The following is a 115,343-nucleotide window of genomic DNA, read 5'->3' as shown; positions in this document are numbered from 1 at the left end:
TCGCAGATCCTGATCTTATCATTGCTGATGAACCGACAACCGCACTAGATGTGACGATACAAGCCCAGATATTAGCTTTATTTAAAAAAATAAAAAATGAGCAGAAATCATCGATGATATTTATATCTCATGACTGGGGGGTCATTCGGAACATTTGTGACCGTGTACTTGTCATGTATGCTGGACATATTGTAGAAGAAGGTGCTGTATCGGAAATATTAAAAAATCCGAAACATCCTTATACAAAATCATTAATTCAATCCATACCAGATCATCGAAAACGTGGTATGGAGTTATTTACCATACCGGGAAAAGTTCCTTCTTTACAAGATAGAAAAATAGGTGTATGTCCTTTTGCTGATCGTTGCTCTCATTGCTTTGATGCATGTCATATAGAAATGCCAATGACAAAAGAAATAGAAGGAACACATACAGTAAAATGCCATCTCTATACAAAAGGAGCTGGGCTTACATCATGACTATACCAATCATTGAGGTAGAAAATGTATATAAATATTATAAACAAGCACGAAAAAGTTTCTCAGATAAAAATAAATATGTTAAAGCTGTTAACGGTGTAAGTTTTTCTTTATATGAAGGGGAATCATTTGGTCTGGTTGGCGAAAGTGGATCAGGTAAATCAACGCTTGGTCAGGTTATTCTTCAATTGATTAATCAAACTTCTGGAACCGTAAAATATAGGGGAAAGAATGTATCCACGTATACAAAAAAGGAATTAAAAGCATGGAGAAAACAAGTACAAATTGTTTTCCAAAATCCGTATGCATCGCTTAATCCCAAAAAGACAATTGGCTGGATAATGGAAGAGCCATTAAATATTCACAGAATTGGAAATAAGGCGTTTCGTAGACAAAGAGTAATGGAGGTTCTTGAAGAAGTAGGACTGGATCATACCTTTATGGATCGCTATCCTCATGAATTAAGTGGTGGGCAGAGACAACGCGTTGCTATCGCATCAGCCATTATTTTAGAACCGGAATTTATGGTAATAGATGAGGGTGTATCGGCACTGGATGTTTCCGTTCAAGCACAGATTTTAAATCTCCTAAAACGATTACAAAGAAAATATAGACTGACATATTTATTCATTTCTCATGATTTAAACGTTGTCCAATATTTTTGTGATAGAATTGCTGTTATGTATTTAGGAGAAATTGTAGAGATTGGAGAGACGGAAGAGTTAGGAAGAAGTCTAAAACATCCATACACTAAAGCATTGTTCTCCTCGATTTTATCACTAGATGAATCGGAAGAGTTAAAACTATTGGATGGAAATTTACCTAGTCTTTTAGAAATATAGAGGCTTATCTATTTCACAAAAGATTTATGTATGTAATGGCTCTTTGCAAAAACACTAAAGCAAAACGACAAAATTTTGATAATCATCATGAAGTTAGCTGTCACTAAAGTAAATAGAAAGCATTCTACCTGAATTAGTGCAAATAAGACACTGTCACGACATGCTAGTGGATGCTCGATTTCTAATTTCTTTATGAAAAAGACTCTATACTCTAATTTTGTTAGTGAATCATTCTTTACATGTCGAATAACCTGTTTTACTTATATTCGGTGGAACATTTCCCCGGAAATAAATCGGATTTTTACGCTTCTGTCGAATTATTTCAGGTTAATTAACTTTTGTGTCGACTTATAGCGTAATAAGAAGACAAGACATCTTTGATTTAACGACGTTCGGCAAGTATAATGAAATAGACTGTTAATCACATTTTATCCCACCTAAACGGGCAGTAAGACTCTCACCTCAAGCTTCTGGGGTAGCAAAGAAAGTGGTAGGAGGGAAATCAATTGCCCGTATAGGTCCGATTAGTACGACTAACCATCAGTGGGGATGAAAGAAAACCCCCATTGATGGAAGTCCTCTTAAAAAAACTTGCCATCTGCTTTAGGCTGGGCGGATGCCTAAGTTGTACTTTTGCAGTCCTATCTACTAAAAAGATAAGTAATCTATTAGTTTGAACGGAGGAATTAGACTTGAGTTGGGAAGCGAATTACGAGAAGTGGAAACATTTTTCTGGATTGGATCCGGAATTAAAACAACAATTAGAAAGTATTGCAAATGATCCAAAACAGTTGGAAGAACATTTTTATAAAACATTAGAATTTGGAACTGGTGGAATTCGGGGAGAGCTTGGCCCTGGAACGAACCGTATGAACATATATTCAATTAGAAAAGCGACAGAAGGGTTAGCCAAGTATATAGAAAGCCATGGCGAAGAAGCCAAAAAACGTGGAGTTGCCATCGCATACGACTGTCGTTTTAAATCACCTGAATTTGCAATGGAGGCCGCAAAAACATTAGGGAAACATGGAATACATACATATGTTTTTGAATCGTTAAGATCCACACCTGAATTATCTTTTGCTATAAGATATTTACATGCCTTTAGTGGGATAGTTATTACTGCAAGCCACAATCCTCCCGAATACAATGGATATAAAGTGTACGGGGAAGACGGTGCTCAAGTAATACCTGAAGTAGCGGAAGAAATTATTGCGAAAGTAAACGCTGTAGAAAATGAGTTGGCGGTTGAAGTAGGGGATGAGGAGCAACTTAAAGCAGCTGGTCTTATTAATATGATTGGTGAAATAGTTGATCGTGCCTATCTAGAACAGCTAAAAACTGTAAACCTTAACGCGGAAGTTATTCAACAAGTGGCAGATGATTTCAAAATTGTGTACACCCCGCTACATGGAACAGGAAACAAACCAGTACGTAAAGGATTAGAAGCAATCGGATTTAAATATGTTCAAGTGGTAGAAGAGCAGGAACTTCCGGATGCTAGTTTTTCAACTGTTAAATCTCCTAACCCTGAGGAGCACGCAGCGTTTGAATTAGCAATCCAATATGGCGAAAAGATTCATGCGGACATATTACTTGGGACAGATCCAGATACCGATCGTGTTGGTGTTGCAGTACGTAATGAAAAAGGGGAATATCAAGTACTAACTGGTAATCAAGTTGGAGCATTATTATTACACTATTTAATTACGGAACAGAAAAAACAAGGTACATTAGAATCTAATGCGACAGTTCTTAAAACCATCGTAACATCTGAAATTGGACGAGATATTGCAGCAGCACATGGACTAGATACAATTGATACATTAACTGGGTTTAAATTTATCGGTGAGAAAATTAGAGAATTTGAACAAACAGGAGAAAGAAGCTTTTTGTTTGGTTATGAAGAAAGCTATGGTTATCTTGTAAAACCTTTTGCACGTGATAAAGATGCGGTACAAGCTTGTATGCTTATTGCAGAAGTTGCTGCTTATTATAAGACAAAAGGCATGACGTTATACGAAGGTCTTTTAGAAGTATTCGAACAATATGGCTATTATTGTGAAGGGTTGGAGTCATTAACATTGAAAGGAAAAGATGGAGTAGAACAAATCAACTCTATTTTAACAGCTTTTCGCAGTGCCCCTCCAAAGGTAATGGCTGGTAAATCTGTAGTAGAAATTGAGGATTATCAATCTAGCAGGCGTCAATTAGTGAATGACGACAAAGAGGAAACGATACATCTTCCAAAATCGAATGTGCTAAAATATAAGCTAGAAGACGGATCATGGTTCTGCCTACGTCCATCAGGAACCGAACCGAAAATTAAATTCTACTTTGGGGTGAAGGATAACACATTAGAAGCTAGTGAAAATAAACTAGAAGAACTTCGAAATGCTGTGATGGCAAAAGTTGAAGAAATAAATAATTAAAATAAACGAATAAAGGTAGTGACTTTATTAATAAGAAGTCACTACCTTTATTCATGTGAATTCATTATTCATCAATATTAATGAATTTTCGTTTCGAGTTTTTCTTCGGAATGATCACTTTTAAAAGTCCATTTTTAAAAGATGCTTTCGTTTCCTTTTCAGGAATTTCAAAAGGAACTGCAATCACCCGCTCCTTATGTTGGAAGGATTCTTCGTGACGATAAGAAGAATTTTGTTCATCTTTTTCAGAAAAACTTCTTCTATCTTCCACTATAATTCTTAATTGGTTTCCGGTTATTTCCAATTTAACTTGATCACGGCTATATCCTGGTAATTCTGCATGCACAATGATTTCACTATTAGTTTCTTTTACATCAATGGGAAAAGAATTTAGATTAAAATTCTTTTGAAGATGTTTAAACGATTCATTAAACACAGAATCTAACCTTCGCACGAAATTACGAACCGGTGCCATATCCAGATCAAATCCATCAGGAAAATTCCCTTTTTTCACAGAAAACACTCCCTTCTTTTTTATCATAATTAATATAGAACTTTTATTATTACTGTATGTATGATCTCAACGGAAGGTTTGGGTGCTTATCCTTTTGTTAAGGTAAAAATAAAAAGGAATCGGAACGAAAATGCAGAAGGATAAAATTGATGAGTGCCCAAACAGGATTCAAACACAATCATAAACATACCTTCTTATGGTTTAAGGCAGGAAAATAAAAAAAGGTGTCGAATGGTTAGAGAATATATAGTTTTTTAAAATAGGGGGATTCGTGTGGAAACAGTAGTAGATATCCAGGATGTTTCATGGAAAAGACAAGGGAAATCAATCCTTTCTAATATAAATTGGAAAGTAGAAAGGCGAGAACATTGGGCGATATTAGGCCTTAATGGTTCTGGAAAAACAACATTACTTAATATGATTAATGGTTACATATGGCCAACGACGGGCAACATTTCTGTTTTAGGACAAACGTTTGGGCGGACAGATTTACGGGAGTTACGAAAATCAATCGGATGGGTTAGTTCATCTCTTGGGGAACGGATTAAAGGATCTTCGCTTGTAGAAGAAATTGTCTTAAGTGGTAAGTTTTCTTCCATTGGTTTATACGATTCCTATACTGAAATGGATAGAAATAGGGCTCTAGAAATTATGGAGAAGCTTGGTTGTAGTAAACTGGTCGGGAGAACCTACCAAACTTGTTCCCAAGGTGAGAAACAAAAAGTGTTGATTGCTAGAGGACTAATGGGATCACCTAAACTGCTTATATTAGATGAGCCAACAAATGGTCTAGATTTTCTTTCTAGAGAAGATTTACTTCTAACAGTGGATCAGTTAGCTCGACAAGAAAAAGCTCCTACGATTATATTCGTTACCCATCATGTGGAAGAAATTTTACCTGTTTTTTCTAAAACATTATTATTACGAGAAGGTTCGGTTTACGCTCAAGGCTGTACAGAAGAAATTTTCACAAAAGAAAACCTATCGCAGTTCTTCTCTACCTCTGTTGAAGTGGAATGGAAACGTAACCGAGCTTGGATGTCTTTGCGGTAGCTATAGATAATATGGTAATACTAAAGTCGTTGTTCCTTGTTTAAGGTGCAACGACTTTTTAATAGCTAGAGTAATTTATGAAGTAAGAGAATTTTTGTCGAATTACAATATAAGCCTAAGGAAGTGGAGAAAGATCAAGAGAAAGAAAGGGCTTTTTTGTTAATATGTTCGTTTCTCTTTTATTGGATGAGTAACTTGTTTGATAATGTATGAAAAAAGATTGTTATTTTGGCTAGACTAAGTACTAAAAAGGGGAATGTATATGGAACTTATCCAGAGATATGTTTCCAAGGAATTGACACATTTTGTTGGTCGACATAAACCGGAGCATGAGCGATTTGACTTGCTTATTGATATCATTCGGAGCGGTTGGCTTTTACATAAAGACATTGGTGGAAACATAAAAATTAACCCAAATGCTCATGGGTTGGAGAATATTGTCATACCAGGAATTACTTGTTTTGCAGATATTCCGATAAATGATTTATCTCTCCATATGGAAAAGTATAGTAATTTTGGTTTAGCTTTTAAAAAGGATTTTCTTGTGGAAAAAGGAGCCAATCCAGTTTATTATCTTGCTACAAATGGAATAATTGGAGATTCGAATAAATGTGCTAGGGAAGCATATTTTAAGGAAAATGTAAAAGGTTATTTTACATGGATGAATGAATTAAAGAAGATGTTTAAAGAACAAGGATTTTCACCGGAACATCTGGAAAACCTTGAACGACTAGATTCCTTTCTCATTAAACATATTTTCGCTTACTTCAAACCTTTTGATGCTTCTAAAACAGATGCAGATGAAGATAATTATTATTTAGAAAGAGAATGGCGGATTGTCGGCGATGTGAAGTTCCATATACATGACATTACAAGAATACTGATACCAGAGCGATATGGGAAAAAGTTAAGAGAAATGCTTCCCAATTATTACGGGCAAATATCCTTTACAGAATGAAAATCGGCATCCTATTAAATGAGGGTGCCGATTGCTCCAGCATATGAGCCTTTTTCTAGAAAAATTGGTTCATATTGCATCATACCTTGAAATCCACTTAAAACTTCTTTTAAAGGTTTATTTCCGTTTAACGTACTTCCTACAAATACTATCTTTTCAACCCCTGTAATTTTGGCTGCTTGACTAGCCAAAGAAATAACCGTTTCTCCGATTAGTCGAATAAGTGCTGCTACATGATCTTCCACCTTTGCTTGCATATTGAAGTGGGCTTTGCCAAAGTTAGCTGCGGTAAGTTCTCCCGGAATTGGTGGCTCATTTGGTGCATAAATATCCCGCACCAATAAATCACTTTTTTGACTAGAGCCTTTCTCAGCAAGATTTATAAGATGTTGATAATTTCCTCTTCCAGTAAGGAGCGAGCCGAGTCCCATCAATGTTCCACCACCAATCCCACTGCCTAGAAGCCGATAAGATTCTTCTTCTTTTACGTGAAAGATAGATGTTCCCGTCCCTAGGCTTACAAGAATAAAGTCATCTTGAAAGCTTGGATTTTCACGCTTTACAAGAAAACGTGCGCCTTTTGTTACTGCGTCAAATTCTTCTATGTACACACATTTTTGCATCACTTGTTCTTTAATGGAGGTGCTTTTTCCACCAGTTATGTAGAGTGTTGCGTCGGGGTTAAGCATTGTTAGCCACTGGATTAGATTCTTTGATTCATCATTTCCGTATGTTTTTACATGGAATTTCCCTTTTTCTTCATACGCTATTTTAAGTAATGAACCTCCGGCATCAATCCCAATTTTATTTGTCATCGGAATATTCCTTTCCATATTAAATTTAATTTTAGAAAGTATTAAGCTTTTTCTTGCATAGGTGCAATTAAGGTTTCCCCACAGCATAGTAGTGAATACCAAGTTTTCTAATACTCTACCATATGCGAATTATTTTGACAATTATCTGAACCCGTTCTCTAGTTTGGCTTGTTTGGACAAATTTATTAAAATGAAGATATATGAAACCTTTTGGGGTATGAATACGTATTAGAAGGGTAAATAAAAGATAATCAAGTTTGAAAATAGGAGATGAACCATTTGAGGACATTTGTTCTATTTATGATACAGTCGATTTCATCATTCACTATGATGATTGCGATATGGCTTCTAAGTTTTTTAGCTTTAGAGCAAACATTTCTTCTTTCCAGTGTATATGCTTTAATTAGTGGAGGGTTAACGTTTCTAACTGTAGGAGGAGTTTCTAATAGACGTTTTGTAAAGAAAAATGGACTAACACATAAGGAATATAAATACATTGAAAAAAACTTAAAAGAAGCGAAAGAAAAAATTTCACGCTTGCAACGCGCTTTAGTAAATGTTCGTAGTATTCAACATGCGAAACGAAACATTGAAATGATTCGTACCGTTCGAAAAATATATTCCAACACCAAAAAAGAGCCGAAGCGGTTTTATAAAGCAGAAGGATTCTTTTATGAACGTTTGGATTCATTAGTAGAGCTTGCAGAAAAATATTCCTTCCTCTCCTCACAACCAGCTAAATCGAAGGAAATGATAGTATCCTTACATGAGACAGACTCGACATTAAACAGTTTAAATGAATCCGTGAAGAAAGATTTATATATTATGCTAAATGACGATGTAGATACCTTACATTTTGAATTGGATGTAGCTAAGAATTCCATTAATCGCATGAAGAAAACGAACAGGGGGATTTATTAAATGAACGAATCAAAACGCTCGGATGAAATAGAGGATTTACTTGCCAATCCATTTGGAACTCAGGATGAATCACCAAAGGATATAACGGAGATAAAATCGAACGAAAATGTGCCGAAGAAGATGATTGACGGATTACAGGAATCGGACAAGCAAAAGGCTTATGAAATTGCGAAACAAATTGATCATAAATCGCCTGACTCTGTTATTACGTATGGAACGAATGCTCAAGCAAAACTACATGATTTTTCCCATTCGATGTTAGAACAGGTGGATAATAATGATGTACAGGAGATTGGTGGTATTTTAAATGATTTAATGAAGAAATTAGAATCCGTTAATCCAGATGAATTAAAGACAGAAAAAAGTGGTTTCTTATCAAGAATGTTTGGTAAAATCTCCAGTACGGTGAATGAAATCCTGTCAAAATACCAAAAAACAGGAGCACAAATTGATCGGATTAGTGTGAGACTAGATCGAAGTAAAAATGCGCTTATGAAGGATAATCAACTTTTACAACAATTGTTTGATAAAAATCGAGATTTCTATGATGCGCTTAATATTTATATAGCGGCTGGAGAAGTGAAAATCCAGGAACTTGAAATGACAGTAATACCAGAATTAAAACGAAAAGCAGAACGTAGTCAAAATCAAATGGATGTACAAGAAGTAAATGATACCATTCAATTTATGGACAGACTCGATAAACGTATTCATGATTTGAAATTAAGCAGACAAATTACAATGCAAAGCGCTCCACAAATTCGTCTCATTCAAAACACGAATCAGGCATTAGTAGAAAAAATTCAATCATCCGTTCTGACTGCTATTCCATTATGGAAAAATCAAATCGCAATTGCCCTAACATTATTACGACAACGTAATGCAGTGGAAGCACAGAAACAAGTGACGCAGACTACGAACGATCTACTCGCGAAAAATGCGGAAATGTTAAAAACAAACACGATTGAATCTGCAAGGGAAAATGAACGGGGATTGATTGATATTGAAACAATGAAGAAAACTCAAGAAGATCTTGTTTCAACGATAGAAGAAACCTTGCAAATTCAATCAGAAGGACGCCAAAAACGTAAACAAGCCGAAATAGAACTACAAAATATGGAGAATGAATTAAAACAAAAGTTATTGGAACTAAAATAGAAGGTAAAGAGGCACTGGGGCTGGAAATGCTTTAGTGCTTCTTTTTTAAATATAAATCAAAAACTCCTTCATCTAATTTATCGTAATTTGGGGATTTTGCAGTAGCCTTGGTGTTTATACTAGACAAAAAAATTAAAAATCCCTTATAATTTTACGTATACTGTAAACATTCTAACTGTATTTATCCCACCTTAACGGGCAGTAAGATTCCCACCTTAAGCTTCTGGGGAAACAAAAAAATAAGCGGGAGATCAACTGTTTGTAAAGGCACGATAAGTGCGACTAACCATCAGTGGGGGATGGAGGAAAATCCCTACTGATGGAATCCTTCTTTAAAGCTTTTTTCGGTAGATAAGAATGGATAAACATTGTAATCTAGTATAAGTGCAACTAAGGCATTGGCCATAAAGGGTGGCTATGCCTTAGTTTTATAATTTCATCATAAACAACCTAAAGAATAGTACGAAAAAGAAGGGAAATCCTAAATATTACGAAGAAACACCTAGGAGGAAAGAATTACATGTCGGATAAGAAGAATAGTGGAACACCATTGCTGTCAGAAAAGGAGAAAAAAAATAGAAGCCGTGCTTTGATTGGTGCTGCTTTTCTTATGGCAACTTCAGCTGTTGGACCTGGCTTTTTAACCCAAACAGCAGTTTTCACCGAAACACTTTTAGCTAGTTTTGGATTTGTTATCCTTGTATCCATTATTTTAGATATTGGAGCACAGTTGAATGTATGGAGAATTATTGCAGTATCTGGTAAAAGAGGCCAGGAGATTGCCAGTGCAGTGATTCCCGGATTAGGAATAGTTGTTGCCCTCTTTATTGTGATTGGTGGGCTTGCCTTTAATATTGGAAATATTGGTGGTACCGGACTTGGGCTTAATGCTTTACTCGGAATTAATCCGAAAGTTGGTGCAATCATTTCAGCCGCTATTTGTATTTTTATTTTCCTGTCTAAAGAGGCGGGAGCAGCAATGGATCGAATCGTGAATATTCTAGGTGCTGTACTTCTTGTTTTAATTGCTTATGTGATGTTTGTCAGTCAACCACCCGTTGGCGATGCGGTGTATCGAACGTTTGTTCCTTTGGAATTAGATTTTTATGCGATTATTACAATTGTAGGTGGAACGGTCGGTGGTTATATTACCTTTTCTGGCGGGCATCGCTTATTAGATGCAGGAATTAAAGGGAAAGAGAGTATACCAGAGGTTACAAAAACTTCTATAACGGGAATTATAGTTGCCTCCCTTGTTCGTATTTTATTATTTTTAGCAGTATTAGGTGTTGTTTATGCCGGTGTTCATCTGGATCCATCCAATCCAGCAGCAACTGTATTCCAATATGCAGCAGGCGACATTGGGTATCGAATATTTGGTCTAGTGTTATGGATTGCCGGAATTTCTTCCGTTATCGGTGCTGCGTATACTTCGGTATCTTTTTTACGAACGTTTCATCCGAAGATTGAACAGTATTATCAGTATTGGATTATTGGATTTATTTTGTTTTCTACCATTGTTTTTGTATTTATCGGCGAGGCGGCAACATTGCTCGTTTTAGCTGGAGCAGTAAATGGACTGATTTTACCTTTAACATTAGGACCAATGCTTTTTGCAGCACATAATAAGAAAATAGTTGGTGATTATAAACATCCTTTATGGTTAACGGTGTTTGGTGCGATTGTCGTTATATTAACGGCGTATTTAGGTGTGAGAACATTGATTCAAATGATACCGCAACTATTTTAATGGAAAGAAAAACTAGTAATGGTGGGGATAAGATGTTTCAAATTGAACCGTTAGGAGATTGTGGGATAAGAGTGCAATTAGGAAATTCTATCTCAAAAGAAACAAATGCTAAAATCCGCAGCCTTTCGTGGTTTATAGAAAGAGAAAAGATACGAGGCGTTATCGAATGGATTCCTACTTATACGGCGGTTTCCATATATTATGAGCCATATATAATTACATTTGAAGAAATAAAGCAACAAATAGAAGGCATGCGAGAAAAGTTAGAAAAAATAACATTGCCACCAGCAAATGTTATTAAATTACCTGTTTATTACGGTGGTGAGACAGGACCTGACTTAGAACGGGTTGCGAATCACAACCAATTAAGTATAGATGAGGTTATTCGCATTCATACAAGCTCGGATTATTTAATCTATATGATGGGTTTCACACCTGGTTTTCCTTATTTAGGTGGGATGTCTGAAAAAATTGCTACACCTAGACTGAAAGAACCACGATTAAAAATACCAGCAGGTTCCGTTGGAATTGCTGGTTCGCAAACAGGTGTGTATCCTATGGAAACCCCGGGTGGATGGCAAATCATTGGTAAAACACCAGTGAAACTATATGATCCCATGAGAAATAAACCTATTTTATTAAAAGCTGGGAACTATATTCGTTTCGTTCAGGTATCAGAATCCGAATATAAGGAGATAGAAAAACAAGTTGAAGAAAATAGCTATGAAGTAGAAATAGCATTTTATGAAGGGGAGTGAACGTTTTGGGGAATTACGTTGATTTAAATTGTGACTTAGGAGAAAGTTACGGTCCATTTAAAATTGGTCGTGATGATGAGGTCATGAAATACATTACGTCAGCAAATATTGCTTGTGGTTATCATGCAGGAGATCATAATGTGATTCAAAAGAGCCTACAAAAAGCAGTCGAAAATGACGTTGGAGTGGGAGCACATCCAGGCTTTATGGATTTGCATGGATTTGGTAGAAGAGAAATAAAGCTAGATGCGGACGAGCTTTATAATTTAATCGTTTATCAAATTGGAGCGGTTCAAGCTTTTGCAAGAATAAACAACTCAAAGCTAAATCATGTAAAACCTCATGGGGCATTATATAATATGGCAAGTAGAGATCAGGAGATGGCAGAAACGATAGCTCAAGCTGTTCATGATGTAGATCCAGAACTCATTTTATATGGGTTAGCAGGTAGTGAATTAATACATATGGGGAAGAAAGTTGGCTTGCAAGTAGCGGAAGAAGTTTTTGCTGATCGTACATACCAACCAGATGGAAGCTTGACATCTAGGAGTCATGCAAATGCCATGGTAACTGACCCAGATGAAGCTGTCGGACGGGTTATACGTATGGTTAAAGAAGGAAGAGTAGAAGCGGTCGACGGTTCAGATATACGGATTCAAGCAGATACCATTTGTATACACGGGGATAGTGAAAAATCATTAGAATTTGTGAAGAAATTAAATACAGAATTAACGAACAATGGAATTATTTTAAAAAGAGTAGGGATGTAACTTGGAAAATGCAGTTATAAAGGTAGAAAAATCTGGACTAACTACGTCAGTTCAGGACCTTGGAAGAACAGGATATCAACAATATGGAATGGTAGTATCTGGTGCAATGGATCCTTATGCCCTCCAAGTAGGGAATTTACTTGTTGGGAATGAACGAAACGCTGCTGGAATCGAGGCGGTAATCATGGGACCTAAATTACAATTTTTGAAAGATACTGTCATCGCTATTTGTGGTGCCGATTTATCTCCTCAACTGGATGGGAAAGATATCCCAATGTGGACTTCCATTTTCGTTCATAAAGGACAATCGCTTTCGTTTGGTCAGCCCAAGAAGGGTGTCTATACATACATTGCTGTTGCAGGTGGGATAGACGTACCGGTTGTCATGGGAAGTCGCTCTACCTATGTAAAAGCTGGGATCGGAGGAATCGAGGGTAGATTTTTACAAAAAGATGATTTGTTACCTTCTGGAAAAGTAACAGGGAAGAACAGAGTGAGAAGATTGCCCGATAATCTAATTCCTAATTATCAATCGGATCAAAAAATAAGAGTAATATTAGGACCTGATCGGGATGCCTTTTTACAAGAAAGTATCGAAACACTTTTGACTGGGACATATGAAATTACAAAACAGACGGATAGAATGGGTATGCGTTTAAATGGTCCAAAACTTCAACATGTAACAGGAGCGGATATTATCTCAGACAGTATTTTTCCCGGTACGGTACAAGTTCCAGCAAATGGTCAACCCATTATACTTTTGGCAGACCGTCAAACAACAGGTGGTTATACAAGGATTGCCACTGTCATTTCAGTTGATATTGCAAGGGTTGCTCAGAATTTACCAGGTAGAAAATTGCAATTTGAGGCAATAAGTGTACATGAAGCACAAACTTTACGTATTAAACAGGAAAAAATATTACATCAATTGGCAGTTGGAGCAGGGGTTTTTTAATAATGAATTTGATGAAATTAAAGGAGGTTATGCATCGTGAGTAAAACTACAGAAGAGATACGTCAACAAATCAGAACTGGGGAATGGCAAAAGCCGACAACTGGGTTAGCACCAGGGTATACACAAGTAAACCTAGTGATTTTGCCAAAGAAATATGCGTATGATTTTTTATTGTTTAGTATGCGTAATCCTAAATCATGTCCATTAATCGAAGTAACAGATGTCGGTTCCCCTGTACCGAAAAAGACGGCACCAACTGGTGATTTGCGGACAGATATATCAAAGTATCGTATTTATAAACATGGGGAATTGGTCGAAGAAGTTACAGACATCACCCCTTATTGGCAAGATGATTTTGTTTCCTTCTTAATCGGTTGTAGTTTCACATTTGAAAAGCCTTTAATAGATAATGGAATTCCAATTCGATACATTGAGGAAGGTAAAAATGTATCGATGTATAAGACAAATATTCTTTGTGAACCTGCCGGAGTTTTCCAAGGGCCAATGGTAGTAAGTATGCGTCCAATGAAACCTAATGATGCAATTCGTGCTACGAAAATTACGTCTAGATTTCCATCTGTTCATGGGGCCCCGATTCATATTGGCGATCCTTCCATGATTGGAATTGAAGATATTAATGATCCTGATTTTGGTGATCCCGTAACCATACATGAAGGAGAAATTCCAGTATTCTGGGGGTGTGGCGTTACCCCTCAAGCAGTAGTCATGGCAAGTAGACCAGAATTAGTGATCACCCATGCTCCGGGGTATATGTTTATTACGGACATGAAAGAGGAAGAGCATGCGGTGATTTAAGTTCCTGAAGTCGAAGCAAGAATGGAATACTTTTTTAATTGATACCTTCCAAAAAGGCATTCACCTATTCTGTGGTGAATGCTTTTTTTCTTTGCTAAAGTTCGACAATAATCCAACAGCTGCTGTGCTATAGTAATGAAAAGGGATATAAGAGTACATAGCTGTTGGGAGACGTAAACATGCAGTTATTTTTTAGCTTAGGAATAAGAATTACTATTGTGTTGTTTACCATTTTACGAGCTTGGCAGAACGCCCCTTATTTTAATGAGGGGATGAATGCCAAGTCTTTTATTTTTGAATAACTTTAATATCTAAGGCCTTTTAGGTTGATGATAGAACATATGTTTGGTAAAATATCCCCATATGGGAGGTGAAAAAATGGCTACGAAAACTATATTAGTTAAACTCAAAAAGCCAACAAAGAAAAAGCATAAACAATTCATTTATGAGCAAAAGGAGTTTTCTAATTGCGTAAATGATTGTGTGGAACGCATTCAAAATGGAGAAAAAATTTCTTCAAAAGACGTACCATTCAACCTCAAATCCTCTATAAAAAACGAGGCTATTCGTCGCGCAAAAAAGGCTGTTTCTGATTATAGGAAAGGGCGAGCAACAACGATTCCTATTTTCAAAAAGTCACTTGGTGTGAAAATAAATAATCAAAACTGGAATTCCATAGAGAAAAATGGAAGATGGTACATTGCATTTACCTCTAATATGGGGAAAAAGGCACTACCGGTAGTAGAAACAAAAGATGTACAAACGTTTTTTCCATTTCTGACGCAAAAGAAGAAAGGGTTTCGTGGAACCATGGAATTGTTGCGTAAAGGAAAACATTGGTATGTGGCAATTCCAATACAAATAAGTTCAGAACTAGACTTTGAAAAGAAACATAAACGCATCTTTGAAAACATGAAACGACAAAAGTCTACATCTATTGGTGTGGATCTAGGGTTGGGACATATTGCGGTCGTTTCTGAACCCTTTAGTGGTAAAAGACAATTTTTTTCTGGTAAGGAAGTCGGTTATATGCGACGTCATTTTTGTTCCCTACGACGTTCGTTAGGTAAAGCAAAGGCGCTGCGCGTCATCAAACGTATAGGTAAAAAAGAAAGAGAATGGATGAAAGATTATAACCGAAAATTAGCTAAAGATATAGTAGATTTCGCTCTACAATTTGATAATCCAATCATAAAAATGGAAGCATTAGACGACATTCGAAAAACATGTCGTAGCATGAAGAGAGCAGATAAAACCATTCACTCGTGGTCTTTCTATCAATTAAAACAGTTCATCAAAGAAAAAGCTGCGAAACACAATATTCCAGTTGTAGATATTAACCCTTATCAAACAAGCCAATTTTGCGGATGTTGCGGTCATGCAGAAAAGAATAACCGCTACGGAGATAAATTCCGTTGCGTAAAATGTGGCTATACTTGTCATGCTGATTTGAATGCTTCAAATAATATTGCACGTAGCACAAGCTTGGCGGGGTAGTACGGAACAGTCGTGAGATAGGTTCGTATTATAGTTCAAGTGCCTAGGTGGTACAATCCAACCTAGGAGCCCCAAGTGGCATGGGGTATGGCAGTCATGTTAGAAGGTGGGCCAGAAATGGAACAACAATGGATTGTCGGGAGACAAGCTCCCATCCTAGTGAACTGCTTCCGCCTCTTTTAAGAGGTTTCCACTTTGGAAGCTCGGTATTTTAATGCCGAGAGGGTGTCACCATATGCGAAAGAATTGGTCGTATTAGCTATCACATCTGGGAGTACTATTTCGATATTATTGTCCCCGTTAATTATGCCGGTTATTGTATTGAGTAGTGAGAACGGGTTAAGTTCGTTGAAAAATGGAATTCGTTTTAATTGGAAATATGCGGTTGTGATTTATGTGTTGGTGCAAGCATATGTACAGACAAAAGTTAGGATAAATAAATATGTAGATGATAAATAACTGTCGATATGAAGAGAGGGGTTTACAATTTTTAAATTTTACTATAATATTATAAATATTAGGAACATACTATACGGTAGGTATGTGAAATTATAGAGTTAGGGGAGATAAAATGGATTTTTCATATTCTGAGAAGGTTTTAGATTTAAAGAAAAAGGTTAATACGTTTATGGAAGAGCATGTTTATCCAAATGAGAAGGTTTATCAAGACCAATTAAATCAACAAAAAACTAGATGGTCTGATATACCTCCAATTATGGAGGAATTAAAGAAAAAGGCAAAAAAAGCGGGGTTATGGAACTTATTTTTACCTGAAAGCGAATATGGGGCGGGGTTAACAAATCTAGAATATGCTCCCGTATGTGAAATAATGGGAAGATCGGTGATTGGCCCTGAAGCTTTTAACTGTAGTGCGCCAGACACAGGAAATATGGAAGTCTTAGCGCGCTATGGTTCAGAAAAGCAAAAGAAGGAATGGCTTGAGCCCTTGTTAGCGGGTGAAATAAGATCATGTTTCTCTATGACGGAGCCGGATGTAGCGTCGAGTGATGCAACGAATATTTCTACAAGCATTGTAAGAGATGGTGATGAATATGTTATAAATGGGACAAAATGGTGGTCCTCTGGTGCAGGAGATCCAAGATGTAAGATTGCTATCGTAATGGGAAAAACAGATACATCAGCCCCAAGGCATGAACAACAGTCTATGATTCTTGTTCCATTAGACACCCCTGGAGTAAAAGTAAAACGAATGCTACCAGTATTCGGTTATGATGATGCGCCGCATGGTCATGCTGAAATAGAATATGATAATGTTAGAGTACCTGCAGAAAATATGCTGTGGGATGAAGGAAAAGGATTTGCTATTGCACAGGGAAGGTTGGGACCTGGGAGAATTCATCATTGCATGCGTTTAATAGGACTTGCGGAGAGAGCTCTTGAAGATATTTGTAAGCGTATACAGATTCGGGAGGCTTTTGGTAAAAAATTGTCTGAACATGAAGTCATCCAGGAGTGGATTGCAGATTCTCGTATTGAAATAGAACAAGCACGTTTATTGACACTTAAAGCGGCATATATGATGGATACCGTTGGGAATAAAGTGGCGAAAAAAGAAATTGCCATGACTAAGGTAGTTGCCCCAAATATGGCATTAAAGGTTCTTGATCGTGCTATCCAAGTATTTGGTGCTGCAGGCGTGAGTGACGACTTTACATTAGCGTATCATTGGGCTAATGCAAGAACACTTCGGATTGCGGATGGACCGGATGAGGTTCACCGTCGCCAAATTGCGAGATTAGAAATGAAAAACTACCAGTAATGATAGTGGGAGGGAATAAAATGGGTGTTATGGATTTATTTAATTTAAAAGGAAAAACTGCGATTATTACAGGAGGGGGACGTGGACTAGGGGCTCAAATTGCTGAAGCCTATGCGGATGCGGGAGCAAACCTTGTTTTATGTTCTAGAAAAGTAGATGCTTGCAAAGAAAAAGCTGAAGAACTAAAAAGAAAATTTGGAACGGAGGCATTAGCCTACAGTTGCGATGTTTCCAAACTGGAGGATGTAAAAAAAGTAGTTCACGAGACAGTGAAATATTTCGGAACAGTAGATATTTTAGTGAATAATAGTGGGGCAACCTGGGGTGCACCAATAACCGAAATGCCTTTTGAAGCTTGGGAAAAAGTGATCAATGTTAATATAACTGGAACGTATTTAATGAGTTTAGAAGTCGGGAAAGTTATGATGAAAAAAGGGAAAGGAAAAATCATTAATATTGCTTCGGTTGCGGGGTTTGGCGGGACTGATCCAAACGTGATGGATACCATTGGATATAATACTAGTAAAGGTGCTGTAATGACTTTTACAAAGGATTTAGCCGTTAAATGGGGACCTCACAACATTAATGTAAATGCTATTGCTCCAGGTTTCTTTCCTACGAAAATGTCAAAGGGTTTATTAGAAAAGGGTGGAGATAAAATTCTAGCTGGAACACCATTAAATAGATTCGGTAGTGATGAAGATATGAAAGGTGCAGCCCTTTTTCTGGCATCAACAGCATCAGATTTTGTAACAGGGGATATTCTAAGAGTTGACGGTGGTTCTAGCGCCTATGCTTAGTGAACTTCTATAGACGTTGTGGTACATTATAATAAGAAAAGCGCAAGCGCCCATTTAGCGAAGTACGAAGGTGAAGGAAGTCTCACTAGTCGCTGGGCGCTGTCGCTAGACATTAATGTACAAAAATCTTATGCAGTGAGGAACGATTGTGATGAAGGGGAAAATTACAGAAGTAAGTATCAAACTATTTGAAAAGAAAGGTTTTAGTGCAACGTCTATTCAAGATATTGTAGATGCAATCGGTGTTACAAAAGGGACTTTCTACTACTATTATTCAAGTAAAGAACAATTGTTAATGGATATTCACTATGATTATATTACAAATCTTTTGGAAAGACAGAAACAAATCGTTGATAACTCTCATTTATCCCAAAGAGAAAAAATTACAGAAATTATTACTTTATTAATCATGGATGTGACAGAAAAAGGACCAAGTGCTAGGGTTTTCTTTAGAGAGTTGAGGCATTTAAGTGAAGGGAATATAGAGAAAATAAAGGAAATTAGAAAACAGTTTTATTTAAACGTAGAAGCGGTAATTAAAGCTGGAATAGAACAAGGTGAATTCAGAAAAGCTGATCGTCCAGACATGATAGCGTATGGGGTATTAGGTATTGTGAACTGGAGTTATAACTGGTATAACCCAGAGGGAGATGTGTCACCTAGTGAATTAGCAAAAATTTATGCAAATGTTATTTTAAAGGGCATAGAAAACTAGATTATTATCTATATATAGATAATAATCCGGAATATTTTTTGAATAGTCATAATATACTGGTCGGATAGTATCTAAGTGTTTGCCACGGGAGGGAAATGGTATGAAGTCTTCTTATAATGACACAATCAATGTAAGACAAGGTGAAGAGTTAAATGAAGCAATTGTATCTAAATTTATTAAAGAGAATCTCCCTAACATTCCAAGTGGTAATCTGGAAATTGAGCAATTTGGAGCAGGACATTCTAATTTAACCTATTTATTAAAGATAGGGACATGGGAGGCGGTATTACGCCGCCCTCCCCATGGGCCTGTTGCTCCAAAGGCTCATGATATGAAAAGGGAGTATCAAATTTTAAGTAACCTTCACCCATTATATTCTACTGCACCAAAACCGTATATTTATTCGGATGATAAGTCAATTATTGGTAGTAGTCTTTTTGTTATGGAACGAAGAAAAGGAATAGTAATAGATACAGAGTTTCCTGAATCTATCTCTTACACTCCTGAAATAGGTCGTAAGCTATCACAAATCATGGTTGATAAACTCGTTGAACTACATCAAGTTGATTATACGAAAACAGACCTTTTGAACATATCTAAGCCAGAGGGATTTATGGAACGACAAGTAGCAGGATGGATAAAGCGTTATGATCTTTCAAAGACAGATGACATCTCAGGGGTTGAGAAGTTAACAAAATGGCTAGAAAAAAATGTTTCAACTCGAGAGGACTCAGCCATCATTCATTACGATTATAAGTTAAATAATGCCATGTTTTCTGAAGACTGTAGTGAAATGGTTGGCCTTTTTGATTGGGAGATGACAACGGTAGGGGACCCACTTGCTGATTTAGGAGCAGCTTTAGGCTACTGGATAGAGGCTGGTGATCCAGAAGAATTAAAAAGTGGATTCAATAAAGAGCCAGTTACGACTAGAAATGGATTTTATACTAGAGAGGAATTTATGCAAGAATATGCGAAGAAAAGTGGTAGGGATTTATCCAATATCCATTTCTATCTAACTTTTGCATATTTTAAGCTTGCGGTAATTGGTCAACAAATCTATTACCGGTTTAAGAAAGGCCAAACTCAGGATCAGCGATTTGCTAACTTGAATCGGTTAGTTGAAAGTTTAATTCATTATGCATTGAACTATAGTAGAGGTATATAAGTGCGTGTTCAAAAAGAAGGATCACCGGACTTTTTGAACAACCTCTATAAGAGGATGAAGACTAAATAAGTTTATCCAAAGTACCTAACTAAAGAAATGAAACATGAGCAAGTGGAGGAGAGAATAAGATATGAAAGTGGTCCAATTTAAGGAATACGGTGGTCCTGAAGTCTTGAAATTAATTGAATTAGATTTGCCCAATATCGGAGAAACAGAGGTGCTAATAAAAATAAAGGCAATTGGAGTAAATTATGCTGATACAGCTAGACGTGAAGGTGCATATGTAGTACCAACACCATTGCCGTTTATTCCAGGTTTGGAGATTGCTGGTGAAATTGTTGGCATGGGAGAAAAGGTAAAAGGGGTAAAAAAAGGTGACAGGGTGATGGCATTAATCGAATCTGGTGGCTATGCAGATTATGCGATAGTGAAGGCGAATCAGCTTATCCCTATTCCAGATGGAGTAGCCTTTGAACATGCTGTAGCTATACCGGTACAAGGTTTAAGCGCTTACCATATATTGAAGACAATGGGAAGGCTTAAAGAGGGGGAGACCGTCCTTATTCATGCAGCAGCAGGTGGTGTCGGAGTGTTAGCGGTTCAACTTGCAAAAATCTTCGGTGCAGGAAGAATCATTGCTACAGCTAGTACGCCTGAGAAATTGGAATTAGCGAAGGAAATGGGAGCGGATGATTTAGTTAACTACATGGAAGAGGGTTGGGAGAATAAGGTAAGAGAAATTACTGGGGGCAAAGGTGTCGATGTTGCACTAGAAATGGTTGGTGGAGATGTCTTTCATAAGACGGTAAATTGTCTAGCACCTTTTGGAAGACTTGTTATTTATGGAGTCGCGAGTGGAAATATGCCTAAATTTTACCCATCTAAACTAATGAAAAGAAATCAATCCATTATTGGTTTTTTTCTTTCACAGATTATGAAAGAGCCAGATCTATACCTTTTTAGTTTGAAGGAATTAATTAGTTTCGTAGAGCAAGGGAAAATAAAAACAACGATTGGTGGCACTTATCCATTAGAAGAAGTAGCACATGTTCATCAAATTCTACAATCTAGGAAAACAAAAGGAAAGATTATATTAATACCATAGATTTCTGAGCTCAAGAAGGAGGATAAAAAAGTAAGATGATGAGAAATACCAATCATTATAAACATTGGCCATTGAGGTTACCTAAGAACTTAACTGTTCCCCAAACAACGCTATATGAAAATCTTGAAATGTCTACTAGAAAGTATCCGGATAAAGTAGCCTTTCACTATTATGGAGCCTCTTATTCCTACAAGGAGCTTTTTAAAGAAGTGGAAAGTCTAGCGGGATATATGGAAAAAGAATGGGGGATTAAAGAAAAAGATAATATTCTACTGTTCATGCAGAACTCCCCTCAATTTATTATTAGTTTCTTTGCTATTTTACGGTTACGAGCGGTTGTCGTTCCTATTAATCCAATGAGTTTGACAAAGGACCTAGAATTCTATGTGAAGGACTGTGGGATTAATCATGCAATTGTGGGTCAAGAACTATATGAAAAAGCTCTTCCTTTAAAGAAAGAGAATTTATTAAGAAATATAATAGTGGCTACTTATTCCGATTACAGTAAAGAAGATGACGCATTCATTCAAAGGGTTGCTAAGTCAGCCGATGGTGAAATAGAAGCTATCCCTTGGAGGGAAGCATTAAATAAAGAACTTCAGGCTTCTACATATAAAGGAGAGAGTGGAGATATTGCCATAATTCCTTATACTTCAGGAACAACTGGACTACCGAAAGGGTGTGTTCATACAAATAGCACGGTTCAGGCAAATACGGTAGGGGCCTATCATTGGATGAACTTAACGGCGGATACGATTACATTAACAACCTTACCACTTTTCCACGTAACGGGATTAATACACAGCACACTGTCCCCAATTTATGCAGGAAGTACACTTGTGATTATGACGAGATGGGATCGTGAGTACGCTGCAAAAACAATAGAGAAATTTAAATGTACCCATTGGATCAATATTAGTACGATGTTAATCGACTTTTTATCTAACCAAAATTTAAAAAACTACAACATATCATCATTAGAAGTAATTGGAGGAGGTGGAGCACCTCTCCCAGAGGCGGTAGGAGAGGATTTATATGAAAGAACAGGACTCCGATTTATCGAAGGGTATGGTTTAACAGAGACGATATCTCATACCCATTTTAATCCACCTGATCGACCGAAATTGCAGTGTCTAGGAATACCTTCATTCGATGTAGATGCAAGAATTATAGATACTACTACTGGTAAAGAACTTGGGGTTAATCAAGAAGGAGAACTAATTGTAAATGGTCCTCAAGTTTTTATAGGATACTATCAACGTGATGAAGAGAATGAAAAAGCACATATAGAAATCGATGGCAAACGATTCTTCAGAACAGGTGACATTGTTCGTATGGATGAAGAAGGATATTTCTTTATTGTTGATCGTCTAAAGCGAATGATTAATGCCTCAGGTTTTAAAGTGTGGCCTACAGAAGTTGAGTCTATTTTATACAAACATCCAGCAGTACAACAGGCGTGTGTAGTACGTGCACCAGATAAAAAACGTGGGGAAACCGTTAAGGCATTTATCATTTTAAATGATCATTATAAAGGTAAAGTCAAGGAACAGGACATTATGGAATGGTCAAAAGGCCAAATGGCTGCTTATAAGTATCCAAGAATAATAGAGTTCAGAGATAGTTTCCCAACAACTAGTAGTGGAAAAATCTTATGGAGGGTACTCCAAGAGAGTGAATAAGAGGTAGAAGAAGCGTGGTGTTACGATGTCTCAAACTAAATCTTGAGGGGGATTCGTAATGAAAAGATGGTTAGAACATTATCCAGAACATATCTCTAAGGAAATAACAATTCCTGATATGTCCTTATCTGATATGTTAAAGCAATCTGTTTCCAAATTCCAAAACAACACAGCAATCCACTTTTATGGGAAGGAGACGACTTATAAGGAACTTAATAATCTTGTAGATGCATTTACTGCAGCTTTACAAGATAAAGGTATCAAAAAAGGTGATAGAGCAGCTATTATGCTACCGAACTGTCCACAGTATGTAATTAGTTATTACGGTATTTTACAAGCTGGTGGTATTGTAACACAGTTAAACCCAATGCTTGTTGGTAAAGAATTAGAATATATATTAAATGATTCGGGAGCAGAAACCATAGTCATCTATGAACCGTTACTACCGGTGCTAAATCAAGTTATGGATAATACTTTTGTTAAACACGTTATTAAAGTGAACATCGAAGGCCGGGATGCAACAGATGATATGGCCACAGGATTTCAGTCTTTCTTAAAGAGTGCAAATAAGCGGCCCGTAGAAGTGGATATTAATCCTCGAGAAGATGTAGCAGTATTGCAATACACTGGTGGTACAACAGGGCGGTCAAAAGGAGTCATGTTGACGCACCGAAATCTTCTAGCAAATATTATGCAATCCTATGAGTTTTTTAAGGATACTATCAATATAGGGAAGGAACGATATTTAAGCGTTATTCCATTATTCCATGTATATGGGATGACCTCATGTATGAACTTAACGATATATATAGGGGCCATAAACATTCTATTACCTAGATTCGATTTGGAAGAAGTACTTGAGACGATTAAAAATATTCAGCCTACATCATTTCCAGGTGTTCCTACTATGTACATTGCTCTGATTAATCATCCTAAGGTAAATGAATATGGTTTAAATAGTATGGAAATTTGTAATAGCGGTAGTGCTCCTATGCCAGTTGAGATTTTACGATCTTTTGAAGAAAGAACAGGGGCAAAAATAGTGGAAGGGTATGGTCTTTCAGAGGCATCCCCAACAACACACTGTAATCCGTTATTTGCTACTAGGAAACCAGGTAGTGTCGGAATTGGTGTTCCAAGTACAGATTATAAAATTGTAGATTTAGCGACTGGGAATAAGGAACTTCCTGCTGGTGAAGTGGGAGAGATTATTATTAAAGGTCCCCAAGTGATGAAAGGATACTGGAATATGCCTGATGAAACAGACCTAACATTACGAGATGGTTGGCTTTATACGGGAGACATAGCTTATATGGATGAAGATGGCTATCTTTATATCGTCGATCGCAAAAAAGATTTAATTATAGCTAGTGGATATAATGTTTATCCACGCGATGTGGAGGAAGTATTATATGAACATCAATCTATTCAAGAAGCAGTTGTTGTAGGTGTTCCGGATCCATATCGTGGGGAAACCGTGAAAGCAGTTATTGTTTTAAAAGATGGCAGTAATTGTACGAAGGAGGAATTGATCTCCTATTGTCGGGCTAATCTTTCTGCATACAAAGTACCTCGCATTATTGAATTTAGAAAAGAACTTCCAAAAACAGGTGTTGGAAAAATTCTAAGAAGAAAATTAAAAGAAGAATCGTCACAATAATTAACAATCTAGAAGGAGGAAATGATAGTGAATCAAGTTCAAAAGGTAGCTGTATTAGGAGCTGGATCCATGGGGCATCAAATTTCCATGCTTTGTGCCCTTGGGGGTTATGAGACTTATTTACAAGATATTAACGAAAAGGCATTGGATAAGGCAAGATTAACATTGGAGAAGCGGATGAACGATTGGGTTAAGAAAGGAAAATTAACCGAGAACGAAAAAAATGAAGCTTTCTCAAATCTTCAATTAACAACGGATTTGGAAACAGCGGTTGCTGAAGCCGATCTTGTAATAGAGGCAGTAGTTGAAAAGTTAGATGTAAAAAGGGAGGTGTTTTCCAAGTTAGATAAACTAGTACCTAAGCACACAGTATTAGCAACGAATAGCTCCACGATTGTTAATTCGAAAATTGCTGATGTGACAAGTAGGCCTGACAAAGTAATTAATATGCATTTCTTCTTTCCTCCATTAGTGATGGATTGCGTTGAAGTAGTTAAAAGCGATCAAACATCCAATGAAACGGCACAGTTAGCAATGGATTTTTGTGAGAGCATTGGCAAAACGGGGGTATTACTAGAAAAGGAGATTTATGGATTTATAGCGAATCGTTTGTTATTTGCTCTTTCAAAAGAAGCTATGTACTTATATGAAAATGGCTATGCCGACTTTAAGGATATTGATTTGATAGCTAAAAAGGCTTTGAGTCACCCTCTTGGACCGTTTGAACTAGCGGATCTTTCTGGAATAGATGTAGGCTATTATGCAAATTTACAGCTCTATGAGGAAACAAGGGATCCGAGAGATAAACCAGCAAAGTCGATTGAAGAAAAAGTAAAACAAGGACACCTTGGCAGAAAAACAGGTAAAGGATGGTACGACTACTCGGAGGAATCAGTAGTAAAATAAGTAATTTAGTATCTTAGAAAGAATGGTGGAATTGCTGTTATAACAATCGACAATCCTGATTATAAATTCCATAAGTGTTGTCGGTGGGAGTAGTAATGTTTATAAGTAATATTCTTAATTGTTTGAGGAAGGAGATCAAGAAATGAGTTGGCAACCAGAAATTGATGAATTAAGAAAAAGGGAAGAACTAGCCAAGGAAATGGGGGGGAAGGAGAACGTAGAGAAACATAGATCTAGAGGGAAATTAACCGTACGAGAAAGAATCCATCATCTACTGGATAAAAACACCTTCCATGAAAAAGGGGCAATTGCTGGAAAAGCAATATATGAGGGAAATGGGAAATGAATTAAAAGAGTTTACACCTGCAAACTTCTTAATTGGAACAGGGAGGATTGGCGGAAGAAAAGTTGTTGTTGGTGCGGATGATTTTACGGTCCGGGGCGGTGCCGCTGATGGTGCAATTATGGAAAAACAGATTTATTCTGAACAAATGGCGCACGATTTACAATTGCCAATGGTAAGGCTGGTAGATGGAACTGGTGGCGGAGGTAGTGTGACCTTTCTAGAAACAGAGGGGCATACCTATGTACCGGTTAACCCCGCTTGGGATTACGTAGTGAAAAATATGGGGAGGGTTCCCGTAGTTGCAGCGTGCTTAGGTTCTGTTGCCGGATTAGGGGCTGCACGAGTTACCGCATCGCATTTCTCAGTAATGGTAGAAGAAATATCCCAATTGTTTGTTGCTGGGCCACAAATAGTTAATTATGGCGTTGGACAAAAATTGACTAAGGAAGAACTTGGTGGTTCACAGGTTCACCGCTCAAGTGGAGCAATAGATAACATAGTTAAAACGGAAAAGGAAGCTTTTGAACATATTAGAAAGTTTTTATCCTAGTTTGGAATATGGAAGGTCGGAGCCGTATTTTGTCCAATCAATTTTAATTATAAAGGCAGATTATTAACCCACCAATTAAATGATACGCAGCCAAGTATTCTCATAACAGAAAGACAGATGATTTCGTTATTAAATGAGGTACAATCCGAGTTGAACCCTATCCCTGTTGTTCTCTATGAGCCAAAGAAAGCAAGTCACGACTATCTTCTAGGATTAAAAGATATCCAAATACATGATAAGTTTCCGACTACTACTTTTGATGAAATGATTTCCGGAGATATAAACAATCCAAATATTGAGATTAAATATTATGATAGCGCAAACATAATTTATACTTCCGGGACAACGGGGAAGGCAAAGGGTGTCGTACAATCTTTTCGTTGGATACACGGGTACACGTATATGTTTCGTGTACTTAATAAGCAAGAGGATATAATTTATAATGATTTACCAATGTATCACGTTGGCGGGGCATTTGCCTTGGTTGCTAGAGGTGCTTTTATCGGGTGCACCGTTGCACTTTGGGATAAATTTAGCCCAAATGATTTCTGGAAAAGGATAAAGGTAAGCAAGGCATCCAACGCTATCTTATTAGATGTCATGATTCCTTGGCTTATGAATAAGGAGCCTAGTGAAAACGATCATATCAACACATTAACACGTGTCCATATGCAACCACTTCCCAAGTATCATCATCAAGTAGCCGAAAGATTTGGCATTCATTTTGTTTCAGCTGGCTATGGACAAACGGAAGCGGGGGTAGGATTTGTCGGAATCATAGACGAATTAGAAGAAGGTCAGGGGACGCCAACCAACTTGTACAAAGGTTACACGAAGGAAGAAACAAAAAGGATTGCGAATGAATTAGGAATTCCTTTGCGAAAGGGTAATCAAGATTTACCGAAAGGATATATGGGAAAAGTCACTCCGTTTTATGAGGCTACAATAGTTAATGAATATGATGAAGAATGTGGTCCTAATGAAACAGGTCAACTCGTTCTAAGGCCATGTTATCCTTTTCTCCAATTCAATGAATATTTTAACATTCCTAATGCCACGGTCGAAGTATTTAAGAATTTGTGGTTCCATACGGGAGATGCAGGCTATAAAGATGAACAGGAAAATTATTATTTCGTGGACCGAATGAAGGATGTAATTAGACATAAAGGCGAGAACATATCTTCCTATCAGGTTGAGGATATGATAAATCAGCATAAAGAAGTAAATGTTTGTGCAGCCTTTCCAGTACCGGCAACTCAAGGCAATGAAGATGATATTGTTATTTATGTAGTTCCTAATTCTGAAAAATTACACAAAGACGAATTGAGAAAATGGATACAGAAAACCATGCCGAAATTTATGTGGCCTAAATATATTTATATGATTTCCGAATTACCCAGAACACCGACTAATAAAGTTGAAAAATATAAATTAAAAGAATTATTTCAAAACCAAATCAATTCAAAAATTATAGGATGGTGAAATTAATGGAAATTAAAGCGAATTTGGCAGGAGTTGTTTGGCAAGTGTTGGTAAGTCACGGGGAAGAAATAATAGAAAATCAGGATGTCGTCATTTTAGAGTCTATGAAAATGGAAATACCAATTGAATCAGAAAAAAGCGGGAAAGTAAAAGAGGTTAAAGTAAAAGAAGGTGATTTTGTTAACGAAGGGGATGTCTTAATGGTAGTTGTTTAAGCTGTTGAGATTAAATAGGAAACTTTGAATATTAGAAATAAAAAGGAGGAGGAAAAGTGAAGGACGTATTAATAAAAAGTTGGCCAAAAGAACTTCCAAAAACATTAAATTATCGTTTAGGTGAAAAACCCCTCCATGAATATTTAATGCAAAACGCGGTAGATTTTCCAAATCAACCCGGATATTTGTATTATGGAAATACAATCACTTGGAAGCAGTTAAGTGATTATACTCAAAAATTTGCAAGCTTTTTACAGAGTAAAGGTATCGGCAAAGGGGATCGGATTGCGCTTTATATGCAAAACTGTCCACAATATTTAATTGGACACTATGCTATTCAAATGCTAGGTGCTATTGTTGTTCCGCTGAACCCAATGTATAAGCCGTCTGAATTAATTTATTTTATATCTGAAGCTGAAATTAAAGCAATTATCTCTTCCCAAGAACTTTATCAACATATCGAATCCATAAAAAGTGAAACTCTATCCCTTGAATTTATAGTAACTACTAATTATATAGATTTACTTCCAGAGCAATTAACACTTCCGCTACCTGAAGAATTAACAATCGAAAAAAGGATTATAAATAATACCTATGACATGAAAAACATAATTCAATCCACCGATCCATTATCGAAGACCGAGGAAATTGACATATGGAATGATGTTGGGTTATTGGTATTTACCTCAGGAACGACAGGTCGTCCAAAAGCTGCCATGTTAACCTATGGAAATGCTTTATTTAAAACTGCAGCTACTGTTCATAGCTATAGATTGGGGGAAGGGGATAGAACCCTAGCCAATGCTCCGCTATGCCATATTGCGGGTATGGTAATGGGTGTTAATATTCCTGTATACCAAGCCTTATTCTGTGTCCTCTTTACTCGTTTTGATACGGAAGCTACTATTCAAGCAATAGAGAAATACAAGATTAATAAATTTTATTCGGTTGCTACAATGAATGCTGCTATTTTAAATCACCCGGGTATCGAAAACAGAGATCTTTCGTCCTTAGAATTAAATTTTGCAACTAGTTTTGGTATGAAGGTAGACGAAAAATTAGCAAACGCCTGGAAGAAGTTAACAAAAGGTTGTGTTTTACTTGAAGCATCGTATGGATTAAGTGAAACGCATACATGCGATACCTTTATGCCTATCGAAAAGATCAAATTTGGATCATGTGGAATCGCTACATACGAAACAGAATTTCGAATTATTGATTTTGCAACAGGAGAAGATCTTCCACCAGGGAAACAAGGAGAAATTGCGGTAAAAAATCCAGGTGTATTTAAAGGATATTTAAATAGGCCTGAAGAAACAGCAGAAACATTACGTGATGGCTGGGTATACACTGGTGACATTGGATGTATTGATGAAGATGGTTATTTATATTTTCTAGGTCGTGTAAAAGAAATGATTAAATCCTCTGGTTTCAGTGTATTTCCAGAAGATGTTGAAGCTTTAATGAGTGATCATGAAGCTATTTCTCAGGTGGCTTGTATTGGTGTTCCCGATCCAAAACGTGGCGAAAGCGTTAAAGCATTTATCGTGCTAAAACCATCTTATAAAGGAAAAATAAGCGAGAATGAAATGATAGAATGGGCGAAAGAAAAAATGGCTGCTTACAAGTATCCAAGAGCTATAGAATTTATTGATAGTTTACCTGCCACAAGCTCAGGTAAAGTATTAAGGAGACTTTTGAAAAAGGAAGGGTAAACCTATGTAATTAAATTGGGAGGATAATTATGGAAATTGCTAGTGTTGTAGGGACGATTGTTGCATTATCACTACTAATATTTCTTGCATTAAAAGGATTTAATTTATTGATTATATCGCTAGCCGTATCAGCACTGGTCGCAATAACGAGTGGGATTACGATTGATGCGGCTTTGACAAACCATTATATAGAAGGGTTTATTGGTTTTGTAGGTAATTACTTTTTAATATTCTTATTTGGTGCCCTTTTTGGTAAGGTGATGGAAGATAGTGGAGCTGCAACTAGTATAGCTAGAGGAATCCTAAAAGTTACAGGTAAGAAAAGTAGATTATCTGTTATCATAGCAATTATGACTATCACCGGAGCATTAACCTATGGTGGGGTTAGTTTATTCGTTGTTATATTTGCAGTCATGCCAATTGCAAGACCCATTTTTAAAGAGCTAAATATTCCGTGGCCAATATTTATTGGTTCGGCATTCTTAGGTTCTGGTACGTTCACGATGACGATGCTTCCCGGAACACCGCAAATTCAAAATTTAATTCCTATTAATTATTTAGGTACTACTGCAACTGCAGCACCAATTGTCGGAATAGTAGCAACATTGACTATTATACCATTTGGCCTTTGGTGGTTAAGCCGAGAAGATAAGAGGTATCAGATGAAGAACTTGGGTTATGAAGATACAAAAGGGGATGACACTTTTAAATTTGACAACAAGCAAAAATATCCATCTTTTATTTTAAGTATTATTCCATCGGTTATCTTATTACTCTTTCTAAATATCATTAAATTAAGTATAGAAATATCATTGGCTATCGCAGTGATTGCTGCTGGAATTCTACTCTATAAATATATTGATCGGCCAATGAAAACATTTAATACTGGTGCTATGAATGTTGCTTCACCAATTTTAAATACTAGTGCGGTAGTGGGTTTTGGAAGTGTTGTTTCAGCTACAGTAGGTTTCCAAATGTTACAAGATGCTATTTTTAATATTCCTGGTCACCCACTAATCTCATTTGCAATTGCAATAAATATCATTGTTGGTATTACAGGATCAGCTTCAGGTGGACTAGGAATAGCCATGGATACGCTAGGTGGACACTATGCAACTCTTGTTGATCCAGAAGCCTTGCACAGAATTGCTACCATTAGTTCAGGAGGCTTAGATTCCCTACCTCATAATGGTGCAGTTGTTACTGGATTAACAGTCGCTGGATTGACACACAAGGAAGGTTACAAACCTGTATTCTGGATATGTTGTATTGCACCATTAATTGCCTTAATATTTGCAATAATAACGGCATTCATCATCTATGGGTAATTTATTCCGAAAATTAATAACTTTTTAAAGGGGAGAAGGCAATATGACTGTTAAAGAAGGAGAATTACTCTGGAGTCCTAGTAATAAGGAAATAGAAGGGGCAGCTATTACGGATTATAAGAAATGGTTGAGGATGAATAAAAATATTACTCTGAAAACATATGAAGATTTATGGAAATGGTCTGTTGATAATATGGAGGAGTTCTGGGAGACAATTTGGGATTACTATCAAGTGAAATCATATACTCCTTATGAATCCGTTTTAAAGAAAGAGATAATGCCAGGGGCCGATTGGTTTTCTGGATCAACTCTTAACTATGCAGAGCATATATTACGAAATGTCAAAAAGGATAAAACAGCCATTTTCTACACATCTGAGAATCAACCTTTATCAGAATTAAGTTGGACTGAATTATTGGATAAGACTGCTTCGATTGCAGCTTATTTAAAATCCATTGGTGTTAAAAAAGGTGACCGTGTTGTTGCATATATGCCGAATATACCTGAAACCATTATAGCGTTCCTTGCTACTGTAAGCATTGGAGCCATTTGGTCCAGCTGTGCTCCGGAATTTGGTGTTGGAAGTACTCTTGGTCGTTTCAAACAAATTGAACCAAAAGTATTATTTACTGTTGATGGATACAGGTATAATGGAAAACCTTTTAACAGAATTGAAACTGTTTCAAAATTAGTTGAAAATTTGCCTAGTGTTGAAAAAGTAGTCGTAGTACCATACTTAAATCAAGATCCTGATATGAGTGGTATAGAACAAAGAACTTTTTGGAAGGAAATAATCGGACTTCCCGCCAAGCTAACGTTTGAGAGAGTACCCTTTGATCACCCACTATGGATTTTATACTCGTCCGGTACAACTGGTTTACCAAAGCCAATTGTTCAAGGGCATGGGGGAATATTACTTTCTCTTTTATCCGTAAATCTGCAATCAAACATAACTTCGAATGATCGATTCTTTTGGTATACAACTACCGGCTGGGTGATGTGGAATAGTGTGGTAGGAGCTATGGTTACAGGCGCATCGGTTGTTTTATATGATGGAAGTCCTTCGTATCCAGATCACGGCGTTCTCTTTAGATTAGCTGAAAAAACAAAAATGACAATCTTTGGAACTAGCCCCAGCCATATCCTAAATTGTATGAAAGTAGGTATAAAACCGGGTGAAACATACGACTTGTCTAATCTGAATACCTTTGCATATACAGGAGCTCCTTTATCACCAGAGGGATTTAAGTGGGTATATGATTATGTAAAAAAGAGGGTGAGGATAGCCCCTATTAGCGGTGGTACAGATATAGCTGCAGGAATAGTGGCTGGAAACTCCCTATCACCAATTCATGCTGGTGAAATTCCTTCTAGATGCTTGGGGGTTTCTGTTTATTCCTATGATGACAACGGAAAGCCGGTCACAGGTGAAATAGGTGAAATGGTCATTACAAAGCCATTCCCTTCCATGCCGCTTTACTTTTGGAATGATCCAGATGATAAAAGATATAAGGAAAGCTATTTCGATTATTTTCCTGGAGTATGGAGACATGGAGACCTATTAAAAATAACGGAACGTGGTAGTGCTGTCATTTATGGAAGGTCGGATGCAACGATTAATCGAATGGGAGTAAGAAGTGGTTCAAGTGAGATTTATAATGCAGTCGAATCTGTACCTGAAGTGCTCGACAGTCTTGTTGTGGACTTAAGTGGATATCTCCATCAAGCTTATATGCCATTATTTGTGGTATTATCCGGAGAAGTTGATTTAACAGACAAGTTGAAGAAAAAAATAAATATGAAAATAAAAGAAGAAGTGTCTCCACGCCACATACCAGATGATATATTTGCTATTAAAGAAGTACCAAGAACATTAACTGGTAAGAAAATGGAGATTCCGGTTCGTAAAATTTTATTAGGTATTTCTGTGGAAAAAGCTGCAAGTGTTGATGCCATGAGTAATCCAGATTCAATTAATTATTTTGTCAGATTTGCTCAATCAGATAAATTAAGGAGTAATAATTCGTGAAGGTGCCTTCCAAGATGCATTGAATCTTACTAGAATTTCTAAAAGGAGATCATATATGGAAAAAGAAATTAAAGAGTTATTAAATAGAAAAGAAATTGCAAAGTTAGGAGGTGGAAAAGAGAAAATAAAACAACAGCATAAGCTTGGCTTTTTTACAGCAAGGGAACGAATTAATAAATTGGTGGACCCAGGCTCTTTTTTAGAGTTAGGTTTACTAGCACATTCTGATCAAGAGGGCATGGAACATAAAAGTGCTGGTGATGGTATTGTAACTGGTCTCGCAAAGGTTAATGGCCGCCCGGTAGTTGTGCAAGCTGCAGATAAAACCGTATTTGCTGGAACAGAAGGAATTGTATATTTCCGAAAGACGAAGGCACTGCATGAATACGCTTTAAAACGAGGATTCCCTTTAATAAATTTAATGGAAGGTGGAGGACTCCGCATGCCCGATGGAATGGGTTCTGACGGTATTAGTCAAATGCTATTTCCACAAGTAATGTTACGACATCAGCGAGAAGTTCCTATGGTAACATCCATCTTGGGAGATAGTTTTGGTGGTCCAACATGGCTAGCGGTATCCTCTGATTTTGTAACACAGGCAAAGGGAACGACAATGGCTGTTGCTGGACCAAGGATGTTAGAGGTGGCAACAGGAGAAAAAGTAACAAACGAAGAACTTGGTGGATGGGATGTTCATGCGAAGTATACGGGACAAGTGGATCAGTTTTCGGAAAATGAAGAGGATTCAATTGAAAGTATAAAAAAATTCCTAGACTATATGCCACAACATGCTGGTAAAGAACCAAGATGCAAAGAGACAAATGATGAACCGTATCGAAGTTTAGACAAAGTAGTCGATATCGTTACAACAAATCGTAAACGTGCCTATGACATGAAAAAAGTGATTAAGTTGATTGTAGATAATGAAGATTACTTTGAAATGAAGCCAACATTTGGAAAAGCATTAATTACTGTCTTAGCGAGAATGAATGGTAAAGTTGTCGGTATTGTAGCAAATCAACCTATGCAGTTTGCAGGCGCAGCTGGTCCCAATGAATGTGAAAAAGCAACAGATTTTATTTGTCTATGTGATTCATATAATATTCCGTTAATTTTTTTACATGATATTCCTGGTTTTCGAGTATCTAGTGACGCGGAAAAACTTAAAATGCCTACAAAAATTATGATGTGGAATCAAGCACTAGCACAGTCTACTGTACCAAAGATTTCTATTATTATTCGAAAAAGTATTGGTGCAGCATATGGCAATATGTGCGGTCCGACGATGGGAGCCGATTTTGTTGTAGCCTGGCCGACAGCCGAAATTAATTTTACGGGACCAGAGGTTGGCATTAATGTAGTATATGGTCGTCAATTACAAAATACCGAGAACAAAAAGGAAGAACGCTTAGAGTTACTGAAAAACTGGGGATTTGACAGTTCACCATATAAAGCTGCTGGTAAATATTTAATTGATGATGTTATTGATCCAAGAGACACAAGAAAGTTTTTAATTCAGACGTTAGAATATGCATGTGCTAAAAATGGGTCTCTTAGTGAGAGGAAGTTAGCAAATTGGCCAACAGGTTTTTAAAGAAATACTGTAAAAATATATTGAATATTACGAAAACAAGTTATATAATGAACCTAGAAACATACTGTACGTTTAGTATTTTACCCCACCTAAACGGGAAATAAGACCCACCTCAAGCTTCTGGGGAAACAAAGAAGCTTGGTGGTAGATCAACTGCCTGTAAAGGTCCGATAAGTGCATCAGTGGGGGATGAAGGAAAACCCCTACTGATGGAAGTCTTCTTTATATTATTTAAGAATTAAAATGTTAGGAGGAACAGAAATGCGTAGCTGGAAAGTGACTAGATTAGGTGAACCTAGAGATGTATTGGAATTGTTAGAAACGGAACGACCAGAGGTAAAGGTAGGAGAAGTATTAATAGAAGTTGAAGCGTCATCATTAAACTTTTTTGATATTTTACTTTGTCAAGGGAAATATCAGGAAAAACCGCCCCTTCCATTTACACCAGGGGCAGAAATATCAGGAATTATTTGTGAGGTAGGAGGTAATTCAGGACTTAAAGTAGGACAGCGTGTAATTGCTACACCGCCCCTTCCAAATGGAGGATTATCTAAGTTTGTTAGTGTTTCAGAGGATTCTGTTTATGTTATTCCTGATTCGATGTCGGCAAGTGAAGCAGCTGGAATGTTTATCACGTACCAAACGTCTTACTATGCTTTATTTTATCGGGCTAAACTACAAAAGGGAGAAGTCCTTCTCATCCATGCGGGAGCTGGAGGAGTTGGCTCTGCCGCTATTCAGTTAGGTAAGGCAATAGGAGCAAAAGTTATTGCAACTGCGGGTGGTCGAGAGAAAGTAAAAGTCTGTAAGGATTTGGGAGCAGACGTTGTTATTGACTATACTTCCGAAGACTTTGTTTCTACTGTTAAGAAAGAAACAAATGGTCGAGGTGCAGATGTTATTTATGACCCTGTCGGAGGAGACGTATTTGATCGTTCGCGTAAATGTATTGCCTTTGATGGGCGTATTTTAGTCATTGGTTTCGCTGGTGGACGAATCCCAGATGCCCCAGTCAACCATGCATTAGTTAAAAATTACTCTATCGTTGGTGTTCACTGGGGATTATTCGCTAGAAAATATCCAGAAGAGACTAGGAAAATTCATGATAATATAGTGAACCTATACAATGAAGGAGCTGTCCGCCCATTAATTTATAAAGAATTTCCTTTTGAAAATGTTCCAGATGCTTTAGAAGTACTTGCGGACCGTAAGACTTATGGAAAACTAATCGCCATTCCTTAAGTTTTAAGGTGAGTTACGTAAGCTGTTCCCTTAGAAAGTATATATACGAGGGAGATGAGGTCGTGAATTCAAAAGAAAAAAGATGGTTAGAGTTCTATCCTGAAAATGTAGATCCTAATATGAAAATTAAGGAAAGAACTTTAACGGAATTATTAAATAGTGCAGTTAAAAGATTTAGAAATGAAATTTCCCTTCAATTTGAAAATGAATCCTGGACCTACAAAGAGGCTCAGGAAATATCCGAAAAGTTAGCAAGTAGCCTTTTCGAGCAAGGATTGGAGAAGGGTGACCGATTGTCGATTATGTTACCAAACTGTGCACAGTATGTATTTTCTGTTTTTGGTGTTGTTCGGTTAGGTGGAATAGTTGTTCAAACAAATCCGATGTATGTAGAAAGGGAACTCGAGTACCAATTGAATGATACAGAAGCTGAATTTATGATTTGCCATGACTCGGTTTATGAACGAGTGAAAAGAGTCCAGCCTCAGACCTCTCTAAAAAAAATAATCGTTGTTCAGTTTACCGAAAAAAGAAATATTAAACTGCATGAGAATGATATGTTCTTTGATGATTTTATAAATACATATCATTCTCAAGCTCCACATATAAAAATAAATCCTAAAGAAGATATTGCCTTGCTCCAATATACAGGTGGAACAACAGGGAGATCAAAAGGCGTTATGTTAACCCATCAAAATTTTGTTAATCAAACTGAGCTAGTTAATGAGTTTCTATTAAAAGAATTTAAAAACGATGAAACTGCAAATCGTGTGGTCATAAGTTTTTTACCATTATTCCATATCTTCGGTCTAGCAAGTGTTACAATGACAGGTTATCTATTTGGATATAAACAAATCATCTTACCACGTTTTGAGACAGAGACCGTATTACATGTAATTAAGAAGGAAAAACCAATGTTCTTTTTTGGTGTACCTACTATGTTTATCTCTATGCTTCATTTTCCTAACGTTGAAACGTACGGGTTAGAACATATTAAAGTGTTTTTTTGCGGAAGTTCACCGTTGCCGTTGGAAACCTATACCAAATTTGAAAAATTAATGGGAAAGAATTCATATCTTTCTGATGGATATGGATTATCAGAAATGACTTCTGGTGCCATAAGTAATCCGCATTCCAAAATGAAAATAGGTAGTGTAGGTGTTCCTTTGCCATTAACCGAAGCTAAGGTAGTGGTGGAAACAGATAATGGATTAGAAGAAGCCCCATTTAAAACGAATGGAGAGATTATAGTCAGGGGTCCCCAATTGATGAAAGGGTATTGGAATAATCCGGAGGAAACAGAGGTAGCATTAAAGAATGGTTGGTTGCACACTGGTGACATAGGCTATATGGATGAAGATGGGTACTTTTACATTGTCGATCGCAAAAAGGATATGATCATTGCTGGCGGTTATAATATCTATCCAAGAGAAATTGAGGAAGTAATTTATCAAATTCCACAGGTTAAAGAGGCAATTGTAATTGGTATTCCGGATGAATATAGAGGAGAAACTGTAAAAGCTTATATTACATTAAAAGAAAATAAGTCAATAAAAGAAGAAGAAGTTATTACATTTTGTCGTAAAAATTTAGCAGCTTACAAAGTTCCAAGATTGATAGAATTTCGTGACTATCTTCCAAAGTCAAGTGTAGGAAAACTTTTAAAACGAGAACTTAGGGAGCAAGAATTAAAGAGATTAAAAAACAAATAGAAAATACTAACTGGTTAGTTCATTGATCAGAAAGGATGGATGACATGCGTTTAAAGAATAAGGTAGCAATTATTACTGGTGGTGGAGGGGATATTGGGAGAACTACAGCTGTTCGATTTGCAAAAGAGGGAGCAAAAGTAGTTGTAGCTGATGTCAGGGAAGAAGCGGCTAGGAAGACGGCAGCAATCATTGAGGAAAACGGTGGAGAAGCAGAGCACATTCGTTGTGATATGACGAAAGCTGGGGAAGTTAAGAATATGGTAGATCGAGCAATCGGTGTGTTTGGAAGAATCGATATTTTCTTCAACAATGCTGGGGTCAATAGTGAAGAAAAGAAACTACCAGATGTTTCCATAGAAGAATGGGAAAAGGTAATGGATATAAATATTACGGGTGTCTTTCTCGGAATGAAGTACGTTATTCCGAAAATGGAAGCAGGAAGTTCCATAGTTAATACAGCGAGTATCGCAGGTATTAAGGGGCAAAAACTTGTATCTGCTTATTCTGCATCCAAAAGTGGTGTGATGGCATTAACCAGAACGGCTGCTACAGAATTTGGAAGAAAGAATATACGTGTAAATGCAATAGCTCCAGGGATAACAGATACAAATATGGTTGAGGATTGGAAGAAAACAGATAAGTGGCCGATATTATCGACTGCGAATGCATTAAAACGAATTGGGAAACCGGAAGAAATAGCTAATGCTGTTTTATTCCTTGCATCTGATGAGGCATCCTTTATTACTGGTGAAACTCTGATTATTGATGGCGGAACATTAAACCTTTAAACGAGATGATTCTTTACTGGAGTGTTGAAAGGGGAAATGGATATAGATGTTTAATCGGAAATGGGAAGTATATGCAAATATATCCCAAAAAGAGGCGCTTCAATTGTTTAAGCAAATTATTGGAAAACAAGGAATGGACTATAAAATAGAAAAAGCACCGCCAAATATTATGTACGATCCTAACAATGAACAATTTATTATTAAGACTAAAAATTTTTCCATAAATGTAATCTATGTTTCTAATGATCCAATTACTCGTATCTTTGCTAATTTATTAGGAACGGCTCACAACTTCAAAGGAATTTCATTCTTATCTATAGGGTACAACAAAAGTAACTCTGCGGAACTACCAATCATACTAAGGAAATTTACAGAAATGAGTCCCGAATCACCTTGGAACATTACAGCGTATCCACGGTTTAGGTTTGCAGTTTTACTACAGCTTATTACAAAACAAAAGTGGAAGCGTTTTCTATATAAATAATTTTTTAATTGGAGGTTTCGTATGGGGAAAGATAGTTGGTTTCTAATACCGAAGAAAGACGGAATTTTCTTTATAGGTATTGTAGTATATGTTGTTATGTTTTTCCTCCCTTGGACACATGAAATAAAAATTCTCAATGTATCGCTACTTGCATGGGGAGGAGCACTGCTTTTCTTACTTGCACCAATAACTGGAATCATATTAACGCTTATAGATTCAACCGACAGATAAAATTAGGAGGCTATAACGTTGAAATTTATAGAGGTTACGATAATCATTTTCTATATATTGTTTTGTATCTTGTTGGGTATTTGGGCGCAAAAAAGAATCTCTACCTCTGATTCAGGGGTTGATAATTATTATGCAGCAGGGAGAAATGTTGGAACAGTAGCGAATTCTTTAGCAATCCTTGCTGCATTGGGAAGTGGCGGTTCTTTTATGGCTGGTCCAGGTTCTGTATGGCAGTTGGGAATTCCTTTTTTAACCTGGATGACAGTAGGTTCTATTGTAGGTTTTGCTTTAGCAAGTATTTTAGTTGCAAGACCTCTTCGTAATTCAAGAAAGGTTACTGTACCTGAATTTCTTAATGATAGATATGGTGGGAATAAAATCATTAAAATTGCAGTACCAATTGTAATTATATTAGGGTCAGGGATGTATCTGATGTCTCAGATGAAGGCAGGTGGATTGATTACATCTTATGTTACAGGCTTGTCCTATGAATGGGGATTAGTCGTTATTGCATTAGTCTTTATTTTATACGTGTCGATGGGTGGGATGTTGGCCGTTACATGGACGAATTTACTTCAAGGTTCTCTAATGATCCTCATTACATTAAGTTTGTTTACTGCATGTATTATTCATCTACCAACATCATGGATGGATTTCTTTAAAGAGTCCGCAACCCGGAATCCTACTTTAGGAACAGTGGGTACTACTGTGCCGATAGTAGGGTATTTAGGTGCATTTGTTACATGGGCAACAGCGGTTTGTATAACACCACATTTAGTTATGCGTATCTTTACCTCAACAGATGCCAGGTCTGCAAAATTATCTTTAAACATCAGCATGTTAATCTATGGAATATTGATGTTAGGGTTAACCTTTTTAACTGCTCCTTTTATTGGAACATTTGGGGAAGCAGTATTGCAAAATTATGCATCCGATATGTGGTTGTTATTAATAGCGGAAAGTATGTTTGGTCCAATTATGATGGGAATTATTGCTGCTGGAATTATGGCAGCAGTTATGTCCTCAACGGATTCCCTATTGCTCGCTATAAGTAGTGCAGTTGCATATGACTTGTATAAAGGAGTAATAAATCCTAAGGCAAATCAAAAGAAAACGTTGTTCATGTCTACGGTTGTAACCTGGATAATCGGTATTGTAGTAATGGTTTTAGCATTAAACCCCCCAGAATATTTGGTAGTACTTTATACAGTGCAGTAGGTTTTATGGTTGCAGCGTTATTTAGCCCTATGGTTTTAGGAATTTGGTGGAAACGGGCAAATGTTCAAGGTGCAATAGCTGGAATTTTAGTTGGAGGAAGTAGTTTTATAATTGCCTTTTCCTTTTTTGAGATGCCTTATAACTCTGAAATACTAATTGGTCTTCCATTATCCATTGTATCGATGGTGGTTGTGTCTCTAGTGACAGAGAGTCCATCGGAAGAAATCATAAAGAAAATGGAACAGTACCACTTACACGAAGCAGATGATAGGGGAAGTCAAAAGACTTTAGAAAATGTAACATAATTCGGGATTTTTTTAGGAGGGGGAAAATGGATTTATTTTTTCAGCAGCTATTAAATGGTTTATCTAATGGTAGCGTGTACAGTTTGGTAGCTCTTGGCTTAACCATGGTTTTTGGTATCCTACATGTTCCCAATTTTGCACAAGGTGCCTTTTACATGGTAGGGGCATATGTCACCCTGACCGTAATGACTATATTTGGAATTCCATATTGGATTGCAATGTTTATATCCATGTTAGCTATTGCCTCTCTCGCCGTATTATCGGAACGTATCATTTTCCATCCATTGAGAAAGGCTGAAGCATTACATCAAATGATGGGAGCAATTGGGATTCTGTTATTTCTAGTAGCCTTTGCACAAGTTATTTGGGGACCAAATTATCAACAGATGTCAAGTCCATATGGAAATGCAATAAATTTACTAGGTATTACTGTGACTCAGCAACGTTTGATTGTTATTGTTGCTACAGTGATTATCATGATAATTCTCCATCTATTTTTAACTAGAACGATGATAGGTTCCGCGATTGTCGCAATGGCGCAAAACAGAGAGGGGGCATTTTTAGTTGGAATTAATGCTAATACGGTAGCTATGTTAACCTTCGCAATATCTGGTATATTGGCTGCAGCTGCTGCAACATTAGCCTCTCCAATAAATCTAGTATTTCCGGGTATGGGGGATCTAGTCATTATGAAGGCGTTTGTCATTATCATTATCGGTGGTATGGGAAGTATTCCGGGTGCCATTATAGCAGGCTATATTTTAGGAATTGTTGAAAGTTTTGGTGCCACATATATTTCTGGGGATTATAAAGACATCATAGCTTTTGTGTTGTTAGTAATAATTTTATCTGTAAAACCAACAGGATTATTCCCAGGGAGGGTTAATTAATGGAAAAATTATTATCCAAACGCAATGGTTTAATATTCGTGTTGGTTCTAGCTCTTATCATGCCATTCATCGTACCGAATGAATATATCTTACATGTTCTAGCATTAGTCTGCATTTGGAGTATTAGTGTGTACGGAATAAATATTTTTACAGGATATACTGGAAACTTGTCACTAGCTCATGTTGGTTTCTTTGCAATAGGTGCTTATACACTTGGATTATTGACAGTAAAGGCTGAATGGAATTTTTGGCTTGCATTTTTAGCTGCTGGTGTGTTGTCTATTATCCTTGGATTCTTGGTAGGTCTAATTTCCCTTAGGACAAATGGCCACTTCTTTGCAATTTATACGATGTGTGTAGGATATATTATTTATTTGATTATTGATAAGTGGGATACATTAACAGGAGGAGTAAGGGGACTAATTGGAATACCTGGACCGACTCCGATTGGGCCGATCACTTTTGAAAGTCTAACATCACAATATTATTTATTTCTGTTCTTTCTTATTTTAACTATTTTTATAACGAAAAGAATTGTTCATTCCTTACTGGGGCGTACTTTTATTGCGATTCGAAACAGTGAAGAACTTGCCCAAACGATAGGTATTTCTACAAAGAAAAATCAACTTCTAGCCTTCGTTATTTCCTGTTTCTTTGCAGCTATTGCGGGTGCCTTATATGCATCCTTTGTACGATTTATTGGACCAGAGGTAGGAGCTATATTTTTAGGGTTTGAAATGTTGATTTATCTTGTCATCGGTGGCTTAGGTACGTTATCAGGTCCAATTATAGGTACACTTTTGATTGTATTCCTTACCCAATCACTTCAATTTATGCAAGAATACAAAATGCTCTTATTTGGACCAATTTTGCTTATTATTGTCATTTTTTATCCAAATGGCATAGTTGGTGCGATAGAAGGTATTAAAAGAAAAATAAGACAGAGAAGGAAAAAGCCTGGTTCCAATGAAGGTTATCCCGATGTGAAGGAGGTTGGCTAATGGTATTAATAGTGGATAATTTATCTAAAACTTTTGGTGGATTACAGGCAGTGGATCAAGTTGACCTTAAGGTGGAAAAGGGGGATATTCATGCAGTTATAGGACCTAATGGTGCAGGAAAATCAACATTTTTTAACTTGATTAGCGGTTTTCACCCTCCTACTTCAGGAAAGATTACATTCAATGGTAATGATATTACAAAAATGCCCCCTAATAAAATTGCCAGGTTGGGGATTGCAAGAACATTTCAAACAACGAATTTATTTGAGGATGCAACCGTTCTTGATAATGTCATCATCGGTAATCGTTTAAGAACGAAGTCGGGTCTCTGGGATGCAATTTTGCGGACGAAAAGAGAGATAAGGGAAGAAAAGGAAAGCATGGAAAAGGCATATCAGGCATTAGATTTTGTGGAATTGACGGAATTAGCGAATGAACCAATTGCGAATATTAGTCAGGAACAGAAGAAGCGAGTTGCATTTGCACTTGCACTTGCAACGGATCCAGAGCTTGTATTATTGGATGAACCTGCTGCTGGTGTTAATCCAGATGAAACAGATGGGCTCAGTTCATTAATACAAAAGATGGCAGATAGCGGGCTTACGGTATGCTTAATCGAACACAAAATGTCTATGATTATGTCCTTAGCTAATCGAATAATGGTCTTAAACCAAGGTAAACGAATTGCTGAAGGAACTCCGGATGAGATTAAAAACAATCCTGTTGTTATTGAAGCATATTTAGGGAGTGACGAAGATGAGTCAGTTGAAGTTGAAAATATCTGATTTAGAAGTAAAGTATGGTTCGTTTACTGCACTAAAGCAAATTAATATGGATGTTAGTCATGGTGAATTGGTAGTTCTATTAGGGGCTAATGGTGCAGGGAAAAGTACTATTTTCCGCGCTATTAGTGGTCTAAATAAGTCAAGTAATGGAGAAATTCGCTTTTTGGATCAAAAGGTAAACGGTATATCCCCTGACAAACTTGTCAAGTTAGGAATTGTTCAATGCGCAGAGGGTAGAAAACTATTTCCTGAAATGTCAGTATATGAGAATTTGCAAATGGGTGCATATGTTCATAGAAAAAATAAAACTGAGATTAAGAAGTCAACGGAGCACGTATATGAATTATTCCCGATTTTAGCTGATAAAAAAGACGATGCGGCTGGATCATTAAGTGGTGGTCAACAACAAATGCTTGCCATTGGTAGATCTTTAATGGCGAAACCCAAACTTCTCCTGTTGGATGAACCGTCACTAGGTTTAGCACCACTTATAGTAAAACAGATGTTTGAAATTATTCAGCAAATTAATCAAGAAGGCACTACCATACTTTTAGCAGAGCAAAATGCTAGTGCTGCATTGAAAATTGCAGATAGAGGATATGTCATTGAAAATGGTCGTATCGTTGTGAAGGGTACTAGTAATGAACTATTCAATAATGAAGAAATACGTAAGGCCTATATTGGTGCATAGATTTACTTCCAAAAAGGAGGGTAAAAATGAAGCATATTAATGTATTAAATGGACTGGAAATGGCAGCTGAAGAGATCAATCAAGAGGGTTTTGAGGTGGATGGAAAAACGTATAAAATTGAAATTGTTGCATTGGATGATAAGTATTTACCAAATGAAACCGGTGTGAATGTTCAGCGAATGATCTCAGAAAATGATCCGATAGCGGTGTGGATTCCTCATAGTGGAGGGGTATTTGCAACACAGGTTTTTAATGAACAAGAGGATTTAATCATAATGGCACAGACAAGCGAACCTAGGATGTATGAACAGGGAAATGAACTGATGATTGGCGTTTCCCCACAGTATAATATATGGCCCAAGACATTCAGTAAGTACATGATGGAGAACTTCGGGAATAAAATGGCCCTACTTCCTACCAATTCCCAGTATGGTAAGGATTGGATTAATGTAATTAAACCGGTTTGGGAAGAAATGGGTGGAGAAATTGTATATGAAGGTGAAATTGATTTTGCCAAGGAAACTGATTATTTTACGGTTATGACAAATGCATTAAATACAAACCCAGATGTTCTATTTGTTGGAGGACCTTCTGAACCAACATCTCTAGTAATTAAACAGGCAAAAGACTTAGGATTTGAAGGTGTTTTTATGGTGATGGACCAGGCTAAAATTGAAGAAATGTCGGGATTTCTAGAAGAGGGCTATGATATGTTGAATGGTTCTATTGGTGCCTATCCAATTGAAGAGTATAATACGGAAGCTAGTAATATATTTGTAGAGAAATATAAATCGGTTTATAAAGAAAAGTTTGCGACAGCGGATTCGTCATTAAGTTACCAATCACTATATGTATTAGTTGAATCAATGAAGGCTGCTGGTACAGTTGATAAACCGAAAGAGATTATGGATGCTGTAAATGAAGGAATACCAAATGTTCCAGTGGAGAAAATGGTTATACCGCTAAATGAGATCAATGATGTTGGAAGCCTACAGTGGGAATTTAATGCTGGTGCCGTTAAAGATGGAGAAGTAATTTCTGTACCACTCGAATAATAATCTTTGTCCGTAATATAAATAATTAGTAATAGATTGACAGCTTACTAGAATTTAAAGTAGGGGGAATGGAATGTTCAATATAAAGAAGATTTCCTTATTTGGTTTACTTTTAATTGCTTTGATTTTAGTTGGATGTGTTGATGTCTCAAATAACCAATCAACGGATAATGATGCCGAGAGTACGGAAGCAAGTGAGGTGGAAGTAAAAACACCGAAAGTGAAAGAGGGAGAAAAAGTTGTAGAGATAGGATACAGCGGACCGTTAAGTGGCCCAGGTGCGCAATATGGCTTAAATGTTTTAAATGGATTGGAAATGGCTGCAAATGAAATTAATGAAACCGGTTTTGACGTAGATGGAACCACCTATAAGATTGAAATTGTAGCACTTGACGATAAATATTTACCGAACGAGACAGGTGTCAACGTAAAAAGAATGGTTTCAGAGAATGAACCTGTGGCCGTTTGGATTCCACATAGTGGGGGTGTGTTTGCGACACAGGTATATAATGAACAGGACAATTTTATAATCATGGCGTATACAAGTGAGCCAAGACAATATGAGCAAGGAAATGAATTGATGATTGGCATTCCACCTAAATACAATATTTGGTCTGAACCATATAGTAATTATATGATCGAAAACTTTGGGACTAAGATGGCATTACTTCCAACGAATTCTCAGTATGGGAAAGATTGGTCTGAATCAATTGTTCCAGTTTGGGAAGAAAAAGGTGGAGAAATAATTTACAAGACAGAGATAGACTTCGCGAAGGAAACGGATTATTTTACAATCATGACAAACGCTTTAGCTACAGACCCCGATGTTCTTTTTGTCGGCGGACCATCTGAACCAACTGCGCTTGTAATTAAGCAGGCAAAGGAATTGGGATTTGAAGGTGGCTTTATGATTATGGATCAAGCAAAGCTTGAAGAAATGTCAGGATTCTTGGGAGGATATGAGATGTTAACTGGTTCTATTGGCTCTCTTCCTATAGAAGACTTAAATACGGATGCAAGTACTACTTTTGTTGAGAAATATAAAGAACTTTATAATGAGCCTTATGCGACTTCGGAAACGGCATTAAATTATCAGAGTTTATATGTATTGGTGGGAGCCATGAAGGCAGCAGGTACTGTTGAAGATAGAAAAGCCATTATGAAAGCAGTTAACGAAGGGATTCAGAATCTATCTGAAGAAGAATTGGTTCTTCCTCTTGAAGGGATTGCCGAAGATGGTGCATTACAATGGGAATATGATGCTGGAATCGTAGAAAATGGTGAAGTTGGAACTTATCCCGTTGATTAATATTATTTTATAGTAAAATAAAGGGAAAATTTGAGATTCAGCGAAATATAATAAATGAAGAGGGGTATAACATCATAATTTTCCTTTTTTTAATAGAAACATACTTACTAGTTAGTATGCAGATTTTAAACTTATAACTAATAGAATAGGAGAGGATAACATGTATTTACGTTTAACAGATGAACAAAAGATGGTACAACAAACGATTAGGAAATTTGTAGAAAGGGAGTTAATTCCACTTGAAAACGAGGTACTAAGAAATGAACGAGAGGGCAGACCTAGTCTATCAAATGAAAAGTTAAAAGAGCTTCAATTAAAAGCGAAAGAGGCAGGATTTTGGGGAATCAATACTCCTGCTGAATATGGTGGAGCAGATTTAGGACAAATGATGATGGCACTTGTAATTATGGAGGTATCCAAGACCTTTGTGCCATTCCAGTTTGGAGGTACAGCAGATAATATTCTTTACTATGGAAATGATGAACAAAAGAAAAAATATCTTATTCCTACCATAAATGGGGATAAGAAGTCATGCTTTGCGATGACCGAACCAGGTGCAGGTTCAGATACGAGAAATATTAAAACGACAGCAGTAAAAGATGGCAACGAGTGGGTTATTAATGGAGAAAAGACATTTATTACAGGTGGGAATGAAGCAGATTTTGTGATGGTGATGGCTATTACGGATAAAGAGAAACATGCTCGCACAGGAAGAGAAGGGGTTACTTGTTTTATTGTAGATCGTGATATGGGATGGAAATCAGAATATATTCATACGATGGGAGAATGGGGACCAGCTGGATTAGTATTTGACAATGTCAGAGTACCGGAAGAAAACATTTTAGGGGAAGTTGATAATGGGTATCAACTTGGTTTAGAATGGATCGGTTTTGCAAGATGGGTTGTCGGCGCAACAGCAGTAGGTGCATCAGAGAGATTGTTACAAATGGCAATCGATTACTCAAAAGAACGGGAGACATTTGGTAAGCCAATTGCTGATAGACAGGCAATTCAGTGGCAAATTGCTGATTCTGCAGTTGAGATTGAAGCTGCAAAATGGCTTGTTTTAAATGCGACTTTTACCTTAGATAATGGAGAAGATAATCGTCATTTAGCATCAATGGCGAAATTATATGGAGCAAACATGGGAAATCGTGTCATTGATCGTGTCCTTCAAATCCACGGTGGAATGGGGTATACCAAAGAATTACCAATCGAACGTTGGTACAGGGAAGCTAGACTATGGAGAATTTATGATGGAACGGATGAAATACAACGTTTAATCATTTCTAGAAATTTACTAAAAGGTAATGTGAAATTAGGACAATATTTATAATAACTAGGGGGAATAAGAATTATGTCCAACCGATTTAATGAAAAAGTAGCTTATATCACAGGTGGAAGCCGTGGAATAGGAAAAGGTATTGCAAAATTATTTGCCGAAGAAGGGGCAAAGGTAGCAGTTGTAGATGTTAATGAAAAGGCTTTAAGGGAAATGGCACAAGAATTCAAAGAGGAAGGATATGAAATTTATACAAAAGTAGTAGATGTTGTTCATGCTAATGAAGTAGAAGAGTCAATGGAAGAAGTGGTTAGTCGTTTTGGCTCACTCGATATTCTTGTGAATAATGCTGGCATTATTCGGGATAATTTACTATTTAAAATGACTGATAATGATTGGGACCAGGTCATGAATGTTCATTTGAAGGGTGCATTTCATGCCACTCGTGCAGCACAAAAGTACATGGTTAAAAATAAGTTTGGAAGGATTATTAATATTTCATCCACTTCAGCATTAGGTAATCGTGGGCAAGCGAATTACGCAACTGCAAAAGCAGGTATACAAGGATTTACAAAGACTCTAGCGATAGAATTAGGTAAATATGGAATTACCGCTAATGCCATTGCGCCGGGATTTATTGAAACAGATATGACGAAAGCAACGGCAGAAAGAATCGGTATTTCTTTTGACGAGATGGTACGGTTAAGTGTAGAGCAAATTCCTGTTGGTCGCAGTGGAAAGCCTTCGGATATCGCGAATGCAGTAGCTTTCTATGCGGATGAAAAATCTGGCTTTGTCAATGGGCAAGTAATCTATGTAGCTGGAGGTCCAAAAGATTAATAGTGGAGGGAACTTTATTGTATAAAAATGTAATCGGAAAAAAATCCCAAAAAGTAAAAAATATTGTGGAAATGGGCATGGTAAAAAGATTTGCGGATTCTATAGGGGATTCACATCCATTATTTATAGATGAAGAATATGGAAAAAAGTCAAGGTATAAAGGAAATATTGCACCACCAACTTTTCCCCGAGTCTTTGATTACGGTGAAATAGAAGAATTACATCTTCCAAATGTTGGGTTAATTCATGGTGAGCAGACATATCATTATAAACGACCACTACTCGTTGGTGAAACTATTTATTGTTTTACAGAGGTAGCAGAATATTATGAAAAGAAAGCTAGTATCGGCTTGCTAGGCTTTATAGTTTTAAAAAGATACGGAGAAGATGAAGAAGGAAATACTATTTTCACAGAAAATCAAACTGTCATTATTACGGAAGCGGTTAGAAAGGAATTGGTTAAATGAACCGTTTACTAGATTTAAAGAAAGGCAATACATTAAGTGAAGTTCAGCTGAATCCTGTATCTCGTCTTGATTTAATTAAATACGCTGGAGCTTCAGGGGACTTTAACCCTATTCACACTATTGACAAGGAAGCTACAAAAGCAGGTTTACCAGGAATTATCGCCCATGGCATGTGGACAATGGGAAATCTATCTAAATTATTTACGCCTTATCTAGAAGAAGGATTTATTCAAGATTATAAGATTCGGTTTGCAGATATGGTCTTTTTGGATGATGTTATTACGTTGAAAGCAGTTTTAGATGAAGTTCATGAAGATTACTTAAATTTTGATGTGGTTGCTCTTAAAGATAATGGAAAAGCGGCTATAAAAGGTCAGGTAAGATTTAAAGTTTATTAATAGAACAGGAGTGTAAAAAAATGAAAAGAGATGCAGTTATTGTTTCCGCTGTTCGGACACCAATTGCTAGACAAGGTGGAGCGTTGGTTACTGTTCCAGCTCATGTATATGGTGCAGAGGTAATTAAAGAGTCGGTCAAACGTGCCAAGGTTAATCCAGAAGAAATTGATGATGTGATTTTTGGAAATGTTTTAAGTGGTGGTGGAAATATTGCTAGGTTAACTGCTTTACAAGCTGGATTATCTATTAATCTTCCAGGATTAACCATTGATAGACAATGTGGATCAGGAATTAATGCAGTTGCATTAGCGGCACAGGCAATTAGAGCTGGTGAAGGTGATGTGTATATAGCAGGCGGAACAGAAAGTATGAGTCGAGCACCTTATCTTATGGATCGGCCGGAAAAGCCTTATGCAGCAACGCCGCCAAAATTTAGAAGTTCTCAACTTTCTCCAAAAGAAATTGGAGATCCTCCTATGGGGATAACTGCGGAAAATCTAGCTGAAAAATATAATATTACAAGGGAGGAGCAGGACGAATTTGCTCTTCGAAGTCAACAAAGAATGGCAATCGCTATGGAAGACGGTCGGTTTGATGAACAAATTGTTCCGATTTCAGTTCCGGTCAGAAAAGGAGAGCCGGTTATATTTAAAAAAGATGAACATCCCCGTCCAAATTCAACAATAGAAGGTTTATCAAAACTACCTGCTGCTTTCGTTAAAGATGGAACGGTTACAGCTGGATCAAGTTCAGGGCTGAATGATGCAGCTTCTGCTCTTGTAATCATGTCCCGTGAAAAAGCAGAAGAACAAGGTCTAAAACCGTTAGCGGTTATTCGTGAAACTGCTGTGGCAGGAGTTGACCCTAATATAATGGGGATTGGACCTGTACCAGCAACCAAGAAAGTGATGGAAAAATCAGGCCTGCAAATAGATGATATGGATATTATCGAGCTAAATGAAGCTTTCGCTGCACAAGTAATTGCTTGTGACCGCGAACTATCATTTAACCCTGAAAAACTAAATGTAAATGGTGGTGCGATTGCACATGGTCATCCACTTGGAGCTACCGGTGCCATCCTTGTTACGAAAGCGGCTTATGAATTACAAAGAAGAGAAGGAAAGTATGCGCTTATAACGGCATGTATTGGTGGAGGTCAAGGAATAGCAACAATTATTGAAAAAGAATAGTAGCAGAATACTCCCACTTATCATTTATTAGGTGGGAGTCTACTAAAAATGGAGGAGAATATGGAAACTAATGAGATTGAAGTATATGTACGGTTCAGTGAAACAGATGCTGCTGGTCATGTGAATAATACAAGTTATTTTTTATACTTAGAAGAAGCTCGAACAAGGTTTTTTAATCATAACTTACGGCAGGATTTTAATGGGAGAGAGGGTCTATCTTTAAATAATTTTATTTTAGCTTCAACCAAATGTGATTATATTTCTCAAGCATACGCTGGGGATATTCTGAAGGTAAATACGACTGTATCTCATATAGGTAACAAGAGTTTTACTTTTAATCATGTTATTACACATGCTGATACAAAAGAAGAAGTTGTTCGTGCCACCGCTACTATGGTTAGTTTTAATTATTCAGAGCAACTATCTCAGCCGATCCCAGAAGAAATAAGAACTCATTTACAACGTAACCTAGTAAAAGAAGGTGTATGAAAAGGCAATAAAAAGTATATTTCTAAGTTGCGTATCTTGTTTATGCTTTGAATTATTGTTTAAATTTATAGAATATTATAAAACCAACATTGTGTTTAAAATAGAACGATGTTAGAATTTTAGGTATACACATTTCCTAATAATCAGAATATAGCGGAGTGCTCCGCTATCAGCCATTTGAAAGGGGATGGCTGAAAGTATATTTCTTATCATGACTTCATTAATTTTATTTAAAGGAGGAGTTTGTATGTTAAAGGAAATATCAAGTTATGCCGAACGACTCAGAGAAGAACTGATTGACTTCATGGAAGAGTATGTATACCCTGCAGAAAAAGAAGTAGAAGCATACTTGGAAACTGCTGAGGACCGTTGGACAATTCCACCAATTATTGAAGACCTGAAACAGAATGCAAAAAGACAAGGATTATGGAATCTTTTCTATGCGGATGAAAAATATGGCAAGGGATTAACGAACTATGAATATGCACATCTTTGTGAAATTATGGGACGATCTCTAATTGCTCCTGAAATCTTTAATTGTAATGCTCCTGATACCGGAAATATGGAGGTCTTAATTAAGTATGGTAATGAAGAACAAAAACAAAAATGGCTAACTCCATTATTAGAAGGTGAAATTCGGTCTATCTTTTCGATGACGGAACCATCTGTTGCTTCTTCTGATGCGACGAATATACAAACTGAAATTATTCGTGATGGCGATGAATACGTTATCAACGGGAGAAAATGGTGGTCTACAGGAGCTATTGATCCTAGATGTAAAATTGCCATTGTTATGGGGAAAACAGACCCTAGTGCGGAAACGTACAAACAACAATCGATGGTATTGGTTCCCATGGATACGCCTGGGGTAGAAATTAAACGCCCATTAAAAATATTTGGTTATGACCATGCTCCTACAGGTCATGCGGAAGTGCACTATAATAATGTACGAGTACCGGTATCTAACTTAATATTAGGTGAAGGTCGTGGATTTGAAATCGCTCAAGGTAGATTAGGGCCTGGAAGAATTCACCATGCAATGCGTGCTATTGGACAAGCGGAACGTGCCTTGGATTTATTAATAGATCGTGCGGAGGAGAGGGAGGCATTTGGATCCAACCTAATTGATAAGGATGTAGTACGTGCTCAAATTGCAGAAAGTAGATTGGAAATTGAACAAGCAAGATTAATAACACTTAGCACTGCTCATAAGATTGATCAGTATGGTGCAAAAGCAGCACGTAAGGAGATTGCGATGATAAAAGTTGCGGTTCCCCGAGCGACTCTAAATGTAATTGATCGTGCGATTGAGGTTTATGGTGGTGGAGGAGTTTCTCAAGACTTCCCATTAGCAGAACATTATGCACATGCAAGAACACTTCGAATTGTGGATGGACCAGATCAAGTGCACATTCGTGATATTGCAAAATTAGAAATTCGAGAAAGAAGAAATAAGAGATCGAAAATAACGGTGAATTAAATCGAAATTTCAGTGAGGGATTTCTTCATTTCATCCCCACTGAAATTTTAATAACTATTGCTTACGTTGGATAAGCAATAGGAGGGATTCAACAAAATGATAGATATTACAAATCATGAAAATATGACCTGTGTAAAGGCAGTGACACCAAGTAAAAATACTGTTTATCTATATTTGGTAGATGGAATGTTAATCGATACGGGTCCAAAAATATTAGAAAATGAATTAATAGCTTTTTATGACCAGTACGATTTTGATTTGGTTACGTTAACCCATAGTCATGAGGATCATGCAGGTACAGCTTCATGGATTCAAAAAAACAAAAATGTCCCCATTTATATTTACCCAAAGGGGATTACGGTTTGTGAGAAACCTGCTGACTATCCCGAATATCGTCAAATAGCATGGGGGATTCGAGAAGAATTCCACCCCTTGCCATTAGGAGAAAGTATACAATCAAGAAATGTAGAATGGGAAGTATTTTACACACCGGGGCATGCAGATGATCATGTATCCCTATTTAACAAGCAAACCGGTAGATTGTTCTCAGGAGATATTTATATTTTACCTACAGTTAAAGTACTCATGAAAACCGAATCTATTTCAAAGATAATGAATTCCATTCAAACGTTACTGAAATTAGATTTTGGAGCGATGTATTGTTCTCATGCCGGTTATTTACCTGATGGAAGAGAAAAATTGGAAACTAAGTTAGATAACTTACGAGGAATATATGATTCTGTAATGGATTTATATAAAAAAGGTTATTCTGTATCAGAAATAGACAAAACCTTATTTGCGAAGAAATATAGACTGGAAGAGTATTCAAAAGGTGAATACTCTTCTATCAATATTGTTCATTCTATTGTTTCGGACATTCAAAGCTAGAATATTTGATTATTAAATTTAAATGTCATTAAAATGGAATTGATAGATAAATATGGAGGAGTGAGAATGATTAATAGAACAAACAGGGAGTTTTTATTAGTAAGTAGACCAAAGGGAATGCCGACAGATGATAATTTTAAATTGCAAACAAAACAGGTACCTAAGGTGAACGATGGTGAAGTGCTGGTTCAAACCATTTATTTATCGGTTGATCCTTATATGAGAGGTAGAATGAATGGGGTTAAAACATACACGTCCCCATTTGAACTTAATCAAGTTTTAACCGGTGGCGTCGTAGGAAGAATTATAGAATCCAACCACGACAAATTCAAGGTAGGGGATATCGTAGAAGGACGACTAAATTGGGCTGATTATTCTGTAACAAGTGGAAAGGGATTAAGAAAGGTCGATCCTAACTTGGCTCCAATCTCTACTGCATTAGGTGTAGTAGGTATGCCTGGACTTACTGCATATTTTGGTTTACTTGATATTGGAAAACCCAAAGCAGGAGAAACGGTGGTTGTTTCAGGAGCGGCTGGAGCAGTAGGTACTGTGGTAGGTCAAATTGCTAAAATTCATGGTTGTCGTGTAGTTGGGATTGCGGGATCAGATGAAAAAAATACGTATCTGGAAAAAGAACTCGGTTTTGATGCAACGATTAATTATAAAACAGAAAATGTTAAAGCCTCACTGAAGGAAAAATGTCCGGATGGTATAGATATTTATTTCGATAATGTTGGCGGTGAAATTTCCGATGCGGTTATGAGTTTGCTGAATTTCCAAGCTAGAATAGCTGTTTGTGGCATTATTTCCGAATATAACAATACGGAACCTTCTTTTGGACCACGTATCCAACGTTATTTACTAAATCGTAGTGCGTTAATGAAAGCGTATATTGTCGGTGATTATTACGAGCGATTTGATGAAGGATACAAACAACTAGGGAAATGGGTGAAAGAAGGAAAATTAACCTATCGAGAGAATATAGTAAACGGACTTGAAAATGCACCAAAAGCGTTTACGGGGCTCTTCCGGGGTGAAAATATTGGGAAGCAATTAGTCCGGGTTCGTAACGAAAACGACGAAATAATATAAATGTATACCTTTCAATCTGCAAACTAAGAAGCCATCAAAATAAATGATGGCTTCTTAGTTATAAGTTTGTTCAGAATATATAAAAAAGGGAGGGAGAAATATGTTTAAAACGATTAAAACAAATATTATGGACAACATCATGACGATTACATTAAATCGACCGGATCGATTAAATGCGTATACCGAGTTTCTGGGAGATGAGATTATCCAGGCTTTGGATCATGCGGATGAAAACGATGAAGTGAGAGTACTCATTATGACAGGGGAAGGTAAAGCGTTTTGTGCCGGTGCCGATTTAGATAAAGATGCTAGTATATTCCGTTCTGAGACTTCTATGGAAGATTACCGTGATGGTGGAGGCTTAGTTTCTCTACGAATTTTTGAACTTAACAAACCTATTATCGCAGCGATTAATGGCCCAGCGGTTGGAGTTGGAATTACAATGACTTTACCAATGGATATACGTATCGCTTCTGAAAATGCAAAGATGGGGTTTGTCTTTGCACGAAGAGGAATTACACAAGAAGCGTGTAGTGGATGGTTTCTACCAAGAATTGTTGGGATAAGTCAAGCGATAGAATGGGTATCAACTGGTAGAGTTTTTTCAGCTCAGGAAGCAAAAGAACATGGATTAGTTAGTCGGGTAGTTCCTGCTGATGAATTATTGAGTACATCACGACAACTGGCAGCTGAAATTGTTGAAAATACATCTGCTGTGTCTGTTGCATTAAATAGACAACTGATGTGGAGAATGCTTGGAGCGGACCATCCCATGGAATCTCATAAAGTAGAATCTAAATATATTTACTGGACCGGTAGAAATGCGGATGTTCAAGAAGGGGTAGAGGCCTTTCTTGAAAAGCGTAAACCCAACTTCAGCCTGAGAGTAAGTTCCGATATGCCAGACTTCTACCCGTGGTGGGAAGAGCGAGAATTTAAATAAAAATATATCTTGAAAAAACAATAACATTAGGAGGATAACGATGAAGAGATTTGAAAATGCAATTGCGCTTATTACAGGTGCTGGTAGTGGTATTGGGGAAGCAACAGCGAAAAGGTTAGCTTCAGAAGGTGCGAGAGTAATTCTAGTCGGAAGAACTGTTTCAAAATTGGAGAAAGTAGCCAGTGAGATTAATAATAGTCGGAATAGCCAAGTAGCATTTCCTTTTGCATGTGACGTAACTTCTGAAAAGGAAGTGGAGAATTTAACGGATTATGTGGAAAAGGAGTTTGGTGATGTAACCGTTTTAGTAAATAATGCTGGAGGGCTATTTAATTCAACTATTCAACAAACCTCTTATGAGGATTGGGAGGAAATCCAAAGGCTTAATTTAAATAGTGTGTTTCTAGTATCGAAACGGATTGGGAAAGTAATGATGGACAGTTCAAGTAAGAATCCGAATGTGGATCGATCGATTATTAATGTGGCATCCCTTTCCGGACATAAGCCTGGTGCACTATTCCCGCATTACAGTGCAGCTAAAGCTTCTGTTATTAATCTAACAAAGGCAATGGCATTTGAGTATTCTAGAAATGGTATCCGAGTTAATTCGGTTTCTCCAGGTTTTGTTGAAACGTCACTGGTTGACGCGGAAAATGAGAAGTTGTTGAAGATCGTCAAGAAGAAAACCACGATGAATCGTATTGGTCAACCAGAGGAAATTGCAAATGTTATTGCATTCTTATCATCTAAAGAAGCTTCCTATGTCACGGGGACTGATATGCTAGTAGATGGTGGGTTTATGTTAACGTGAATTTTGCGATTCAGAAAATATTTTATTTTCTCAGGTCGATAAATGGAATTAATCTAATGGACTTTTCTTACACAACGAAAGAAGAAAAATTAGGAGGTGTAAGTACTGACTAGTTCATCTTTAACTTTATCAAATCAATTATTAGTAGGAGAAATGTTGAAAAGGGCTACACATAAAACACCGAGAGCAGAAGCCTATGTTTATGAAGAAGAGCGAGTAACATTTGAAGAAATCGATGTTAGAGCTTCGAAACTAGCAGCATGGTTTCAAGGAAAAGGTATTAAAAAGGAAGAGAAAATTGGATTTATGTTAAAGAACTCCATGGCTTTTCCAGAGGTTGCATTTGGAGCAGCTTTATCAGGTGGAGTTGGAGTGCCGATAAACTTCCGGCTAGGTTCAAGTGAAGTAGAGTATATTGTAAATAATTCGGATACAAAAATTTTAATTATTGATAACGAATATATTGAATTGATTCAATCCATTCGAGGTAATTTAAAAAAAGTAGAAACAATAGTAGTAGTTGGTACAAATCAAGTGCCGGACGATTTTATGAGCTATGAATCTATTTTCGAAAGTGAATTTTCATATAAACCTATTGAAAATCTAATAGATGATGATCCTTGCTATATTGTTTATACTTCCGGTACAACTGGTCGACCAAAAGGTGCAGTTTTAACACATAAGAATATTACAGTAAATACAATGAATTTAATTTACGATACAAAGTCCAATTTAGGGGATACCCAGCTAATTAGCGTTCCTCAATTCCATATTGCTGGACTACTTCTTACGATGTTAACGTGCTTAACTAGTGGAAAAACCGTTATTCACCGTGATTTTAATCCAGTTAATGTTTTAAGTACGGTGGAAAAAGAGGAAATTAACATTTTGTTTTTGGTCCCTGCCATGTGGAACTTCCTATTACAAGTATCAAACATTAATGAATATGACCTTTCTTCTGTTAAAGTTACTTCTACTGGTGCCGCCATTACACCGCTAGAAGTAAAGAAGCGAATGCTTAAAACGTTTCCGAATGCCATATTAATAGACAACTTTGGTCAGTCTGAAACAACCGCCACTACAACAAGTAACTCCGGAGAAGATGCACTTAGAAAAACGGATTCTGTAGGGAAACCTTATCTGAACGTAGAGATACGAATAGTTGACGAAAGTATGAATGATGTTCTTATAGGAGAAGTAGGAGAAATTGTTTATAGAGGACCTACCGTCATGAAAGAGTATTATAAAAATCCAGAAGCAACAGAGGAAGCCTTTAAAGGTGGTTGGTTCCATAGTGGTGACTTAGTCAAGATGGATGAAGAAGGCTTCATTTATGTAGTAGATAGAAAAAAGAATATGATCATCAGTGGGGGAGAAAATATTTATCCTGCTGAGATTGAAGAAATTCTCTATCAAATGCCTGAAATTCTGGAATGCGCAGTAATCGGAATTCCAGATAAAGATTGGGGAGAAAGTGTCAAAGCTATTGTCGTGACAAAACCAAATCATACATTAACGGCAGAACAAGTTATTGATTATTGTAAACAACATTTAGCATCCTATAAAAAGCCAAAAATGGTTGAGTTTATCGATGAATTGCCACGAAATGCGTCAGGTAAAGTATTGAAGTACGTTTTGCAAAAAGAACCTAAACAACTTAATTAAATTTTACTATGTAAGGCAGTGTCGTTTATATGATACTGCCTATCTTTATGCACTAAATTCTCTCAATCTAGGATATCTATTATTTATCCCATCTAAACGGGCAGTTAGACTTCCACCTCAAGCTTCTGGAGAAATAAAGAAGGTAGGTGGTGGTGAAGGAAACCTCCTACTGATAGGAGTCTTCTTTATATTCCTTTTCCCGTATATTTTATAACGAATAAGAATAGAATAAAGCAATTACTCTTTATCGCGTCTTAACTGGTAGTAATTTTCCCATTTCAAGAAGTCGAGTTATAACCAAGAAATCCAAGTGGGGGTGGATAGCCTGTAGTAACCTGATTAGTTCAACTAACATTTAGTGGGGGATGAAAGAAAACCCCCATTAATGGAAGTCTTCTTTATAAAAAAATTCGATTAATTGGTGGTGAACGAAATTGAGTTATCAGTTCAAATTTCCTGATGTTGGTGAAGGGTTACATGAAGCGGAAATAGTGAGATGGCTTGTGAAAAAGGAAGACGTCATAAAAGCAGATGATCCTGTTGTAGAGGTGCAAACAGATAAATCTGTTGTTGAAATATCTTCTCCAGTTGCGGGAAAAGTTGTTTCATTAGCGGGAGAAGAAGGCAAAGTTATTCATGTCGGTGATGTATTAATCACCATTGATGAAACAGGAAAATCATCCAAAGAGGATAGTCCTCAGAAAGAAAGCAAGTCCAAACAAGAGGTAAAAGCAATCGAAAGTAAAACAATGGAATACGGTATTGAAAATAACAATAAGCCACCTAGAAGAGTTAGAGCTGCTCCGACTGTGCGTAAATTGGCACGTCAACTGGGAGTCAATATTGAGGAAGTAGTAGGAACAGGACCAAGTGGAAGAGTAATAGAAGAAGATGTTCGGAATTTTAGTCAAACTGGTAGGCAAGAAGAAACTATTACAGAAAATCATTCAACCGTTTCCGTTCATCCAAGTTTTGATATTCATTCAACTGAATTAATAGAAGAAATACCGTTCAGAGGTTTAAGAAGAAAAATCAGTGAGAAGATGGTTCAGTCTGTCTATACAATTCCTCATGCTACAGGAATGGGTGAATTCGATGTTACTAAATTAGTAGAATTTCGAAATTCACTAAAACCATTTGCTGAGAAACATGGCTGTAAGCTCACTTATCTTCCTTTTATTATTAAAGCAGTTACGAAAGCACTAATTGAAAACCCTTACCTAAACTCATCTTTAGATACGGAAAAGGAAAAAATTATTTTAAAGAAATATTACAACATTGGTATTGCTACAGCCACAAAAGGTGGGCTAGTTGTTCCAGTCATAAAAAATGCAGACAAAAAGTCCATTATTGAAATAGCGTTGGAACTAGATCAATTATCGAATAAAGCACGTGAGGGTAAACTGCTACCGAAAGATATGCAAGGTGGAACGTTTACGATAAGTAGTACTGGAAATATGGGTGGAGGTACATATGCCACTCCAATTATAAATTATCCCGAGGCTGCTATTCTTGGCATTTATAAAATTGAAGATAAACCAGCCGTCGTTGATGGAGAAATAGTGATTAGAAAGATGATGGGGAATGCACTATCTTTTGATCATCGAATAATGGATGGTTTGGAAGTGGGTCTATTTATGAACTCGTTAACGGAAATACTAGAAAACCCAGAATCATTACTTTTAGAAGTAAGGTAAATGGAGGGAGAATTTGATGATTAATATTTTCGAAAAACATCAACCAACGGAGATGTATCAAATAGTAAATGAAAGAGGGGAATATAACGAAGCAGCGTTAAACGATTTAAACTTAAATAATGAGCTTCTTCAAAACATGCATTATTGGATGCTAAAAGGAAGAATCATGGATCAAAGATTTCTAAAGTTACACCGACAAGGAAGGATTGGAACTTATGGACCTTTTTCGGGTCAAGAAGCAGCACAGGTAGGAAGTGCCTTGGCATTATCGAAAACAGATTGGGTTGTACCAAGTTATCGAGAATCCTTAGTTTCCATGATACATGGAACAAGTTTAAAACAGTTTTTAAGCTATCTGAAAGGTTATTTTGGAGGAAATAGACCACCAGAAGATGCCAAACTATTTCCTATCCAAGTAATCATAGCTGGGCAAGTACCGCATGCTGTTGGTTGTGCTTGGGCATCTAAACTTAAGAAGGAAGATAGTGTGACAACCGTTTATTTTGGGGACGGAGCAACATCACAAGGTGATTTCCATGAAGGACTAAACTTTGCAGCTGTTTATAATGTTCCTATCGTATTTTTCTGCCAAAACAACCAATGGGCGATTAGTACCCCATTTGAAAAGCAAACAACTAGCGAAACCATTGCACAAAAAGCAATTGCGTATGGAATGAAAGGTGTCCGAGTCGATGGGAATGACGTTTTAGCTTGCTATCAAGTAGCGAAGGAAGCTATTGAAAAGGCGAGAAAGGGAGAAGGGCCAACTTTAATTGAAGCGGTTACGTATCGCAGGGAATCTCATACTACTGCAGATGATTGGACGAAATACCGAAGTCAAGAAGATGTGGACGCATGGGTTAAAAAAGATCCAATTGTTCGCTTCGAACGTTTCTTAATGAATAAAGGTTTATTAACGACAGAAAGAAAGGAAGAAATGGTTAAGCAATTTGAGGAAGAAATTGAAAAAGCCGTAAAGGATTTTGAGGGGACACCTTTACCACCCGCTCATGAAACATTTGATTATGTTTATGAAAAACCTCATCCACAGTTGTTAAAGCAAAGAGAGGAATTTAAAAATAGGCTAGAGCGTTAGGAGGAATAGTATGCGTAAACTCACGATGATTGAAGCCATTCGAGAAGCGATGGAACAGGAAATGGAAAAAGATCAAAATGTGATTATTTTAGGAGAAGATGTTGGAGTTAATGGTGGGGTTTTTCGAGCGACAGATGGCTTGCAGAAAAAGTTTGGAGAAGATCGTGTATTTGATACTCCTTTGGCAGAGTCAGGAATTATCGGAACAGCAGTTGGTTTAGCTATGAATGGAATGCGTCCAATAGCAGAAATTCAGTTCCTTGGATTCATTTATCAAACAATGGATCAAATTTGTGCACAGGCGGCTAGAATGAGGTATCGTTCTGGCGGCAGATTTACAGTCCCTATGGTAATTAGAAGTCCATTTAGTGGAAATGTAAGATCACCGGAATTACATTCTGATAGTCTAGAAGCATTATTTATGCATTCACCAGGATTGAAAGTGGTAATACCTTCTAACCCATATGATGCAAAAGGATTACTCATTTCTGCTATTCGTGAAGAGGATCCAGTGCTTTTCTTTGAACCTATGAAACTATACCGTTCTAGTCGGGAAGAGGTACCTGAAGAACCTTATGAGATTCCAATTGGAAAGGCATCCGTTATAAAAGAAGGAGAAGATGCCACCATCGCCACATATGGTGGAACCGTCCCAATGGTATTGAAAACGGCACAAGCTTTTCAAGAAAAGGGAATTAACTTAGAAGTAATTGATTTAAGAACAATTAGTCCAATAGATACAGAAGCAATTAAAGAATCTGTAGATAAAACAGGTAGATTAATGATTGTTCACGAAGCAGTGAAAACTGGCGGAGTTGGAGCAGAGATTGCAACTATTGTAAGTGAAGAATGCTTATATTCTCTTGCAGCACCAATTGTAAGGGTAACAGGTTATGATACTCCTTATCCTGTCCAAACGGTTGAGGATGATTGGTTACCGAATGTGGAGCGTATTACAGAGGGTGTAGAGAATCTATTATCGTATCAATAGATGAAAAAAAGATGGGGATTAATGTAAGGGTTATCAAAGTCTGAAGTGACAAAGGGAGGCTAAATAAGCTGTAATTATTCCCATTATTTAATGAATAGTCCGCTATTGGTAATCTTTGCAGATATGGATTCAGATGATTTTGTAACGATCATGTACCAATTAAAAATATGATAAATCGATGGGGGTGAAAAATATTATTCTGTAGAGGTATGGATGTTTAATAGTAAATACGGTTTAGGGACCGTTAGCTGTCAAACTATTAATATATAAATGGGGAGGAATAACATGAAAGCAGCACAAATAATTGAGTTAAAGAAACCTTTAAGGGTAGGGAATGTACCAGATCCAACACCGGGACCACATGATGTCATTGTAAAAGTGGAGGCAAGTGGAGTTTGTCGTAGTGATTGGCATACGTGGATGGGTGATTTGGATTGGGTAGGATTAACTACAGAGCTACCGCTTATTCCAGGCCACGAGATGGGAGGAGTTGTTGCAGAGGTAGGAAAAGAGGTAAAAAACTTCAAGCCTGGTGACAGAGTATCCACACCATTTCATGAGGCTTGTACACACTGTTCCTATTGCTTAAGTGGAAGATCGAATATTTGTGAGCATTCCCAAGTGTATGGAACGGTAAAGGATGGGGCTTATGCAGAATATATAAATATACCAAATGGTGATTTTAATTTAGTTCATCTTCCGGATGAGGTGGATTCATTAACAGCTGCTGCAATAGGGTGCCGCTATATGACCGGTTTTCATGGAATTAGTCGTTCAAATATAAAACCAGGTGAATGGTTGGTAGTTAATGGAACAGGCGGAGTCGGTTTGTCAGCGGTTCAGGTTGGTAGTGCTGTTGGGGCACAAGTAATTGCAGTAGACGTTGATGATAAGAAATTGGATATGGCAAGAAAAGAAGGTGCAGTCGTAACAATAAATGCTCGTAAAGAAAATGTTCCTGAGGCTGTTAAAGAAATTACAAAAGGTGGTGCACAAGCTTCCATTGATGCACTCGGTATAAGAGAAACCATCTTAAATTCAATTCTGTCATTAAGAAAAGGTGGACGACATGTGCAAATTGGTATTACAACTAGTAAGGAGTCTGGGATTGTTGATATACCAATAGATGTAGTGACTTTAAGTGAATTGGAGATTATTGGTAGCTATGGAAATCCTAGAACAGAATACGATGGATTACTAGGATTGATAGCACAAGGAAAATTAAATCCTAAATCACTTATATCAAGAGAAATATCATTAGATGGTGTTACCGATGTGTTTAATGCAATGTCTAATTATCAAACATATGGTTTTAATATAATTACGGACTTTTCGTAATAACGTTAAATTAATTGATTGATGGTAGAGAGAAAGTTATGTCTACGCCGTAAAGATCCCATCATTGTGGGGATGAAGAACTCCCCCAATGATGGACTTCTTTATGTAACATGACCATTTACTTTTCTCATTTTGTTTTTTTAAGTGCTTTTGCGCCTTTTCAAATTTAACTTGACATTTAAAAAATGAATATTTAGAATTGTATTAACTACATAAGAATATATTACCTAAGGGATGTGTCATTTTGTCATTACGAGAAAAGAAGGCCGAAAAGAAAAAGAAAGAGATCATCCAATCTGCATTAAGTATTATTGCAGAAAAAGGCTATCATGCAACGACAATGGAAGACGTTGCTGCTAAGCTTCTGATGACAAAAGGTTCGGTGTATTATTACTTCAAAGATAAACAGGATTTATTGTTTAAAAGTCAAAAAATGCTACTAGAACAAAGTATTCAAAACATCGAGGAGATAATGTCTAAAGAATTACCTATTATTGAGAAATTGCAAAAAGTCATGGTTGTTCACATCGAATTTTTAATTACGGAACGAACTGGATTTGCAATGGGAGCAAGACCAGATCAATTTTTTGCAGGTGATCAATTACAAGAAATAATTTCGTTAAGGCAGAAATATAGTCATTGTATCGATAAACTTATTGCACAAGGGATAGAAAGCGGCTACTTTAATAAAGTAGATACGAAGATTGTTCGAAATATCATTTTAGGTGCGATGAACTATGTTATTGAATGGTATTCATCAGATGGCAGTAAAGATAAAAATGAATTAGCAAAATCTATTTCAGATTATCTATTAAGAATCCTTATTAATTAAATCATGAGGGGAGAGCTATTTATGGAATTAAATCAAGTATCAGCTGTTATTACAGGGGGAGCATCGGGACTAGGCGAAGCTACGACCCGAAATATTATTTCTAAAGGTGGAAAAGTAACGATTCTAGATTTGCAGGAAGATAGAGGAAGAAATTTAGTAGAAGAACTTGGAGAAAACGTTACGTACATTAAAACAGATGTAACTAGTGAAGAAAGTGTTCAAGCAGCTCTGGAACATGCTGTAGGTACATTCGGCAATATCAATACACTTGTTAACTGTGCTGGAATTGGAATTGCTGAAAAAACCTATAGCAGTAAAAAAGGAGTACATGACCTAGGAACATTTAACAAAGTAATACAAGTAAATTTAGTTGGAACATTTAATGCCATTCGTCTTGCTGCAGAAAAGATGAGTGAAAATGAACCAAATGAGAATGGAGAAAAGGGAGTAATTATCAATACTGCTTCGGTTGCTGCCTATGAAGGACAAATAGGTCAAGTAGCGTATAGTGCTTCGAAAGGCGGTATTGTTGGTATGACATTACCAATTGCTAGAGATTTGGCTTCTGAAGGTATTAGAGTGCTTACAATTGCACCTGGATTATTTGAAACACCATTATTTGCAACAGCATCAGAAAAAGTTAGAACGGCATTAGGTGCTATGGTTCCTTTCCCTTCTAGACTAGGATATCCTAAGGAATACGGACAACTAGTACAAAGTATCATCGAAAATCCAATGTTAAATGGGGAAACAATTCGTTTAGATGGCGCAATTCGTATGCAGCCTAGATAATCTTTCTTTTTTATATAGGTTAATGGTATAATTGCACATGTAAAATTCCGAATGTTTAAAATACAATAGACTAAATCGATGGAATATTTGTAGGTGGTCTATTTTCCAGTAAAAGTAACTATTAATCGTAAAAGGTTAATTTTGATTCTGTTTAGAATGTAAGGGATTTCAAAAATACGAATGAAAGAGGGATAGGAATATGCGTGAAGCTGTTATGGTGGAGTGGGTTAGAACGCCTGTCGGAAAAAGAAATGGTGCATTAAGTGGGATGCGTGCGGAGGATTTAGCTGCGAAACCGTTAGCGGAAGTAGTGAAAAGAGCTGGTATTTCTCCAAGTTTAGTTGAAGATGTCATTTTTGGTTGTGTTGCCCAAGTCGGGGAGCAATCATTGGATATCGCAAGGGTTGCGGCATTACAAGCAGGATTCCCTATTGAAGTCCCCGGTACCACAATAGATAGACAGTGTGGATCTAGCCAACAAGCTGTTCATTTTGCGGCGCAGGCAATTATTAGTGGCGATATGGATGTTGTTATTGCTGGCGGTATTGAAAACATGTCTCGTGTGCCGATGGGGGCGAACCGTTTAGATGTTGATTTTAGTGAAGAATTAACATCGAAATATGAAATGATCCACCAAGGATTATCAGCTGACCGCATTGCGGAAAAATGGGGATTCTCTCGTGAAGAAATGGATACGTTCTCACTAGAAAGTCATCAAAAAGCAATTAAAGCTCGTAAAGAAGGACGATTCGAGAAAGAAATTATGCCATTAGAAGTTACTTTACCAGATGGCACTACAGCGGTACTCAAAGATGATGAGGGGCCACGAGAAAATACCAGTGTTGAAAAATTGGGGAGTCTAAGACCTTCATTTAAAGAAGACGGAAATATTACGGCTGGTAACTCCAGTCAAATTAGTGACGGGGCCAATGCTATTCTTCTCATGTCACGTGAGAAAGCAGAAGAACTAGGATTAAAACCTAGATTCAAAGTCCATACGCGTACAGTTGTAGGTTCTGATCCAACATTAATGCTTACAGGTCCAATTCCAGCTACACAAAAAGCACTTGAAAAATCAGGACTTACCATTGATGACATTGATATTTTTGAAGTAAACGAAGCATTTGCGCCTGTACCTATGGCTTGGTTAGTGGAAACTGGAGCAGATCCTAAGAAATTAAATCCAAATGGAGGAGCAATCGCACTGGGTCATCCGCTTGGTGCTAGTGGTGGTCGTTTAATGATTACGATGATGAGTGAGTTAGAAAGAACTGGTGGCCGCTACGGACTACAAACGATGTGTGAAGGACACGGTATGGCGAACGCTACCATTATTGAAAGATTAGATTGATAGAAAATAATTACTTTTTAATATGAAAGGAGGAAACCCATTGCCATTAACATCCATTCGAGTATTAGATTTATCACGGTTATTACCTGGACCCTACTGCTCGATGCTTCTTGCTGATTTCGGAGCAGAGGTTATTAAAATTGAGGAACCTGGTATTGGTGATTATGCAAGGGAAAACCTACCAAAATTAGATAAGGACAGTGCATTCTTTCATTCATTAAATCGAAATAAGAAGAGTGTATGTTTGAATTTAAAATCAGCTGAAGGTAAAGAAAGCTTTCTTAGGCTTGTTAAAGAAGCTGATGTAGTAATTGAATCATTCCGACCTGGGGTAATGAAGCGATTGGGATTAGATTATGAAACGTTAAGAGAAGTGAATCCAGGTATCATTTATTGTGCGATAACAGGATATGGTCAAGATGGTCCATACGCTAATTTTCCGGGCCATGATGTTAACTATACTAGTTATGCAGGCTTGTTAAATTTGATGGGTGAAAGAAATGGAAAACCCCAAATTCCAGCAGCACAAATAGCTGATATTGGTGGAGGGGCTCTTCCAGCCGCAGTTGGTATCTTACTTGCATTATTTGGAAGGGAAAAAACTGGTAAAGGTCAAATGGTAGATATTTCGATGTTGGATGGGGTTATTTCTTGGCTACCAACCCTTTTACCAGGTTTTCTAGCTACAAATGAACATCCGAAAAGAGGAGAGTTAGTTTTAAGTGGAAAACTAGCTTGCTATGAAGTATACCAAACGAAAGATGAAAAATGGTTGTCTGTTGGGGCACTTGAACTGAAATTCTGGAATGAATTTTGTAAAGCCATAGGGAGAGAAGACTTTATTTCGAAATTAGATGCACCAATGGAAGTTCAAGATCAAATGAAAATAGAAATCCAAAACATTATATCCCAAAAGTCACTAGATGAATGGATGGGAATTTTCTCTGAGGTAGATTCATGTGTGGCACCAGTTCTTTCATTCGATGAGATGATAGAAAACCCACAAGTAAAAGCACGAGAAATGATTAAAAATGTAAATCACAGTGAATTAGGATCGATTAAACAAGTTGGAATTCCAATTAAATTATCGGAGACCCCTGGAGAAATAAGAGATCTAGCACCAAAATTAGGGGAACATACAAAAGAGATTTTGGAAGAAATCGGGGTAATCAAATAAATAGGGAAGGTTTTGCATATCTTTAGAAAAGAGGATGCAAACCTTATATTCTATTAAACAAAGTATTAGGGAGATGATGACATGCTTGAATTATTATCTGTGAGTAAAAAAAATGGGGTTGCAACAGTTACGATTGATAATCCACCAATGAATGTCCTTAGCCAACAAGTAAATAAGGAATTAGATATCGTATTTAAACAACTACAAGAAGACAAGGAGATAATCTCTATTATTCTGACAGGTGCAGGCGATAGAGCTTTTATGGCTGGTGCCGATATTAAAGAGTTCCCTGATCGTGACGTAAAAAAAGAGGATGAAATTGATATTCATGCCGTTCTAAATGGGATTGAAAGTATTCCAAAACCAACGATAGCCATGTTAAATGGATTTACACTTGGTGGTGGGTTAGAGCTGGCGTTAGCTTGTGATATTAGAGTTGCAGAGGATCATGCGAAAATTGGACTACCTGAAGTGAATCTAGGTTTATTACCAGGCGGTGGGGGTACACAGCGCCTTCCAAGAATTGTTGGACCTTCTAAGGCGAAAGAAATGATGTTTACGGGAGATCCATTAAGTGCTGAAGAAGCTTATAGATTAGGAATTGTAAACCAAGTTGTATCAAAAGGAACAGGGATGGAAGCGGCTGAAAAACTTGCAGGTAAATTAGCGAGTCAATCTCTTCAAGCTTTAAGTAGAATAAAACACTTAGTAAATGTGGGAAGTGAATTGCCTTTAGAAGAGGGTTTGCAAATGGAGAAACAATTATTTAATGATCTATTTGTAACAGCAGATGCGAAAGAGGGAGTTAGCGCATTTATCGAAAAAAGAAAACCTGTATTCACCCATAAATAAATTCTAGGGAGGGTTCATTCATGCGTAGTGAAGCAATAGAAAGAATTAGAAATTCAGTAGATTTACCAGTTATTGTTGCACCAATGTTTTTAATTAATAATCCTAAAATGGTCATCAACTCCTGCGCTTCAGGTGTTATTGGTACTTTTCCAGCTTTAAACGCACGAACGGATGAAATGTTAGAGGATTGGATGAGAGAAATTACATCGGAGTTAAAAAGGTTAAAACAAGAAAATCCGGATAAGAAAATCGCACCATGGGGGATTAACTTTATCGTTCATCGTTCGAACAAACGATATGTGGAAGATTTAGAATTAATTAGAAAATACCAACCTCCAGTAGTTATTACCTCTCTTGGTGATCCAGGACCAGTTGTTGAAATTGTTCGTGAATATGATGGAATTGTATTGTCTGATGTAATCAATATTAAATTTGCTAAAAAGGCAATTGAAAAAGGGGCAGATGGTCTAGTTCTTGTTGCAAGTGGAGCAGGCGGACATGCGGGGACGTACAACCCAATTTCTTTCGTTCATGAAGTAAGAGAGTTCTTTGATGGACCTATCGCTTTATCTGGTGGGATGTCAAAAGGGGAAGATATTCTAATTTCGGAAATTTTAGGAGCTGATTATGCCTACATAGGTACAAGATTCATTCCATCAGAAGAAAGCATGGCACAAGCTAGATACAAGGAGATGCTTGTAGAATCATCTATTGAGGATATTGTTTATACAGATGCATTTAGTGGGATCCATGCAAACTATTTAATTCCAAGTATTGAGGGAATGGGACTTGATCCAAATAATTTGAAGAAGAAAGATAAGATTGACTTCTCGGAACTTCGAAATAAGGAAGTAAAAGCATGGAAAGATATTTGGGGTGCTGGGCAAGGTATTGGACCAATTACAAAAGTTCAGACCGTTGCTGAAATTGTTGAAGAGCTAAAAGAGGGGTATGAGCAGGCGATTAAAGAGGTTGCTGAAAAAAGTTTAAAAACGTTACAAAAATAATTTTCGAAAATCGGGGTGAGAATATGGCGGAAGTATTAAAAGTTCGGAAAGAAAATCACATTGCTTATCTTACCATGAATCGACCAGATAAAAGAAATTCCCTTTCCGATGATTTAGTGTCTGCGCTTCTATCTGCTCTTAAGGATGCAGAAAAAGATGATGAAGTGAAGGCTATCATTTTGTATGGAGAAGGGAAAGCCTTTTGTGCGGGAGGAGATATTGACTCCATGAAACCGGGGAGTAGCCCGAAAGAAGTGATGGATTCGATGAAAGAAACATCCGTCTTAACGAAAACAATACTTAATTTGGATAAATTTGTGATTACGGCAGTACATGGATTTGCGGCTGGAGCAGGATTTAGCCTTGCACTTGCTTCCGATTTTGTTATTGCTGATAAGAATACATTATTTATTTCTAGTTTCAGGAACATAGGTTTAACACCCGATTTAGGTCTTATCAAATTATTGGCCGATAATGTACCATTACAAACTGCAAAAGAATGGGTGGTTTCTGGTAGAAGAATTACTGCAGAAGAAGTTTATACAAAAGGAATTGTGAATCGATTATCCGAAAGCGGGAATCTACTAGAAGACGCAACAGAATTTGCTCAATTCATAGTAGAAGGACCACCAATTTCGAACCAGTTCGTAAAGTATCTGTTAAATCATGCAAGTGAATTCTCACATGAAATAGGTATCATGCAAGAAAATATCGTTCAATCTTTAATGTTTCAAACACAAGATTCCAAGGAAGGAATACAAGCATTCCTAGAAAAGCGCTCCCCGAATTTTGCTGGAAAATAATAGTTAGTAAACAGAGAAAGGAGGACAGATTAATGCAAAAGGATACAGCAGACAGAACAATAGATTGGAAGAAAGTTGAAGATTACATTCGTGCAAATTTAGATGGCATTCCTAATGGAGAAATGAAGATGAAGCAATTTACGGAAGGATATTCAAATTTAACCTACATGATTAAAATTGGAAATTGGGAAGCGGTATTAAGAAGACCTCCATTCGGATATACTCCTCCAAAGGCACATGATATGGAAAGGGAATACAGAATATTGGATAAGATTAATCCTGTTTTTCCTTTAGCACCAAAGCCTTTCATATATTGCGAGGATCCTGAAATAATGGATAAACATTTTTATATCATGGAAAAAAGAAATGGTGTTGTAATTGATGATGATATTCCAGTACAATTTGAAAAAACAGAAGAAACTGGTAGAAATGTATCAGAAGCGGTTATTAAAGCCTTAGTTGATATGCAAAGTATTGATATTGAAAAATCAAATCTTCGTGATATTGGGAAACCAGAGGGATATCTAACTCGTCAAGTTTATGGCTGGATGAAGCGTCATAAAAATTCAAAGACAGATGATATAGAAGGAAGCATCGAAAAAATTGAAAAATGGTTAGTGGATCATATACCTACAAATGAAGAAGCTACCATTGTTCATAATGATTTTAAACTAAATAATATGATGTTTGATCGTAACGATTCTAGTAAAGTCGTTGGGGTCTTTGATTGGGAGTTAGCAACGGTGGGTGATCCACTAACCGATTTGGGTTCCACCCTTGCTTACTGGATTGATGAAGACGTAGATGTCGGGATTACCGCTGTGACAAGTAATGTAGGTTTTTATAATAGAAGAGAATTTCTGGAAAGATATGTCCAATTATCTGGTCGAGATGTAACCGATATTAATTTTTACCTAACATTTGGCTTTTATAAATTAGCGGGAATTCTACAGCAACTCTATTATAGATGGAAAATTGGTGAAGTGAAGGATGAGCGTTTTTCCACTTTAAACAAGGGTATTACTAACCTGTTAGAGCTTGCAGAAGATGCACGGAATAATAGATTGCTATAGAGAACGTTTATTGATTAAAAATAGCTCTTTTAAGAAGGTATAAAGTGCTACTTCCTAAAAAAGTAGCACTTTCCGAGAAAACATCTAGTTGTTGATGGATGAACATGAAACATCTAGTTTACTTCTAGATTAAACTTGACATTATGGTTCCAAATATTTTAAATTTATAGTATACTGTAAACGTTTGCAATTAGTCTAAAGACAAAGGAGGAATGTATCATGATGGATACACAATTAACGATAGCCTCTATGATTAAACGAACTGAGCAATATTTTCCAAAGAAAGAAGTTATTTCAAGGACACAAAATGGTGTTCAAACATTCACTTATAAGGATATCATAAGTAGAATGAAACGATTGGGCAGTGCTCTTGAATCTTTGGGAGTAAAAAAAGGAGACCGTGTGGGAACACTTGCATGGAACCATCACCGGCATTTAGAGGCATATTTTGCTGTACCAAGTATGGGGGCGGTTCTTCACACTATTAATTTTCGACTGTCCAAAGAACATTTGATATATATTATAAACCATGCGGAAAACAAAGTATTGTTAATAGATGAAGATTTATTTCCACTAATTGAAAATATTAAAGACGAATTAGAAACAGTAGAAGCATTTGTTATCATGACAGATAATAATACACTCCCAGAATCCTCTCTACATCAAGTTTATTCCTATGAAGAATTGTTGAAAAGGGCTGATAATTCCTATGAATTTACAGCAGAAATTAAAGAAAATGATCCAGCGGGAATATGTTATACATCCGGTACAACTGGAAAACCAAAAGGTGTAATCTATTCCCACCGAGGGATCTATTTACACAGTATGGCATTAAGTATGAAAGACACCCTAGCTTTGTCCGAATCGGATATTGTTTTACCAGTTGTTCCGATGTTTCATGTAAATGCTTGGGGTATGCCATTCGCAGCTACTTGGATGGGGACAACACAAGTATTTCCGGGTCCTAACATGACACCAAAAATAATTGCAGAAATGATAGAAAAATACAAGGTTACTTTTTCAGCGGGGGTTCCAACGATATGGTTAGGTTTGCTAAAAGAATTGGAAGAAGGAACATATAATACTAGCAGTCTACGGGGTTTATTATGTGGTGGTTCCGCGGCACCAAAAGGCATGATTCATATGTTTGAATCCAAGTATGGAATTCCATTCTTGCACGGATATGGCATGACAGAGACCACTCCACTTGTATCGGTAACACGTTTTAAAAGTTATCAATCAGAACTTCCAGACGATGAACGTCTAGAAATACTTTCTAAACAAGGATTAGTAGTTCCCGGAATTGAAATAAAAGCAGTGAATGAAAACGGGGAAATCAAGCCTAATGGAAAAGAAATGGGTGAACTACTCATTCGCGGTCCTTGGATTGCAGATGCTTATTACAAAGGAGATAGTAATTCGGAATCCTTTCAAAACGGATGGTTACATACAGGGGATGTCGTAACTATTGATGAGGAAGGTATTATTAAAATTGTAGATCGCACGAAAGATTTAATTAAGAGTGGTGGGGAATGGATTTCATCTGTGGATTTAGAAAATGCAATTATGGCACATGAATCCGTTTTTGAAGCTTGTGTTATTTCCGTTCCTGATCCAAAATGGCAGGAAAGACCTGTCGCTTGTATTGTCTTGAAAGACGGTCCGGGGCACCAAGTTACAAAGGAAGATATTATTGAATTTTTACGACCACAATTTGCAAAATGGTGGTTACCTGATGATGTGCTATTTTTAGATGAAATTCCGAAAACATCTGTTGGTAAATTCCTAAAGGCTAAACTTCGTGAACAGGTTGAAAACCAATTAGCGTTATAGGCATTTAATATTGATCCAAAACACCAATTATTAGGCAGGAAGTATCAACCTTTCTTTCCTGCCTAATGTATTATACACAACGCTGGTATCTATATGGACTTTATTTGCAGAATATTCTATATTGTTGTCTTCCTTAAATTCTCTCACCTTAAGCTTCTGTGAAACAAGGAAGGTAGGAGATCAATTGCTCATAAAGGTCTAATAAGTACGACTAACCTCAATGGAGGATGATGGAAAAACCTTCACTGATGGAAGTCTTCTTTATGTTAGAAAAGACTTTAATATATTGGAGGATAGGATATGCTAAGTTTTTGGAACGAATTGCAACCTCTTATCCATGAGGAAACCATTAATGGTATAAATATGAAGACCTATAAAAATAGACCTAAGAATCTTAACCAAACCCTAAAAGAAAGTGTTAAACGCTATCCGAATAAGGTTGCACTTGTTCATGGAAAAGAACGACTCACTTATCAAGAATTGTATAGACAAGTAAATAATGTAGCCTATCAGTTAAAACATGAATGTGGGGTGGAAAAAGGAGATAGGGTCGCATTCCTTTTAATGAACGGAACGCCATTTACTATAGGCGTCTATGCCACTCTGAAAATTGGAGCGATAGCAGTCCCACTTAATACAAAACTAAAATCACTAGAATTAGAGTTTATGTTACAAAATTCTGGTGCCAAGATTTTAATAGCGAATAAAGAATGGTGGCCTAATATGGAGCCAATCCTAAAAAATACAGAACTTGAAAAGATATTTATTACTGATGAAAAACCACCAAAGGGTTCTATCCCGTTTTCCTCTATTGTTGAAGATTATACTGAAGCAGAAGTTCAAGTAGAAGTTAATGAAAATGATAACGCCTTTATAATGTATACCTCTGGAACAACAGGGAGGCCAAAGGGTGCCTTAATTACTCATAGTAATATGATTCATACGATTTTAAATTACAAGTATTGCTATAACCTAGAAGAAAATGATTCTACTGTTATAGCAGTTCCGGTATTTCATATTACCGGGCTTGCTGCTCAGTTAATGCCTCTTATCTACCTAGGTGGAAAAATTGTTCTCATGCCAATGTTTAAAACAAAAGAATTCCTCGAGATATTGCAGAATGAAAAAATAACACATGTTATCGCTTCTCCGACTGTATTTGTTATGACTATTCTTGATCCAGCACACAAAAAATATGATGTCACGAATCTAAGAGTAATAGGTTTTGGTGGTGCTCCGATGCCAGGTGAGACATTAAGGGCCTTAAAGGATTGGATACCAAATATTGAGTTGCATAATACCTATGGACTTACTGAAACTACTTCTCCTGCAGTAATTATGCCAAGGGAGCATCAATTGGATCGAATTAGTGCTGTGGGGCCTCCAACGCCTGTAACAGAATTCAAAATTGTTGATCCTGAAACAAGGGTGAAGCTGGGATGTGAAGAAGTTGGAGAATTATTATTTAAAGGACCAATGGTAATTCAAAAGTATTGGCAAAATGTTGAAGCGACACAAAAGGCTATTAAAGATGGTTGGTTTTCTACTGGAGACCTTGCGAAGGTAGATGAACAAGGTTTTATAACGATTATGGATAGAATTAAAGACATGATTAATCGTGGGGGAGAAAAGATCTTCTCTGTAGAGGTAGAAGATGTCTTATATTCGAATCCTAAAGTGATGGAAGTAGCAATTGTTGGTGTTCCTGATAAGAAATATGGGGAAGTAGTTAAGGCTTGTATTGTTCCACGAGAAGGAGAGTTTTTAACTGAAGAAGAGGTTAAAGGGTGGGTAAGGGATAGGTTAGCCAAGTTCAAAGTGCCAACTTATGTAGAGGTAATGGATTTTTTACCTAGAAACCCAAATGGAAAAGTGGTTAAAAAACAACTTAGGTATATACCATCACATATTAAATAATTAGGGGGAGAATTATGAGCGGGACAGTAAATACCGTTTTAGGACCAGTGGCAGTTGATAGTTTAGGAAAAACATTAATGCATGAACATTTCTTTTTCGGTTATGCAGGTCACACAGGAAATACTAAGTATCCTATAGATAGAGACGAAGCGATAAGAGTAGGAATAGAAGTAGCCGATAAAGCAAAACAGCACGGTGTTAAAACAATTGTAGACGCTACGCCAAATGATTCTGGGAGAGACCCAGTATTACTTAAAGAAATTGCTGAAAGAACGGGTCTCCATATAATTTTTTCTACCGGTTATTATTATGAAGGCGAAGGGGCGCCCGCATATTTTAAATTTAAGCAAGGTTTAGGAACTGCAGAAGATGAATTATATGAACTATATATGGATGAAATTCAAAATGGAGTTGGAAACACAGGTCTTAAACCAGGTGTGATTAAGCTAGGAACAGGTAAAGATGCTATTACAGATTATGAGAGAATGTTTTTTAAAGTGGCAGCAAGAGTACAAAAGGAAACAGGTATTTCCATTATTACTCATACGCAGGAAGGAACGATGGGGCCGGAACAAGCCAAATTATTAGTTTCAGAGGGGGCAGATCCAAATCGTATTCTTATTGGACATATGGATGGAAATACGGACATAAGATATCATTTACGTACTTTAGAACAAGGTGTTTATGTGGGGTTTGACCGTTTTGGATTACAAGGTTTTGTTGGAGCACCGATGGATAAAGATCGCATTGGAACTCTAATTGGACTTATCGGTTTAGGGTATGCTGACCAGATAATGATGGCTCATGACACCGTTAATTGTTGGTTAGGAAAACCCCCTGAGTGGCCAAAAGAAATGCAGAAATTAATTACAAACTGGCATGTTGGAAATATTTTTGAAAATATTGTTCCAGCATTAAGAGAGGGTGGTGTAACAGCCGAGCAAATCGAACAGATTCTAGTGAAAAATCCAAACAGAATTTTTGGTGGTAGTGAATCACTTAAAGCAAGAAATAAAAATAAAGCTAGTGGTGTACGATAAGTCATTAAAAAGGGATGGGGAATTATCCCTCATACCTTTTATCCCACCTCAAGTTTCTGGGGAAACAAAGAGATAGGTGGGAGATCAACTGCCCGTAAAGATCCGATACGTATGACTAAACCATCAGCGGTGGGTGAAGGAATCCCCCACTGATGGAAGTCTTCTTTAAATTATTATAATCAACCATGAAAATGATGCCGTTTCCATTTGTGAGATTACATTATCTAAATAAATGGTGAAAAAGAATAAATTTACTAGAGGAGTGCTCAAATGGAAAGAACCATTTTTACAGAAGAACATGAAATCTTTAGAAAATCAGTCCGAAAATTTTTAGAAAAGGAGGCAATACCATATTTAGAAGAATGGGAGAAAGAAAAGCAAGTACCTAGAACTTTTTGGAAAAAGGCAGCGGAACAAGGTTTTGTGGCTCCTGCAGTAGATGAGAAATATGGTGGTTTAGGTGCGGATTTCGGTTACGCTGTTGTCATATCTGAGGAATTTGAGAAAGTGGCAAGTGGATTAGGTGGAATCGGACTTCATAATGATATCGTTATCCCTTATATAGAAGCATTTGGATCAGAGGAACAGAAGGATCGTTGGCTAACAAAAGCTACTACTGGGGATATGATTAGTGCGATTGCGATGACTGAGCCAGGTACAGGTTCAGACTTGGCTGCAGTACGAACGACCGCTGTTAAAGATGGAAATAGCTATATTATTAATGGAGAAAAGACATTTATTACGAATGGATATTCTGCGGATTTGGTAATTGTTGTTTGTAAAACGGATACGAATGTAAATCCTCCGCATAAAGGTATTAGTTTGATTGTGGTAGAGGAAGGAACACCAGGGTTTAAGAAAGGTAAAAAATTGAATAAAGTAGGACAGCATGCAAATGACACGAGTGAACTAATATTTGAGGATGTACGTGTTCCACGGGAAAATTTACTTGGCGAGGAAGGTAAAGGATTCTATTATTTAATGGAAAAATTACAACAAGAACGATTAATGTGTTCCATACAAAGTTTGGCCTCCGTTCAACGAATGATTGATATAACCGTTGATTATGTAAAAGAACGACAAGCATTCGGTAAGAGCATTAGTAAGTTCCAAAATACTCAATTTAAAATAGCTGAAATGCAAACACAAGCTACTATTGGACGAACTTTTGTTGATCGATTAATTGTTGATCATATAGAAGGTAAAAATGTAGTGAATGAAGTTTCTATGGCAAAATGGTGGACAACTGATTTAGCTCAAAATGTTGCAATTGAATGTATGCAACTTCATGGTGGTTATGGATATATGGAAGAATATGAGATTGCTAGAAGGTACCGTGATGTTGGGGTAAATTCGATTTATGCTGGAACTAATGAAATTATGAAGGTTATTATTGCTAAAAATTTAGGTCTATAGTTGTTTCGTGGTTCTTATGTTTCTGCGATTATTAAACTCTAAATATCGGAAACATACGGCGTAGGGCATTTAAATAATAATCTGTGAGGATCTATAATTGTTTGAAGTATTTTGATGAAAACAGTATTGAAGAAATTGAGGCTACCGCTGAAGCAAAGGAATCCTGAACGAATCATGTAATTATGCACTAGAAAGGAGGTTGAAATGATGGATTATCAGTTTTCACACCGGTTAAGGGTACGTTATTCGGAAATTGATGGGCAAAAAGTGGTATATAATTCTCATTATCTAACATATATTGATGTTGCAGTTACTGAGTATTTTGAACAGGTCTTGTCACAAGAAGAAGCCTCTAGATTTGATTATGTCCTGCTAAAGCTACGTTAGAATATAAAAGATCTGCTTATTTTAATGATTGGTTAACCGTATGGTGCCGGATGGATAATATTGGGAACAAAAGTATGACAATGAATTTTATGATTACTAGAGAGGATGAAGTAGAACCTGTACTTTTGGCTGAAATCATTTACGTCTATGTTGATCCCAAAACTATTTTACCATCCCCTGTTCCTGATTTTGTACGCAAACGCATTGAACAATTTAAACACGAATAGGGTACAGCCAACAATTTCAAAAAATTTTTAAAACTAAGCGAATTTCAAACTAATGGTTCCAAATATACAATTTAATCCACATAAACGAGCAGTAAGCTCCCACTTCAAGCTTCTAGGGAAGTCTTCTTTATATTGCTTGTAAAGGAGAGGTACAATGTGAAATATGAGGAGATTGTAAGTAAGTTTTCATGGGATGAGATCAGAGCATATTATGAGGGAAATCCTAATGGAGAAATGAATATTGCATTTGAAATGTGTGATCGTTGGGCTATAAATCCAAAAAGGGTTGCAATTTATTGGGAAGATGAAACCGGAAAAAAGGAAGTGTGGACTTATAAAAAGTTAAAAGAGAAGTCTGATAGAATGGCGAATGTATTGAAATCAATGGGAGTTAAAAAAGGAGATTGCGTTGCAGGCCTTTTGGGGAAAGATATGGAGTTAGTTATTACGATTTTAGCTACTTTTAAAATAGGCGCTATCTTTGTTCCTTTATTTACTGCCTTTGGTCCGGACGCAATCATGCATCGCTTAACAGATGTAGGGGTAAGTTTACTTCTTACAAATAAAGAGCAGCTAAACAAATTAGAAGGACAAAATTTACCATTTGACATACTTTTAGCTGATGGTACCACAAAAGATGGAAAAACTTTTTGGGAATTGGTAGATTCATTTTCAAGCCAACATAAGATGGAAAGAACATTAGGTAATGCCCCAGCGATTATTCAATACACATCGGGGACAACAGGTTTACCAAAAGGAGCAATATCTAGACATAAAACGGTATATAGTCTTTTTCCATATTGGAAATTTGCCATGGACTTAGAAGAGGATGATATTTTTTACGGTGGTGCTGATTTAGGTTGGGCTTTTGGACTTGTAGCTTGTACCATTGGTCCATTAACTTTCGGGGCAAAAGTTATCCTTTATAAAGGCCCATTTGACGTAGAAAAGATATATCAGATTTTAGATGAATATCAAGTAACAAATTTTGCATATGCACCAACTGCTTATCGTATGATGATGGCTTTAGGAGCGGAAACACTTAGAAAGTATCGTATTAAAGTAAGAAAACTTAGTAGTGCGGGTGAACCGTTAGATGGGGAAGTAGTAAAATTCTTTAAAGAAAATCTTGGAAGAGCGATATATGACCACTATGGTGCTACGGAGCTAGGCATGATTGTAAATAACTACAATATTACTAATATGGAAATAAAACCTGGATCAATGGGTTTACCGCTACCAGGATATAATATTGCATTAGTGGATGGAGAGGGGAATCCGGTTAATCGAGGAGAGGCTGGTCAAATAGCACTGGATATATCGGATGATATCACTGGCTTTGGTGGATATTGGAAAAACCCCGAAAAAGTAAAAGAGAAAATGCTAGGTAATTGGTTTTTATCCGGAGATCTTGCTAAACAAGATGAGAATGGTTACTTTTGGTTCCAAGGTCGTGCTGATGATGTAATTTCAAGTGCCGGTTATCGCATTGGGCCAACGGAAGTAGAGGCTAGTCTAATGGAACATCCTGCAGTACTAGAAGCAGCAGCAGTAGGTAAGCCGGATAAAACAAAAGGTGAAATTGTAAAGGCATTCATTGTTCTAAATGAAAATTATGAACCATCTGCAGCACTTAAGGAAGAGTTAAGTCTTTATGTGAAGAACAAGCTATCCAAGCATCAATATCCTAGGGAAATTGAATTTATAAATGAATTTCCAAAAACTCAAAGTGGAAAGACACAACGTTACTTATTGAAGAAAAGGGAGTATGAAAAGTATCCAAAGGGTTAAAAGAATATTTCTTTTGCTCGATTCTTTTACATCCTCTTTTTTGAACTATCACTTATAGGGGAATATGTAAATTAATACTAATAAAGAACTCCTTGACAATGTAAGGAGTTCTTTATTAGTTCGATTAATACGAATTAACTTAATTTTATTGACAATTACTTCCCCTGTCACTAAAATTAGATGTATGTAATCGGTTTCAAACTAGTTGAAAAATTTGGCTAATAAGATTAAGTACAAAGCACATTTTTGAGCTCGGAAGAATTAAAGGTAAATAAATAGAAAAGGAGCTGTTATGGATGATTACACCACTAACTCCGCTTGATTGGAAACGAAGAGCGATTAAATATTATCCAGACAAAATTGCTGTGATTGATGATCATAAGGAATTTACATATAGGGAATTTGGGGAGCGAACCGATCGATTAGCGGTTGCTTTACATGAAGCTGGTATTCGGGAGGGTGATCATGTTGCGGTAATGCTACCAAATACACACTATATGCTTGAAAGCTTCTATGGAATTAGTCAATTAGGTGCGGTAATGGTTCCATTAAACTATCGGATTTCAGCATCTGATATGGAATACATTATTAATCATAGTGATGCAAAAATGTTAATTGTCGATGCAGAGTTTGCTGCACCAATTGAAGAAGTTATAGACAACTTATCATTAGAGAACATCATTTTAGTCCCTGTAGAAGGACAGAATTCTTCGCTAAAGAGTATAGACTACGAAATATTTCTTAATCATGCATCTTCAGCTACACCTCCAGAAGTCGAAATAGATGAAAATCAGTTACTTACAATCAACTACACGAGTGGAACTACCTCAAGGCCAAAGGGCGTTATGCAAACTCATCGCAGTAATTATATTAATGCAGCTGATTTCATGTACCATTTAAACGTCAAACATGATGATGTATATTTGCACACATTACCTATGTTCCATGCAAATGGATGGGGAGGTGTTTGGGCAATAACTGCAGCGGGAGCTACACATGTCTGTTTACGAAAGGTTGATCCTCCAAAAATTCTAGATTTATTTGAACAAAAAGGAATTACTTTATTATGTGGGGCACCAACTGTAATTAATATGCTCGTTAATGATCCAAAAGCAAAAGAAGCAAAGATTACGACAAGTCCACGTATGGCGACAGCGGGATCACCCCCGGCAGCGGCACTAATTCAAAAGGCGCAAGAGATTTTAGGATTAGATATGATGCATGTTTATGGTTTAACAGAAACATCACCATTTATTTTATATTGTGAGTGGAAGAAAGCTTTTGACTCCAAGTCTATGGATGATCAAGCTTCAATTAAGGCAAGACAAGGGATTGAGCTTGCTTTTAACGGAGAAACAAAAGTAATTCGACCAGATGGTGAGGAAGTAAACTGGGATGGGGAAGAATTGGGGGAAATTGTTACTCGAGGAAACGTTGTTATGAAAGGATACTATAAGGATCCTGTAAAAACGGAAGAAGCGATTAAAGATGGATGGTTCCATACTGGTGATTTAGCAGTTACCCATCCAGATGGATATATTGAAATCCGCGATCGTGCGAAAGATTTAATTATCTCGGGTGGAGAAAACATTTCTTCTACAGAGGTGGAAGGAGTTCTTTATAAACATCAAGATGTATTGGAAGCGGCGGTTATTGCCGTACCAGATGAAAAGTGGGGAGAAGTACCAAAAGCAATTATTGTTCTTCAACCGGATGCGAAAGTAATTGAACAAGATATAATTGATTATTGTCGTAATAATATGGCGCATTTTAAGGCTCCAAAAATGGTAGAGTTTGTGGAAGATTTACCAAAAACGGCTACAGGTAAGCTACAGAAATTCCGCTTGCGAGAAATGCATTGGGGAAGTGCTAAAAAGGTGAATTAACATTCTACTATTCTGAAAGTCTCAAGATTAATTTTGCCCAAAGTAAAATGGAGTAGCTAACGTAATAGAAATATCGGTTGAAAATTATCTTCACTCAGCCAATGGATGCTGAGTGAAGGTATTATATTTAGGAAGTGGACAAGATGTCTCAATTATTATTGAGTCCTTGTTATCATTGTTTTTTGGGTATCTAAAAATAGGAAGATTTGAAAAGTCGAGTCTACTGCGGTCATTGATTATGAAGCCCATTCATGTGATATAAAAGGGGATGTTATTTTATGAAACGCATTGGTTTTGTTGGTTTAGGAAATATGGGTTTACCGATGTCAAAAAACTTCGTTAAGAATGGAAACTACCGGGTGTTGGGTTATGACTTAAATAAAAACGCTGAACGTTTGCTTCAAGAGGTGGGAGGTGGCATCAGTCCTTCGATAGCTGAAGTGGTGGAGAATAGTGAAGTAGTATTTACCAGTCTGCCTTCCACTAAAGCAGTGGAAGACGTATACTTAGGTGATGATGGGATAGTAGAAAATAGTCATCCAGATATGATATTAGTTGATACAAGTACTGTTGCTCCAGAAATGAACCAGAAAATCGCAGAAGCTGCTGATTTGAAGGGGATAGGTTTCTTGGCGGCACCTGTAAGTGGTGGGGTGATTGGGGCGGAAAATCAAACCCTTACCGTGATGGTTGGGGGTTCGAAAGCTGTATACGAGAAGGTACTTCCTACATTGAAAGTACTTGGCGAGAACATTTTCCATGTTGATGAACAAGTGGATAGCGGAACTACCGTTAAATTGATAAATAATCTTTTAATTGGCTTTTATACAGCTGGGGTCAGTGAGGCTCTACATATAGCTAACAAAAAGAATATTGATCTAGACGACTTGTTTTCGATGTTAAACGTCAGCTACGGACAGAGCAGAATTTTTGAGCGGAATTACAAAAGCTTTATTTCTAAGTCAGATTATAACCCGGGCTTTACCTTGAAGTTACTATTGAAGGACCTTGGATTTGCTATGGAGGTTGCCGAACAGGAAGCACTTGATTTGCCAATTAGCAGGGCGTTATTTGATCGCTATCAAGAAGTAGTTACGTCTGGCTATGGTGATAAAGATATGGCCTATTTATATGAAATAGTAAGAGAGAAAACGTGGAAGTAGAATGAATAAATAAAGAGGTTTATCCCACCTATACGTATAGTAAGACTCCCACCTCAAGATTCTGAGGAAGGTGGGGGATAAAGGAAAACCCCCACTTTATTGATTAAAATGAAATAGCTTATTGCGCAATTAATGTTAGTATAGTAAAATTAATTTTAAATATTCGTACAATATTGTTCTACTATGTAAACGTATACATTGGGGGATAATGATGAAACTTGGATTGGATCAAAAGCAAACCATCAATTTGGTGATGAGTCCGGAACTTCGACAGGCAATATCTTTATTACAATATTCAACCTTGGATTTATTCCAGTTTATTCGGGAGCAGGCGATAGAAAATCCGCTTATCGAATTAGAAGAAAAAAATACATCGGTACAGTTTGAAGAAAAATATAGCATGATGGGAAGTAAATTTTATTCACGAAATGTTAATACGGAAGATGATTATGTTAGTCCACTTGATTTCTTATCCACAAAAGAAGGTGGGTTAGATCAGTATTTACTAGAACAGGTAAAATGGTTATCCATTAGCGAGGGAGAAAAATCTATTCTTACCTATCTCATATATAATATAGATGAAAATGGATACTTACCAATGTCTAATAAAGAAATTGAAGTTCAATTAGACATTTCTCCTCAGGAAGCGGAGCATGCTATTAAGTTGTTACAAGGGTTAGAGCCTTTAGGTGTGGGGGCACGAAATTTAAAGGAATGTTTATTACTGCAAGCTCAAGAGTACTATCCGGATGAGTCTTTAGTAGCTTATGTAATTAAGAATTATTTAGAGTTACTTTCAGAGAAAAAGTGGAAGAAAATCTCCACTGAATTAGGAATATCCTTATTAGAAGTAAAAAAAATCTATGAATATATTCAGACACTAAACCCTAGACCATGCTCCGATTTTACAAGTCCCCCCACCAATTATTTATATCCTGATATTTCGATAGAAAAAAAGAATGGAAACTACGTCATATCTCTGAATGACAGTTACTTACCTAATATTCATATCAATCAAGATTATGTGGGTTTAATTAGTGGAAAAGGTGATTGGTCAAAATATGTTACGGCTAATTACCAAAAATATTTATGGCTGAAAAAAAGTATTGAGCAACGCCGTTCTACTATATTAAAAATAACCGAATATATTGTAGAAAATCAGCAGGATTTTCTAGATAATGGATTTTCTTCAATAAAAGCGATGACATTAAAAGAAGTAGCAGAATCTATTGAAATGCATGAGTCGACCGTAAGCCGTGCAATTAGTAACAAAGTTATTCAAACCCCTATTGGTTCCTTTGAAATGAAAAGGTTATTCACATCTAAATTAGCTAGTAATACTGGGGAATATACATCTTCAGTAAAAGTGAAGATGCTTTTGGGGGAGCTTATACGTAATGAAGATAAACAAAAGCCATATTCTGATCAAAAGATAGCTGATTATTTGAGTAAGAAGCATGGGATAACTATTTCTCGGAGAACGGTTGCTAAATACCGTGAAGAGTTAAATATATTATCTTCTGCTAAAAGAAAAATGATCTATTAGGGCGTGCTCAAAAAGAAGGGGGAAGAGGTCAGAGGTCTGCTAAATGTGCAACGTCCTAGGCCTCCGATTGCTCGTTCCACCGTAAAGGTTTGTTGGAACGCCGATCTAGGCAGGGGCATGTCATTTTCACCGGACTTTGAACATCCTCTATTTGTTTTGAATTTAAAAAAAGTTTAGTTTCATTAACGGCAGCTGATGCATTATGATAAGATAAGGGTAGAATCTAAGAATGGGAGGAATTCTTTTGATCACCAATTTACAGGATATAGTCACGTTAAATAACGGTGTGAAAATGCCAGGATTTGGTCTTGGGGTATATAAAATGGAAGATGGTCAAAGTGTTGTTCAATCGGTTAAAGCTGCGTTGAAACATGGATATAGACTTATTGATACGGCTTCCTATTATCATAACGAAGAGGGTGTGGGGCAAGCCGTTAGAGAATCTGGTATTCCAAGAGAAGAGATTTTTGTTACCTCCAAGGTTTGGAATGATCAGCAGGGCTATGACAATACATTAAAAGCCTTTGAAGATAGCTTGGAAAAACTAGGCCTTGATTACTTAGACCTTTATTTAGTTCACTGGCCAGTTACTGGAAAGTTTAAAGATACATATAGAGCATTGGAAAAGATTTATGAAGAAGGAAAAGTACGTGCAATTGGAGTAAGTAATTTTCAAGTACATCATTTAGAAGATTTATTAAAAGACTGTAAGGTAAAGCCGGTAATTAATCAAGTCGAGTATCATCCTCATTTAACACAAGAAGAATTAAAAGTATATTGTGAAAAAGAAAATATTCAACTTGAAGCATGGGCTCCGCTTAAAAGAGGGGGAGTCTTTGATGAGCCTATTATTCAAGAGCTATCTGAAAAATATCGCAAAACCCCTGCGCAGGTTATTTTACGATGGGACGTTCAACATCATGTTGTCACAATTCCAAAGTCGGTAAAAGAACAACGAATTATCGAGAATGCCGATATTTTTGATTTTTCATTAACGAAAGAAGAAGTGAAACAAATAGATAGCCTAAATCGAAACGAAAGAAGCGGTCCTGATCCAGACACTTTTGTATAATATGTAAACGAACGAATCCAGTAGCGAATGGCTTACTGGATTTTTTACTTATAAACAATCTTAGATATTAAATATTCCATTATTGGTTAGACTGATTAAAAATAGTGCTATGTTACAAGTTTCTTTAGATGACAGTTAATAGTTGCCTGTGTGATAATTATGATGGAAAAATATTTAGAAGTGAATAGGAGTAGAAATAGATGAAGGTTAAAATAAATAGAAACGCAGCAAAAGAATTAAAGAAAATGTTAGAATCAGATGAAGCGGAAGGAAAAATGATTCGTATCCATATATCTCATATGCATGGAGACCATGCGCATTATGGGATTTCATTTGATACTCCAGGAGAGCATGATGAAGTAGTAAAAACGGATAAAGATATTGATATCATTCTGGATACTCGAGAAGAGCTTTTAGATGGAATTTGGATTCAATATTTCTATGTTGATAATGAAGGGTTTGTTATTACGAATCCTTCAAAAGGTGGACATCACCATCATTAATGAGGAAAGTCCTTGTCATTTTACGGGTGACAGGGGCTTTTTTTGTCAGAAAGCATAACACTTTCTCCCCCGCATAAGTATCACTTCTTATTCGACATTAATTCCCCGAGGATTACGAAAAGGCCTAGAATTTTGACGATAGTTATTTCTTAATGTAGAAGCGGATGTAATATTCAAACTTTTAGTGAATGAGACGAGATGTACGTGCATAGAATTTATAAACCGCAGTAATGATGGAGGGAGAGTATAAATGGATATTCTAGGTAAGGTAAGAGATTACCGTGATAAAGAGGAAAGTTTGAAATGGGAAGGTACTTTTGCGGAATACTTGGAAATTTTAAAAGAAAGGCCAGAAGTTGCACAGCCTGCCCACTCCCGTATTTATAATATGATTAAAGATGCTGGAATAGAAGAGGTTGATGGAAGAAAGACATATAAATTTTTTAGTAAAGAAATATATGGTTTGGAAGAGGCAATAGAAAGTTTAGTGGAGGAGTATTTTCACCCTGCTGCAAAACGACTTGATGTTAAAAAACGTATTTTACTATTGATGGGTCCAGTTAGTGGTGGGAAATCCACCATTGTTAGTATGTTAAAACGTGGAATGGAAGAATATTCACGTACAGATGCTGGAGCGGTGTATGCGATCAAAGGCTGCCCAATGCATGAAGATCCACTGCACTTAATACCACACCATTTACGAGATGATTTTTACGAAGAATACGGCATTCGAATTGAAGGTAGTTTATCCCCACTTAATACGATGCGGTTGGAAAAGGAATATGATGGTAAGATTGAAGACGTTGAAGTAGAAAGAATCTTTTTCTCAGAAGATAAACGGGTTGGAATTGGAACATTTAGTCCATCTGATCCGAAATCCCAAGACATTGCGGATTTAACTGGTAGTATTGATTTCTCCACCATTGCAGAATATGGTTCTGAGTCAGATCCGAGGGCCTACCGTTTCGATGGGGAGCTGAATAAAGCGAACCGTGGGATGATGGAATTCCAAGAGATCTTGAAGTCAGATGAGAAATTCCTCTGGCATTTACTATCTCTAACACAAGAGGGGAATTTTAAAGCCGGTAGATTCGCCCTGATAAGTGCTGATGAACTTATCATAGCGCACACAAACGAAGCGGAATACCGTTCGTTTATTTCTAACAAGAAAAATGAGGCGTTACATTCAAGGATTATTGTGATGCCGATTCCTTATAATCTCAGAGTGGATGAAGAAGAGAAAATCTATGAGAAAATGATAAAAACGAGTGATATGGCCCATGTGCATGTTGCTCCACATGCTTTAAAAGTAGCAGCAATATTCTCTGTTCTTACTAGATTAAAAGAATCTAAAAAACAGGGTGTGGATTTACTTAAGAAGTTACGCTTATACAATGGAGAGAGTGTGGAAGGGTTTAACGATATCGATGTAGAGGAATTAAGGAAAGAGTATTCGGATGAGGGTATGGATGGAATTGACCCGAGGTATGTGATCAACCGAATTTCATCTACCATTATTCGAAAAGATGTACCGTCTATTAATGCTTTAGATGTTTTACGTTCATTAAAAGATGGACTGGATGCTCATGCATCGATTTCGAAAGAGGATAAAGAAAAATATATGAATTATATTGCAATTGCTAGAAAGGAATATGACGAAATTGCGAAGAAAGAAGTTCAAAAAGCTTTCGTGTATTCGTATGAAGAATCCGCTAAGACGTTAATGGATAATTATCTGGATAACGTGGAAGCATATTGCAACCATAATAAACTAAGAGATCCGTTGACCGGAGAAGAAATGAATCCAGATGAAAAACTTATGCGTTCTATTGAGGAGCAAATTGGTATCTCTGAGAATGCGAAGAAAGCTTTTCGTGAAGAAATTCTAATCAGGCTATCAGCGTTTGCGAGAAAAGGAAAACGTTTTGATTATAATTCACACGAACGTCTCCGTGAAGCGATTCAGAAGAAACTATTTGCTGACTTAAAAGACGTTGTAAAAATCACAACCTCATCGAAAACACCAGATGAGTCACAGCTGAAGAAAGTAAACGAAGTTATCGCTCGTTTAATTGACGAGTACGGTTATAACTCCACTTCAGCAAACGAATTATTACGTTATGTAGGAAGCCTATTGAACCGATAAAGTGAAGCTAATTGTCGTATTCTCCCACAGATTAGGTAAACTTTTCGGGGTTCTACTGAATGTTTTCCCCACTTAAAGTGGTGGTCTTTCATCCAGTAAAGACGGATAAAAATTAGGTTTAAGCTGTATGATGTATTGTCTTTTAGAAAACAGGGCTAATATTATACATTAGTCCTGTTTTTTTTATCTATATTGGAATTGTTATTTCAGTTAGTACGATGAAAAGCTTTAGAAGCTATTAATCCAACAATCTGCACTTGTATGTATTGTCTATATTTTTGAAAAAGTAGCAATAACTAAATAGGTTTTGCATATGATAAATAAAGTAATCTAGTTACTTTTAAAAAATTCTTTTAAAGATAATATTAGAAAACTAAGGCATAGACAGGACTTTTAGCGAATGCTTTAGTTGCATATTTTGCTATCTGTTAAAGAAATTTCAAAGGAAAAGGAGAGGATCGTAATTGTCGGAAAAGCGTAAGACGAATTTCATTGTCTCCCAGGAAAACTGGACTCTCCATCGTAAAGGCTATCAAGATCAACAAAGACATATTGAAAAAGTAAAAGATGCTATAAAAAATAACTTGCCTGATTTAGTGACAGAGGAAAACATTATTATGTCGAATGGCCGTGAAATTGTAAAAATACCTATTCGTTCTCTTGATGAATACAAAATTCGTTATAACTATAATAAGAATAAACATGTTGGCCAAGGTGATGGAGATAGTCAAGTTGGCGATGTCATTGCGAGGGAACCTGGTAGAGGTGATCAAGCGCAAGGGAGCGGTCAAGGAAAGAAAGCGGGTGATCAGCCTGGAAGGGATTATTATGAAGCAGAAGTTTCCATTGAAGAAGTGGAAGAAGCTCTATTTAGAGATTTAGAATTACCGAATTTAGAACAAAAGGAACAAGATGAAATAATTGTAGAAGATATTGAGTTTAATGATGTCCGTAAGAAAGGGCTTATGGGTAACATTGACAAGAAACGAACGATATTAACTGCTCTTAAGCGAAATGCTAGGGAAGGGAAAGCGTCCATTGCACCAATTTATAATGATGACCTACGATTTAAAACATGGAATGAAGTGGTCAAGCCGGAATCAAAAGCGGTTGTACTTGCAATGATGGATACAAGTGCATCTATGGGAACATTTGAGAAATACATGGCTAGAAGTTTCTTTTTCTGGATGACAAGATTTTTACGAACGAAGTATGAATCTGTAGATATTGAATTTATTGCTCATCATACAGAAGCAAAAGTGGTATCCGAAGACGATTTCTTCAATAAAGGAGAAAGTGGAGGTACCATTTGCTCTTCTGCTTATATAAAAGCTTTAGAACTTATTAATGAGAAGTATAATCCGAAACGTTATAATATTTATCCATTCCACTTCTCAGATGGTGAAAATATTACATCTGACAATGCGAAATGTATTGATCTGCTTGGTCAAATTATGGAAGTGTCTCAAATGTTCGGTTATGGTGAGGTAAATGGATATAGTCGATACTCCACATTAATGAATGCGTATCGTACGATAGAAGATCCTAAATTTAGACACTATATTTTAAAAGAAAAACGTGACGTATACCATGCAATGAAAACATTCTTTAAAAAAGAAGAAGAGCTTGTATAATAGAGTCCCCGCATTTTGCGGGATTTTTTGTTTTAGTGTGAATGCTGGTAAAGAAACCGGCATGAGCCGGTTTCCATTTTATTCAATCGTTTCTATTGTGTATACACCTCTTGAAGTACTCACTATAAAACGAGAACCATCATATTCATACATTGCTGAGTCCTCGAGAGGAATTTCATATAATTCAGACGGGAGTGACTCGTACTCATTTATTGTGGTTCCAATGATACCACTTCCATTTAAATTCAGGGAATAGATTGGTTCATAACCATCGATGGTTCCCCCGTTTTTAGAATATGAAATGGCACTTAAATCCATTAACGTCTCATCAAAATCATCCAATTCATGCTTTACGATTTTAATTTGTTTCCCATTCCATTGTCTTATTAAATCGTTAAATTGTTCGATTGTTAGAAAATGCTGATTCATGTCCATCCCTCCAGTATATAAAGTTTCCTGTTTCCGATGAAATCATACAGTAATGGGAAGACTATTCACATCATTCTACAAAAGTATAACTAAGATATATTCGCTAAAGTTTTTGATGAACTCCGAGTTTTCTAGGAATTCTTTTCATTTATTCCTTACTTCATTCATAAAATGTATAAAGCGATTTTGGAGGGGATTCTACTTGTCGATGACAAAGGAGCTAGAGTTTGCGATAGAGGAGATTACGGAAATAGCCGAGCATTTTGGCCTTGACTTTTTTCCAATGCGTTATGAAATATGCCCTGCCGATATTATTTATACATTTGGAGCTTATGGGATGCCTACAAGGTTTTCACACTGGAGTTTTGGAAAACAATTTCACAGAATGAAACTCCAATATGATCTTGGTCTTAGTCAAATTTACGAGCTGGTTATTAACTCAGATCCTTGTTATGCCTTTTTACTCAACACGAATACACTGATTCAAAATAAGTTAATCATTGCCCATGTTTTAGCACATTGTGATTTTTTCAAAAATAATATTCGTTTCTCTAAAACAAGAAGAGATATGGTAGAAAGTATGACAGCAACAGCGGAACGTATTGCAGATTACGAAATGAAATATGGGAAAGATGAAGTTGAAAAATTCTTAGATGCAGTATTGTCTATTCAGGAACATATTGATCCATCTATTATTTCGTCTAGGCTTTCGTATGAGGAATTAGAATGGATGGAAGAAGAGGAAGAAAAAGTAGTGAAGCAATCTCCATATGATGACTTGTGGAGTTTGGATGAAAAGCCAAAAGAAAAGAAACCAGTAGGAAGAAAAAAGGAAAGAAAATTCCCGCCACAACCAGAGAAAGATATTTTATTATTTATTCAAGAATACAGTCGTGAGTTAGAAGATTGGCAGCGTGATATTTTAACCATGATGCGTGAGGAGATGCTATATTTTTGGCCACAGCTTGAAACGAAAATTATGAATGAAGGCTGGGCATCCTTTTGGCATCAACGGATCATGAGGGAGTTAGACTTAACTACAGAAGAAACCATTGAGTATTCTAAATTAAATGCGGGGGTTGTTCAACCGTCAAGAACACAAATTAACCCTTACTATTTAGGATTAAAGATTTTTGAAGATATTGAAGAAAGGTATAACAATCCGACTGAAGATATGAAAAAATTAGGTTATAAGCCCGGTAGTGGTCGTGAAAAAATGTTTGAGGTTCGTGAAATTGAATCGGATATCTCCTTTATTCGTAACTATTTAACGAAAGATTTGGCACAAAAAGAAGATATGTATCTGTTTGAAAAGAAAGGTAGAGACTATCGTATTACGACAAAAGATTACGAGCAAGTTCGTGACCAACTAGTGTCTATGCGTGTGAATGGTGGGTTCCCGTATATAACGGTAGAAAATGGTGATTATAACCGAAATGGTGAATTATATTTAATGCATAACTATGAAGGAATTGAATTAGACCTTCACTATTTAGAGAATGTTCTTCCTTACGTTTATCAACTTTGGGGAAGGAAAGTCCATATGGAGACTGTTTTAGAAGGAAAAAAAGCACTATTTTCCTATGATGGGAATAAGGTGATGAGAAAGAGTATGTAAGAATAATAAAGCTTGGTAAGGTTAAATGAAAAATACCTTACCAAGCTTTTTCGGTTTCAGGTCAATACCACCTCTACAATATTCAGTTACCATCTTAGAGGAATATTTACGAGATTACTAACATATGATATAAGCGGAGTTTAAATTGTAAATTAAAGGATGGGTGATTACATGGATGATAAGTCATCAAGAAACCAAAAGCCTATGAATAAAGATGCTAAACAAGAGCAGTTAGATCAATACCGTGTACAAAACACAGGAAAGCCGATGACAACAAACGAAGGGCGAAAAATTTCAAACGATGAAGAAATCTTAAAAGCTGGTGTACGCGGTCCTACATTACATGAGGATTATCACTATTTTGAGAAAATGACGCACTTTGTAAAAGAAGAGGAACCAGAAAGAGTAGTTCATGCAAGAGGTTACAGTGCCTATGGGGATTTTGAATGTTATCAGTCAATGAAGCATGTGACAAAAGCATGTCTTTTTCAAGAACCTGGGAAAAAGACTCCCTTAACCATCCGTTTTTCTACCGTACAAGGGCCTAGAGGGTCTTATGATACGGCAAGAGATTTACGTTGTCAGGGTGTTAAGTTTTATACAGAAGAAGGAAATTATGATTTAACAACGATCGCTATGCCTGTATTAATTAATCAAGATCCAATGAAGTTTCCAGATGCTATGCATGCATACCAAGCTAAGCAGGATGATGATATACCAACAGCTACTGGTGCACACGACAGGTTTTGGGATTATGTAGCCAATAACCCAGAATCACTTCATATGGTGCAGTGGATCATGTCTGATCGTGGTATTGTACGAAGTTACCGAATGATGGAGTCGTGGTCCATTAATACGTACCTATTTGTTAACGAGCAAGGAGTAGCGACATTTGTAAGATTTGTTTGGAAACCCCTCCTGGGTGTTCATTCCCTTCTTCAGGATGAGGCGCTAAAAATCGGTGGGTTAGATCCTGATTTCCACCGTAGAGACCTTCGAGAGGCGATTGACAAAGGTGCTTATCCTGAATACGAATTAGGTGTTCAACTGATTCCGCTAGAGGACGAATTCAAATACGACTTTGATGTTCTCGATCCTGCGAAGTTTTGGCCAGAAGAGCTCGTTCCTGTTCAAATAATAGGGAAGATGACATTAAATAGAAACATTGATAATTACCATACAGAATCAGAGCAAGTAGCTTTTAACCCTGCAAATGTTGTACCGGGAATTGACTTTTCCAATGATCCTGTCCTACAGGGAAGGCTAATTGCTTATCAAAGTGCACAATACCACAGAATTGGAGTCAATCATCAGGAATTACCGATTAATAAGCCAATTTGTCCGTTTCATAATAATCAACGACGAGGCCCTATGAGATATCGAATTGATGTTGATCAGGTAGACTATCATAAAAACTCACTAGCCAATAACACACCATACACAACACCACCGGAAAAAGGCGGTTATGAGCATTATCCAAAAAAAGTGGAAGGACACGTTATACGTGGGCGTAGCGAATCATTCAACGATTACTTTTCGCAACCTAGGATATTCTGGAATAGTATGAAACCTATTGAAAAACAGCATACTATCCAAGCGTTTAGCTATCAACTCGGAAAAGTTGAGAGTGAATCTGTCCGCCAACAAAATGTCAATTTATTAGTCAATGTTGATAAGGAAATGGCGTGCATCGTTGCTGATAATATTGGTGTAGAGCGCCCAAGTGGATCCAATGTACCTGTTTCTACAAGTTATGCTTCTCTTAGCCAGTACAATACACCTAGTTATGCATATACGCAAAAAGTAGGTGTACTAATTGGTAATGGTTTTAATGGTAAAGAAGTAACAAATGTACTTAACTATTTGCAACAAAATGGGGTCTTTATAGATATTATAAGTGAAACGCTCGGTAAGGTCACAGGAAACGATGGTACAACAATCAAAGTTAATAAGACATTCCTGACAACTAGTCCTTACCTATTTGACTCGCTTTATGTCGTTGGCGGAAGTGCTAAAAATGAAGCAAAGTTCCTGCAAGACATCATGGATTTTGTAAGTAATGCCTATAAGCACTATAAGCCGATTGGTGTTGCTTCGACCGGACAGTCTTATATTCAGACATCAAAAGAAAATAATTTAGCAGGTGTTGTTTTTGCTGCAAATAATCCAAACTTTGAGCAGGATTTTGTCTCTGCAATTGCCCAACAACGCTTCTGGAATAGAACATAATACTGTTTTATAATATACAGGGGATAACTTTAGTTATTTCCCTGTAATTTTATATCCCTAAATAGGAGGTAAGTTAGATGAATGATTCAACTTTTATAAATCAAAGCCTATACCTACAAGGTTTACCTACCTACGAAACAGACATTCAACATATTCAAAACATCCTTCAAACAATCGAACAATCCGAGAAATATCTAAAAAAAATCTCCCCTAATCTAAATCCAAAAGTACCAATTACGGTTGTTGATAAGAGGCTGTTGCTATGACAGATCTAGGTTTTTTTACTGCTAGTGACCTTGCTCCTTTAATTAAAGCTAAGCAATTATCCCCAGTAGAATTGACAAAACATATATTAAACCGTATAGATACAATTGATCCAACCATTCACTCGTATATTACCCCTCTTCATGAATTGGCCCTTAAACAAGCAGGTAAAGCTGAAAATGAAATTATGTACGGGCGATATAAAGGACCTCTTCACGGAATTCCAATCGGTATCAAGGATAATTTCGATACAAAAGGCATACGCACGACAGCTGGTTCAAAGCTTTTTGTTGATTTCATACCTGACAAAACTGCAACAACGGTAGAAAAGTTGTTAGCTGCAGGTGGGATTATGTTAGGAAAGCTAAATATGCATGAGTTAGCCCTCGGATCCACCGGTACTAATCAAACCTTTGGCACTACACGAAATCCATGGAACATTGAATATATGCCAGGTGGTTCAAGTGGTGGTAGCAGTGCTGCCTTAGCAGCTGGGCTAGCAACACTTGCAACTGGAACAGATACATTTGGATCTATTCGCTTACCAGCTGCTATGTGTGGTATTTATGGGTTAAAGCCAACCTATGGGCTTGTTAGTACCTATGGGGTAATTCCTTCAGCTTAGTCATTGGATCATGCTGGTCCGATGGCACGATCGGTTTCAGATTTGGCGTTAATGCTTGATGTTATGGCAGGGTTTGATGCAGATGATCCAGCAAGCCTTCATGTACCTATTCCTAATTACACCGAAGACTTAAATAAAGGAATGAGAGGAGTAAAAATTGGTATTCCTAAGTACTATCTTGAAGGATTAGAATCAGATGTAGAAAAGCTTTTTAAAAATGCTATAACAACACTAAAAGGTTTAGGAGCTGAATTAATAGAAATAGAAATTCCTGAATTATCGATGGCAACATTTTCTGGTTATGTGACTGTATCGGGAGAAGCTTCTACTTTTCATTATGAGTGGCTACAGACTCACGTAGAGGATTACGGAGCAGATAATCGAATTTTCCTTCTATCTGGTACGTTAACAAATACACCACAATACGTCAAAGCCCAACAAGCCCGGAGGAAGATGGTGGAAGCATTTCATAATGCCTTTAAGGATATCGATATCCTCCTCGGTCCGACAATACCTATCACCACCCCAGCGTTCGCGCAGAATTGGGTCGACCAAAATTTGGAAGTTATTAGACGCTGTTTACCATTTACTGTTCCTGTCAATTTAACGGGGCTACCAAGCCTAGCAGTGCCAATGGGATTTGACCAAAAAGGACTTCCAGTTGGCATGCAATTCATTGGAAATCACCTTTCTGAAAAACAATTACTTCAGGTTGGATATGCATGGGAAAGGATTAATCCGTTTCGTTTTCGAATAGCGGATTGAATCATAATCGGTAGGGGTGTATGAAAACTTCCTCCTCGAAGTCAAGCGTTTTACCGTCCAAACATTCTTGCATAAAAGGCATTCGCTGACCCTAAAAGCGAATGCCGGGTTTTAAATTATTGCTGTTCTATTTTCTAAATAGCATTTGGTTTAAGACTTGTACATTTGTAAGCTTGTTCAAGCTCACGTGCGTCAATTGGTTTGCTAAAGTAATACCCTTGACCTTCATGACAATCTTGATCTTTAAGATAGGAGAGTTGGTAATCTGTTTCAATCCCCTCAGCAATTATATTAAATTGCAAGTTTTTCGCCATTGTTATAATGGTATTGACAATGACTTCATCATTCACGTCTAAGTCCCGTATAAATGATTGATCAATTTTTAACGTATTTATTGGTAAACGTTTTAAATAACTTAAGGAGGAATACCCAGTTCCGAAGTCATCGATAGATATATGGACTCCCAAATCTCTTAATTCTTTGAGTGTTTTCTCCGCTTTATCTATGTTGAGGATTGTCCCTTCCGTTATTTCCAACTCTAACCATACAGGGTCCATTTTGGTTTCCCTTATAATTTCCTTAACATCATGTACAAAACTTTGATTTACAAATTGGATTGGCGAAACGTTTACGGCTACTCTATCAATCGAGAACCCCTTTTTATGCCAAGAAACCATTTGATCACATACAGATTGTAAAACCCAGTTTCCCACTGGAATAATGAGTCCTAATTCTTCTAGTAAAGGAATGAATTCACCTGGAGATACCGGACCTAGTTTTTTATTATTCCATCTGAGCAATGCTTCGACACCAGTTATTTCATCATTTCTGAGATTGATAAGTGGTTGATAGACAATAGAAAATTCGTCCTCTTCTAGTGCGTGCTTTATTTCTTGTTCTAATTGATAATAACGTCTCAATTCGTCATTTTGGTCATCTGAAATAAAGCAGTGCGAATTACCTCCATTTTGTTTGGCGTGGTACATTGCTGTGTCGGCTTGTCTAATCATTTCCTCTACTAAATCTAAGTGATCACTTTCATATTGGCTCATTTTTTCTAGGCTAATCCCAATACTAGTAGTAGCAATGATCTTATTTCCATTTACGGTAAATGGTACGTTAAATTGCTTCTTAATTCTCTGTACTACTTTAGAATCATATCTCCTGTTCTGTGACCATAATTGTCATTGATCGATTTAAAACGGTCGATATCAAGAAATAGAACAGCAAGTTTACCTTCTTTATTTACGTACTCATTTAACCATTCGTTTAATAAATTTCGATTAGGTAATAAAGTCAACGGGTCATAGTATGCCATTTGTTTAATCGTTTCTTCATATTCTATTCGCTTCGTAATGTCATGTCGAATAGAAATATATTGATAAGGCCTTCCATTTTCTTTTAAGAAAGACACAATGGTAGTATCTACCCAATAATAAGTTCCGTCTTTTGCTTTATTCTTTATTTCGCCTTTCCATACCTTTCCCCTACCAATTGTTCTCCACATTTCTTTAAAGAAATCTTGGCTATGATGTCCTGAGTTAACGATATTTTGTCGACTTCCTATTAATTCATTTCTACTGTATTTTGACATATTACAAAATTTATCATTTGCAAATTGAATGATTCCTCTGTTATCGGTAATGGCAACAATGGATGATTCATTCAAAGCTAATTCTATATCTTTTAGCTTTCGTAACGCTTTTTCTAGCTCTATCTTATGGTTCATTGTTTCGCCCCCTAAATGTGGAAAGGTATACATTTTAATTATAGCTTAAAAAAACAATCATAGTTTGACAATTCCCCTACAAATTGAGAATATTTTCCGTCTTTTTTCGAAAGAGAGAGAAAAAGATAATGCACAAAGTAATCAAAGAAAGGATAGACACAACTTCATCTATCCTTTCTCAATCTGTTGTTGTTCTTCTTCCCAAGCTTTAAATGAATAAGGTATTCCAACCATTTTGGCTACATGTTCGTCATAGGATACTAAATCCTTCTTGGTTAATTCGTTTAAAGAACGCTTTCCCATTGCTCTTAACGCCATTTTCATTTCTTCAATACTAGAAGTTAGGAAACTTTCCGCTGTTTTTGCTCCTTCTTCTGCCTTGAATTGGTCTTTAAATTTACCTTCATTCCATACCGCCTGTGTTGGCGGTTCAAAAGGAAGCGCATTTAACGATTGACCATGTGCCACTGCAAACAACATCGCCGAACCTATATAAATAGCATCTGCACCAAGTGCTAACATTTTTAAAAAATGTCCCGGTATTTGCATGCCACCAGAAACAATTAAACTAACTTGATTCCTTTTGTTTCTTTTTTTCAAATGGTTTACAGCGCGGACGATAGCGTGCAAAGAAGGAATTCCCATGTCATCTGTCAAAATAGGGGGAGCACCAAGTGTGGCAGCCTGTCCACCATCTACCGCTATATAATCCACGCCTATTTCCAACAGGTAATCAATGTCCTCCTCAATCTTCCCACTTGCTCCAATTTTTGCACCGATGGGAACTCCACCAGTCATCTTTCGGAGTTCATCAACTAGTTCTTTCAAATCTTTCAATGTCTGATTTTCAAAGAAGTTATCAAAAATAACAGCATCTTCCTCTTCTTCAAGCCCCATTACTTGACGAGCATTTCCTGTTAAATTTTCTGGGGAAATTCTGGAACCTACTCCAAATAGAGCTCCTTGTCCAAACTTTACTTCAATCATGTCTGCACGTTTTATTTTCTTTGTTTCTTTGGACCACTCGGATTTACCAAATTGTAAAATATATTTACCTGCTGTATCTAACTCTTCTTGCATGACACCACCTTCGCCCGAATTAATTGCAGTGCCTGTATTTTTAGCCGCTTGAGCTAAAGCTAGTCTTACTTGTTCGCTAAGTGCGATACCATAAGCCATTCCGCTTATCATAAGTGGAATTTGGATTTTCATTGGCTTTTTTGATTTTGGTCCGATTGTAACTGCCATATCTACCTCATCTTCTCCGTCAATAAGAGGTGGAAGGATTTGTGTGGGGATAAAGGTAATAGAATCTAGATGTGGCCATTTTTTAGAAGAACCAAGTGGTCGATGCAATATATCACCTGATTCAGACCTTAGACTATTTTCTATCATGTTTTGAATTCCTGTATGTCTTAGACCAGGCATTATTTCGATAATGTTTTCTTGATAGTTATCCGATAAAACTATTTTTGCTACTGACTTAGTAATTTTTTTCATTATCCAACGCCAGCCAAATAATATGAAGATAAAGGATAAAAATATAATAAGAATCATCGCAAAAATGATATAAATTAAAAAGTCCGGCATTTACATTTCTCCTATAAAAAGTTGCACTATAAAGTTTTTCCTTTTACCTATAGTATTTCAATATTAAGGATAAATATGTTTGTAATGGTATGATGAAGTTTTCTTTCTTTCTAAAGAGCTTATTGTCTGATATAATAGTTAGGAGTTAGCATCTAGTGCTAAATTATAGGAGGATCGTACATGTCTCAAACAAATTTAATAGCACCTAAAAATTATAATATTGTAATGGAATTTGAAAAATATGCAAAAGAGCCAAATAGAAAAGCTATTATTTGGGAAGACGATAAAGGGAATCGAAAAGAAATCACATATGAAAATTTAATCAAAAATGCGAATAGAATTGGAAATGTACTATTAGAACGTGGTCTTAAAAGAGGCGATAAGATATTAGTCATGATGCCACGTATTATTGAAACATATGAGGTTTATATTGCTGCATTGAAAACGGGAATTATTATTATACCTTGTTCTGAAATGTTTCGAACAAAAGACCTACAATACCGTATTACGCATGGAGAAGTAAAAGGTGTCGTATGTAGTAATTCCTGTGTTTCACAATTTTATGATATAGATGAATACAATCAACTTATTAAATTTACTTACGGGAAATCTGTTGAAAATTGGTTTGATCTTATCGAGTTACAAGGATCTGCATCGGATGAATTAGAAATGGTTAAAACTACCAAGGATGACCTGGCCTTTTTGCCTTATACTTCTGGTACAACTGGTAATCCAAAGGCAGTAATGCATACACATGCATGGGGATACGCCCATATGCAAACAGCACCGCGACATTGGTTAGCAATTGAAGACGGTGATACGGTTTGGGCAACGGCAGCACCAGGCTGGCAAAAATGGGTTTGGAGCCCTTTCCTATCTGTTTTAGGAACAGGCGCAACAGGATTTGTATATAATGGGAAATTCGAACCGAAAAAATATTTGGATTTACTTGAGAAAAATAAGATAAATGTTTTTTGCTGTACACCAACCGAATACCGTTTAATGGCTAAGTTGGATAATTTACAGGACTACCAATTAACCTCCCTGCATAGTGCGGTTTCTGCAGGTGAGCCATTAAACCGTGAAGTAATTGATCAGTTTGAAAAGTATTTTAACGTGACAGTTAGAGATGGTTATGGTCAAACGGAGAATACGTTACTCCTTGGATTCCTAAAAGGGATGAAAGTAAAACCTGGGTCAATGGGTAAACCAACACCTGGTAATAACGTTCAACTAATTGATGAAGATGGTAATCCAGTTCCTGTAGGTAAAGTAGGGGACATTTCTCTTCCATTAGATACACCATCTTTAACTAAAGGTTATTATAAAGATGAGGAGCGCTTCAGAAAAGCATGCCGAGGTAATTTTTATACAACTGGGGATCAAGCTAGAATGGATGAAGAAGGTTATTTCTGGTTTGAAGGTCGGAATGACGATATAATTGTTAGCTCTGGTTATACGATTGGACCATTTGAAGTGGAAGATGCATTAGTTAAACATGCAGCAGTAAAAGAATGTGCAGTAGTTGCAAGTCCACATGAAATAAGGGGAAATGTAGTAAAAGCTTATATTGTGTTACAAGATGGAGTAGATCGTACTAATCCTAACCTTGTGCAAGAATTACAGAAGCATACCAAAACTTTAACTGCCCCATATAAATATCCACGTAAAATTGAATTTGTGGATGAGTTACCTAAAACATCGTCAGGTAAAATAAGACGTGTAGAATTAAGACAGCGCGAGAAAGATCTAGCTAAATAAAAATAAGATAGAGAATAGCCTCACCATGAAGTGGGGCTATTAAAGTATGGTCCATTCAATCAATTGGAATCTAGATATTAGGATAATAAGAATTTTCCCCACCTAAACGGGCAGTAGGACTCTCATCTCAAGCTTGGGGAAACAAAGAAGGTTGGTAGGGGATCAACTGCCTATAAAGATCCGATAAGTGCGTCATCAGCGGGGAGTAAGAAAACCCTCACTGATGGAAGTCCTTTCTTAATCGTAGTGAGTAAAAAAAGATATGAACGGAAAAAAACGAAGGTAAGGGGGAATTTATTCATGAAAATCATAGATACCCATTGTGATGCATTAATGAAATTACAATTAGGAAAAAGAAAACAATTTGGTTTTGACGGCCCGTTTGATTACAAAACATCAGAGAAGATAGAAACAAACTTAAACCGATTAATCCAAGGAAATGTTGCGGTACAATTTTTTGCCATTTTTATCGAACCAGACGTTCCATTTGATGAAAAATGGCAGCATGCATTGGAACAGGTGGATATTTTCTATACAGATGTCCTTGGAAAAAATCCCAAAATGAAGCATATCAAAAATTGGAGTGATTTGGATTTATTAAAAGAGGGAGAGATTGGTGCGGTACTAGCATTGGAAGGGGCAGACCCATTTGGCAACGATCTTATGAAATTAAGACAACTATACAGATTGGGAATCATGAGTGTTGGATTGACCTGGAATTACGCTAACTATTGTGCAGATGGAGTATTAGAACCCCGCGGGGCTGGATTGAGCCTCTTGGGGAAAGAAGTAATTAAGTTAAATAATGAAAATCACGTATTTAGCGATGTTTCCCATGCATCTATTCAAGCATTTTGGGATATTTTAGAAATTGCGGATTATCCAATAGCAACTCATTCCAATGCAAAAGCAATTTGTAACCATCCAAGGAATTTGGATGATGACCAGATTAAAGAAATGTTTCGGAAAAATGGTTTAATCCATGTTGTATTTAACCCACCTTTTATTAATAAAGATAAAGAAGTGGCAACCATTACTGACTTGATAAGGCATATTGATTATTTTTGTTCCTTAGGTGGTGTGAATCAGATTGGATTTGGCTCTGATTTTGACGGAATTACTTCTTTTGTGAATCATTTAGAAAACTCCTCTAACTATCAGAACTTAATTAATGAGTTATTAAAGAATTACTCAGAGGAAGAAGTTCGTGGGTTTGCCTATAAAAATTTTCTGAGCCACCGACCAGGAATATAGTGTATGAATAGGCAAACTATATCCCACCTCAAGCTACTGGGAAAAGTCCGATAGTGCGACTAACCATCAGTGGGGGATGAAGGAAAAACCCTACTGATGGAAGCCTTTTTTATATTCTCAGTGAAACAATGCATAGTCATCACCAATAGCAAAAAATCAAAAATGCTTACTACAAAAAATGTAGTAAGCATTTTGTCTTAAATCGTAGCTCGAGCTGTTTCACGATCCATAATATTTGCAGCAATTTTTTCCGTAAAATCTTTTCCTACTTTTGGAATAAGGGTCTTTAACACTGGGTTAACCATTGTTCCGATCATTCCTTTTATGTGAACTTGAAGGCAACCTTTCATTTTACTCTTTGTACCATTAAGTGCCTCAACTTCAAAGTAGCCTTCCCCTTTACATGTTTCATTTGATGTGGCCATCTGGAAAATGATCGTTTCAGTCTCAATGTATTCTACAATTTCTACATTTAAAGTTACTGTTCGCTCCATAATTCCAATGTCTCCATGAATAATCCATACAGAGTGACGGTCATCGATAATTTGATGACTAACGTAACCTGGTACCAATGGGGCCCAATTATTCATATCACTCACAAAACTCCAAATGTCAGAAACTGGTTTGTCTAATTCTACACAATGAATTCCTTTTACCATTTTTAAATTCCCCCTTATGTAAGACACATACATCATCTTTAAAATCAAACATTGTTAGTATATGGAAGCAATTAATGGTTTAGAACACTTCCATAAAATTCATACGTACTTTTTACATTATAATATTAAAATTTTATCTTTCCTAACGTATAAAAATATCAAAAGGTTAAACGCTAAAAAGGAACAGAAAGATTCTGTTCAATACCCCCGAGGAGTGATTCTTCATGGCTAACAGAAATAAGTTGTTAGTACCAGGTGCGGAAAATGCTTTAAATAGCATGAAGGAAGAAATCGCAAAAGAATTCAACGTTGAACTTGGAGCGGATACAACTGCACGAGAGAACGGATCGGTGGGTGGCGAGATGGTCAAAAGAATGATTCAAATCGCCCAACAATCAATGGAAAATGAAGGTAAATAGTGTCATGTATCTAAAAAGAAGTGTTGGCCGTAATAAGCCAACACTTCTTTGATTCATCCATGTTGCAGCTGTAGGGAAAAAGGAAAACCTTTACTAATGAAAGTTTTCTTTATCACGTCTTACACTTTAGTTATTGACACTTGACTTCTCTACCTTTAAAGTCCAATTTAATGGATCCTCTAGTTTACCGTATTGGATTCCTGTAATAGTGTCATATACTTTTTTAGATAATTCACCAGTTTTTCCTTCGTTTATTACTAAGTGTTTACCTTCCCAATATAATTCACCAATTGGGGAAATAACTGCAGCAGTACCGGAACCAAATGCTTCCTCAAGGTTACCATTTTGATGAGCGTCATAAATTTCTTGCATAGAAACTCTACGTTCAGATACTGGAACATTCCAATGTTTTAATAATTGGATAACAGAGTCTCTTGTAATTCCAGCAAGAATACTTCCGTTTAACATAGGGGTTACTACTTCTCCGCTAATTTTGAAGAACACGTTCATACTACCGACTTCTTCAATGTATTTCCGTTCAACTCCGTCTAACCATAGAACTTGAGAAAAACCTTCTTTTTCAACAATTTCTTGAGCTTTTAAACTGGCAGCATAATTACCACCTGTTTTCGCTTCACCTGTTCCACCTTCTACGGTACGGACATATTTATCTTCTACAGCAATTTTAACTGGATTAATTCCTTCTTTATAATAAGAGCCTACTGGTGACATGATCACGATAAATTTATAATGATGTGAAGGTGAAACACCTAAGTATGGTTCCGTTGAAATAATAAATGGACGTATATACAATGATGTACCTTCTGCATCTGGTACCCAGTCTTTATCGATCTCAACCAGTTGTCTGATTGCTTCTAACCCAAGCTCCTCATCAATTGGTGGAATAACGAGCCGTTCGTTTGAATTATTTAAACGTTGGATATTTTTCTCCGGTCTAAATAATTGAACGTCCCCATCTTGTGTACGGAATGCTTTTAAACCCTCGAATACAGATTGACCATAATGGAAAATCATCGAAGAAGGTTCAAGTGATAATTTTTGATAAGGGACAATATTAGGATCGTGCCATCCAATACCTTCCGTGTAATCCATAACAAACATATGATCTGTAAAATTTCTTCCAAATACTAAGTTGTTGGAATCCGGTTTCGCTTTTCTAGATTGACTTTTTTCCACACGAATTGATTGATCTGCCATTTCAATATCCCCTTGCATAAAAGTTTAAAGATTTCTATTAATGATAAATTATAATTTTAATTTAAGCAAGACCTTTTTTGTGTTAAATTAGAATTGGGTGAAAAATGGAATTACGCTGAAACATTGTTTCTGAAACCCGAAATGGGCAAGTAGATACGGAGGAAAAACTGATGGAAAGAATTAAGGCAGTATTTTTTGACTTAGATGATACATTATTATGGGATGAAGAAAGTGTTAGACAAGCTTTTCGCAAAACTTGTGAATTAGCACAACAAAAATATAATGTCGATCCGGAAGAATTAGAAATTGCCGTTCGTAAAAAGGCGAGAGAGTTATATGAAAACTATGAAGTATATCCTTTCACACAGATGATTGGTATTAATCCATTTGAAGGATTATGGGGAACATTTCATGATAAAGGTGAAGATTTTCAAAAACTTAGTAAAGTCGCACCTGAGTATCAAAGACAAGCATGGACTAATGGTCTTTTTGAATTAGGAATAGATGATGTGAAATTTGGGGCAGAGCTTGCTAAAGCATTTCCTGAAAATAGAAAACAAGTACCATATTTATACGAAGAAAGTTTAAAAGTACTGGATGCTCTAAAAGGGGATTACAAATTATTATTACTAACGAACGGTTCACCGGAATTACAAAATATTAAATTAGAAATTACTCCAGAATTACGTCCTTACTTTGATCAAATTGTTATTTCAGGTGATTTTGGCAGAGGAAAACCAGATCCGAGTATTTTTGAACATGCTTTAGGGTTATTAAATGTGAAACCTGAAGAAGTTTTAATGGTTGGTGACAATTTGAATACGGATATAAAAGGAGCGAATAGTGCAGGTATTGCATCCGCATGGATTAACCGCAAAGCCATGGAAGCAACTGAAGTAAAACCAACTTATGAAATGAAAAGTCTTGTAGAAGTATTGGATATTTTAAAAGGTTAATAATGAAAATGATTTCCGAAAGCTGTCATCCTAATTTTGGCAGCTTTTTCAATTTAAATATGGAGTGGCCCGAATACACGTGGACTTAACCGTATGTGGGAAGTATAGCATATTCGGGCTAGGATTAGTTATAAAATCCAACTCACAAATCTATTGCAACGACATCTTTAATTTCATCTAATTGAAGTAACTCGTTTAAAGCTGCTTCATCTAGGTGTCGGTCAATGGTAAGGATCATGATTGCTTTCCCGCCCCTATCAGAGCGGTCCACTTGCATGGTTGCGATGTTAATATCATGTTTCCCAAGTAAACTCCCCATTCTACCAATTACACCTGGCTGGTCGATATGCTCGATAACAACCATATGGCCTTCTGGTCGAACGTCCACCCTATAATTATCTACATGAACGATACGAGGCCCTAAGCCGTTTAATAATGTACCGGCAACTTTTCTAATTTGAGATTTCGTTTTAATTTCCACTGTAATTAAATTCGTAAAGCCTTTCGCTTGGGGGGTTTTTTGCTCATTAACTACAATTTCCTTTTTTTCTGCCAAATAAAGGGCATTCACATCATTAACATGCATGCCTAAGTGGCGTTTTAAAATTCCCTTAATCGTATTTCTAGTTATTGGTGCTACTTCTATATCATAAAGTTCGCCTGCGAAGGAAACATTAATCTCCTCAGCGACTTCACTCACAAGGTCTATAAGAAAAGCTCCTAACTTCTCGGCTAAATAAAAATACGGTTCTACCTTTTTCATGATATCTTTCGGTAGGGAAGGTAAATTTACTGGATTAATGACACTTTCGCCATTTAAATGCCTAAGTACATCCTTACATACATCAACGGCAACGATTTCTTGTGCCTCAACGGTACTTGCACCAAGATGTGGGGTTGCGACTACTTCAGGAAGTTCTAATAGTTTATGATCCATAAACGGTTCTTCCTCAAAAACATCTAATGCTGCTCCAGCAACTTTTCCAGAAACAATCGCTTCATAAAGAGCATCTTCATCTATAATTCCGCCTCTAGCACAATTAACGATAAATACACCGTCTTTCATCCTTCCAAATGCTTTAGCATCTATCAAATGTCTTGTTTCTTTTAGTAATGGTGTATGGACAGTTATAAAATCAGCTTGTTGGATCACTTCTTCAAATGTTCCATAACCAATTCCCATTTTGTCTGCCTTTTCTTTTGTGAAAAAAGGATCGTAAGCAATGATATTCATGCGTTGCCCTTTTGCTCTGGTCGCAACTTCTGTACCAATTCTTCCAAGTCCAACAATTCCAAGGGTCTTATCACGTAATTCCACCCCAACAAACTTTTTCCTATCCCATCTATGTTCTTTTAGTGATAAATAAGCTTGGGGAATGTTTCTTGACAAGGCCATTAACATTGCCATCGTATGTTCCGCTGCGGAGTTTGTATTCCCATTCGGAGCATTGACAACGATAATACCGTGCTCAGTAGCGGCATTTAGATCAATATTATCAACCCCAACTCCGGCACGACCAATTATCTTTAAGTTTTTCCCTTTATTAATAATGGATCTAGTAACTTGTGTCCCACTTCGTACCAATAAGGCATCGAATTCAGTTATACGTTCTTCTAAATCTTCTTCTGATAACCCTGTTTCGATAACAACCTTGACATTGTCTGCTAGGCGTAGCGGTAAAATACCTTCTTCACTTAATGGATCACTAATTAGTACATTAAAAGTCATAAATAACCCTCCCCAAAAAAGTAAATCGTATTTAAGTATAAAAATCTTTCCTGTCTGGGGCTCCTATTACTCGCCCCACCGTAAAGATTTACATAGGTGCTACTAAGTCATTCGCCTAACCTAAAGCGAATGTCATGCTTTCTATTCGTTAGGAAAGTAAAAAAATTAGCAGGAAGTACATCGACGCAAACTGAAATTTTCACTTCCCGATCATAAGGAATCTCGTTAAATTGAAAGGTATTGGATTTAATATAGCAGTATAAAATTACTTGTCAATATTATTTTTGTATGCAAACAAAAAAGACAAAAGAAGAAAAAATACAAAAAATTCTTGTAAAAAATTCTTGTATAAATATTGAAAAATTTGACGAATAGAAATATAATTACTTATCCGACCTAAACGGGAAGTAAGACTCCATTTTAAGCTTCAGGGAAACCTAACTAATGGAAGTCTACTTTAGCAGAAAGGTAAAAAATAATCTTATCTAAATAAATTTGCTTATTTTACTAAATAGACTTTATTAAAACGCAAGTAATATATTGCATACCGCAAAATTTTTAGAATGGAGGTTAAGATTAGGATAGATGTGAATTTAATAAAATTTTTGAAAAAATTATTATTTCATAAACGCTAATGTACCGGTGCTGGAAACGGATTCAATATATTGCATATTTCTATGTTGGAGAAAAAAAGTGAAAAACCCTATTGACGTTCTTGCCAAAAAGTTATAACATAAATTCCAATATCAGAAATTTAAAATACATTCCATTTTAAATTCTTTATTGAAAATAAAACTAATATATTACTAAAACGCTGACGGGACATTTAGAAATAAAACCGTGTATTCACAGAGATCTAGGGTTGCTGGAAGCCTAGAAATACACATATTTCTATTCTCTTCCCCGAGTGCCAAGCTGAACGATTCTTTTAGTGCAATCTTTTCTAGTAAGTTTGGTCAGGTATGTTCCTTTACCTGTTATCAAAAAAGACTGTTTATTTCAGTCGGTGAGGTAGTATTCGTGAGGATGCTATGAACTGGGTGGTACCGTGAAAAGATGACTCTTTTCTCCCCAAATAGATTTCTGCAATTGTGTGCAGTATGCATTTAGGGGGAGAAGAGTCTTTTTATTTTACCCTTTAGAAGATATGGGAAGAGTCATTCAATTAGGAAGAGTTTAAGTTTTATCCGTATGGTAAGTATAACGGCATTTAGAGAGTACTCTGAACGTTGTTTTACTATAGATTAATTTAGAGAGATTTATTTGAATTTTGAAACTTATAAGGAGGTAAGTAGTAGTGAAAGTTGAGGCAAAGCCTAAGGAACTTGCAGTTGAAAAGAATACGACAACTGGTGCAGATGTTTTTATTCGTTCATTGGTAGATGCAGATGTTGACACAGTGTTTGGTTATCCGGGTGGTGCAGTCTTACCAATTTACGACGCCTTATACCGAGCTAACACACCTTTCCAGCATATCCTATGCCGTCACGAACAAGGATTGATTCATGCAGCAGAAGGATATGCAAGAGTGACAGGGAAGCCGGGTGTAGTTATTGCTACTTCAGGACCAGGAGCAACTAACTTAATTACTGGTATTACAGATGCGATGATGGATTCTTTACCAATCGTTATCTTTACTGGTCAAGTTGCAACTGGAGTAATTGGTACAGATGCATTCCAAGAGGCTGACATTATTGGGATTACTACTCCAATAACAAAATACAATTATCAAGTAACGGACTTGAAACAATTACCTAGAATTGTAAAAGAAGCATTTCACATTGCATCAACAGGACGTCCGGGGCCGGTAGTAGTAGATATTCCAAAAAATATCTCAGAAAAAATCACAGTAGATGAATTTGATACAGCGTTTCATTTGCCGGGTTATCAACCAACAGTTAAACCTAACCCATTGCAAATTCGTAAACTTGCGGACGCTTTAAGTCGTTCTGAACGACCACTACTACTAGCAGGAGCGGGTGTATTATTTGCTGATGCTGCGGAAGAATTAAAGGCATTTGCTGAAAAATATCAACTTCCAGTTACAACAACTTTACTTGGGTTAGGGAGTTTTCCTGGAACAAATGAACTTGCATTAGGTATGGCAGGTATGCATGGAACCTATACGGCAAATATGGCTATTTATGAATGTGACTTGCTTATAAATATTGGGGCAAGATTTGATGACCGTTTAACAGGAGCTATCAAACATTTTGCACCAAACGCAAAAGTAGCACACATCGATATTGATCCAGCCGAAATCGGGAAAAACATTAAAACCAAAATTCCAGTTGTAGGGGATGCAAAAGAAGCTCTTAAACAATTATTAGATGTTAATGTTAAGTCTACTAACCATGATGAATGGCTACATTCACTTAAGTCTAAGAAGGAAGATTATCCACTTTGGTATGATCGTTCTAAAGAATTAATTTCACCACAATGGTTAATTGAACAAGTATATGAAACCTCTAATGGTGAAGCAATTGTAACAACTGATGTAGGGCAACATCAAATGTGGGCTGCACAATTTTATAAATTTGATAATCCAGATAAATGGGTCACTTCCGGAGGACTAGGAACAATGGGATTTGGATTCCCAGCTGCAATTGGAGCGCAGCTTGGTAGACCCGATGAACTAGTTGTATCCATTGTGGGTGACGGTGGATTTCAAATGACATTGCAAGAACTTTCCGTTATTAAGGAACGCAACTTACCAGTCAAAGTCATCATTATTAATAATGAAGCACTTGGTATGGTAAGACAATGGCAAGAAAAATTCTATGAAGAAAGATATTCAGAATCATTATTAACTGAAAATCCAGACTTTGTTAAACTTGCAGAAAGTTATGGAGTTAAAGGGGTCAGAGTAAATAATGAAGATGATGTACCAAAGGTTCTAGAAGACGTATTTTCTTATAATGGACCTGTTGTTGTTGACTGTCGTGTTGTCAAAAGAGAATGTGTATTTCCGATGGTTGCACCAGGTACAGGGAACCACGAAATGATCGGGGTGACAAGATGAAACGGATTATAACAGCTACTGTACAAAATCGTAGCGGGGTATTAAATCGTGTTACAGGTATGATGGTAAAACGTCAATTTAATATAGAAAGTATTTCGGTAGGTCCCTCTGAAACAGAAGGAATTTCTAAAATGACATTTGTTGTAGAGGTTAGTGATGAACAGAAATTAGAACAACTAACCAAACAATTAAACAAACAAATTGATGTTTTGAAAGTTACTGATATTACGGATAAAGCAATTGTAGCGAGAGAACTAGCACTAATCAAAGTCGGAAGTTCTAGTCAAAATCGTGCAGAAATTCAAGGAGTTATTACTCCGTTTCGTGCAAGTGTCATTGATGTAAGTAAAGATAGCTTGATCATTCAAGTAACAGGTAACCCTGAAAAGATAGACGCACTTATTGATTTATTAAAACCTTATGGAATTAAAGAATTAACTAGAACGGGAGTAACGGCTTTCCAAAGAGGAAGACAGCCGGAAAACGTTCAAGAAATGAATGCATTAATATTTTAAATATTAATATAAATACAGACTAATTATTGAAATAGGAAAGGGAGAATAAATGATGACTAAAGTATTATATGAAAATGACATTAACAAAGAGGTATTACAAGGAAAGAAAGTTGCAATCGTAGGATATGGATCACAAGGTCATGCTCATGCACAAAATCTTCGTGATAGTGGTTATGAAGTTATTATCGGTCTACGTCCGGGGAAATCTCAAGCTAAGGCAAATGAAGATGGATTTGATGTTAAATCTGTAGCAGACGCAACAAAAGAAGCTGATGTTGTTATGATTCTTTTACCGGATGAAAACCAACAAAAAGTTTATGAAGAAAGCATTAAACCAAACCTAAAAGCAGGAAGTGCAATCGCATTTGCTCATGGATTCAACATTCATTTTAACCAAATTGTACCACCAGAAAACGTTGACGTGTTTATGGTAGCACCTAAAGGTCCAGGACATTTAGTAAGAAGAACTTATGAAGAAGGCGCAGGTGTTCCAGCACTATACGCTGTTTACCAAGATGTTACTGGCCAAGCAAAAGACGTTGCTTTAGCATATTCAGATGGAATTGGAGCTGCAAGAGCAGGTGTTCTAGAAACAACATTCCAGGAAGAAACGGAAACGGACTTATTCGGTGAGCAAGCTGTATTATGTGGAGGGCTTACTAGCTTGGTTAAAGCTGGTTTTGAAACACTAACAGAAGCTGGATATCAACCAGAAGTTGCTTATTTCGAATGTTTACATGAAATGAAACTAATTGTTGACTTGATGTACGAAGGCGGAATGGAAAATATGCGTTATTCCATCTCTGATACAGCTCAATGGGGTGATTTCGTATCAGGACCACGTGTAGTAAACGAAGAAACGAAAGCAAGAATGAAAGAAGTACTTTCTGATATTCAAACTGGTAAATTTGCTCAAGGTTGGATCTTGGAAAACCAAACTGGTCGTCCACAATTCAACGCAATAAATAACAATGAATACAAACACCCTATTACAAAAGTTGGTAAAGAACTACGCGCGCTAATGCCATTTGTAAATCCGCAAAATAAAGAAAACGAAAAGGAAGGGAAAGTTCATGTCACGAATTAAAATTTTCGATACAACGCTTCGGGACGGAGAACAATCACCAGGGGTAAACCTAAATAAATTAGAGAAACTTGAAATTGCTAAACAACTAGAACGATTAGGTGTAGATATTATGGAAGCAGGATTCCCTGCTTCCTCAGAAGGTGATTTTGAAGCAGTTAAATTAATCGCTGATACGATCAAAGATACGTCTGTAACAGGACTTTCTAGAACGGTTAAATCAGATATCGATACTGCTTGGGAAGCATTGAAAGGTGCTGCTGAACCAAGATTGCATCTTTTCCTTGCAACATCTCCAATTCATATGGAATACAAATTAAAAATGACTCCGGAGCAAGTAGTCGAACAATCTGTGAACATGGTTTCCTATGCGAGGAAAAGATTTCCACAAATCGAATGGTCTGCAGAGGATGCAACTCGCTCGGATTGGGACTTCTTAGCGAAAATTATTGAAAAAGTAATCAATGCTGGTGCAACTGTTATTAACCTACCAGATACGACAGGCTACACGACCCCAGCTGAATACGGAAAAATGTTTCGATATATGAGAGAAACAGTACCTAATATTCATAAAGTTGACCTTTCTTGTCACTGTCACAATGACTTAGGTATGGCAGTGGCGAACTCCATTTCAGCAGTTGAAAATGGAGTAACCCAGGTCGAAGGAACAATCAATGGTATTGGGGAACGTGCTGGTAATGTTGCGTTGGAAGAAGTGGCGATTGCTCTTAAGATAAGATCTGATTTTTATCCGTATGAGACTAGTCTAAAATTAAATGAAATTAAACGTTCTAGTGATTTGATTTCTAAATTAACAGGAATGCACGTACAAGCAAATAAAGCAGTTATCGGTAGAAATGCATATGCACATGAATCTGGAATTCACCAAGACGGCGTCTTAAAAAATCCGGAAACATACGAAATTATTACACCAGAATTAGTAGGGGTTAGCTCTAATACATTATTCCTTGGTAAACATTCTGGACGCCATGCGTTTAAAGATAAGGTGAAAGAATTTGGTATTGAATTAACGGATGAGCAAATTAAAGAAGCATTTAAACATTTCAAAAAGCTTACGGATCATAAAAAAGAAGTTACAGATGATGACATCTATACAATTGTAATGGAAATCAAGACAGATGCAGAAGGGGTTAATAAATATCAGTTAGAAACATTTCAAGTACATTATGGATCAACTGATATTCCAACTGCCACGGTATCCCTCAAGACTCCTGAAGGGGAATCTGTACAAACTGCTTGTACTGGAAAAGGTAGTGTGGAAGCATTATATAATACTCTTTCTTCATTAGTAAGTGAAGAACTAAAATTATTAGATTATCATATCAACTCTGTTGGTGGAGGTAAAGATGCTTTAGCTGAATCTCACGTTCAACTTTCCGTTAATGGGGAAGCAGTGAATGGTAGAGGTACTGCTCAAGACGTAATTGAAGCATCAGCCAATGCCTACTTAAATGCAGTAAATCGCTATATGATTAAACAACAATCTAAAAAACTAGCAGAGACAGTGAATTAATAATCTAACCACTCCATTAAGCGGGTGTTTGCCGATGAAACGCCACAAAAAAGTGGCGTTATCGGCATTTATAGAACAAAAGCGCAAGCGCCCGGTTAGGGACGTACGGACTGGACTGAGCCGCAGGAGATAAAGGAAACGCGGCGAACGGAGTGAGCCGATGTTGACTTTCACCACAAGGGTATAAGTGCGACTAAGCCTCTGGTTTCACCAATCGGCAAGTCTTCTTTATCGTACGGAGGTGAGGGAAGTCCGCTAGTCCCTGGGCGCTGGAGCTGGACGTGGCTAATCTTGTAAGAAAATTAAATACGTCAAAGTTTTATACTTTCTTATCTCATAAAGAAAGCCTCGCTAGTCTCTGGACGGTTGCTAGATTAATAAAACGGAGGCACGAGTGGATTAGTAGATTTAGGGGGACGTCATGAAAAAGCAAATTGTACTTCTTCCAGGGGATGGAATTGGGAGAGAAATCATGGAATCAGCAAAAGCAGTATTAGAAGCAATAGCAAAAAAATATAATCATGAATTTACTTTTGAAAAACATGCAATCGGTGGAGATGCTATTGATCAGCACGGTATTCCTCTTCCAGAAGAAACAGTTCAAGCATGTCAAAATGCAGACGCTATTCTATTGGGAGCTGTTGGTGGTCCGAAATGGGATACTGTCTCACCAAATATTCGTCCTGAAAAAGGTCTATTAGGAATAAGAAAAGCACTCGGTTTATTTGCTAACTTAAGACCAATCCTAGGATTTAAGGCATTACTTCATGCATCCCCTCTAAAACAGGAAATCATTGAAGGTAGTGACATCTTAATTATCCGTGAATTAACCGGCGGACTATATTTTGGTGAACCTCGTGAACGTAGAGATAACGGAAATAGTGCAGTAGATACACTTCTTTATACGAGGGAAGAAATTGAGAGAATTGTAGAAAAAGGCTTTGAGAGTGCAAGAATTCGTAATAAACATCTTACATCGGTTGATAAAGCTAACGTTTTAGAATCCAGTAGACTATGGCGAGAAATAGTGGAAGAAAAAGCAAAGGAATATCCTGACGTTCAAGTAGAACATTTATTAGTAGATGCAGCCGCTATGAAACTGATAACAAGTCCAAGTCAATTTGATGTTATTGTAACGGAAAATTTATTTGGAGATATCTTAAGTGATGAAGCATCAGTACTTACTGGATCATTAGGAATGTTACCTTCTGCAAGTGTTCGAACAGATGGAGTAGGATTATATGAACCAGTTCATGGATCGGCTCCGGATATTGCGGGAAAAGGAATAGCAAACCCATTAGGGATAATTCTTTCCGCATCTTTGATGTTAAGACATTCGTTTGGATTAGATGAGGAAGCAAAAGAAATCGAAAGTGCTGTGAATGCTTGTTTAGAAGAAGGATATCATACAGCTGATTTGGCAATTAAAAATGGTCATCAAGTGGGAACTATTGAGATGACAAATGCTGTATTAGAATACTTAAAATAAAATGTATAAAGTAATAAGAAAACATGGCCTTCTCTATTTGGTTAGGCGAAGGAAGGCCTTAGTTGCGCTTAACGCAGATGGAGGAGATTTTTATCTGCCAAGAGAAACGGTAAGTATGAATGGAGGCGAGATTTATGAGTAAACCAAAGACAGTCATTGAAAAGATCTGGGAAAAACACGTTGTTCATCAAGAAGAGGATAAACCAGATTTAATATATATCGACCAACATCTAGTACATGAAGTTACATCGCCACAGGCTTTTGAAGGGTTAAGATTAAATAATAGAAAAGTACGTAGACCAGATTTAACTTTTGCAACAATGGACCACAATGTACCGACAAAAAATAGAGATGTTGTAAAAGACGAGATTTCTAGAAAGCAAATGGAAACACTACGTAAGAATTGTGAAGACTTTGGTATTAAGTTGGCAGATATGTTTCATCCTGACCAAGGGATTGTTCACGTTATAGGTCCACAGCTTGGTTTAACACAGCCAGGTAAAACAATCGTTTGTGGAGATAGTCATACATCCACCCATGGAGCATTTGGAGCCCTTGCATTTGGTATTGGAACAAGTGAAGTAGAACACGTTCTTGCCACACAAACGTTGATGCAAGAAAAACCAAAAACGTTAAATGTACATGTTAAAGGCGATCTAGGTCCAGGCGTAACAGCGAAGGATTTAATCTTGGCTATTATTGCAAAATTTGGCGTAAAATTTGGTACAGGATATGTCATGGAATATACAGGTGAAGCGATTCGTAACCTTTCTATGGAAGGCCGTATGACTGTTTGTAATATGTCTATTGAAGGTGGAGCAAGAGCAGGTCT

General features: G+C 36.8%; 100 protein-coding genes and 3 pseudogenes (2 of these 103 cut by a window edge). 95 read left to right on the top strand and 8 right to left on the bottom strand.

What is annotated here, in order from left to right; genetic code table 11:
• The 3 genes from KM885_RS00760 to KM885_RS00750 form a co-directional block, all read left to right on the top strand.
• A protein-coding gene (locus KM885_RS00760; protein WP_244986860.1) for an ABC transporter ATP-binding protein crosses the window boundary here: on the top strand, positions 1 to 479 show its 3' end. Its footprint begins 511 nt before the window's first position; only the last 479 of its 990 coding nucleotides appear in the window; its start codon lies off the left edge, out of view; the stop codon is at positions 477 to 479.
• Positions 476 to 1,321, top strand: coding sequence for an ABC transporter ATP-binding protein (locus tag KM885_RS00755; RefSeq protein WP_216883405.1), 846 nt, complete (start codon positions 476 to 478; stop codon positions 1,319 to 1,321). The genes KM885_RS00760 and KM885_RS00755 overlap by 4 nt, the downstream gene beginning before the upstream one ends.
• Before the next feature lie 692 nt (positions 1,322 to 2,013).
• Positions 2,014 to 3,753 (top strand): phospho-sugar mutase, encoded by a 1,740-nt coding sequence (locus KM885_RS00750; RefSeq protein WP_216883404.1) that lies wholly within the window; start codon positions 2,014 to 2,016, stop codon positions 3,751 to 3,753.
• A gap of 64 nt (positions 3,754 to 3,817) precedes the next feature.
• Here the strand turns inward: KM885_RS00750 and KM885_RS00745 are convergent, their stop codons facing one another.
• Positions 3,818 to 4,267, bottom strand: coding sequence for an Hsp20 family protein (locus tag KM885_RS00745; RefSeq protein ID WP_052771629.1), 450 nt, complete (start codon positions 4,265 to 4,267; stop codon positions 3,818 to 3,820).
• 273 nt (positions 4,268 to 4,540) lie between these two features.
• Between KM885_RS00745 and KM885_RS00740 the strand changes: the two genes are divergently transcribed.
• On the top strand, positions 4,541 to 5,320 hold the full coding sequence (locus KM885_RS00740) for an ABC transporter ATP-binding protein (protein ID WP_216883403.1): 780 nt from the start codon (positions 4,541 to 4,543) through the stop codon (positions 5,318 to 5,320).
• Positions 5,321 to 5,582: 262 nt separating this feature from the next.
• The gene (locus tag KM885_RS00735; protein WP_216883402.1) at positions 5,583 to 6,278 is read left to right on the top strand and encodes an abortive infection system antitoxin AbiGi family protein; all 696 of its coding nucleotides are present in this window, start codon (positions 5,583 to 5,585) and stop codon (positions 6,276 to 6,278) included.
• 14 nt (positions 6,279 to 6,292) lie between these two features.
• Here the strand turns inward: KM885_RS00735 and coaW are convergent, their stop codons facing one another.
• The gene (gene coaW, locus KM885_RS00730) at positions 6,293 to 7,093 is read right to left on the bottom strand and encodes a type II pantothenate kinase (protein WP_216883401.1); all 801 of its coding nucleotides are present in this window, start codon (positions 7,091 to 7,093) and stop codon (positions 6,293 to 6,295) included.
• Between the two features lie 279 nt (positions 7,094 to 7,372).
• Between coaW and KM885_RS00725 the strand changes: the two genes are divergently transcribed.
• The 76 genes and pseudogenes from KM885_RS00725 to yhbH all read left to right on the top strand — a co-directional run bounded on the left by KM885_RS00725 (position 7,373) and on the right by yhbH (position 89,622).
• The gene (locus KM885_RS00725; RefSeq protein ID WP_244986859.1) at positions 7,373 to 8,014 is read left to right on the top strand and encodes a 5-bromo-4-chloroindolyl phosphate hydrolysis family protein; all 642 of its coding nucleotides are present in this window, start codon (positions 7,373 to 7,375) and stop codon (positions 8,012 to 8,014) included.
• Complete coding sequence (locus tag KM885_RS00720; RefSeq protein WP_216883399.1) at positions 8,015 to 9,172, top strand: toxic anion resistance protein; 1,158 nt, start codon at positions 8,015 to 8,017, stop codon at positions 9,170 to 9,172.
• A 520-nt stretch (positions 9,173 to 9,692) separates the two neighbouring features.
• A complete protein-coding gene (locus tag KM885_RS00715; RefSeq protein WP_216883398.1) occupies positions 9,693 to 10,922 on the top strand; it encodes an NRAMP family divalent metal transporter in 1,230 nt (409 codons plus the stop codon).
• Between the two features lie 32 nt (positions 10,923 to 10,954).
• Complete coding sequence (gene pxpB, locus KM885_RS00710) at positions 10,955 to 11,680, top strand: 5-oxoprolinase subunit PxpB (RefSeq protein WP_047184094.1); 726 nt, start codon at positions 10,955 to 10,957, stop codon at positions 11,678 to 11,680.
• Between the two features lie 5 nt (positions 11,681 to 11,685).
• Entirely contained in the window at positions 11,686 to 12,450 is a 765-nt protein-coding gene (locus tag KM885_RS00705) for a LamB/YcsF family protein (RefSeq protein WP_047184093.1), read from the top strand.
• A gap of 1 nt (position 12,451) precedes the next feature.
• Complete coding sequence (locus tag KM885_RS00700) at positions 12,452 to 13,405, top strand: 5-oxoprolinase subunit C family protein (protein WP_047184092.1); 954 nt, start codon at positions 12,452 to 12,454, stop codon at positions 13,403 to 13,405.
• A gap of 33 nt (positions 13,406 to 13,438) precedes the next feature.
• Positions 13,439 to 14,221 (top strand): putative hydro-lyase, encoded by a 783-nt coding sequence (locus KM885_RS00695; RefSeq protein WP_204797884.1) that lies wholly within the window; start codon positions 13,439 to 13,441, stop codon positions 14,219 to 14,221.
• 378 nt (positions 14,222 to 14,599) lie between these two features.
• Positions 14,600 to 15,718: an RNA-guided endonuclease TnpB family protein gene (locus KM885_RS00690; RefSeq protein ID WP_047184090.1), complete on the top strand. Its 1,119-nt coding sequence runs from the start codon at positions 14,600 to 14,602 to the stop codon at positions 15,716 to 15,718.
• A 195-nt stretch (positions 15,719 to 15,913) separates the two neighbouring features.
• Positions 15,914 to 16,177 carry a hypothetical protein gene (locus tag KM885_RS00685; protein ID WP_060667721.1) on the top strand — a complete coding sequence of 88 codons (264 nt, stop codon included), beginning with the start codon at positions 15,914 to 15,916 and terminating at the stop codon, positions 16,175 to 16,177.
• A 112-nt stretch (positions 16,178 to 16,289) separates the two neighbouring features.
• Entirely contained in the window at positions 16,290 to 17,498 is a 1,209-nt protein-coding gene (locus KM885_RS00680) for an acyl-CoA dehydrogenase (protein ID WP_216883397.1), read from the top strand.
• A 20-nt stretch (positions 17,499 to 17,518) separates the two neighbouring features.
• Positions 17,519 to 18,298, top strand: a complete 780-nt coding sequence (locus tag KM885_RS00675; RefSeq protein ID WP_047184886.1) for an SDR family oxidoreductase — start codon at positions 17,519 to 17,521, stop codon at positions 18,296 to 18,298.
• 151 nt (positions 18,299 to 18,449) lie between these two features.
• Positions 18,450 to 19,013 (top strand): TetR/AcrR family transcriptional regulator, encoded by a 564-nt coding sequence (locus tag KM885_RS00670; RefSeq protein ID WP_145523517.1) that lies wholly within the window; start codon positions 18,450 to 18,452, stop codon positions 19,011 to 19,013.
• Positions 19,014 to 19,113: 100 nt separating this feature from the next.
• Positions 19,114 to 20,181, top strand: coding sequence for a phosphotransferase family protein (locus KM885_RS00665; protein WP_216883396.1), 1,068 nt, complete (start codon positions 19,114 to 19,116; stop codon positions 20,179 to 20,181).
• A gap of 130 nt (positions 20,182 to 20,311) precedes the next feature.
• Complete coding sequence (locus KM885_RS00660; RefSeq protein WP_216883395.1) at positions 20,312 to 21,286, top strand: quinone oxidoreductase family protein; 975 nt, start codon at positions 20,312 to 20,314, stop codon at positions 21,284 to 21,286.
• A 38-nt stretch (positions 21,287 to 21,324) separates the two neighbouring features.
• Positions 21,325 to 22,968, top strand: coding sequence for a long-chain-fatty-acid--CoA ligase (locus KM885_RS00655; protein ID WP_216883454.1), 1,644 nt, complete (start codon positions 21,325 to 21,327; stop codon positions 22,966 to 22,968).
• A gap of 58 nt (positions 22,969 to 23,026) precedes the next feature.
• Positions 23,027 to 24,628 (top strand): long-chain-fatty-acid--CoA ligase, encoded by a 1,602-nt coding sequence (locus tag KM885_RS00650; RefSeq protein WP_216883394.1) that lies wholly within the window; start codon positions 23,027 to 23,029, stop codon positions 24,626 to 24,628.
• A 21-nt stretch (positions 24,629 to 24,649) separates the two neighbouring features.
• Positions 24,650 to 25,534 carry a 3-hydroxyacyl-CoA dehydrogenase family protein gene (locus KM885_RS00645; RefSeq protein ID WP_060667633.1) on the top strand — a complete coding sequence of 295 codons (885 nt, stop codon included), beginning with the start codon at positions 24,650 to 24,652 and terminating at the stop codon, positions 25,532 to 25,534.
• Positions 25,535 to 25,676: 142 nt separating this feature from the next.
• On the top strand, positions 25,677 to 25,880 hold the full coding sequence (locus tag KM885_RS00640) for a hypothetical protein (RefSeq protein ID WP_145523508.1): 204 nt from the start codon (positions 25,677 to 25,679) through the stop codon (positions 25,878 to 25,880).
• Complete coding sequence (locus tag KM885_RS00635) at positions 25,861 to 26,430, top strand: carboxyl transferase domain-containing protein (protein WP_052771685.1); 570 nt, start codon at positions 25,861 to 25,863, stop codon at positions 26,428 to 26,430. Before KM885_RS00640 ends, KM885_RS00635 begins: the two co-directional genes overlap by 20 nt.
• Positions 26,431 to 26,436: 6 nt before the next feature.
• A complete protein-coding gene (locus KM885_RS00630; protein ID WP_338113644.1) occupies positions 26,437 to 27,912 on the top strand; it encodes an AMP-binding protein in 1,476 nt (491 codons plus the stop codon).
• A 5-nt stretch (positions 27,913 to 27,917) separates the two neighbouring features.
• Entirely contained in the window at positions 27,918 to 28,127 is a 210-nt protein-coding gene (locus KM885_RS00625; RefSeq protein ID WP_047184880.1) for an acetyl-CoA carboxylase biotin carboxyl carrier protein subunit, read from the top strand.
• A gap of 56 nt (positions 28,128 to 28,183) precedes the next feature.
• Complete coding sequence (locus tag KM885_RS00620; RefSeq protein ID WP_338113643.1) at positions 28,184 to 29,842, top strand: class I adenylate-forming enzyme family protein; 1,659 nt, start codon at positions 28,184 to 28,186, stop codon at positions 29,840 to 29,842.
• A gap of 29 nt (positions 29,843 to 29,871) precedes the next feature.
• Entirely contained in the window at positions 29,872 to 31,170 is a 1,299-nt protein-coding gene (locus KM885_RS00615; RefSeq protein ID WP_047184878.1) for a GntP family permease, read from the top strand.
• A gap of 43 nt (positions 31,171 to 31,213) precedes the next feature.
• Positions 31,214 to 33,199 carry an acetoacetate--CoA ligase gene (locus KM885_RS00610; protein ID WP_047184877.1) on the top strand — a complete coding sequence of 662 codons (1,986 nt, stop codon included), beginning with the start codon at positions 31,214 to 31,216 and terminating at the stop codon, positions 33,197 to 33,199.
• Between the two features lie 55 nt (positions 33,200 to 33,254).
• On the top strand, positions 33,255 to 34,793 hold the full coding sequence (locus tag KM885_RS00605) for an acyl-CoA carboxylase subunit beta (RefSeq protein WP_047184876.1): 1,539 nt from the start codon (positions 33,255 to 33,257) through the stop codon (positions 34,791 to 34,793).
• A 261-nt stretch (positions 34,794 to 35,054) separates the two neighbouring features.
• Complete coding sequence (locus tag KM885_RS00600; protein WP_047184875.1) at positions 35,055 to 36,035, top strand: NADPH:quinone oxidoreductase family protein; 981 nt, start codon at positions 35,055 to 35,057, stop codon at positions 36,033 to 36,035.
• 62 nt (positions 36,036 to 36,097) lie between these two features.
• Positions 36,098 to 37,747, top strand: a complete 1,650-nt coding sequence (locus tag KM885_RS00595) for a long-chain-fatty-acid--CoA ligase (RefSeq protein ID WP_240473196.1) — start codon at positions 36,098 to 36,100, stop codon at positions 37,745 to 37,747.
• A 44-nt stretch (positions 37,748 to 37,791) separates the two neighbouring features.
• Positions 37,792 to 38,535, top strand: coding sequence for an SDR family NAD(P)-dependent oxidoreductase (locus KM885_RS00590; RefSeq protein ID WP_047184874.1), 744 nt, complete (start codon positions 37,792 to 37,794; stop codon positions 38,533 to 38,535).
• Between the two features lie 46 nt (positions 38,536 to 38,581).
• Positions 38,582 to 39,019 (top strand): hypothetical protein, encoded by a 438-nt coding sequence (locus KM885_RS00585; protein ID WP_047184873.1) that lies wholly within the window; start codon positions 38,582 to 38,584, stop codon positions 39,017 to 39,019.
• Positions 39,020 to 39,040: 21 nt separating this feature from the next.
• The gene (locus tag KM885_RS00580) at positions 39,041 to 39,250 is read left to right on the top strand and encodes a hypothetical protein (protein WP_047184872.1); all 210 of its coding nucleotides are present in this window, start codon (positions 39,041 to 39,043) and stop codon (positions 39,248 to 39,250) included.
• Positions 39,251 to 39,268: 18 nt separating this feature from the next.
• On the top strand, positions 39,269 to 40,468 hold the full coding sequence (locus KM885_RS00575; RefSeq protein WP_047184871.1) for a sodium:solute symporter family protein: 1,200 nt from the start codon (positions 39,269 to 39,271) through the stop codon (positions 40,466 to 40,468).
• A 5-nt stretch (positions 40,469 to 40,473) separates the two neighbouring features.
• Complete coding sequence (locus tag KM885_RS00570) at positions 40,474 to 40,773, top strand: hypothetical protein (RefSeq protein ID WP_047184870.1); 300 nt, start codon at positions 40,474 to 40,476, stop codon at positions 40,771 to 40,773.
• A gap of 26 nt (positions 40,774 to 40,799) precedes the next feature.
• Positions 40,800 to 41,663, top strand: coding sequence for a branched-chain amino acid ABC transporter permease (locus KM885_RS00565; protein WP_047184869.1), 864 nt, complete (start codon positions 40,800 to 40,802; stop codon positions 41,661 to 41,663).
• A complete protein-coding gene (locus tag KM885_RS00560) occupies positions 41,663 to 42,664 on the top strand; it encodes a branched-chain amino acid ABC transporter permease (protein ID WP_047184868.1) in 1,002 nt (333 codons plus the stop codon). The genes KM885_RS00565 and KM885_RS00560 overlap by 1 nt, the downstream gene beginning before the upstream one ends.
• Complete coding sequence (locus KM885_RS00555; RefSeq protein WP_060667623.1) at positions 42,664 to 43,449, top strand: ABC transporter ATP-binding protein; 786 nt, start codon at positions 42,664 to 42,666, stop codon at positions 43,447 to 43,449. Before KM885_RS00560 ends, KM885_RS00555 begins: the two co-directional genes overlap by 1 nt.
• A complete protein-coding gene (locus KM885_RS00550; RefSeq protein WP_047184866.1) occupies positions 43,421 to 44,140 on the top strand; it encodes an ABC transporter ATP-binding protein in 720 nt (239 codons plus the stop codon). The genes KM885_RS00555 and KM885_RS00550 overlap by 29 nt, the downstream gene beginning before the upstream one ends.
• A gap of 26 nt (positions 44,141 to 44,166) precedes the next feature.
• On the top strand, positions 44,167 to 45,195 hold the full coding sequence (locus KM885_RS00545) for an ABC transporter substrate-binding protein (protein WP_216883392.1): 1,029 nt from the start codon (positions 44,167 to 44,169) through the stop codon (positions 45,193 to 45,195).
• 73 nt (positions 45,196 to 45,268) lie between these two features.
• On the top strand, positions 45,269 to 46,504 hold the full coding sequence (locus KM885_RS00540) for an ABC transporter substrate-binding protein (protein ID WP_060667621.1): 1,236 nt from the start codon (positions 45,269 to 45,271) through the stop codon (positions 46,502 to 46,504).
• Between the two features lie 160 nt (positions 46,505 to 46,664).
• Positions 46,665 to 47,840 (top strand): acyl-CoA dehydrogenase family protein, encoded by a 1,176-nt coding sequence (locus tag KM885_RS00535; protein ID WP_047184864.1) that lies wholly within the window; start codon positions 46,665 to 46,667, stop codon positions 47,838 to 47,840.
• Between the two features lie 21 nt (positions 47,841 to 47,861).
• Positions 47,862 to 48,626 (top strand): 3-oxoacyl-ACP reductase FabG, encoded by a 765-nt coding sequence (gene fabG, locus KM885_RS00530; protein ID WP_047184863.1) that lies wholly within the window; start codon positions 47,862 to 47,864, stop codon positions 48,624 to 48,626.
• Between the two features lie 17 nt (positions 48,627 to 48,643).
• On the top strand, positions 48,644 to 49,093 hold the full coding sequence (locus KM885_RS00525; RefSeq protein WP_216883391.1) for a MaoC family dehydratase N-terminal domain-containing protein: 450 nt from the start codon (positions 48,644 to 48,646) through the stop codon (positions 49,091 to 49,093).
• Positions 49,090 to 49,491: a MaoC/PaaZ C-terminal domain-containing protein gene (locus tag KM885_RS00520; RefSeq protein ID WP_060667619.1), complete on the top strand. Its 402-nt coding sequence runs from the start codon at positions 49,090 to 49,092 to the stop codon at positions 49,489 to 49,491. The genes KM885_RS00525 and KM885_RS00520 overlap by 4 nt, the downstream gene beginning before the upstream one ends.
• A gap of 20 nt (positions 49,492 to 49,511) precedes the next feature.
• Positions 49,512 to 50,681: a thiolase family protein gene (locus tag KM885_RS00515; protein WP_060667618.1), complete on the top strand. Its 1,170-nt coding sequence runs from the start codon at positions 49,512 to 49,514 to the stop codon at positions 50,679 to 50,681.
• 60 nt (positions 50,682 to 50,741) lie between these two features.
• On the top strand, positions 50,742 to 51,170 hold the full coding sequence (locus tag KM885_RS00510; protein WP_216883390.1) for an acyl-CoA thioesterase: 429 nt from the start codon (positions 50,742 to 50,744) through the stop codon (positions 51,168 to 51,170).
• Positions 51,171 to 51,417: 247 nt separating this feature from the next.
• Entirely contained in the window at positions 51,418 to 52,650 is a 1,233-nt protein-coding gene (locus tag KM885_RS00505; protein WP_216883389.1) for an acyl-CoA dehydrogenase family protein, read from the top strand.
• A gap of 96 nt (positions 52,651 to 52,746) precedes the next feature.
• Positions 52,747 to 53,538, top strand: coding sequence for an MBL fold metallo-hydrolase (locus tag KM885_RS00500; RefSeq protein WP_145542806.1), 792 nt, complete (start codon positions 52,747 to 52,749; stop codon positions 53,536 to 53,538).
• Positions 53,539 to 53,604: 66 nt separating this feature from the next.
• Positions 53,605 to 54,633, top strand: a complete 1,029-nt coding sequence (locus KM885_RS00495) for an NADP-dependent oxidoreductase (RefSeq protein WP_145523511.1) — start codon at positions 53,605 to 53,607, stop codon at positions 54,631 to 54,633.
• Positions 54,634 to 54,733: 100 nt separating this feature from the next.
• Positions 54,734 to 55,576, top strand: coding sequence for a crotonase/enoyl-CoA hydratase family protein (locus KM885_RS00490; protein ID WP_216883388.1), 843 nt, complete (start codon positions 54,734 to 54,736; stop codon positions 55,574 to 55,576).
• 40 nt (positions 55,577 to 55,616) lie between these two features.
• Entirely contained in the window at positions 55,617 to 56,387 is a 771-nt protein-coding gene (locus tag KM885_RS00485) for an SDR family NAD(P)-dependent oxidoreductase (RefSeq protein WP_145523513.1), read from the top strand.
• Positions 56,388 to 56,492: 105 nt separating this feature from the next.
• Entirely contained in the window at positions 56,493 to 58,052 is a 1,560-nt protein-coding gene (locus KM885_RS00480; protein WP_276516037.1) for an acyl-CoA synthetase, read from the top strand.
• A 434-nt stretch (positions 58,053 to 58,486) separates the two neighbouring features.
• Complete coding sequence (locus tag KM885_RS00475; RefSeq protein WP_216883387.1) at positions 58,487 to 59,749, top strand: dihydrolipoamide acetyltransferase family protein; 1,263 nt, start codon at positions 58,487 to 58,489, stop codon at positions 59,747 to 59,749.
• Positions 59,750 to 59,765: 16 nt separating this feature from the next.
• Complete coding sequence (gene pdhA, locus KM885_RS00470) at positions 59,766 to 60,845, top strand: pyruvate dehydrogenase (acetyl-transferring) E1 component subunit alpha (protein ID WP_244986858.1); 1,080 nt, start codon at positions 59,766 to 59,768, stop codon at positions 60,843 to 60,845.
• Positions 60,846 to 60,855: 10 nt separating this feature from the next.
• On the top strand, positions 60,856 to 61,836 hold the full coding sequence (locus KM885_RS00465; RefSeq protein ID WP_047184852.1) for an alpha-ketoacid dehydrogenase subunit beta: 981 nt from the start codon (positions 60,856 to 60,858) through the stop codon (positions 61,834 to 61,836).
• 285 nt (positions 61,837 to 62,121) lie between these two features.
• A complete protein-coding gene (locus KM885_RS00460; protein WP_047184851.1) occupies positions 62,122 to 63,174 on the top strand; it encodes a zinc-dependent alcohol dehydrogenase family protein in 1,053 nt (350 codons plus the stop codon).
• A 244-nt stretch (positions 63,175 to 63,418) separates the two neighbouring features.
• Positions 63,419 to 64,006: a TetR/AcrR family transcriptional regulator gene (locus KM885_RS00455; RefSeq protein ID WP_047184850.1), complete on the top strand. Its 588-nt coding sequence runs from the start codon at positions 63,419 to 63,421 to the stop codon at positions 64,004 to 64,006.
• Positions 64,007 to 64,027: 21 nt separating this feature from the next.
• On the top strand, positions 64,028 to 64,798 hold the full coding sequence (locus tag KM885_RS00450; protein ID WP_216883386.1) for a 3-hydroxyacyl-CoA dehydrogenase: 771 nt from the start codon (positions 64,028 to 64,030) through the stop codon (positions 64,796 to 64,798).
• Between the two features lie 199 nt (positions 64,799 to 64,997).
• A complete protein-coding gene (locus tag KM885_RS00445; RefSeq protein ID WP_047184848.1) occupies positions 64,998 to 66,149 on the top strand; it encodes a thiolase family protein in 1,152 nt (383 codons plus the stop codon).
• Positions 66,150 to 66,189: 40 nt separating this feature from the next.
• The gene (locus KM885_RS00440; protein ID WP_216883385.1) at positions 66,190 to 67,326 is read left to right on the top strand and encodes a CaiB/BaiF CoA transferase family protein; all 1,137 of its coding nucleotides are present in this window, start codon (positions 66,190 to 66,192) and stop codon (positions 67,324 to 67,326) included.
• An 81-nt stretch (positions 67,327 to 67,407) separates the two neighbouring features.
• Positions 67,408 to 68,178, top strand: a complete 771-nt coding sequence (locus KM885_RS00435; RefSeq protein WP_060667609.1) for an enoyl-CoA hydratase — start codon at positions 67,408 to 67,410, stop codon at positions 68,176 to 68,178.
• Between the two features lie 20 nt (positions 68,179 to 68,198).
• Complete coding sequence (locus KM885_RS00430) at positions 68,199 to 69,185, top strand: NAD(P)H-dependent flavin oxidoreductase (RefSeq protein WP_060667608.1); 987 nt, start codon at positions 68,199 to 68,201, stop codon at positions 69,183 to 69,185.
• Between the two features lie 23 nt (positions 69,186 to 69,208).
• Complete coding sequence (locus KM885_RS00425; RefSeq protein ID WP_216883384.1) at positions 69,209 to 69,988, top strand: enoyl-CoA hydratase/isomerase family protein; 780 nt, start codon at positions 69,209 to 69,211, stop codon at positions 69,986 to 69,988.
• 32 nt (positions 69,989 to 70,020) lie between these two features.
• Positions 70,021 to 71,061: a phosphotransferase family protein gene (locus KM885_RS00420; RefSeq protein WP_060667606.1), complete on the top strand. Its 1,041-nt coding sequence runs from the start codon at positions 70,021 to 70,023 to the stop codon at positions 71,059 to 71,061.
• Positions 71,062 to 71,280: 219 nt separating this feature from the next.
• Complete coding sequence (locus KM885_RS00415; RefSeq protein ID WP_186301031.1) at positions 71,281 to 72,894, top strand: long-chain fatty acid--CoA ligase; 1,614 nt, start codon at positions 71,281 to 71,283, stop codon at positions 72,892 to 72,894.
• A gap of 300 nt (positions 72,895 to 73,194) precedes the next feature.
• Positions 73,195 to 74,811, top strand: a complete 1,617-nt coding sequence (locus tag KM885_RS00410) for a class I adenylate-forming enzyme family protein (protein WP_052771682.1) — start codon at positions 73,195 to 73,197, stop codon at positions 74,809 to 74,811.
• Between the two features lie 14 nt (positions 74,812 to 74,825).
• Positions 74,826 to 75,851 carry a phosphotriesterase family protein gene (locus KM885_RS00405; protein ID WP_216883383.1) on the top strand — a complete coding sequence of 342 codons (1,026 nt, stop codon included), beginning with the start codon at positions 74,826 to 74,828 and terminating at the stop codon, positions 75,849 to 75,851.
• Between the two features lie 270 nt (positions 75,852 to 76,121).
• Complete coding sequence (locus KM885_RS00400) at positions 76,122 to 77,267, top strand: acyl-CoA dehydrogenase family protein (protein WP_216883382.1); 1,146 nt, start codon at positions 76,122 to 76,124, stop codon at positions 77,265 to 77,267.
• Positions 77,268 to 77,474: 207 nt separating this feature from the next.
• The gene (locus KM885_RS00395; protein ID WP_216883381.1) at positions 77,475 to 77,654 is read left to right on the top strand and encodes an acyl-CoA thioesterase; all 180 of its coding nucleotides are present in this window, start codon (positions 77,475 to 77,477) and stop codon (positions 77,652 to 77,654) included.
• A gap of 47 nt (positions 77,655 to 77,701) precedes the next feature.
• Positions 77,702 to 77,881 (top strand): annotated as a pseudogene (locus tag KM885_RS00390) (acyl-CoA thioesterase); the annotation flags it as partial.
• A gap of 156 nt (positions 77,882 to 78,037) precedes the next feature.
• A complete protein-coding gene (locus KM885_RS00385; RefSeq protein ID WP_338113642.1) occupies positions 78,038 to 79,672 on the top strand; it encodes an acetate--CoA ligase in 1,635 nt (544 codons plus the stop codon).
• Positions 79,673 to 79,968: 296 nt separating this feature from the next.
• A complete protein-coding gene (locus KM885_RS00380) occupies positions 79,969 to 81,558 on the top strand; it encodes a long-chain-fatty-acid--CoA ligase (protein WP_216883380.1) in 1,590 nt (529 codons plus the stop codon).
• Between the two features lie 278 nt (positions 81,559 to 81,836).
• Positions 81,837 to 82,721, top strand: a complete 885-nt coding sequence (locus KM885_RS00375; RefSeq protein WP_216883379.1) for an NAD(P)-dependent oxidoreductase — start codon at positions 81,837 to 81,839, stop codon at positions 82,719 to 82,721.
• Positions 82,722 to 82,932: 211 nt separating this feature from the next.
• Positions 82,933 to 84,267, top strand: coding sequence for an RNA polymerase factor sigma-54 (gene rpoN / locus KM885_RS00370; RefSeq protein WP_052771681.1), 1,335 nt, complete (start codon positions 82,933 to 82,935; stop codon positions 84,265 to 84,267).
• A gap of 244 nt (positions 84,268 to 84,511) precedes the next feature.
• Entirely contained in the window at positions 84,512 to 85,339 is an 828-nt protein-coding gene (locus KM885_RS00365; protein WP_216883378.1) for an aldo/keto reductase, read from the top strand.
• Between the two features lie 200 nt (positions 85,340 to 85,539).
• A complete protein-coding gene (locus KM885_RS00360) occupies positions 85,540 to 85,842 on the top strand; it encodes a heme biosynthesis protein HemY (protein WP_047184837.1) in 303 nt (100 codons plus the stop codon).
• Between the two features lie 250 nt (positions 85,843 to 86,092).
• A complete protein-coding gene (locus KM885_RS00355) occupies positions 86,093 to 87,988 on the top strand; it encodes a PrkA family serine protein kinase (RefSeq protein ID WP_047184836.1) in 1,896 nt (631 codons plus the stop codon).
• A gap of 464 nt (positions 87,989 to 88,452) precedes the next feature.
• The gene (yhbH, locus tag KM885_RS00350) at positions 88,453 to 89,622 is read left to right on the top strand and encodes a sporulation protein YhbH (protein WP_047184835.1); all 1,170 of its coding nucleotides are present in this window, start codon (positions 88,453 to 88,455) and stop codon (positions 89,620 to 89,622) included.
• A 78-nt stretch (positions 89,623 to 89,700) separates the two neighbouring features.
• Here the strand turns inward: yhbH and ymzB are convergent, their stop codons facing one another.
• The gene (gene ymzB / locus KM885_RS00345) at positions 89,701 to 90,051 is read right to left on the bottom strand and encodes a protein YmzB (RefSeq protein WP_060667597.1); all 351 of its coding nucleotides are present in this window, start codon (positions 90,049 to 90,051) and stop codon (positions 89,701 to 89,703) included.
• A gap of 208 nt (positions 90,052 to 90,259) precedes the next feature.
• Between ymzB and KM885_RS00340 the strand changes: the two genes are divergently transcribed.
• From KM885_RS00340 to KM885_RS00325, 4 genes and pseudogenes are all read left to right on the top strand, one after another.
• A complete protein-coding gene (locus tag KM885_RS00340; RefSeq protein ID WP_145523876.1) occupies positions 90,260 to 91,669 on the top strand; it encodes a SpoVR family protein in 1,410 nt (469 codons plus the stop codon).
• 171 nt (positions 91,670 to 91,840) lie between these two features.
• Positions 91,841 to 93,898: a catalase gene (locus KM885_RS00335; protein WP_047184833.1), complete on the top strand. Its 2,058-nt coding sequence runs from the start codon at positions 91,841 to 91,843 to the stop codon at positions 93,896 to 93,898.
• Positions 93,899 to 93,975: 77 nt separating this feature from the next.
• Positions 93,976 to 94,164 carry a hypothetical protein gene (locus tag KM885_RS00330; RefSeq protein ID WP_047184832.1) on the top strand — a complete coding sequence of 63 codons (189 nt, stop codon included), beginning with the start codon at positions 93,976 to 93,978 and terminating at the stop codon, positions 94,162 to 94,164.
• Positions 94,161 to 95,552: pseudogene (locus KM885_RS00325) on the top strand (amidase). The gene KM885_RS00330 and the pseudogene KM885_RS00325 overlap by 4 nt, the downstream one beginning before the upstream one ends.
• A gap of 137 nt (positions 95,553 to 95,689) precedes the next feature.
• On the opposite strand, the pseudogene KM885_RS18165 reads toward KM885_RS00325, so the two are convergent.
• Positions 95,690 to 97,156: pseudogene (locus KM885_RS18165) on the bottom strand (PAS domain-containing protein); the annotation flags it as partial.
• Positions 97,157 to 97,449: 293 nt separating this feature from the next.
• Positions 97,450 to 98,871 carry an FMN-binding glutamate synthase family protein gene (locus KM885_RS00315; RefSeq protein WP_145523874.1) on the bottom strand — a complete coding sequence of 474 codons (1,422 nt, stop codon included), beginning with the start codon at positions 98,869 to 98,871 and terminating at the stop codon, positions 97,450 to 97,452.
• Between the two features lie 180 nt (positions 98,872 to 99,051).
• On the opposite strand from KM885_RS00315, the gene mbcS reads away from it, so the two are divergent.
• Both mbcS and KM885_RS00305 read left to right on the top strand, forming a co-directional pair.
• Positions 99,052 to 100,632 (top strand): acyl-CoA synthetase MbcS, encoded by a 1,581-nt coding sequence (mbcS, locus tag KM885_RS00310; protein WP_060667594.1) that lies wholly within the window; start codon positions 99,052 to 99,054, stop codon positions 100,630 to 100,632.
• A gap of 300 nt (positions 100,633 to 100,932) precedes the next feature.
• Complete coding sequence (locus KM885_RS00305) at positions 100,933 to 101,886, top strand: dipeptidase (RefSeq protein ID WP_047184828.1); 954 nt, start codon at positions 100,933 to 100,935, stop codon at positions 101,884 to 101,886.
• Between the two features lie 197 nt (positions 101,887 to 102,083).
• Here KM885_RS00305 and KM885_RS00300 read toward each other — a convergent pair whose 3' ends face one another.
• Positions 102,084 to 102,545 (bottom strand): SRPBCC family protein, encoded by a 462-nt coding sequence (locus tag KM885_RS00300; RefSeq protein WP_060667593.1) that lies wholly within the window; start codon positions 102,543 to 102,545, stop codon positions 102,084 to 102,086.
• A 224-nt stretch (positions 102,546 to 102,769) separates the two neighbouring features.
• On the opposite strand from KM885_RS00300, the gene KM885_RS00295 reads away from it, so the two are divergent.
• Positions 102,770 to 102,964 (top strand): alpha/beta-type small acid-soluble spore protein, encoded by a 195-nt coding sequence (locus tag KM885_RS00295; protein ID WP_047184826.1) that lies wholly within the window; start codon positions 102,770 to 102,772, stop codon positions 102,962 to 102,964.
• A gap of 126 nt (positions 102,965 to 103,090) precedes the next feature.
• Here the strand turns inward: KM885_RS00295 and KM885_RS00290 are convergent, their stop codons facing one another.
• The gene (locus KM885_RS00290; RefSeq protein ID WP_216883377.1) at positions 103,091 to 104,182 is read right to left on the bottom strand and encodes a branched-chain amino acid aminotransferase; all 1,092 of its coding nucleotides are present in this window, start codon (positions 104,180 to 104,182) and stop codon (positions 103,091 to 103,093) included.
• A gap of 170 nt (positions 104,183 to 104,352) precedes the next feature.
• Here KM885_RS00290 and KM885_RS00285 point away from each other — a divergent pair, with 170 nt between their 5' ends.
• Positions 104,353 to 105,138 (top strand): HAD family hydrolase, encoded by a 786-nt coding sequence (locus KM885_RS00285; RefSeq protein WP_047184824.1) that lies wholly within the window; start codon positions 104,353 to 104,355, stop codon positions 105,136 to 105,138.
• A 142-nt stretch (positions 105,139 to 105,280) separates the two neighbouring features.
• Here KM885_RS00285 and serA read toward each other — a convergent pair whose 3' ends face one another.
• Complete coding sequence (gene serA / locus KM885_RS00280) at positions 105,281 to 106,867, bottom strand: phosphoglycerate dehydrogenase (RefSeq protein ID WP_047184823.1); 1,587 nt, start codon at positions 106,865 to 106,867, stop codon at positions 105,281 to 105,283.
• A gap of 1,297 nt (positions 106,868 to 108,164) precedes the next feature.
• Here serA and ilvB point away from each other — a divergent pair.
• The 6 genes from ilvB to leuC all read left to right on the top strand — a co-directional run.
• Complete coding sequence (gene ilvB, locus KM885_RS00275; RefSeq protein WP_060667592.1) at positions 108,165 to 109,889, top strand: acetolactate synthase large subunit; 1,725 nt, start codon at positions 108,165 to 108,167, stop codon at positions 109,887 to 109,889.
• Positions 109,886 to 110,404: an acetolactate synthase small subunit gene (ilvN, locus tag KM885_RS00270; protein ID WP_047184821.1), complete on the top strand. Its 519-nt coding sequence runs from the start codon at positions 109,886 to 109,888 to the stop codon at positions 110,402 to 110,404. The genes ilvB and ilvN overlap by 4 nt, the downstream gene beginning before the upstream one ends.
• Before the next feature lie 52 nt (positions 110,405 to 110,456).
• Entirely contained in the window at positions 110,457 to 111,491 is a 1,035-nt protein-coding gene (gene ilvC / locus KM885_RS00265; protein WP_216883376.1) for a ketol-acid reductoisomerase, read from the top strand.
• Positions 111,478 to 113,022 (top strand): 2-isopropylmalate synthase, encoded by a 1,545-nt coding sequence (locus KM885_RS00260; protein ID WP_216883375.1) that lies wholly within the window; start codon positions 111,478 to 111,480, stop codon positions 113,020 to 113,022. The genes ilvC and KM885_RS00260 overlap by 14 nt, the downstream gene beginning before the upstream one ends.
• A gap of 421 nt (positions 113,023 to 113,443) precedes the next feature.
• Positions 113,444 to 114,511, top strand: coding sequence for a 3-isopropylmalate dehydrogenase (gene leuB / locus KM885_RS00255; RefSeq protein ID WP_216883374.1), 1,068 nt, complete (start codon positions 113,444 to 113,446; stop codon positions 114,509 to 114,511).
• Positions 114,512 to 114,645: 134 nt separating this feature from the next.
• Positions 114,646 to 115,343 carry the beginning of a 3-isopropylmalate dehydratase large subunit gene (leuC, locus tag KM885_RS00250; protein ID WP_047184817.1) on the top strand. Its footprint extends 715 nt past the window's final position, so only the first 698 of its 1,413 coding nucleotides appear in the window; the start codon lies at positions 114,646 to 114,648; its stop codon lies off the right edge, out of view.

It is taken from the genome of Oceanobacillus caeni (genome assembly GCF_019037185.1).
In the GTDB taxonomy this organism is placed as follows: Bacteria; Bacillota; Bacilli; order Bacillales; family Amphibacillaceae; genus Oceanobacillus; species Oceanobacillus caeni.
Note: the sequence above shows the minus strand (reverse complement) of the source record. Positions and strands in the feature narration are given on the sequence as shown.

What these genes read in the sequence shown, in the direction of transcription:
- KM885_RS00755 (WP_216883405.1), top strand. Translation starts at nt 476, where the DNA reads ATGACTATACCAATCATTGAGGTAGAAAATGTATATAAATATTATAAA.
- KM885_RS00735 (WP_216883402.1), top strand. Translation starts at nt 5,583, where the DNA reads ATGGAACTTATCCAGAGATATGTTTCCAAGGAATTGACACATTTTGTT.
- coaW (WP_216883401.1), bottom strand. Translation starts at nt 7,093, where the DNA reads ATGACAAATAAAATTGGGATTGATGCCGGAGGTTCATTACTTAAAATA.
- KM885_RS00720 (WP_216883399.1), top strand. Translation starts at nt 8,015, where the DNA reads ATGAACGAATCAAAACGCTCGGATGAAATAGAGGATTTACTTGCCAAT.
- KM885_RS00715 (WP_216883398.1), top strand. Translation starts at nt 9,693, where the DNA reads ATGTCGGATAAGAAGAATAGTGGAACACCATTGCTGTCAGAAAAGGAG.
- pxpB (WP_047184094.1), top strand. Translation starts at nt 10,955, where the DNA reads ATGTTTCAAATTGAACCGTTAGGAGATTGTGGGATAAGAGTGCAATTA.
- KM885_RS00690 (WP_047184090.1), top strand. Translation starts at nt 14,600, where the DNA reads ATGGCTACGAAAACTATATTAGTTAAACTCAAAAAGCCAACAAAGAAA.
- KM885_RS00680 (WP_216883397.1), top strand. Translation starts at nt 16,290, where the DNA reads ATGGATTTTTCATATTCTGAGAAGGTTTTAGATTTAAAGAAAAAGGTT.
- KM885_RS00675 (WP_047184886.1), top strand. Translation starts at nt 17,519, where the DNA reads ATGGGTGTTATGGATTTATTTAATTTAAAAGGAAAAACTGCGATTATT.
- KM885_RS00670 (WP_145523517.1), top strand. Translation starts at nt 18,450, where the DNA reads ATGAAGGGGAAAATTACAGAAGTAAGTATCAAACTATTTGAAAAGAAA.
- KM885_RS00665 (WP_216883396.1), top strand. Translation starts at nt 19,114, where the DNA reads ATGAAGTCTTCTTATAATGACACAATCAATGTAAGACAAGGTGAAGAG.
- KM885_RS00660 (WP_216883395.1), top strand. Translation starts at nt 20,312, where the DNA reads ATGAAAGTGGTCCAATTTAAGGAATACGGTGGTCCTGAAGTCTTGAAA.
- KM885_RS00655 (WP_216883454.1), top strand. Translation starts at nt 21,325, where the DNA reads ATGAGAAATACCAATCATTATAAACATTGGCCATTGAGGTTACCTAAG.
- KM885_RS00650 (WP_216883394.1), top strand. Translation starts at nt 23,027, where the DNA reads ATGAAAAGATGGTTAGAACATTATCCAGAACATATCTCTAAGGAAATA.
- KM885_RS00645 (WP_060667633.1), top strand. Translation starts at nt 24,650, where the DNA reads ATGATAGTGAATCAAGTTCAAAAGGTAGCTGTATTAGGAGCTGGATCC.
- KM885_RS00640 (WP_145523508.1), top strand. Translation starts at nt 25,677, where the DNA reads ATGAGTTGGCAACCAGAAATTGATGAATTAAGAAAAAGGGAAGAACTA.
- KM885_RS00635 (WP_052771685.1), top strand. Translation starts at nt 25,861, where the DNA reads ATGAGGGAAATGGGAAATGAATTAAAAGAGTTTACACCTGCAAACTTC.
- KM885_RS00625 (WP_047184880.1), top strand. Translation starts at nt 27,918, where the DNA reads ATGGAAATTAAAGCGAATTTGGCAGGAGTTGTTTGGCAAGTGTTGGTA.
- KM885_RS00615 (WP_047184878.1), top strand. Translation starts at nt 29,872, where the DNA reads ATGGAAATTGCTAGTGTTGTAGGGACGATTGTTGCATTATCACTACTA.
- KM885_RS00610 (WP_047184877.1), top strand. Translation starts at nt 31,214, where the DNA reads ATGACTGTTAAAGAAGGAGAATTACTCTGGAGTCCTAGTAATAAGGAA.
- KM885_RS00605 (WP_047184876.1), top strand. Translation starts at nt 33,255, where the DNA reads ATGGAAAAAGAAATTAAAGAGTTATTAAATAGAAAAGAAATTGCAAAG.
- KM885_RS00600 (WP_047184875.1), top strand. Translation starts at nt 35,055, where the DNA reads ATGCGTAGCTGGAAAGTGACTAGATTAGGTGAACCTAGAGATGTATTG.
- KM885_RS00590 (WP_047184874.1), top strand. Translation starts at nt 37,792, where the DNA reads ATGCGTTTAAAGAATAAGGTAGCAATTATTACTGGTGGTGGAGGGGAT.
- KM885_RS00585 (WP_047184873.1), top strand. Translation starts at nt 38,582, where the DNA reads ATGTTTAATCGGAAATGGGAAGTATATGCAAATATATCCCAAAAAGAG.
- KM885_RS00580 (WP_047184872.1), top strand. Translation starts at nt 39,041, where the DNA reads ATGGGGAAAGATAGTTGGTTTCTAATACCGAAGAAAGACGGAATTTTC.
- KM885_RS00570 (WP_047184870.1), top strand. Translation starts at nt 40,474, where the DNA reads ATGGTTGCAGCGTTATTTAGCCCTATGGTTTTAGGAATTTGGTGGAAA.
- KM885_RS00565 (WP_047184869.1), top strand. Translation starts at nt 40,800, where the DNA reads ATGGATTTATTTTTTCAGCAGCTATTAAATGGTTTATCTAATGGTAGC.
- KM885_RS00560 (WP_047184868.1), top strand. Translation starts at nt 41,663, where the DNA reads ATGGAAAAATTATTATCCAAACGCAATGGTTTAATATTCGTGTTGGTT.
- KM885_RS00555 (WP_060667623.1), top strand. Translation starts at nt 42,664, where the DNA reads ATGGTATTAATAGTGGATAATTTATCTAAAACTTTTGGTGGATTACAG.
- KM885_RS00550 (WP_047184866.1), top strand. Translation starts at nt 43,421, where the DNA reads ATGAGTCAGTTGAAGTTGAAAATATCTGATTTAGAAGTAAAGTATGGT.
- KM885_RS00545 (WP_216883392.1), top strand. Translation starts at nt 44,167, where the DNA reads ATGAAGCATATTAATGTATTAAATGGACTGGAAATGGCAGCTGAAGAG.
- KM885_RS00540 (WP_060667621.1), top strand. Translation starts at nt 45,269, where the DNA reads ATGTTCAATATAAAGAAGATTTCCTTATTTGGTTTACTTTTAATTGCT.
- KM885_RS00535 (WP_047184864.1), top strand. Translation starts at nt 46,665, where the DNA reads ATGTATTTACGTTTAACAGATGAACAAAAGATGGTACAACAAACGATT.
- fabG (WP_047184863.1), top strand. Translation starts at nt 47,862, where the DNA reads ATGTCCAACCGATTTAATGAAAAAGTAGCTTATATCACAGGTGGAAGC.
- KM885_RS00520 (WP_060667619.1), top strand. Translation starts at nt 49,090, where the DNA reads ATGAACCGTTTACTAGATTTAAAGAAAGGCAATACATTAAGTGAAGTT.
- KM885_RS00515 (WP_060667618.1), top strand. Translation starts at nt 49,512, where the DNA reads ATGAAAAGAGATGCAGTTATTGTTTCCGCTGTTCGGACACCAATTGCT.
- KM885_RS00510 (WP_216883390.1), top strand. Translation starts at nt 50,742, where the DNA reads ATGGAAACTAATGAGATTGAAGTATATGTACGGTTCAGTGAAACAGAT.
- KM885_RS00505 (WP_216883389.1), top strand. Translation starts at nt 51,418, where the DNA reads ATGTTAAAGGAAATATCAAGTTATGCCGAACGACTCAGAGAAGAACTG.
- KM885_RS00500 (WP_145542806.1), top strand. Translation starts at nt 52,747, where the DNA reads ATGATAGATATTACAAATCATGAAAATATGACCTGTGTAAAGGCAGTG.
- KM885_RS00495 (WP_145523511.1), top strand. Translation starts at nt 53,605, where the DNA reads ATGATTAATAGAACAAACAGGGAGTTTTTATTAGTAAGTAGACCAAAG.
- KM885_RS00490 (WP_216883388.1), top strand. Translation starts at nt 54,734, where the DNA reads ATGTTTAAAACGATTAAAACAAATATTATGGACAACATCATGACGATT.
- KM885_RS00485 (WP_145523513.1), top strand. Translation starts at nt 55,617, where the DNA reads ATGAAGAGATTTGAAAATGCAATTGCGCTTATTACAGGTGCTGGTAGT.
- pdhA (WP_244986858.1), top strand. Translation starts at nt 59,766, where the DNA reads ATGATTAATATTTTCGAAAAACATCAACCAACGGAGATGTATCAAATA.
- KM885_RS00465 (WP_047184852.1), top strand. Translation starts at nt 60,856, where the DNA reads ATGCGTAAACTCACGATGATTGAAGCCATTCGAGAAGCGATGGAACAG.
- KM885_RS00460 (WP_047184851.1), top strand. Translation starts at nt 62,122, where the DNA reads ATGAAAGCAGCACAAATAATTGAGTTAAAGAAACCTTTAAGGGTAGGG.
- KM885_RS00450 (WP_216883386.1), top strand. Translation starts at nt 64,028, where the DNA reads ATGGAATTAAATCAAGTATCAGCTGTTATTACAGGGGGAGCATCGGGA.
- KM885_RS00445 (WP_047184848.1), top strand. Translation starts at nt 64,998, where the DNA reads ATGCGTGAAGCTGTTATGGTGGAGTGGGTTAGAACGCCTGTCGGAAAA.
- KM885_RS00435 (WP_060667609.1), top strand. Translation starts at nt 67,408, where the DNA reads ATGCTTGAATTATTATCTGTGAGTAAAAAAAATGGGGTTGCAACAGTT.
- KM885_RS00430 (WP_060667608.1), top strand. Translation starts at nt 68,199, where the DNA reads ATGCGTAGTGAAGCAATAGAAAGAATTAGAAATTCAGTAGATTTACCA.
- KM885_RS00425 (WP_216883384.1), top strand. Translation starts at nt 69,209, where the DNA reads ATGGCGGAAGTATTAAAAGTTCGGAAAGAAAATCACATTGCTTATCTT.
- KM885_RS00420 (WP_060667606.1), top strand. Translation starts at nt 70,021, where the DNA reads ATGCAAAAGGATACAGCAGACAGAACAATAGATTGGAAGAAAGTTGAA.
- KM885_RS00415 (WP_186301031.1), top strand. Translation starts at nt 71,281, where the DNA reads ATGATGGATACACAATTAACGATAGCCTCTATGATTAAACGAACTGAG.
- KM885_RS00410 (WP_052771682.1), top strand. Translation starts at nt 73,195, where the DNA reads ATGCTAAGTTTTTGGAACGAATTGCAACCTCTTATCCATGAGGAAACC.
- KM885_RS00405 (WP_216883383.1), top strand. Translation starts at nt 74,826, where the DNA reads ATGAGCGGGACAGTAAATACCGTTTTAGGACCAGTGGCAGTTGATAGT.
- KM885_RS00400 (WP_216883382.1), top strand. Translation starts at nt 76,122, where the DNA reads ATGGAAAGAACCATTTTTACAGAAGAACATGAAATCTTTAGAAAATCA.
- KM885_RS00395 (WP_216883381.1), top strand. Translation starts at nt 77,475, where the DNA reads ATGGATTATCAGTTTTCACACCGGTTAAGGGTACGTTATTCGGAAATT.
- KM885_RS00380 (WP_216883380.1), top strand. Translation starts at nt 79,969, where the DNA reads ATGATTACACCACTAACTCCGCTTGATTGGAAACGAAGAGCGATTAAA.
- KM885_RS00375 (WP_216883379.1), top strand. Translation starts at nt 81,837, where the DNA reads ATGAAACGCATTGGTTTTGTTGGTTTAGGAAATATGGGTTTACCGATG.
- rpoN (WP_052771681.1), top strand. Translation starts at nt 82,933, where the DNA reads ATGAAACTTGGATTGGATCAAAAGCAAACCATCAATTTGGTGATGAGT.
- KM885_RS00360 (WP_047184837.1), top strand. Translation starts at nt 85,540, where the DNA reads ATGAAGGTTAAAATAAATAGAAACGCAGCAAAAGAATTAAAGAAAATG.
- KM885_RS00355 (WP_047184836.1), top strand. Translation starts at nt 86,093, where the DNA reads ATGGATATTCTAGGTAAGGTAAGAGATTACCGTGATAAAGAGGAAAGT.
- ymzB (WP_060667597.1), bottom strand. Translation starts at nt 90,051, where the DNA reads ATGAATCAGCATTTTCTAACAATCGAACAATTTAACGATTTAATAAGA.
- KM885_RS00340 (WP_145523876.1), top strand. Translation starts at nt 90,260, where the DNA reads ATGACAAAGGAGCTAGAGTTTGCGATAGAGGAGATTACGGAAATAGCC.
- KM885_RS00335 (WP_047184833.1), top strand. Translation starts at nt 91,841, where the DNA reads ATGGATGATAAGTCATCAAGAAACCAAAAGCCTATGAATAAAGATGCT.
- KM885_RS00330 (WP_047184832.1), top strand. Translation starts at nt 93,976, where the DNA reads ATGAATGATTCAACTTTTATAAATCAAAGCCTATACCTACAAGGTTTA.
- KM885_RS00315 (WP_145523874.1), bottom strand. Translation starts at nt 98,871, where the DNA reads ATGCCGGACTTTTTAATTTATATCATTTTTGCGATGATTCTTATTATA.
- mbcS (WP_060667594.1), top strand. Translation starts at nt 99,052, where the DNA reads ATGTCTCAAACAAATTTAATAGCACCTAAAAATTATAATATTGTAATG.
- KM885_RS00305 (WP_047184828.1), top strand. Translation starts at nt 100,933, where the DNA reads ATGAAAATCATAGATACCCATTGTGATGCATTAATGAAATTACAATTA.
- KM885_RS00300 (WP_060667593.1), bottom strand. Translation starts at nt 102,545, where the DNA reads ATGGTAAAAGGAATTCATTGTGTAGAATTAGACAAACCAGTTTCTGAC.
- KM885_RS00295 (WP_047184826.1), top strand. Translation starts at nt 102,770, where the DNA reads ATGGCTAACAGAAATAAGTTGTTAGTACCAGGTGCGGAAAATGCTTTA.
- KM885_RS00290 (WP_216883377.1), bottom strand. Translation starts at nt 104,182, where the DNA reads ATGGCAGATCAATCAATTCGTGTGGAAAAAAGTCAATCTAGAAAAGCG.
- KM885_RS00285 (WP_047184824.1), top strand. Translation starts at nt 104,353, where the DNA reads ATGGAAAGAATTAAGGCAGTATTTTTTGACTTAGATGATACATTATTA.
- serA (WP_047184823.1), bottom strand. Translation starts at nt 106,867, where the DNA reads ATGACTTTTAATGTACTAATTAGTGATCCATTAAGTGAAGAAGGTATT.
- ilvN (WP_047184821.1), top strand. Translation starts at nt 109,886, where the DNA reads ATGAAACGGATTATAACAGCTACTGTACAAAATCGTAGCGGGGTATTA.
- ilvC (WP_216883376.1), top strand. Translation starts at nt 110,457, where the DNA reads ATGACTAAAGTATTATATGAAAATGACATTAACAAAGAGGTATTACAA.
- KM885_RS00260 (WP_216883375.1), top strand. Translation starts at nt 111,478, where the DNA reads ATGTCACGAATTAAAATTTTCGATACAACGCTTCGGGACGGAGAACAA.
- leuB (WP_216883374.1), top strand. Translation starts at nt 113,444, where the DNA reads ATGAAAAAGCAAATTGTACTTCTTCCAGGGGATGGAATTGGGAGAGAA.